The 87,172-nt window shown below is 69.1% G+C and carries 91 protein-coding genes and 2 pseudogenes; 41 read left to right on the top strand and 52 right to left on the bottom strand.

All coding sequences use genetic code 11. The features are described from left to right. The 3 genes from ON31_RS34665 to ON31_RS14515 all read left to right on the top strand — a co-directional run. Nucleotides 1-590 (top strand): HNH endonuclease signature motif containing protein (locus ON31_RS34665; RefSeq protein WP_169335013.1); only part of this gene is annotated, 590 nt, incomplete at its 5' end. 313 nt (nucleotides 591-903) lie between these two features. Beyond that, nucleotides 904-1,644: an SDR family NAD(P)-dependent oxidoreductase gene (locus ON31_RS14520; protein WP_039814019.1), complete on the top strand. Its 741-nt coding sequence runs from the start codon at nucleotides 904-906 to the stop codon at nucleotides 1,642-1,644. Between the two features lie 14 nt (nucleotides 1,645-1,658). After that, nucleotides 1,659-2,522: an amidohydrolase family protein gene (locus ON31_RS14515; RefSeq protein WP_157533670.1), complete on the top strand. Its 864-nt coding sequence runs from the start codon at nucleotides 1,659-1,661 to the stop codon at nucleotides 2,520-2,522. On the opposite strand, the gene ON31_RS14510 is transcribed toward ON31_RS14515, so the two are convergent. Next, complete coding sequence (locus ON31_RS14510) at nucleotides 2,507-3,067, bottom strand: Uma2 family endonuclease (protein ID WP_039814013.1); 561 nt, start codon at nucleotides 3,065-3,067, stop codon at nucleotides 2,507-2,509. The genes ON31_RS14515 and ON31_RS14510 overlap by 16 nt on opposite strands. A gap of 371 nt (nucleotides 3,068-3,438) precedes the next feature. On the opposite strand from ON31_RS14510, the gene ON31_RS14505 reads away from it, so the two are divergent. Beyond that, nucleotides 3,439-5,457: an SDR family oxidoreductase gene (locus ON31_RS14505; RefSeq protein WP_039814010.1), complete on the top strand. Its 2,019-nt coding sequence runs from the start codon at nucleotides 3,439-3,441 to the stop codon at nucleotides 5,455-5,457. A 103-nt stretch (nucleotides 5,458-5,560) separates the two neighbouring features. Here the strand turns inward: ON31_RS14505 and ON31_RS14500 are convergent, their stop codons facing one another. Continuing rightward, entirely contained in the window at nucleotides 5,561-6,214 is a 654-nt protein-coding gene (locus ON31_RS14500; RefSeq protein ID WP_051037242.1) for a cutinase family protein, read from the bottom strand. 269 nt (nucleotides 6,215-6,483) lie between these two features. Here ON31_RS14500 and ON31_RS14495 point away from each other — a divergent pair, with 269 nt between their 5' ends. Further along, entirely contained in the window at nucleotides 6,484-7,887 is a 1,404-nt protein-coding gene (locus ON31_RS14495) for a WS/DGAT/MGAT family O-acyltransferase (protein WP_039814008.1), read from the top strand. A gap of 13 nt (nucleotides 7,888-7,900) precedes the next feature. On the opposite strand, the gene ON31_RS14490 is transcribed toward ON31_RS14495, so the two are convergent. The 3 genes from ON31_RS14490 to ON31_RS14480 form a co-directional block, all read right to left on the bottom strand. Continuing rightward, entirely contained in the window at nucleotides 7,901-8,839 is a 939-nt protein-coding gene (locus ON31_RS14490; RefSeq protein WP_051037241.1) for an alpha/beta fold hydrolase, read from the bottom strand. Nucleotides 8,840-8,925: 86 nt separating this feature from the next. Continuing rightward, on the bottom strand, nucleotides 8,926-9,828 hold the full coding sequence (locus tag ON31_RS14485) for an expansin EXLX1 family cellulose-binding protein (protein WP_147287233.1): 903 nt from the start codon (nucleotides 9,826-9,828) through the stop codon (nucleotides 8,926-8,928). A gap of 157 nt (nucleotides 9,829-9,985) precedes the next feature. Next, nucleotides 9,986-10,984, bottom strand: coding sequence for a zinc-binding alcohol dehydrogenase family protein (locus tag ON31_RS14480; RefSeq protein WP_039814092.1), 999 nt, complete (start codon nucleotides 10,982-10,984; stop codon nucleotides 9,986-9,988). A gap of 168 nt (nucleotides 10,985-11,152) precedes the next feature. On the opposite strand from ON31_RS14480, the gene ON31_RS14475 reads away from it, so the two are divergent. Further along, nucleotides 11,153-12,145 (top strand): TIGR03557 family F420-dependent LLM class oxidoreductase, encoded by a 993-nt coding sequence (locus ON31_RS14475; protein ID WP_039814006.1) that lies wholly within the window; start codon nucleotides 11,153-11,155, stop codon nucleotides 12,143-12,145. Nucleotides 12,146-12,169: 24 nt separating this feature from the next. Here the strand turns inward: ON31_RS14475 and ON31_RS36665 are convergent, their stop codons facing one another. Genes ON31_RS36665 through ON31_RS14420 form a run of 11 tightly spaced genes read right to left on the bottom strand, consistent with a single transcriptional unit; the run spans nucleotide 12,170 to nucleotide 21,793 of the window. Then, complete coding sequence (locus ON31_RS36665; RefSeq protein ID WP_051037239.1) at nucleotides 12,170-12,865, bottom strand: TetR/AcrR family transcriptional regulator; 696 nt, start codon at nucleotides 12,863-12,865, stop codon at nucleotides 12,170-12,172. After that, nucleotides 12,862-13,446, bottom strand: a complete 585-nt coding sequence (locus ON31_RS14465) for a TetR/AcrR family transcriptional regulator (RefSeq protein ID WP_255222105.1) — start codon at nucleotides 13,444-13,446, stop codon at nucleotides 12,862-12,864. Before ON31_RS14465 ends, ON31_RS36665 begins: the two co-directional genes overlap by 4 nt. A 56-nt stretch (nucleotides 13,447-13,502) precedes the next feature. Then, nucleotides 13,503-14,138 (bottom strand): Rv1363c family protein, encoded by a 636-nt coding sequence (locus ON31_RS34655; RefSeq protein ID WP_051037238.1) that lies wholly within the window; start codon nucleotides 14,136-14,138, stop codon nucleotides 13,503-13,505. A 30-nt stretch (nucleotides 14,139-14,168) separates the two neighbouring features. After that, the gene (locus tag ON31_RS14455) at nucleotides 14,169-15,116 is read right to left on the bottom strand and encodes an MlaD family protein (RefSeq protein WP_051037237.1); all 948 of its coding nucleotides are present in this window, start codon (nucleotides 15,114-15,116) and stop codon (nucleotides 14,169-14,171) included. After that, the gene (locus ON31_RS14450) at nucleotides 15,113-16,129 is read right to left on the bottom strand and encodes an MlaD family protein (protein ID WP_039814001.1); all 1,017 of its coding nucleotides are present in this window, start codon (nucleotides 16,127-16,129) and stop codon (nucleotides 15,113-15,115) included. Before ON31_RS14450 ends, ON31_RS14455 begins: the two co-directional genes overlap by 4 nt. Further along, a complete protein-coding gene (locus ON31_RS14445; protein ID WP_081592448.1) occupies nucleotides 16,126-17,046 on the bottom strand; it encodes an MCE family protein in 921 nt (306 codons plus the stop codon). Before ON31_RS14445 ends, ON31_RS14450 begins: the two co-directional genes overlap by 4 nt. Next, on the bottom strand, nucleotides 17,047-18,060 hold the full coding sequence (locus ON31_RS14440) for an MlaD family protein (RefSeq protein ID WP_255222103.1): 1,014 nt from the start codon (nucleotides 18,058-18,060) through the stop codon (nucleotides 17,047-17,049). After that, nucleotides 18,057-19,064, bottom strand: a complete 1,008-nt coding sequence (locus tag ON31_RS14435) for an MCE family protein (protein WP_039813999.1) — start codon at nucleotides 19,062-19,064, stop codon at nucleotides 18,057-18,059. Before ON31_RS14435 ends, ON31_RS14440 begins: the two co-directional genes overlap by 4 nt. Further along, nucleotides 19,061-20,089 carry an MlaD family protein gene (locus tag ON31_RS14430; RefSeq protein ID WP_039813990.1) on the bottom strand — a complete coding sequence of 343 codons (1,029 nt, stop codon included), beginning with the start codon at nucleotides 20,087-20,089 and terminating at the stop codon, nucleotides 19,061-19,063. Before ON31_RS14430 ends, ON31_RS14435 begins: the two co-directional genes overlap by 4 nt. 2 nt (nucleotides 20,090-20,091) lie before the next feature. Further along, a complete protein-coding gene (locus ON31_RS14425) occupies nucleotides 20,092-20,961 on the bottom strand; it encodes an MlaE family ABC transporter permease (RefSeq protein WP_039813988.1) in 870 nt (289 codons plus the stop codon). 1 nt (nucleotide 20,962) lies between these two features. Continuing rightward, nucleotides 20,963-21,793, bottom strand: a complete 831-nt coding sequence (locus tag ON31_RS14420) for an MlaE family ABC transporter permease (RefSeq protein WP_029932341.1) — start codon at nucleotides 21,791-21,793, stop codon at nucleotides 20,963-20,965. 207 nt (nucleotides 21,794-22,000) lie between these two features. Between ON31_RS14420 and ON31_RS14415 the strand changes: the two genes are divergently transcribed. Then, nucleotides 22,001-22,933, top strand: coding sequence for an alpha/beta hydrolase fold domain-containing protein (locus ON31_RS14415; protein WP_039813987.1), 933 nt, complete (start codon nucleotides 22,001-22,003; stop codon nucleotides 22,931-22,933). 190 nt (nucleotides 22,934-23,123) lie between these two features. On the opposite strand, the gene ON31_RS14410 is transcribed toward ON31_RS14415, so the two are convergent. The 4 genes from ON31_RS14410 to ON31_RS14400 are packed head-to-tail and all read right to left on the bottom strand — an operon-like array spanning nucleotide 23,124 to nucleotide 25,882. Further along, nucleotides 23,124-24,299: an NAD(P)/FAD-dependent oxidoreductase gene (locus ON31_RS14410; protein WP_039813986.1), complete on the bottom strand. Its 1,176-nt coding sequence runs from the start codon at nucleotides 24,297-24,299 to the stop codon at nucleotides 23,124-23,126. Then, the gene (locus ON31_RS14405; RefSeq protein WP_039813984.1) at nucleotides 24,296-24,481 is read right to left on the bottom strand and encodes a rubredoxin; all 186 of its coding nucleotides are present in this window, start codon (nucleotides 24,479-24,481) and stop codon (nucleotides 24,296-24,298) included. Before ON31_RS14405 ends, ON31_RS14410 begins: the two co-directional genes overlap by 4 nt. Further along, the gene (locus ON31_RS35605) at nucleotides 24,474-24,662 is read right to left on the bottom strand and encodes a rubredoxin (protein ID WP_081592447.1); all 189 of its coding nucleotides are present in this window, start codon (nucleotides 24,660-24,662) and stop codon (nucleotides 24,474-24,476) included. The genes ON31_RS14405 and ON31_RS35605 overlap by 8 nt, the downstream gene beginning before the upstream one ends. Further along, nucleotides 24,662-25,882, bottom strand: a complete 1,221-nt coding sequence (locus ON31_RS14400; RefSeq protein ID WP_039813983.1) for an alkane 1-monooxygenase — start codon at nucleotides 25,880-25,882, stop codon at nucleotides 24,662-24,664. The genes ON31_RS35605 and ON31_RS14400 overlap by 1 nt, the downstream gene beginning before the upstream one ends. A gap of 106 nt (nucleotides 25,883-25,988) precedes the next feature. Here ON31_RS14400 and ON31_RS14395 point away from each other — a divergent pair, with 106 nt between their 5' ends. Both ON31_RS14395 and ON31_RS14390 read left to right on the top strand, forming a co-directional pair. Continuing rightward, nucleotides 25,989-26,585 carry a TetR/AcrR family transcriptional regulator gene (locus ON31_RS14395; RefSeq protein WP_029932336.1) on the top strand — a complete coding sequence of 199 codons (597 nt, stop codon included), beginning with the start codon at nucleotides 25,989-25,991 and terminating at the stop codon, nucleotides 26,583-26,585. 204 nt (nucleotides 26,586-26,789) lie between these two features. Next, on the top strand, nucleotides 26,790-29,183 hold the full coding sequence (locus ON31_RS14390) for an MFS transporter (RefSeq protein ID WP_039813982.1): 2,394 nt from the start codon (nucleotides 26,790-26,792) through the stop codon (nucleotides 29,181-29,183). Nucleotides 29,184-29,635: 452 nt separating this feature from the next. Here ON31_RS14390 and ON31_RS14385 read toward each other — a convergent pair whose 3' ends face one another. Both ON31_RS14385 and ON31_RS14380 read right to left on the bottom strand, forming a co-directional pair. Then, complete coding sequence (locus ON31_RS14385) at nucleotides 29,636-30,769, bottom strand: nitric oxide synthase oxygenase (protein ID WP_063821495.1); 1,134 nt, start codon at nucleotides 30,767-30,769, stop codon at nucleotides 29,636-29,638. Between the two features lie 223 nt (nucleotides 30,770-30,992). After that, complete coding sequence (locus ON31_RS14380) at nucleotides 30,993-32,393, bottom strand: ABC1 kinase family protein (protein WP_255222102.1); 1,401 nt, start codon at nucleotides 32,391-32,393, stop codon at nucleotides 30,993-30,995. A 239-nt stretch (nucleotides 32,394-32,632) separates the two neighbouring features. Between ON31_RS14380 and ON31_RS14375 the strand changes: the two genes are divergently transcribed. Next, a complete protein-coding gene (locus ON31_RS14375; protein WP_039813981.1) occupies nucleotides 32,633-34,183 on the top strand; it encodes an acyl-CoA carboxylase subunit beta in 1,551 nt (516 codons plus the stop codon). Nucleotides 34,184-34,249: 66 nt separating this feature from the next. On the opposite strand, the gene ON31_RS14370 is transcribed toward ON31_RS14375, so the two are convergent. Beyond that, nucleotides 34,250-35,650, bottom strand: a complete 1,401-nt coding sequence (locus tag ON31_RS14370) for a lipase family protein (RefSeq protein WP_255222101.1) — start codon at nucleotides 35,648-35,650, stop codon at nucleotides 34,250-34,252. Between the two features lie 216 nt (nucleotides 35,651-35,866). On the opposite strand from ON31_RS14370, the gene ON31_RS14365 reads away from it, so the two are divergent. Further along, complete coding sequence (locus ON31_RS14365) at nucleotides 35,867-36,988, top strand: baeRF2 domain-containing protein (RefSeq protein ID WP_039813980.1); 1,122 nt, start codon at nucleotides 35,867-35,869, stop codon at nucleotides 36,986-36,988. A gap of 32 nt (nucleotides 36,989-37,020) precedes the next feature. Beyond that, a complete protein-coding gene (locus ON31_RS14360; RefSeq protein WP_029932329.1) occupies nucleotides 37,021-37,212 on the top strand; it encodes a hypothetical protein in 192 nt (63 codons plus the stop codon). A 440-nt stretch (nucleotides 37,213-37,652) separates the two neighbouring features. On the opposite strand, the gene ON31_RS14355 is transcribed toward ON31_RS14360, so the two are convergent. The 7 genes from ON31_RS14355 to ON31_RS14325 all read right to left on the bottom strand — a co-directional run bounded on the left by ON31_RS14355 (nucleotide 37,653) and on the right by ON31_RS14325 (nucleotide 42,200). After that, nucleotides 37,653-38,387, bottom strand: coding sequence for an RNA polymerase sigma factor SigF (locus ON31_RS14355; RefSeq protein ID WP_306306419.1), 735 nt, complete (start codon nucleotides 38,385-38,387; stop codon nucleotides 37,653-37,655). A 67-nt stretch (nucleotides 38,388-38,454) separates the two neighbouring features. After that, nucleotides 38,455-38,886, bottom strand: coding sequence for an ATP-binding protein (locus ON31_RS14350; protein ID WP_051037248.1), 432 nt, complete (start codon nucleotides 38,884-38,886; stop codon nucleotides 38,455-38,457). 264 nt (nucleotides 38,887-39,150) lie between these two features. Beyond that, nucleotides 39,151-39,831, bottom strand: a complete 681-nt coding sequence (locus tag ON31_RS14345; protein WP_051037234.1) for a PAS and ANTAR domain-containing protein — start codon at nucleotides 39,829-39,831, stop codon at nucleotides 39,151-39,153. An 87-nt stretch (nucleotides 39,832-39,918) separates the two neighbouring features. Continuing rightward, a complete protein-coding gene (locus tag ON31_RS14340; RefSeq protein WP_051037233.1) occupies nucleotides 39,919-40,239 on the bottom strand; it encodes an STAS domain-containing protein in 321 nt (106 codons plus the stop codon). Between the two features lie 642 nt (nucleotides 40,240-40,881). Further along, nucleotides 40,882-41,139, bottom strand: a complete 258-nt coding sequence (mbp1, locus tag ON31_RS14335; protein ID WP_039814065.1) for a microaggregate-binding protein 1 — start codon at nucleotides 41,137-41,139, stop codon at nucleotides 40,882-40,884. An 87-nt stretch (nucleotides 41,140-41,226) separates the two neighbouring features. Then, on the bottom strand, nucleotides 41,227-41,733 hold the full coding sequence (locus tag ON31_RS14330; protein WP_051037247.1) for a DUF6328 family protein: 507 nt from the start codon (nucleotides 41,731-41,733) through the stop codon (nucleotides 41,227-41,229). 11 nt (nucleotides 41,734-41,744) lie between these two features. Next, nucleotides 41,745-42,200 carry a ChaB family protein gene (locus tag ON31_RS14325; protein WP_039813977.1) on the bottom strand — a complete coding sequence of 152 codons (456 nt, stop codon included), beginning with the start codon at nucleotides 42,198-42,200 and terminating at the stop codon, nucleotides 41,745-41,747. 100 nt (nucleotides 42,201-42,300) lie between these two features. Here ON31_RS14325 and ON31_RS14320 point away from each other — a divergent pair. From ON31_RS14320 to ON31_RS14285, 8 genes and pseudogenes are all read left to right on the top strand, one after another. Continuing rightward, nucleotides 42,301-43,813, top strand: a pseudogene (locus tag ON31_RS14320) (FAD-dependent oxidoreductase). A gap of 28 nt (nucleotides 43,814-43,841) precedes the next feature. Beyond that, nucleotides 43,842-44,678, top strand: a complete 837-nt coding sequence (locus ON31_RS14315) for a BON domain-containing protein (RefSeq protein ID WP_039813976.1) — start codon at nucleotides 43,842-43,844, stop codon at nucleotides 44,676-44,678. 41 nt (nucleotides 44,679-44,719) lie between these two features. Beyond that, on the top strand, nucleotides 44,720-45,439 hold the full coding sequence (locus ON31_RS14310; RefSeq protein WP_039813975.1) for a metallophosphoesterase family protein: 720 nt from the start codon (nucleotides 44,720-44,722) through the stop codon (nucleotides 45,437-45,439). A gap of 42 nt (nucleotides 45,440-45,481) precedes the next feature. Next, complete coding sequence (locus tag ON31_RS14305) at nucleotides 45,482-46,408, top strand: glycosyltransferase (RefSeq protein ID WP_172544867.1); 927 nt, start codon at nucleotides 45,482-45,484, stop codon at nucleotides 46,406-46,408. 84 nt (nucleotides 46,409-46,492) lie between these two features. Continuing rightward, nucleotides 46,493-46,858: a hypothetical protein gene (locus ON31_RS14300; protein WP_306306418.1), complete on the top strand. Its 366-nt coding sequence runs from the start codon at nucleotides 46,493-46,495 to the stop codon at nucleotides 46,856-46,858. Nucleotides 46,859-47,047: 189 nt separating this feature from the next. Further along, nucleotides 47,048-47,374, top strand: a complete 327-nt coding sequence (locus tag ON31_RS14295; RefSeq protein WP_051037232.1) for a hypothetical protein — start codon at nucleotides 47,048-47,050, stop codon at nucleotides 47,372-47,374. Then, complete coding sequence (locus ON31_RS14290; RefSeq protein ID WP_051037231.1) at nucleotides 47,374-47,571, top strand: hypothetical protein; 198 nt, start codon at nucleotides 47,374-47,376, stop codon at nucleotides 47,569-47,571. Before ON31_RS14295 ends, ON31_RS14290 begins: the two co-directional genes overlap by 1 nt. 154 nt (nucleotides 47,572-47,725) lie before the next feature. Beyond that, nucleotides 47,726-48,031 carry a hypothetical protein gene (locus ON31_RS14285; protein WP_085996423.1) on the top strand — a complete coding sequence of 102 codons (306 nt, stop codon included), beginning with the start codon at nucleotides 47,726-47,728 and terminating at the stop codon, nucleotides 48,029-48,031. A 216-nt stretch (nucleotides 48,032-48,247) separates the two neighbouring features. On the opposite strand, the gene ON31_RS14280 is transcribed toward ON31_RS14285, so the two are convergent. Together ON31_RS14280 and ON31_RS14275 are read right to left on the bottom strand one after the other, a co-directional pair. After that, a complete protein-coding gene (locus ON31_RS14280; RefSeq protein ID WP_039813971.1) occupies nucleotides 48,248-49,132 on the bottom strand; it encodes a Sco1979 family transcriptional regulator in 885 nt (294 codons plus the stop codon). Between the two features lie 87 nt (nucleotides 49,133-49,219). Beyond that, nucleotides 49,220-49,450 (bottom strand): DUF397 domain-containing protein, encoded by a 231-nt coding sequence (locus ON31_RS14275; protein ID WP_029932310.1) that lies wholly within the window; start codon nucleotides 49,448-49,450, stop codon nucleotides 49,220-49,222. A 316-nt stretch (nucleotides 49,451-49,766) separates the two neighbouring features. On the opposite strand from ON31_RS14275, the gene ON31_RS14270 reads away from it, so the two are divergent. The 3 genes from ON31_RS14270 (at nucleotide 49,767) to ON31_RS14260 (ending at nucleotide 51,379) form a co-directional block, all read left to right on the top strand. Then, nucleotides 49,767-50,588, top strand: coding sequence for an SAM-dependent methyltransferase (locus ON31_RS14270; RefSeq protein ID WP_255222100.1), 822 nt, complete (start codon nucleotides 49,767-49,769; stop codon nucleotides 50,586-50,588). A 185-nt stretch (nucleotides 50,589-50,773) separates the two neighbouring features. Beyond that, complete coding sequence (locus ON31_RS14265) at nucleotides 50,774-50,986, top strand: hypothetical protein (RefSeq protein ID WP_039813970.1); 213 nt, start codon at nucleotides 50,774-50,776, stop codon at nucleotides 50,984-50,986. Nucleotides 50,987-51,085: 99 nt separating this feature from the next. Then, a complete protein-coding gene (locus ON31_RS14260) occupies nucleotides 51,086-51,379 on the top strand; it encodes a hypothetical protein (protein WP_029932308.1) in 294 nt (97 codons plus the stop codon). Between the two features lie 73 nt (nucleotides 51,380-51,452). Here ON31_RS14260 and ON31_RS14255 read toward each other — a convergent pair whose 3' ends face one another. After that, a complete protein-coding gene (locus ON31_RS14255) occupies nucleotides 51,453-52,238 on the bottom strand; it encodes a GntR family transcriptional regulator (protein ID WP_039814049.1) in 786 nt (261 codons plus the stop codon). 158 nt (nucleotides 52,239-52,396) lie between these two features. Next, nucleotides 52,397-52,738, bottom strand: a complete 342-nt coding sequence (locus ON31_RS14250) for a winged helix-turn-helix transcriptional regulator (protein ID WP_039813964.1) — start codon at nucleotides 52,736-52,738, stop codon at nucleotides 52,397-52,399. A gap of 81 nt (nucleotides 52,739-52,819) precedes the next feature. Here ON31_RS14250 and ON31_RS14245 point away from each other — a divergent pair, with 81 nt between their 5' ends. Beyond that, the gene (locus ON31_RS14245; RefSeq protein WP_081592452.1) at nucleotides 52,820-53,551 is read left to right on the top strand and encodes an SDR family oxidoreductase; all 732 of its coding nucleotides are present in this window, start codon (nucleotides 52,820-52,822) and stop codon (nucleotides 53,549-53,551) included. Nucleotides 53,552-53,918: 367 nt separating this feature from the next. Continuing rightward, nucleotides 53,919-54,224, top strand: coding sequence for a hypothetical protein (locus ON31_RS14240; RefSeq protein WP_039813962.1), 306 nt, complete (start codon nucleotides 53,919-53,921; stop codon nucleotides 54,222-54,224). Between the two features lie 77 nt (nucleotides 54,225-54,301). Here the strand turns inward: ON31_RS14240 and ON31_RS14235 are convergent, their stop codons facing one another. Beyond that, the gene (locus tag ON31_RS14235) at nucleotides 54,302-55,645 is read right to left on the bottom strand and encodes an oxygenase MpaB family protein (protein WP_039813960.1); all 1,344 of its coding nucleotides are present in this window, start codon (nucleotides 55,643-55,645) and stop codon (nucleotides 54,302-54,304) included. Nucleotides 55,646-55,648: 3 nt separating this feature from the next. Beyond that, nucleotides 55,649-56,668, bottom strand: a complete 1,020-nt coding sequence (locus tag ON31_RS14230) for an oxygenase MpaB family protein (protein WP_218007323.1) — start codon at nucleotides 56,666-56,668, stop codon at nucleotides 55,649-55,651. 65 nt (nucleotides 56,669-56,733) lie between these two features. Between ON31_RS14230 and ON31_RS14225 the strand changes: the two genes are divergently transcribed. Continuing rightward, nucleotides 56,734-57,384 carry a TetR/AcrR family transcriptional regulator gene (locus ON31_RS14225; protein ID WP_255222099.1) on the top strand — a complete coding sequence of 217 codons (651 nt, stop codon included), beginning with the start codon at nucleotides 56,734-56,736 and terminating at the stop codon, nucleotides 57,382-57,384. A 39-nt stretch (nucleotides 57,385-57,423) separates the two neighbouring features. Here the strand turns inward: ON31_RS14225 and hpnE are convergent, their stop codons facing one another. Further along, the gene (gene hpnE, locus ON31_RS14220) at nucleotides 57,424-58,794 is read right to left on the bottom strand and encodes a hydroxysqualene dehydroxylase HpnE (RefSeq protein ID WP_039813957.1); all 1,371 of its coding nucleotides are present in this window, start codon (nucleotides 58,792-58,794) and stop codon (nucleotides 57,424-57,426) included. Between the two features lie 125 nt (nucleotides 58,795-58,919). Continuing rightward, nucleotides 58,920-60,080 carry an acyl-CoA dehydrogenase family protein gene (locus tag ON31_RS14215; protein WP_039813955.1) on the bottom strand — a complete coding sequence of 387 codons (1,161 nt, stop codon included), beginning with the start codon at nucleotides 60,078-60,080 and terminating at the stop codon, nucleotides 58,920-58,922. 137 nt (nucleotides 60,081-60,217) lie between these two features. On the opposite strand from ON31_RS14215, the gene ON31_RS14210 reads away from it, so the two are divergent. Both ON31_RS14210 and ON31_RS14205 read left to right on the top strand, forming a co-directional pair. Beyond that, nucleotides 60,218-60,805 (top strand): TetR/AcrR family transcriptional regulator, encoded by a 588-nt coding sequence (locus tag ON31_RS14210; protein ID WP_029932297.1) that lies wholly within the window; start codon nucleotides 60,218-60,220, stop codon nucleotides 60,803-60,805. Nucleotides 60,806-60,905: 100 nt separating this feature from the next. Then, on the top strand, nucleotides 60,906-61,328 hold the full coding sequence (locus ON31_RS14205) for a DUF7144 family membrane protein (RefSeq protein WP_039813950.1): 423 nt from the start codon (nucleotides 60,906-60,908) through the stop codon (nucleotides 61,326-61,328). Between the two features lie 7 nt (nucleotides 61,329-61,335). Here ON31_RS14205 and ON31_RS14200 read toward each other — a convergent pair whose 3' ends face one another. The 3 genes from ON31_RS14200 to ON31_RS14190 form a co-directional block, all read right to left on the bottom strand. Beyond that, complete coding sequence (locus ON31_RS14200; RefSeq protein ID WP_039813948.1) at nucleotides 61,336-62,301, bottom strand: DUF389 domain-containing protein; 966 nt, start codon at nucleotides 62,299-62,301, stop codon at nucleotides 61,336-61,338. Nucleotides 62,302-62,311: 10 nt separating this feature from the next. Further along, a complete protein-coding gene (locus tag ON31_RS14195; RefSeq protein WP_039813945.1) occupies nucleotides 62,312-62,518 on the bottom strand; it encodes a DUF8691 family protein in 207 nt (68 codons plus the stop codon). A gap of 153 nt (nucleotides 62,519-62,671) precedes the next feature. Further along, the gene (locus tag ON31_RS14190; protein ID WP_147287232.1) at nucleotides 62,672-65,290 is read right to left on the bottom strand and encodes a winged helix-turn-helix domain-containing protein; all 2,619 of its coding nucleotides are present in this window, start codon (nucleotides 65,288-65,290) and stop codon (nucleotides 62,672-62,674) included. Nucleotides 65,291-65,806: 516 nt separating this feature from the next. Here ON31_RS14190 and ON31_RS14185 point away from each other — a divergent pair. Beyond that, nucleotides 65,807-66,181 carry an SHOCT domain-containing protein gene (locus tag ON31_RS14185; RefSeq protein ID WP_039813939.1) on the top strand — a complete coding sequence of 125 codons (375 nt, stop codon included), beginning with the start codon at nucleotides 65,807-65,809 and terminating at the stop codon, nucleotides 66,179-66,181. A gap of 148 nt (nucleotides 66,182-66,329) precedes the next feature. Here ON31_RS14185 and ligD read toward each other — a convergent pair whose 3' ends face one another. Next, on the bottom strand, nucleotides 66,330-67,274 hold the full coding sequence (gene ligD / locus ON31_RS14180; RefSeq protein WP_051037230.1) for a non-homologous end-joining DNA ligase: 945 nt from the start codon (nucleotides 67,272-67,274) through the stop codon (nucleotides 66,330-66,332). Nucleotides 67,275-67,647: 373 nt separating this feature from the next. Here ligD and ON31_RS14175 point away from each other — a divergent pair, with 373 nt between their 5' ends. The 3 genes from ON31_RS14175 to ON31_RS14170 all read left to right on the top strand — a co-directional run bounded on the left by ON31_RS14175 (nucleotide 67,648) and on the right by ON31_RS14170 (nucleotide 69,281). Beyond that, nucleotides 67,648-68,076 carry a hypothetical protein gene (locus ON31_RS14175; RefSeq protein ID WP_039813934.1) on the top strand — a complete coding sequence of 143 codons (429 nt, stop codon included), beginning with the start codon at nucleotides 67,648-67,650 and terminating at the stop codon, nucleotides 68,074-68,076. A gap of 9 nt (nucleotides 68,077-68,085) precedes the next feature. Next, a complete protein-coding gene (locus tag ON31_RS37280) occupies nucleotides 68,086-68,241 on the top strand; it encodes a DUF6131 family protein (RefSeq protein WP_085996422.1) in 156 nt (51 codons plus the stop codon). Between the two features lie 125 nt (nucleotides 68,242-68,366). After that, nucleotides 68,367-69,281, top strand: a complete 915-nt coding sequence (locus tag ON31_RS14170) for a 2-hydroxyacid dehydrogenase (RefSeq protein WP_039814043.1) — start codon at nucleotides 68,367-68,369, stop codon at nucleotides 69,279-69,281. 31 nt (nucleotides 69,282-69,312) lie between these two features. On the opposite strand, the gene ON31_RS34650 is transcribed toward ON31_RS14170, so the two are convergent. Further along, nucleotides 69,313-69,939, bottom strand: coding sequence for an Rv1733c family protein (locus ON31_RS34650; RefSeq protein WP_147287231.1), 627 nt, complete (start codon nucleotides 69,937-69,939; stop codon nucleotides 69,313-69,315). A gap of 62 nt (nucleotides 69,940-70,001) precedes the next feature. Beyond that, the gene (locus tag ON31_RS14160; protein WP_039813932.1) at nucleotides 70,002-71,462 is read right to left on the bottom strand and encodes a carboxylesterase/lipase family protein; all 1,461 of its coding nucleotides are present in this window, start codon (nucleotides 71,460-71,462) and stop codon (nucleotides 70,002-70,004) included. A 124-nt stretch (nucleotides 71,463-71,586) separates the two neighbouring features. On the opposite strand from ON31_RS14160, the gene ON31_RS14155 reads away from it, so the two are divergent. The 4 genes from ON31_RS14155 (at nucleotide 71,587) to ON31_RS14140 (ending at nucleotide 75,461) form a co-directional block, all read left to right on the top strand. Then, a complete protein-coding gene (locus tag ON31_RS14155; RefSeq protein WP_039813930.1) occupies nucleotides 71,587-72,378 on the top strand; it encodes an SAM-dependent methyltransferase in 792 nt (263 codons plus the stop codon). Between the two features lie 20 nt (nucleotides 72,379-72,398). Then, entirely contained in the window at nucleotides 72,399-73,184 is a 786-nt protein-coding gene (locus ON31_RS14150) for a M50 family metallopeptidase (RefSeq protein ID WP_063821493.1), read from the top strand. A gap of 145 nt (nucleotides 73,185-73,329) precedes the next feature. After that, the gene (locus ON31_RS14145; RefSeq protein ID WP_039813928.1) at nucleotides 73,330-74,139 is read left to right on the top strand and encodes an SAM-dependent methyltransferase; all 810 of its coding nucleotides are present in this window, start codon (nucleotides 73,330-73,332) and stop codon (nucleotides 74,137-74,139) included. 41 nt (nucleotides 74,140-74,180) lie between these two features. Continuing rightward, nucleotides 74,181-75,461, top strand: a complete 1,281-nt coding sequence (locus tag ON31_RS14140; RefSeq protein WP_255222098.1) for a sensor domain-containing diguanylate cyclase — start codon at nucleotides 74,181-74,183, stop codon at nucleotides 75,459-75,461. A 7-nt stretch (nucleotides 75,462-75,468) separates the two neighbouring features. On the opposite strand, the gene ON31_RS14135 is transcribed toward ON31_RS14140, so the two are convergent. Together ON31_RS14135 and ON31_RS14130 are read right to left on the bottom strand one after the other, a co-directional pair. Further along, on the bottom strand, nucleotides 75,469-76,023 hold the full coding sequence (locus ON31_RS14135) for a TetR/AcrR family transcriptional regulator (RefSeq protein WP_039813926.1): 555 nt from the start codon (nucleotides 76,021-76,023) through the stop codon (nucleotides 75,469-75,471). Nucleotides 76,024-76,076: 53 nt separating this feature from the next. Next, the gene (locus tag ON31_RS14130; protein ID WP_039813924.1) at nucleotides 76,077-76,868 is read right to left on the bottom strand and encodes a phosphatidylethanolamine N-methyltransferase family domain-containing protein; all 792 of its coding nucleotides are present in this window, start codon (nucleotides 76,866-76,868) and stop codon (nucleotides 76,077-76,079) included. A gap of 133 nt (nucleotides 76,869-77,001) precedes the next feature. On the opposite strand from ON31_RS14130, the gene ON31_RS14125 reads away from it, so the two are divergent. Next, on the top strand, nucleotides 77,002-77,988 hold the full coding sequence (locus ON31_RS14125) for a TY-Chap domain-containing protein (RefSeq protein WP_039813920.1): 987 nt from the start codon (nucleotides 77,002-77,004) through the stop codon (nucleotides 77,986-77,988). Between the two features lie 36 nt (nucleotides 77,989-78,024). Here ON31_RS14125 and ON31_RS14120 read toward each other — a convergent pair whose 3' ends face one another. Beyond that, nucleotides 78,025-78,930 (bottom strand): oxygenase MpaB family protein, encoded by a 906-nt coding sequence (locus ON31_RS14120; protein WP_051037227.1) that lies wholly within the window; start codon nucleotides 78,928-78,930, stop codon nucleotides 78,025-78,027. 61 nt (nucleotides 78,931-78,991) lie between these two features. On the opposite strand from ON31_RS14120, the gene ON31_RS14115 reads away from it, so the two are divergent. Beyond that, a complete protein-coding gene (locus tag ON31_RS14115) occupies nucleotides 78,992-79,705 on the top strand; it encodes a TetR/AcrR family transcriptional regulator (protein WP_147287230.1) in 714 nt (237 codons plus the stop codon). Here ON31_RS14115 and ON31_RS14110 read toward each other — a convergent pair. The 3 genes from ON31_RS14110 to ON31_RS14100 all read right to left on the bottom strand — a co-directional run bounded on the left by ON31_RS14110 (nucleotide 79,678) and on the right by ON31_RS14100 (nucleotide 82,259). Further along, on the bottom strand, nucleotides 79,678-80,529 hold the full coding sequence (locus ON31_RS14110; RefSeq protein ID WP_039813915.1) for a hypothetical protein: 852 nt from the start codon (nucleotides 80,527-80,529) through the stop codon (nucleotides 79,678-79,680). The two genes, ON31_RS14115 and ON31_RS14110, sit on opposite strands and share 28 nt — an antisense overlap. Nucleotides 80,530-80,604: 75 nt before the next feature. Then, nucleotides 80,605-80,793, bottom strand: coding sequence for a ferredoxin (locus tag ON31_RS14105; protein WP_039813914.1), 189 nt, complete (start codon nucleotides 80,791-80,793; stop codon nucleotides 80,605-80,607). Further along, nucleotides 80,790-82,259 (bottom strand): cytochrome P450, encoded by a 1,470-nt coding sequence (locus tag ON31_RS14100; RefSeq protein WP_081592441.1) that lies wholly within the window; start codon nucleotides 82,257-82,259, stop codon nucleotides 80,790-80,792. Before ON31_RS14100 ends, ON31_RS14105 begins: the two co-directional genes overlap by 4 nt. Nucleotides 82,260-82,351: 92 nt before the next feature. Here ON31_RS14100 and ON31_RS14095 point away from each other — a divergent pair, with 92 nt between their 5' ends. Continuing rightward, a complete protein-coding gene (locus ON31_RS14095; RefSeq protein ID WP_039813911.1) occupies nucleotides 82,352-83,002 on the top strand; it encodes a TetR/AcrR family transcriptional regulator in 651 nt (216 codons plus the stop codon). Between the two features lie 6 nt (nucleotides 83,003-83,008). Here ON31_RS14095 and ON31_RS14090 read toward each other — a convergent pair whose 3' ends face one another. Continuing rightward, the gene (locus ON31_RS14090) at nucleotides 83,009-83,893 is read right to left on the bottom strand and encodes a hypothetical protein (RefSeq protein ID WP_081592440.1); all 885 of its coding nucleotides are present in this window, start codon (nucleotides 83,891-83,893) and stop codon (nucleotides 83,009-83,011) included. A gap of 108 nt (nucleotides 83,894-84,001) precedes the next feature. Here ON31_RS14090 and ON31_RS14085 point away from each other — a divergent pair, with 108 nt between their 5' ends. Next, a complete protein-coding gene (locus tag ON31_RS14085; RefSeq protein ID WP_039813909.1) occupies nucleotides 84,002-84,997 on the top strand; it encodes a 1-aminocyclopropane-1-carboxylate deaminase/D-cysteine desulfhydrase in 996 nt (331 codons plus the stop codon). Nucleotides 84,998-85,072: 75 nt separating this feature from the next. Next, nucleotides 85,073-85,927 carry an NAD-dependent protein deacetylase gene (locus tag ON31_RS14080; RefSeq protein WP_051037226.1) on the top strand — a complete coding sequence of 285 codons (855 nt, stop codon included), beginning with the start codon at nucleotides 85,073-85,075 and terminating at the stop codon, nucleotides 85,925-85,927. 56 nt (nucleotides 85,928-85,983) lie between these two features. Here ON31_RS14080 and ON31_RS14075 read toward each other — a convergent pair. Further along, nucleotides 85,984-87,172: pseudogene (locus ON31_RS14075) on the bottom strand (SARP family transcriptional regulator); the annotation flags it as partial.

Here is an 87,172-nt window from a genome sequence, read left to right as displayed (position 1 = left end):
CCCTGCGGATGGCCGAGGGTAGCTACCCGTTGTTGATGCTGTTCGACGGCAAAGGACTGCCGTTGCATTTGGGGCGAGGGAAGTATCGCCTGGCGTCGCCGTGGCAGCGGTTGGCGTGTATCGCCGCCGATCGCGGCTGCACTCGTCCGGGGTGTGAGGCTCCGGCGACGTTGTGTGCGGTGCATCATATGGTGCCGTGGTTGCGGGGTGGTCGTACCGATATCGACAACCTCACCCTGGTGTGCGATCGCTGCCATGCCCAGATCCCCGAGGATGTCGAGGATCCGACCGGGTGGGCCACCCTCGGACGCGGTGTCGGTAGCGGCCGGTATCCGGGTCGTGTCGCGTGGGCACCCCCGACCCGCATCGATCCGGCACGGGTCCCCCGGGTGAATCTGCACCATCACCCGGAGCAGTGGCTCACCGATACCGCGACCCGGCACGGTGCCGACCATCTCGACCGGCCCGGTCACCGTCACCGCGACCACCGAACAGCCGATCAACGACCCACCGGCCCTCACGACCGGCCATCGACCGACCACCGCACCCAACGCCCGGACCCGACCCGAGGCGATCACTTACGCCAATAGCCAGACCCCACACAAGGCCCATCTCGAGAACGCAACCCCAGCCAGTCCGTGGGCTGGGATAGACGCGCGCGGCACCCACCCCGGCGTCAGCGAAAGCCAGGTAAGGCACCCAACGCCACCACACATAATTCTCTTCAACCCCACGCAACCAGATCCCAACCCCCGCAACCCATGTCGAATTGCCCCGAATGCTGTATTGATAGTCCCAACCCCTGATCGACAACCCCATCACCGATCGAAAGCCCCACCGATAGACCACCCCACCCCCGATAGACAGCCCAACCCAGAACACCCGCGATAGCGAGCCCCCACCATGGCCGACCCCTTCGACGAAAGCCGAGCCCTGATCACCGGCGGCGCCGGAGATATCGGCCGCGCAGTAGCCCACCGCCTGATAGCCGCCGACTGGGACGTGGTCATAGCCGACCTCGATCTCACCTCCGCCAAACAACTGGCCGAAGACCTCGGCCCCAAAGCCACCGCCGTCCACCTCGACCTGGCCAGCCCCGACAGCATCGCCCGCACCGCGTGGGCCGTGCAGGGCACCGTCTCCGCCGTCATCCACTGCGCGGGCCTGGCCATCGTGGAACCCTTCCTGGTCAGCTCGGTCGACCACTGGGACGCCATGCTCCAGGTCAACCTGCGCGGCCCCATGCTGCTGACCAAACACCTCCTCCCCGGCCTGCTCGAAACCGATTCCGCGCGCGTGGTATTCGTCTCCTCCGACGGCGCACGCGCCGGAGCCGGTGGCGAAGCCGCCTACGCCGCATCCAAATCCGGTCTCTTCGGCTTCGCGAAATCGCTGGCCCGCGAGGTGGCACGCCATCAGGTCACCGTGAATGTCGTCTGCCCCGGCCCGATCGAGGGCCAAATGGTGTCGCAGACCATGCGTCGGCACCGGGGCAATCTCGCCGCCATCGAGAAGGCAATCCCCATGAAGCGCCTGGGGCGACCGGAGGAGGTCGCCTCCCTCATCGCCTGGTTGGCAAGCCCCGAGGCCAGTTACATCACCGGCCAGCTGATCAGTGTCAGCGGCGGCATCACCATGTCATGAAGGAGTCGCGTTCCATGCCCGCCCAATCCGTCGTCGATGCGCACCTGCACCTGTGGCAGCCCAGCCGCCACGACTGGTATCCGCAGCTGGCCGACTTCGCCGCGCACACCGGAACACCCGCGCTGGCCGACGACTTCCTGCTGCCGGAGTACGACCGGGCCGCGGCCGCGACGACCGTGACCGGACTGGTGCACGTCTCCGCCACCACCGCCCGCCACGCCTACCTCGACGAGACGCGTTGGATCGACGAGATGGCCGCGACGACCGATCGGCCGATCGCCATCGTGGGCGCGGTCGACCCCACCCTCGACGGTCCGGACCTGCTGCGCCATCTCGAGCAGCAGGCCCGCAGCCCCCGCCTGCGCGGAATCCGCGTCTTCCAGGGCCTGTCCCCCAACACCCCGGCCGCCGACACCATCGCCTCCTGGTTGCAGGACCGCGACGCCGTCTTCGATCTGGTCGCCCATCCCGGCGATATGCTCGACTGGATCGACTTCCTCGCCGGGTATCCGCGGTTGCGGGTGGTGCTGGAACATCTCGGCCTGCCCACCGGCACGGATCAGGCCGCGCGTACCGCCTGGCAGAATGCGCTGTCCCTCGCCGCCAAGGAGACCGGATGGCAGTGCAAGCTGTCCGGACTCGGCATGATCTGCCCGGATTTCCGCTGGCCGACCCTCGACTACTGGTTGGAGACGAGTATTCAGCTCTGGGGCTGGCAGCGGCTCATCTTCGGATCGAATATGCCGATAGACACGATGGCCGGATCGTTCGGGGAACTGCTGGCGGCCGTGGACCGGGCGGTGGCCGCCGATGCCACCGAGCAGGAGGCCGAACTGTTCTACGGCGGCACTGCCTCGGCGACCTACGCGCTCGGCTGAACCGCCAATGCGGAGACCAGCCGACTGCCGGTGAGGCGGTATTCACCCGCCGCCAGTTCGTACATGCTGATGTAGCCGTCGAGGTCGGCGGAGTCGGTGTCGCCGCGAATGATCCAGTAGTGCGGAACACCGAGGCTCGCGTAGACGCGAAGTTTCTCGATGGCGTCGTGCACCTGGGAGTCCTGGCAGACGACATCGACGACGGCGTGAATGTGCGCGGCGTCGTGGCTCGTGCTGTATTTGAGCGGCAGAAAACCGGGCCGGAAGACGATGCCGTCGGCGAGGAAATTGTTCCGGCCGAGGCTGCCGCGCGCGAATCCACTGTCGGCGACGTACTGGTTTCCGGCGATTTCGTAGCCGAGCTGCTTCCACAGTTCCAGCACCTGGAAGACGATGCGGTAATACCAGAACGTGACCGGCATATGCGTCAGCTCCAATCGTCCGGATCGCAGCTCCCATGCCCAGCCCCGGGGTACGACGGGCAGGGCTTCGAATTCGGCGCGGGTGCGAATCCCCGTGGACGGCAGGTCGAGCTGTGCGATCACGGCCCCTCCGGGAGACGTGCCAACAGGACTGGAACACCTTAACCTCAGTCAACCGACCAGGACGTTTACCCCGGTCGGCTCCGCGATTCGGTTTGCCAACAAGTAACCAAGTGCATCCGACGGTTACACGAAAATCCTTGTTACACATACCAACTCGATATGCCCCGAGGTGACCATTCCCACAGCGTCGCGACTTGCCGCGTCAACCGGGGTCGCCGTAAAGTTACTCACCAGTTAGGCACGAAGGTGTTCCTACCTCGGCCCGACTTTTGCTAGGGGGCCGATTCAACGTACTCACGTCCGCATCCACCGCCGCATGTCGGACGAACACCGTTGGTTTCCAACAGGTTCGAATCGATAAGGAGGGGGCGATGGTTTCCTACATCGTCACGGGCGGAACGGGATTTCTCGGGCGACGGGTGCTCGCCGAACTGCTGAGCCGCGACTCGGAGGCCGTGATCCACGCATTGGTGCGGGAGGCGTCGGTCGCCAAGCTGCGCGAGCTGGCCGAGAACTGGGGCGCGCCGGATCGCGTCTTCCCGCTCATCGGCGATCTCACCGCGCCGGGACTGGGCCTCCAGGACGAGGCTCCCCGCGCCGACCACATCATCCATCTGGGCGCGGTCTACGATATGACCGCCGACGAGGCCACGGCCCACGCCGCCAATGTGAACGGCACCCAGGCCGTCGTCGACCTGGCCGTCGAGCTGGACGCGGTGCTGCACCACGTCTCCTCGGTCGCCGTCGCGGGCGACCACCGCGGCAAGTTCTTCGAGGACGATTTCGACCTCGGTCAGAATCTCACTTCGCCCTACCACCGCACCAAGTTCGCGGCCGAGAAGTTGGTGCGCGAATCCGGGGCGCGCTGGCGGGTGTACCGTCCGGCCATCATCGTCGGCGATTCCCGCACCGGCGAGATGGACAAGATCGACGGCCCCTACTACTTCTTCCCGGCCATCGCGAGTCTGGCCGGACTGCCCGCCGACCTGCCGCTGCCGCTGCCCGATCTGGGCGCCACCAATATCGTCCCGGTCGACTACGTCGCGCAGGCCATGGTCCAGCTCATTCGCAAGCCGGGTCTGGCCGGGCGCACCTTCCACCTGGTCAACCCGGAGCCGCAGCCGTTCTCCGACATCTACGCCGCACTGGCCGAGGCCGCCGGTGCGCCCACCGGTATCGGCACGCTGCCGGGCAGCCACAGCGCCCTCGACGCGCTCGGCCACATTCCCGGCGTCACCGCGGTGCGGGACTTCCTGCTGGAGCGCCTCGGGATTCCGGCCGAGGTCGCCCCGCACACCTCCTTCGAATCGGAGTTCGTCTCCGATTCCACCCGCGCCCAGCTGCGCGGCCTGGAGGTGCCGTCCTTCGACTCCTACGCCCGCACCCTGTGGGACTACTGGCGCGCCAATCTCGATCCCGACCGTGCCCGCCGCACCGAGGGCACCGCGCTCGACGGCCGCATCGTCCTGATCACCGGGGCCTCCTCGGGTATCGGCCTGGCCACCGCGCACGCGGTCGCCCGCCGCGGCGCGACCGTGCTCATGGTGGCTCGCACCACCGAGGAGCTGGAGGCCGCCGCCGCCCAGGTGCGCACGGAAAGCGGTGCGGCACAGGCGTACACGTGCGACATCACCGACGAGAAGTCGGTGGAGCTGCTGGTGAAGCAGGTGCTCGCCGACCACGACCACGTCGACTACGTGGTGAACAACGCGGGCCGCTCCATCCGCCGCGCGGTGATGAACTCCACCGACCGCATGCACGATTTCGAGCGGACCATGGCGGTGAACTACTTCGGCGCGGTGCGGCTCATCCTGGCGCTGCTGCCCTCCATGCGGGAGCGCCGCTTCGGGCACTTCGTGAACATCTCCTCCATCGCGGTGCAGACCAAGGTGCCGCGCTTCGCCGCCTATGTGGCGTCGAAGTCGGCGCTGGACAACTTCAGCGAGATCGCCGCGGTCGAGAACGCCGACGCCGGAATCACCTTCACCTCGGTGCGGATGCCGCTGGTGCGGACCGCCATGATCGCGCCCACCGATCTGTACAAGTCGATTCCGGTGCACAGCCCGGAGCAGGCGGCCGCCATCGTGGTGCGCGCCCTCGAGCACCGGCCCGCCCGCATCGACACCCCGATCGGCACCTTCGCGCAGTTCGTCGACACCGTCATGCCGTCGGTGAAGAAGGCCATTCTGCACCAGGGCTTCCGGATGTTCGGGGAGTCCAAGGCCGCCAAGACGGGGGCCGCCGAGGCCGGGACCGCGGAGGCGGGCAAGACCGAGTCCGCGCCCACCCGCAGTCCGCTGCTCGCCCTGGCACCTGTCGTGCAGCCGCTCATGGGCCTGCCCGGTTCGGCGGCCCGCATCACCAATGTGATTCCCGGACTGCACTGGTGATGTTCGGCAAGTAGGTCACGCAACGCGATTCGGCCCCCGGTGGATGTCTCCACCGGGGGCCGATCCCGAGGGGAGCCCCTCCCCGGTCCCGTGCGGCCTCGGCTCACAGCCGACCGGCCGCGAAGTTGGCCGCCGCCACGAAGCTGTGCCCATACGACACGTGCGAGGCCGCGTTCATCCCGCCGCCGCAGATGGGATCGCCTCCGGTGCACCAGTTTCCGGTCCGCCAAGCGTATTCGCCGGGTACGCCCGCGCCGACCGCGCGCAGCGGGTCGCCGAACAGCAGCACCGACGAGATCCGCCAGGCGAGGTCACCCGGCAGCTGCACCCGCCCCGGATACCAACTCACATTGCCGGTCCCGAGCGCCGCGTGGATGACCGCCGCGCCCTGGGAATAGCCGACCAGGATGAAGCGCTGTGCCGGGCACACCCCGGCCTGATGGGCCAGGTGTCCCACCAGATCCGCGGTGCCCGCGCCGAGATCGAAGGAGTGGTCGGCCGGATAGGCCACCGGATAGGCGCTCAGCGAGACGGGCAACCGTTGCTGCAGTTGGCCGTAGAGTGGATTGCCCACCACATCGCCCAACCAGCCCGGTTCGCCCGTGCCCCGCACCACCACCACGTCGATATCGGCACACCAGTTGGCGTGCGCCCGTGGGGCCTGTAGCGGATAGAGCACGCTCACCAGCACCAGCAGTGCGGCGAACAGCCAAGCAATACGCCAATTTCCAGGCAGCAACACCTTCCGGCCGCGCATAGTTCTCACCCTTCTCACGCCGTTGTGAGAAGCCCGGTGACTCTTGTCAGTGACAAGTGACACTCACCGGGCTATGAGCTCCAAGGTAGGGAGGGGGAACACGGACGACAACATATTCCACTGTATGGATACCCAGCCGGGACCCAACCGTAGCCAACCGAATCGCGTTATCCGGCAGCTATTTTCAGGCAACGAATCGGCATCGACCGGTCGGCGACGAGCCCGCCGAACCCGGCCCGAAGTAGAACGCGTTTCCATAGTGTGTCGATATGGAAAGACTCACCGGACTCGACGCCAGCTTCCTCTACCTCGAAACCGACAGCCAGCTGCTGCACGTCTGCGCACTGCTCATCCTCGATCCGAACGCCGACGGCGCGGGATACGACTTCGACGAGCTGAGGGCCGAACTGGGCCGTCGCCTGCATCTGGTCCCGGCCATGCGCCGCCGCCTGCACACCGTACCGCTGAATCTGGATCACCCGGTGTGGGTGCGGGATTCGGCCTTCGACCTCGATCACCACCTGCACCGCGTCGAGCTGCCCGCACCGGGCGACGACCGGGCACTCGCCGACCTCACCGCCGAGATCGCCGAGCGGCCCATGGACCGCGGCCGTCCGCTCTGGGAGATGTGGGTGGTGGAGGGCCTGCCGGAGGGCAAGATCGCGATGATCGCCAAGTACCACCACGCCATCGTCGACGGCATCACCGGCACCACCATGATGATGCACCTGTGCGATCTGGAACCCGGAGTGCGCTATCCGGAGCCGGATCCGGCCGAGATCCCCGGGCCCGAGCGCGAACCCCACGATCTGCTGCTGGCCGCCGAGGCCGCGCTGCGGCTCCCGGGGAAACTCGGCATGGTCGGCCTGGTGCCCCGGACGGTGGGCATCCTGGGCAATCTGGTGCGGCGACGGCGCGAGCAGTCCTCGGGCATGCCGCTGCCGTTCACCGCGCCCCGCACCCCGTTCAACAGGGCCATCACCGCGCACCGCGCGGTGTCGTTCGTGGCCACCGACTTCGCCGACATCCGCGAGATCAAGGACGCGTTCGGGGTGAAGGTCAACGATGTGGTGCTCGCCGTGGTCGGCGGCGCCTTGCGCGGATATCTCGAAACACATGGAGCGCTACCGGATTCCACCCTCATCGCCTCGGTGCCGGTGTCGGTGCACGAGACCTCGCGGCATACGGAGGGCACCAACAAGGTCTCCACCCTGTTCGCCCGCCTGCGCACCGATATCCCCGATCCGGTGGAGCGGCTGCTGCTCATCGCGCAGGACAATCGCAGCGCGAAGGAGGAGCACAATCTCATCGGCGCGGACTTCCTGCAGGACTGGGCGAAATACGCCCCGCCCAACATCTTTCAGCTCGCGGCCCGCGCCTACTCCGCGCTCGAGCTCGCCGAGCACCATCCGGTCGTGCACAACCTGGTGGTGTCCAATGTGCCCGGACCCAGCTTCCCCATGTACTTCCTGGGCCTGCGCATGGACGCCCTGTACCCGTTCGGGCCGGTCTTCCACGGCGCCGGCCTCACCAGCACCGTGCTCACCTGCGACGGCACGATGGACTTCGGCTTCATCGCCTGCCGGGAACTGGTCCCCGACGTAGCGCGTCTGGCCGACCTGGTGCCCGAGGTGATCCGCGAACTGCTCAAGGCCACCCGCGAACGGCACTGAGCCGCAACGCCACTCAACGCCGCGCGACGACCGACTCCAGTGCCTCGAGGAATACCGGGACGAAGACGTCCGCCTCGAGTACGCAGGCCGCGTGCCCGGCGGGAGCGAGGAAGATCTCCGCTCCCGGAATCATTTTCGCCATCTCCAGCTGCCGGTAGACCGGCAGCGCCCGATCCCGGGTCGTGATCACCACGGCGGTCGGCACCCGCAGCGACGGCAGCCACGGCGAGGAGTCGAAGCGCCCCAGCGTGGCGATCACCTGGGTCAGCGCCCAACCGCTGAGACTGCGCATCTGCCCCATGGCCCACCGGTCCATCCGCCCCACCGGCCAGGTCGCCTCGGGCAGCTCCGGCAGCCGGGTGGCCTTGAGATGCGCTCGCCGCCAGGACAATTCCGAGACACTGGTGGCGAAGGCCGCCATGGCCCGATGAAAGGCGCGCTCGCGCCACTTCTCCTGGAACCGGTAGGTGGTGGCGGCCAGCACCAGTCCGCCCGCCCGGTCCGGATGCCGGTGCGCGACGAGTTGGGCGGTGATGCCGCCCATGGAGTAGCCCGCCATGATCGGCCGGTCCACGGCCAGGACGTCGGCCAGGGCGACGACGTCATCGGCGACCTCGTCGAGATCGAACGTCTCCGACCGGATGCCGTGCCCGTGCCAGCGCTGGTCGAACAGCACCACCCGGTACCGCTCGTTGAGCTCCTTCAGCGATGGGAACCAGTTCAGCATGGCGGTGGTGGCCGCGCCGTGCAGCAGGAAGACCGTCTCCGCGTCCGGGTTCGGGCCGGGCAGGTCCACCACGTAGGTGCGCCCGCGGCCGGGCAGCTCCACCATCGATCCCGCGGGAACCTCGGTCAACCTGGATATCCGCGAGGACAGCCGCCGGGAGCGCGGGCGCTGCCCGACATCCCCGGACGGATCGCGCTCGGACAGTTCCAGTGTGGGGTCCGTCATCGAAAGCCTCCCGGCGCACCGCTCCCCGGCGGTCAAATTGGAACACGTTTCACAATGAATGATGCCACACTCCGGGGAACGGATCCTCAGTCGCAGGACCGCGGCCCCGGGACCACGGTGGTGACCAGCGTGGTCACCGGAATGGGTGTCGGCGCGGCGGGCAGCGGCACCGTGGGCAGCTCGTAGAGCGCGATATCGGTATAGCGCACCCGCGCCGGTTCCAGGACGATGCCGGGCACCAGCACATCGTGCCCGTAGATATCGGACACCATGGCGGTGAACGGGCCGGGGCCGAGACCGGAGGCGGACCAGTAGTTGTCGTATCCGCGCCGCAGTGGCCGCCAGTCGCCACCGGATTCCGGCCGCAGCGCCACCTGCCGCAGCGGATTGCCGGTATTGGCGAACAGCAATCCCAGCCAGTCCGCCGAGACACCCTGCTGCACCCGGTACGACAGCGGCGGCGGCGGAGTCGGATTGCGCACCTTGCTGATCCGAATCCGCGCGACCCCGGCGGCCGGGTCGGCGACCTGCGCGAAGGCGGCGGCGCTCAGGTCGTACTGATGCGGTGCGCACCCCGGGCAGCGGTCCACGATCTGAGCGCGCACACTGCCGAGCGGACCGTCGATGTCGACGTAGGTGCCACACGCGGCGGAGCTGTCGTACTCCCCCGTGGGCACCCCGATGTAGAAGCCGTCGAGCGGCAGATCCGGGAAGGAGCAGGCCACCCCCTGGCCGAAATGATAGAAGCGCGCCTCCCGCGACTCCTCCGGCAGCCGTTCCTCCAGCGTCGGAAGCTGTTCGGGTGCAATCGGACTCGGTTGCACGATGGGCGGTACGACTTTGACGGTGGTGATCGCCGTGCTGGTCTGACAGGCGGCGGGCTGAGGGCGCGCGATCCACATGGCCCCCGCGACAACCGTCAATCCCGCCAGCGCCGTCCACAGCCAGGGTCTGCTGCTCCGGACCTCTTCGTGTCCCGTGCGGTGCATGGCCGCTCCCCAACCTCCGAATCAGGTTTGCTGCAATGATGCTGAACACTTTCAGGAAAGCATCAGTGCAGCTGACGCATGACTTGAATCGGAAACTCGGAATGGAAGACTCGGCGTGTCGACGGCGTGTCCGGTGGTATCTCCCCCGTCCGACCGGTCAGGGGACCAGGACCGCCGCGCCGGCGAAGCGCCCGTGCGCCAGATCGGCCAGTGCACGGTCGGCCGCATCGAGCGGATAGGGGTGCACCGAGACCTCGAGCCGATGATCGGCGGCGAATGCCAGGAATTCGCGGGCGTCGGCGCGGGTATTGGCGGTGACCGAACGGATCTCCCGCTCCTGGAACAGGTGCCGCTGATAGTTCAGCGGCGGGATGTCGGACAGGTGGATCCCGGCGATGGAGAGCACGCCGCCCCGGTCCAACGCCGCCATGGCCGGGAGTACGAGCTCACCCACCGGAGCGAAAAGGATTGCCGCGTCCAACTTTTCCGGCGGCGGGTCGGCCGCGCCCTGCGCCGAGGCGGCACCGAGTTCCAGGGCCAGTTCCCGCGCTGCCGAATCCCGGGTCATCACATGGATTTCCGCGCCGCGCGCCAAGGCGACCTGGGCGGCGAGATGGGCGCTGCCGCCGAAACCGTAGATCCCCAGCCGTCCGCCCGGGGGCAGCGCGGCGCGTTCGAGGGCACGGTAGCCGATGATGCCCGCGCACAGCAGCGGCGCGAGCTCCCCGTCGCTGTAACCCTTCGGCAGCGGATGGGCGAAATCCGCAGGCACCGTCGTGTATTCGGCATAGCCGCCGTCGGCGTCCCAGCCGGTGTAGCGCGAGTTCGGGCAGAGGTTCTCCGCGCCGCGCAGGCAATACCGGCAGCGACCGCAGGTATGGCGCAGCCAGGCGATGCCGATCCGGTCTCCGACCGCGAATTCCCCTGCCCCGCCGCCGGTTCCGACCACCTCCCCCACCACCTCATGGCCGGGGACGACCCGGGGGCGGTGCACCGGCAGATCCCCCTCGGTCACGTGCAGATCGGTCCGGCACACGCCGCAGGCCAGCACCCGCACCAGCAGCTCCCCCGGCCCCGGTGCGGGTACGGCGTCCCGCTCCCACCGCAGCGGTCGACCATCGATCGGACCGGGCCGCTCGACCCGCCACGCCGCCATGTACCCCGTGCCGCCCATACCGCACCGCCTTCCGCCGCCGTACGCCGACTCCGCCCGTATGCCGAGCTTAGTGCGCGGGCCGGTGCCGACGCCCGCACCCGCTCGGGTTCACCGCGCTCACACCGGGTAGCTCCCCCATATCCCGGTAGCCGACGAAAGGAGAACCCTGTGACTCGCTTCGGATACACCCTCATGACGGAGCAGAGCGGACCGCGCGAACTGGTGCGCTACGCGGTGGCGGCGGAGGAGGTGGGATTCGATTTCGCCGTCATGAGCGACCACTACTTCCCCTGGCTGGCCGAGCAGGGGCACGCGCCGAACGCCTGGACCGTGCTGGGCGCGGTGGCGCAGGCGACGCGGCGGATACCGCTCATGACCTATGTGACCTGTCCGACCATCCGATACCACCCGGTACTGGTGGCGCAGCAGGCGGCGACGCTGCAGATCCTGGCGGAGGGTCGCTTCACGCTCGGGTTGGGCAGCGGTGAGAATCTGAACGAGCACGTGGTGGGTCAGGGGTGGCCCGCGCTGGCGGAGCGGCACGACCGGCTGCGGGAGGCGATGCAGATCATTCGGGAACTGCACACCGGCCGCACGGTCGAGCGGCAGGGCCGCTGGTACCAGGTGGATTCGGCCAAGATCTGGGACCTGCCGGAGCAGCCGGTCCCGATCGCCGTGGCGGTGTCGGGATCGCGCTCGGTGGACCGCTTCGCGCCGTTGGCCGACGAGGTGGTGACCACCAGCCCGGACGCCGATCTGGTCGAGCACTGGCATCGCACCCGGGAGCGGGTGCTCGGCGAGGCGGTGCCCGCCCGGGTGACGGGTCAGATACCGATCAGCTGGGATACCGACCGGGAGACCGCCGTGCGCCGGGCGCACGAGCAGTTCCGCTGGTCGCTGGGCGGCTGGCCGGTGAACAGCAATCTGCCGACGCCGGAAGCGTTCAGCGCCGCCACCGGGACCGTGCGGCCCGAGGATGTGGCCGGGCAGATCCCGTGCGGACCCGACCTGGACGCCATCGTGGCGGCGGTGCGGCCCTATCAGGAGGCCGGATTCACCGATATCGCCCTGGTGCAGATCGGTGACGAACGCCAGGAGGAGTTCCTCGCCAAGACGGCGGGTCCGCTACTGGAGGCGCTGCGCGCGGCGGATTCGCCGTGAGCCGCGGCGCACGCAGGTCACGGCTCATGGCCCCGCGCTCTCGGCTCCCAGCCCCGCGGTCTCGACCTCCAGCCCCGTGGTCTGGGCTTCCGGCCCTGCCGCCTCGGCTCCCAATGCCGTGGCGAGGAAGTCGGTGAGTTGGGTGCGTACCCGGTCGCGGGTCAGGCCGTGCCGTTCCCCCTGCACCGCGGTCAGCAGCGCCGACATGAGCACCGATACCAGCACCTCGCCGCCGACGCGGGTGTCCAGCCGGTCGTCCAGATAGCCGTGGGCGATGCCGTATTCCATCTCCCGCGCCGCGGTGTCGCCGTCGGTCTGGGCATTACGCATGATCCGGTCGAGCACCCGGTCGTCGATCGAACTCGCTTCCAGCAGTAGGAAGTTCACCAGCCCGGGTTCGCTCGCCACCAGGTCGTAGCAGCGGTCGACGATGCGGCCGTAGCGGGCACGGAATTCGTGGAGGGTGGCGGGGGTCGGCTCGTCACCCATCAGGCGCTCCCGGATCACCGCGAAGCAGTGGTCGATGACCGCGTCCAGGATGTCGCGCTTGTTGGCGAAGTAGTTGTAGAACGTGCCGTGGCTGACGCCCGCCAGACTCGCGATGTCGTCCACGCCGATGGCGCGGTAACCCCGGCTGGTGACCAGCGTGTAGGCCGCGTTCACCAGTTCGGCGCGGCGGCGGGCGGAGTGGGCGGCGGGGTCGGGCCGGTCCGCGCTCATCCGTCGACCGCCCGGACCCGCAGCGCCTTCTCCACCATGATCAGCACCATATCGGTGCTCTGCTTGCGCACGCGCGGTGTTCCGGTGCCGAGGAGTTCGCGCACCACATCCGGCAGAATGAGCATGACGATGGTGTGCGAGAGCACGTCGGCGTCGATATCGGGACGCAGCCAGCCCCCGTCCATGCCGCGCTGGAGTTCCCCGGCCACCCAGGCCGCCACCATCGCCTCCAATCCCAGCAGCCGCCGCGACAGTTCGGGATCGACGGCGCTGGCTTCGACCAGCAGCAGCCGCAGCAGTTCCGGCTCCCGCTCGACGAGGTCGTGCAGCCGGTCCGCGCCCGCCCGCACGCCGTCGATGAGTTCGACGGCGCTGCCCGCCACCCCGATGAAGGTTTGCGGCTGCCATGCCTCCATGAGCTTGTCGACGCCGAAATCGAGGACGTGGTCCAGGATCTCGCGTTTGCTGTGGAAGTAGCGGTACACCGTGCCCTGGGCGATCCCGGCCTGCGCGGCGATCGCGGACACGGTGGTCGCCTCGTATCCCCGGGCGGAGAACACCGCGTAGGCGGCTGCGACTATCTGCCGACGCCGCCGCAGTGGGAGTCCCGACTGCGGCGGTCGGCCGCGGCGCGGAACTATTTCGCGGTCCCGTCCTTGACCACGGTGTCCTTGGGCCCGTAGTCGACGACCTGCCAGGTGCCGTCGTACTCGGCGACGGTCACGGTGAGCAGGTTCGGCTTGGTCACCGGCTCGGGCTGCTGCACGTTCTGGGTGCGCTGGGTGGCGAAGACCGTGACCACGAACTGATCGTTGCCGGTGGCCTCCACCGAGGTGCCGAGCACGTTACCGGTGGCGACCACCTGCGCCTCGGTCATGATGGTGGCGAGGGTGTCGTGCACGTCGTCGTAGCGCTGGGTCAGGCCCGCCGAGGCATCACGGCGCACCGCGTCGAAGAAGGCGGGCAGATCGCGGTAGTCGTAGGTCAGCGAGCGCAGGGTGTAGTCGCGGGCCACCTCGGCCGCCCGGGCGCGATCGGCCTGGTCGTCGCGCAGGGCGTTCAGGTCCCCGGCGGCGTGCTGCCAGCTCACCCCGAAGGCGACGGCCAGCACGCCGAGTACGGCGGCGGCCACCCCGATCAGGTAGTGCAGGCGGCGGATGCCGTTGGCGGGCAGTGCGGTCGGCGGCTCCGACCGGCTTTCGGCCCGTCGCGCCGCGGCGCCGGTCTTCTCCAGTCGCACCGTCGGTTCGGGGGTCTTGTCGATATCACTCACGGTGTGTCCTCTGCTCTCGGTGTCGAGTGGTCAACGGGGACCGACGGTCACATGGGCGGCGCCGTCGCCCGGGAAGACGGTCGCCAGCAGGTCGATGATCGAACCGGCGTCCACGCGTACGGGTTTGATGCTGCTGGTCGCCGGTTTCAGGACCGTGGCGATATGGCCCAGATCGGGGCCCAGCAGGGCGATGTAGTCGTCGATGCGCTGCACCAGCGGCCCGATCGGGTCGGTGAACACGTGCTCGCCGACATAGGAGAAGTCCTGGAAGGAACGAATGATGTGCAGCAGTTCCGGCAGCGCCGCCGTCACATCGCCGGCGGTGGCGCTGAGCGTCGGTGCGCGACCGTCGAAGTTGTCGCCGAGGGTCTGCACATTGACGTAGAGCCGGGCGATGGCGTCGCGTTTGTCGCGCAGCATGCCCGCGGTGAGGGTGAGCGCCCGGGTCAGATTCGCCACGTCGGCGTCGCGGCCCTCGAATCCGGCGGCGACGGTGGTGGCCAGCCGCTCCAGCTTCAGCGGGTCGATCTGCGCGGTCAGTGCGTCCAACTTGGCCAGGGCGTCGCCGACGGTGGTGGCGATGCGCACCTGCCGGGCGGGCACTATGCTGCCGTCGCGCAGATAGGGGGCCGCGGTGCCGGTGGGCCGGAAGTCGAGGAACTGCTCCCCCGCCGCCGACAGGTTCGAGACACGCACCTCGCTGTCCACCGGAATCCGGTAGCGCGCATCGAATTCCAGCCGCACCGCCAGCCCAACGGAGGTGGCCTCGATGGAGCGGACGCGCCCGATGGGCATCCCCCGCAGCGTCACCTCGGAGGTCTTCATGAGACCGCCGGAGGTGTCCACCAGCACGGTGACGGCGTACGAGTCGCGGCGCGGGTCCAGGTTCAGCACGCCGACGGCCATATAGCTGCCGCACACCAGCGTGAGCACCAGCAGCAGCACCAGCGACATCGGTCCGGAGAGTGAGAGTTTCACGGCACCATCCCCATCGAACGCAGCACCGTGACCAGCTCGTCGGCGTCGGCCTGGGCATCCACCCCGCGGAGGTGGACATCCGGTGCGTGCAGAAACGGAATCAGCTTGTCCCGCAACAGCGTGTGGAACGCCTCGAGGTTCGCGGGCACGGTGATGTCGGCGTAGGCGACGGTCAGTGCCGTCGGGGCCAGTATCGACACGATGCTGCGGAAGTCGCCCGCGAGCGGCAGCAGCAGCTCCCCCGCCTCGTCGGCCAGCACGCCCGCACCCGCGATCAGGCGCACCACATTGAACAGCACGTCCGCCAGTCCCGCGGCCCGATCGGGACCCAGGGTGAGGATCTGGTCCACCGCGGCCCGCCCGGACTCCAGCTTCCCGGTGATCTGCTGCGCCGCGGCCAGAATGCGGTCCAGTTCCGGGGTGTGCGAGGACAGATCGGTCAGCGCCGCCCGGCCCGCCCGGGTGATGCGGTCGATCTCGGCCGGATCGGTCGGGAAGGCGGCGTTCACGTCGGCGACCAGCTGTTGCATATCCGACCAGCGTCCGCCGGTCACGATATTGGACAGCGCCCGCAGGATGTCCTCCACATTGGTGGCGGGCACGGTCTGCCCCACCGGGATGACATCGCCGTCCTGGAGGAAGGCGACATCGCTGTCCCGCGGCGGTTCCAGGGCGATGTGGATATCGCCGAGGATGGTGCTCTGCCGCAGTTCCGCGGTGGTGGTCTTGGGCAGTCGCGCATCGGTTTTCAGCTCCACGGTGGCCACGGCGGTGGTGCCGACCAGGTCGATGCGGTCGAGCATGCCGATCTCCACGCCGTCGGCGATGACCTTGGCGCGATCGGGCAGGTTGAGCACCGAACCGAATTCGATACGCACCGTGTAGGTGTCACCGCTCGGATAGGTGCCCGGAATGGGGATGTCGGTGGCGCGCACGCCACAGCCGCTCAGGGTGAGCACCAGGGCCGCCGCCAGTGCGGGCAGCAGCCTCCGGCGCAGCGTTCGACGGGTCATCGCGCACCCGCCTGCGGTAGTTGCGCCGCCAGCGGCGGCAGTTTCGACAGCAGGTCGCCGATATCGCCCCGGCTGTTGATCAGCTGTTTCACCTGTGGCAGATACTGATCCAGCAGGGCGTACACCTGCTCGTCGTATTTGCCGACATTGCGGGCGATCACCGGCAGGAACTCCACCGCGAGGTCCACCGCCCCGGCGAACTCGGCGGAGAACTCGCCGAGGAGCTGAATGCCCTGGCGCAGATTGTCCAGCAGCAAGGCCATATCGGGCCAGTTGCTCACGAACATGGTGGTGAGGGTGTCGAGGTTCTCCACCAGTCGCCGGAACACCACATCGCGCTGGCCGGGATCGCCGACCACCTGCGACAGCTCCCGCAACAGCAGGTTCCACTGCTGGCCGGTATCGGCGAGCGCGCCGTCGGCGGCGGTGAGGGTCTGGTCGATGAGAGTGTCCTCCGGTGAGCCGCCGCCGGTGAGGTCCCCGGCGATGCGGCCCATGGCGTCCAGGGCCTCGCTGATGCCCACCGGAGTCTTGGTGCGCTCCAGTGGAATACAGGATGCGGTATCGAATTCCGGCCCGCCGGTGTGCGGCTTGGTCAGTTCCACGTGCCGGTCGGTCACGATGGAGCTGGACATGGTGACCGCCCGGATATCGACGGGCAACCGCACGTCCCCGTCCACGGTCATGGTGACGCGCATGTGGTCACCGCGTGATTCGATGGTGGACACCGTGCCGACCTCGACGCCGAGCATGGTCACGCTGTTGCCCTCGTACAGGCCCACGGTGTCGGTGAAGTCGGCGCAGACCCGCTGTGTCGAATCGGCGCGCACCGAGTTCACCCATGTCGCCCCCGCCACGCCGGTCGCCACCGCCACGGCGGCGGCCCCCGCCACGAGTGCTGTTCTACCCCAGTTCATTCAGCACGCCTTGCCTTCGTAGGGAACGCACACCCGCACACCGTTCTCCGGCCGGTCGACCGCCACCTGGACGCCCAGCATGGCGGACAGTTTGTCGACGACCTCCCGGATGCCGGCGACCACGGTGTCGATGCGGCTCGGATCGGCCATCACCTTGGAGAAGATCTGCTCGATTTCGGTGATGGGCGGTTCCAGGGTGTCGCCGTAGGCCATGAGCGGCCGGTGCAGGATGAGGAAGAGTCGCTTGATCAGACCGAAGACCCGTACGATCTGCTCTTTTCGATCGCCGAGCTGGTCGGCCACCGTGCCCAGCTGCTGCACGAAACCCGCCAGCATGGCCTTGTCGGCGGCGATGGCGGCGATGTACTCGTCCGACACCTGGAGGGCGGTGTCGAGCTGGCGGGACCGGTCGGCGAGTACGTCGGTCAGCTCGGCCGCATTGCCGATCACGCCGCGCAGCGCGTCCGGCTGGCCGGTCAGCGCGGTGTTCAGCTCGGCCATGGTGGCGCGCAGGGTCTGCGCGTCGATCTTGCCCATGACGGGCGTCGCGTGGTCGAGGATATCGCTGAGTTCGAACGGGACGGTGGTGCGCTCCGGCGGAATGTGCTTGTCCCCCAGAGCTTTCTCGCCGGTCGGTGTGAGCGAGAGGTAGTGCCCGCCGATGGGGGTCAGCATCTTCACCTCGACGCTGGCCAGCTCGCCCACGTGCACCGCGCGGTCCACCCCGAACCGCACCTCGACGTGGTCGCCGACCAACTCCACCGACCGCACCTCACCGACATTGATCCCGGCGACGCGCACCTCGTCCCCGGGGCGTGCGCCACCGGACACCCGGAAGTCGGCGGTGTAGGTCCGCTCGCCGATCGGTATCACGTACAGCGCGCCCGCGATCAGCAGCAGCACCGCGCACACCACGACGCCCGCCGCGCCCCAGCGCAATTGACTCGGCTGATCGCCGCGCCCGGTCACCAGTTCGCGCAGCGCACCCGCGACCATGTCCACATAGCGTTTCACTCGCACACCACCAGGTTCTGACTGCCGAGCACCACACCGCCGATATCGGGCACCACCGCTTCCCCGCTCGAACAGGTGATCCGGGGGCGGTAGCCCTCGCCGGGCACCGCGTTGTTCAGCCCGGACACCAGGCCCGGGGTGAGTGCCAGCAGTTGGGTGAGTGTCTCGGTCTGCGGTACCAGCCGACGCAGCAGTCCGTCGATCGGCCCGTAGGCCACGTCGTAGGCGTCCCGGCCCTCCTCCAGGATCGGAATGAGCGGGGTCAGCACGCGGTCCCCCTTCTCGATGGCGGCGATGACGCCCTGCATCCGATCGGTGAACTGGCGCAGGATCTCCGAGAGCTGGTCGACCAGCGCCCCCACGGCGTCGGATTTGCCGCCGATCTCCTGCGACACCACCCCGAGGTTCTGGATGAGCAGCACGATCACCGCCTCGCTGTCGCGGGCGTGCGCGGTGATCCGGTCCAGATCGGCGAGTACCGGGCCGATTCCGGAGCCGTCGCCCTGGATCACCCGCAGCAGATTGGTGCCGAACTGGTTGAGCTGCTCGGGCTCCAGGGTGTCGAACAGCGGTTTGAAACCGTTGAACAGCTTGGACACATCGAAGCTGGGAATGGTGCGTTCCACCGGAATCACACCGCCCGCGGGCAGTTTCACGGCGCTCGGACGCTCGGTGAGCAGTTCCACGTACCGCTGGCCGATGAGGTTCTGATAGCGCACGGCGGCCTGGGTGGTGTCGTAGACGGGCCGGGTGCGGTCGACGGTGAAACGTACCCGGGCCCGGTCCCGGTCGAGGTCCACCGATTCCACCTTCCCGACCGCGACGCCGGACATGCGCACCGAGTCACCCTCGTACAGACCCGAGACATCGGTGAACACCGCCTGGTAGACGACCTTGTCGCCGGGGACGGGGGTGCGCAGCGCGGTCACGATGAATCCCGTGCAGGCGGCGACGATCACTCCGAAGACCGTGAGTTTCGCGGCGGCCGAACCGATTCCGTTCATCGCGCACCCCCTGCCAGCGAATCGGCCAGGTACGGCATGGTCTCCACGATCAGCTCCAACTGCATCTGCACCTTTCCGTCCACCACCGGGAACGCACCGTCCACCGCGGCGAGCAGGGCGGGAATCCGGTGATAGGCGGGGGCCACGGTGCCCAGCGACACGCTGATCGGCACGGCCAGGTCCAGCACCGCCCCGAGAATCCGTTCCAGATCGGGGTTGTTGCGGTCGAGCAGTTCCGCGATGCCGACGAGCACCTGGGTGTACGCACCGTCGGTGGCCTGGTTGGTGCGTTCGCGGTTGGTCTCGTCGCCGAAATAGGCGCTCTGCTCCAGGATCTGGAGAACGGCCCGACCCACCGGTGGGGTGAGGTCGGCGAACGCCTCGGTCATGTCCGCGCCGATGGCGAGGTAGTGGGCCAGCGGCGCGCGCTGGCCGTCGGCCATCATGCGCGCGGTCTCGAAGAACGAGCTCAGCGTGGGGCCGATGGCATCGGCATTGTCCAGCAGCAGATCGAAAAGCCTGCGCACGCTGTCGGAGTCGAGCACCGCGGTGAGCCGGGCGGCGCGGCGGAAGACCCCCGCGACCGTGGCGTTGGCGGCGTTCTCCCCGATGGACAGGGTCGCGCCCTCGCGCAGCGGGCCGCCGTCGCCGGTGGTCACCAATTCGATGGCGCTGGAACCGAACACGTTCGACGAGGTGAAGCGGGCGGTCACATCGTCGGTGAGCGCCCGCGTCTGGGCGCGATCGAGTTCCACCTCGATGCGCTGCTTGCCGTAGCCGACCGTCTCCACCGCACGCACGGTGCCGATGGCCAGCCCGCGGAACTTCACCTCCGCCCCGGGGGCCAGGCCCTCCCCGAGGGTGGCCGCGTCGATGGTGAGTTCGAACCGGTCGGCGAAGCCGCCCTTGGCGTAGGTGGTGACGACCGTGGCCGCCACCGCGATGACGACCGCCACCACGAGTCCGCGCAGGCGCAGCGCCCAGCGTCCGGCGCTGCGGCCGGAATGGTCTACGAATACCGGCATGACTACCCCGAAATCCTGATGCCGACATCCAGGCCCCAGAACGCGATCGTCATGATCATGTCCAGGATCACCACGCCGACCAGGCTGGCGCGGATGGCGCGGCCGGAGGCCCGGCCCACCCCCTCCGGGCCGCCGCTGGCGTAGAAGCCCTGATAGCCGTGGATGAGAATGATGACCACTACGAAAACCGTTGCCTTGACCAATGATGCGAGCACGTCACCGGGTTGCAGGAAGGCGTCGAAGTAGTGGTAGTAGGTGCCCGAGCTCTGGCCGTGCAGCACATTCACCACCGTCGCGCAGGACAGGTACGACAGGATCAGGGTGAGCAGATGCAGCGGCACGATGGTGACGACCCCGGCGATCACACGGGTGGTCACCACGAAGGACATGGGCCGGATGCCGATGGCCTCCAGCGCGTCGATCTCCTCGGAGATGCGCATGGCCCCGATCTCGGCCGTCATCCGGCAGCCCGCCTGGGCGGCGAACCCGATCGCCACCACCATGGGCACCATCTCCCGGGTATTGGCGTAGGCGGAGACGAATCCGGTGAGCGGACCCATGCCGACCATGTTCAGCGCGGTGAAGCCCTCCACGCCGATGGAGCCGCCGACCGCGATGCCGAGGAAGACCAGCACCGCCACGGTGCCACCGCCGACGATGATCGCCCCGGATCCCCAGGTGATATCGGAGAGGATGAGCAAGGTCTGCCGCCGGTACACCCGCAGCGTATGCGGGATGGCGGTCAGCACCTGGTAAACGAAGGTTGCCTGGTGTCCGAGTGATTCGAACAGCGAATTCGGCCCGTCGACGGATTTGCGGGCCACGCGGCCGACCGCGCCGAGTGGTTGGTAGCGAGCTGGTGCCTGGGTCATCTCACCCCACCTGCTGCGGTAGGAACATCGACACCAGCTGGGTGATCACCAGATTCACGCCGAAGGCGGCGATCACGCCGATCACCACGGCCGCGTTCACGGCATTGGCGACGCCCTTGGGTCCGTGGGTGGCCTCGAGTCCGCGTTGACAGGACACGATGAGCACGATGATGCCGAAGATGACCGCCTTCACGATGGCCACCGCCAGATCGCTCATCTTGGCGAAGGCCGCGAAGGCGGACAGGTAGCTGCCGGGCGTGACGCCCTGGAAGCCGACCGCGATGACGTAGCCGGTGAAGACGCCCATGAAGATGATGAGCATGCACAGCAGCGGCGTGAGCGTGATCATGGCCGCCAGCCGCGGCGCGACCAGTCGGCGCACCGGGTCGATTCCCATGGTGCGCAGGGCATCCACCTCATCGCGAATGGTGCGCGCCCCCAGATCCGAGGCGATGGCCGATCCGGCCGCACCGCCGAGCAGCAGCGCGGTCACCATGGGCGCGCCCTGCCGGATCACCCCCAAACCGCCCGCCGCGCCCGATACCGAGGTCGCGCCCACCTGCTGGGTGAGGCTGCCGACCTGCACCGCGACGATGACGCCGAACGGAATCGCCACCAGCACAGCGGGAATCGCCGTCACGCTGACGATGAACCAGCCCTGCTGTACGGTATCTCGCCACGGATGCCGCAGCCGGACGATATCGATGAACAGCCACCGGAAGGCCGCCACCGCGAGTTGCAGTGTCCGTCCGAATGTCCGCAGCCCCGAGAGTACGAATTCGAGCACCTCCCGAACCAACGGTTCCGGTGCACGAAAAGCCCTGTCGACCAATGTTTACCACCCCACAGCCCCACTGCTTGGTCGATATCGCTCGGCCCCACAGCCGATGGCGTGACCCTATAACAGTTTGGTGACTGACGTGTCAGTCGTCACGAAGTTTGGCGGAATACATCACTGCCCGCTTTCGTGACGGCCGCCACAGTAACCGCACGGCTACCGACCGGGAGGTTCGGCGCGATCGAGACGTATGGTCGATCGATGGAGCCGAGTTTCCTCAGTCGCGTGGTCCTGCCCGGATTCCTGCGCGTCACCCGCCGCAACCGCCCCTTCCGCACCGCCGAGGGCGCTCGTCGCCACATTCGCGAACGCACCCTGCGGCCCCGGCCCTACGGCCCGCCGCGTCGACTGCGGGCGGATGTGACGGTGACGGTGGATCGCGAGCCCGGGTGGCCGGTGTACACGCTGACGCCCCGGTCCGGCACCGTGCACGGTTGCGTGGTGTATGCCCACGGCGGCGGCTGGGTGAACGAGATCGCGTCCCAGCACTGGGCGCTGGCCGCCGATATCGCGGCGCACGCCGGTGCCGCCGTCGTGCTGCCCATTTATCCGCTCATCCCCTACGGCACCGCCGGGCAGGTCGTTTCCGCCATCGCGAAACTGGTGCGGGACAAGCGCTCCGAGTACGGCGAGGTATGCCTGGCCGGGGATTCCGCGGGCGGCCAGATCGCCCTGTCCACCGCCCTGCTGCTGCGCGACGAGCACGACGTGGTGCTCCCGCGCACGGTGTTGATCTCCCCCGCCCTCGAACTGTCACTGAGCAATCCGGAGATCGACGCGGTGCTACCGCGCGATCCGTGGCTGGGCCGCCACGGCTCGCGCGTGCTCACCGAACTCTGGCGCGGCGATCTGCCCTTCACCGACCCCCGCGTCAGTCCGCTCGCGGGCGAGATGTCCGGCCTCGGCCCGCTCACCGTCTTCTGCGGCACCCACGACATCCTGGTGCCCGATACCCGACTGCTGGTGGCGAAGGCCCGTGCGGCCGGTGTCGAGGTCGACTACCACGAACAGCCCGGCCTGGTGCACGTCTACCCGCTCACCCCGACCCCGGAGGGCCGGGCGGCGCGCGGGGTGATCGTCGATCGACTGCGAGCGGCGCTGACGCCGAAGCCGATCCGGCAAGCCGAATCCTGAGCGCCTCTTTCGCACCCACGCGGCGGGTATCCCCCGAGATGTCGCGAATCAGGGCCTGTTGATCCGGTCCCTGCTGCGGAGAAACCCGAGCACCGCCACCACGACGCACGCGCCCTGGTGACACACCCGCGCTGGTGGGTTCGGCGCACAGGCGAGTTCCGCGCGCGATGCGCGGAACTCGCCAGCGCCCTCAGGGCGACGTACCCATTCCAGATTCCCGCTCGGCCGCGATCCGCGCTCGGGCCGAGCGGAATTCGGCGGCGCGGCCGATGGCGGCCACGCCCACCGGCCGGTCGGCGCACGTGGCCTGGATCAGGACGCTCGGGGTGGCGAAGCTGCCGTCGACGACGATCTCCTCGGCCCGGTCGAACCGGCCCGCGAATTGCAGGTTCACGCCGTACTGTGTCGACCAGCCCCAGGCCGCCTCGAGGGGTGGCGGATCGACGCCGAGCATGGCTTTCGCGGCCGCCGCCCCCTGCGACTGGGCGCTGTTCCAGTGCTCCTCGCGGCGGTGCGTGCCGAGCGCCGGGTCGAAGCGGGCGGCGGCGTCACCGGCGGCGTAGATGCCGGGCACGGAGGTGCGGTGGCGGTCGTCGACCAGGATGCCGTCGGCGACGGCCAGCCCGGCGGCCGCGGCCAGATCGGTGTTCGGGGTCGCGCCGATGGCGATCAGGGCGGTGGGGGCCGACCAGGTGCGGCCGTCGGCGGCGGTGGCGAGCACGCCGGTGTCGGTGTCGTCGAGGCGGTCGAGCAGGACGTCGGTGTGGATCCGGACGCCGTGATCGGCGTGCAGCCGCCGGTAGTACTCGCCGACGACGGCGGGGACCACCCGGTCCAGCGGCGTGGGCCCGGCGTGCAGCACCGTCACGCGCACGCCCAGCCCGGCGAGTGTGGCGGCCACCTCGCAGCCGATCAGTCCGGCACCGACGATCAGCAGCGAACCGCCGTCGAAAGCGGCCGCGCGCAACGGGTTCACATCGGCCACACCGCGCAGGGTGTGCATATTGCGCGCGGTACCGGGCAGGCGGCGGGGCCGCGCGCCGGTGGCCAGCAGCAACCGGTCGTAGCCGAGCATGGTGCCGTCGGACAGGCGCACTTTGGCGGCGTCCGGTTCGATGGCCTCGACACTGGTGTCGGTGCGCAGGTCGATATCGAGGGCGGGCCAGGTATCCGCCGATTCCAGCAGCGTGCGGGGTTCGGCGGCGGTCGCGGCGAGTATCTCCTTGGAGACCATCGGCCGCCGGTACGGCAGCCCGGACTCGGCCCCGACGAGCACGACCTCGCCCGAATAGCCCTCGCGGCGCAGGGTTTTGGCCGCCGTCGCCCCGGCCACGCCCGCACCGGCGATCACGATGCGCGCGGTCATGCGCGGCTGACCTCGACCATCTCGAAATCGGCCTTGGCCGCCCCGCAATCCGGGCAGGACCAGTCCTCGGGAATGTCGTCCCAGCGGGTGCCGGGTTCGATGCCGTCCTCCGGCCAGCCCAGCGCCTCGTCGTATTCGAAACCGCACTGGATGCAGCGGAAGAGTTTGTAGTCGTTACTCATGGGCGGGTCCTGTGGGAGTGGAAAGGGATTCGAAGTCGATCTTTTCGCGCACCCCGCAGTCCGGGCAGCACCAGTCGTCGGGCACCGCGGACCACGGGGTACCGGCCGGAAACCCCTCGCGGGGCGCACCGGCGGCTTCGTCGTAGACGTATTCGCACACGGGGCAGCGGTAGGCGGACATCAGCTCGCTCCGTACCGCGCCAGCACGCGCTCGCGCTTGCCGGGCTGGATGTTCGCGCGGGTGATGTCTCCGTCGTAGTGCGCGAGCACCCGGTGGTCCATGACCTTGCGCCACAGCGGGGGGAAGTAGGCCAGGCCGATCATGCTCGCGTAACCGCTGGGCAGATTGGGCGCGCCGTCCATACTGCGCAGAATCTGGTAGCGCCGAGTCGGATTGGCGTGGTGGTCGCTGTGCCGCTGCAGGTGGTACAGGAAGATATTGGTCACGATGTGGTCGGAGTTCCAGCTGTGCTCCGGCGTGCAGCGCTCGTAGCGGCCGGACGGGGTCCGCTGCCGCAGCAGCCCGTAGTGCTCCAGATAGTTCACCGTCTCCAGCAGTGAGAAACCGTAGACGGCCTGGATCACCAGGAACGGCAGCACCATCGGGCCGAAGACGGCGGCCAGCGCACCCCACAGCACCACCGTCATGAGCCAGGCGTTGAGCACGTCGTTGCGTATCGTCCACGGCGACTTGCCGAGTCGGCGCAGTCGCGTCTTCTCCAACTCCCACGACGAGGTCAGGCTGCCCCATACGCTGCGCGGCAGGAAGCTCCAGAACGATTCGGCGAAGCGGGCGCTGGCCGGATCCTCGGGAGTCGCCACCCGCACGTGGTGGCCGCGGTTGTGCTCGATGTAGAAGTGGCCGTAGAAGGTCTGCGCCAGCGTGATCTTGGACAGCCAGCGCTCGAGTTCGTCCTTCTTGTGGCCGAGTTCGTGTGCGGTATTGATGCCGACACCACCCATCACGCCGATGCTCAGCGCCAGCCCGATCTTGGAGATCGGACTCAGCCCGCCGTCGATCCCCAGCCACGACAGGTTGTCGGCCGTCCACAGATAGGCCGCGAACACCAGGCTCAGCAGCTGGAACGGAATGTAGGCGTAGACGCAGTAGCGGTAGTACCGGTCGGCCTCCAGCCGCGCCATTACCTCCTCGGGCGGGTTCTGCCCGTCGGGGCCGAAGAACCGGTCCAGCAGCGGCAGCAGCACGTAGACCAGCACCGGGCCGATCCACCACCACAGCGAGGATACGGCCTGCCAGCCCAGTTGATCGAACGCCCACACGAAGCCGGTGGCCAGGAAGATGGCGGTCGGCGCGACCAGGCCGAACAGCCAGAGGTAGCGCTTGCGATCGCGCCACTGCGGGGTCGCGTCCAGGGACTCGGGGTGTCGAGATGTCGTCATTGTCGATCTCCTATTTACACTTCATGACGAAGTGTATTCATTACATACACATCAGATACATCTGTCAATGATCGAACGCTCGACCTGGTCATGTACGATCAGGACCGTGGCTGAAGCGGCGAACTTCCAGACCGAAATGCGCCAACTCCTGCGCGAGCGCGTGCTCGACACCGCGCGCCGCCTGGTCGTCACCGAGGGCTGGGGCGCGGTGAACATGTCGCGGGTGGCCAAGGAGGTCGGCGTCAGCCGCCCGGTCCTCTACAAGGAGATCGGCACCAAACAGGATCTGGCCGATGTGGTCATCCGCCAGGAGGTCGACACCTTCCTCGTCGGCATCGCCGACTGCCTGGCGGCCCATCCGGACGATCCGGTCGCGGGAGCCACCGCCGCCGTGGACTACACGCTGCGCACCGGAGCCGACAACACCCTGCTCAAGGCCGTGCTGTCCGGACGATCGGGTGCGGACACCACCCTGCTGCCGACGCTGATGACCGAAACCGAACCGGTCCTCGGCCGCGCGGTCGCGGCGGTGGCGCTGACCCTGCGCACCCGGTACGGCCTCCCCGATCTGTCCGACACCGAACTGGCCGACCGCACCGAAACCCTGGTGCGCCTTGCCCTCAGCCACCTGTTCCAGCCCACCGGCCCCACCGAACGCGCGGTCGAACAGATCCGTCCGGTCATCGCACATCTCTTCGCCTAGAAGCGGCGGTTGTAACTCCGGATACGCCAGGGGTTAGTATTCGATCACGCCGACCCTGGATTTCCGTGGCCTAGTGCCGGAATCACGTGGGTCCCAGCACGGTTCGGGCAGGCACGTGCGCTGCCCGAACCCGTTTCACCGGCTCGACTCTCGTATCGCGAAGTTCCACCACGGATTGCCGACGATTTGAAACAGGGCCCTACGATGACGAATTCGACTCTCGCGACGACGGCGGATGCCGACGGCGCGGCGGCGGCACCGCTGTCGCACCGCCGGATCCTCACGATCCTGTCCGGACTGCTGCTCGCGGTCTTCCTGGCCGCGCTCGACCAGAACATTGTCAGTGTCGCGATCGTGAAGATCGCCAATAGTCTGCACGGTTTCGAGGAACAGGCGTGGGCCACCACGGCGTACCTCATCACCGCGACCATCGCCACCCCGCTGTACGGCAAGCTCGCCGATATCTACGGCCGTAAACCCTGCTATCTCATCGCCATCGGGGTGTTCGTCATCGGTTCGGCGGCCTGCGCCTTCGCCACCTCCATGTACCAGCTCGCGGGATTCCGGGCCGTGCAGGGCATCGGCGCGGGCGGCCTGATGTCCCTGGCGCTCACCATAATCGGCGATATCGTGCCCGCCCGGGAACGGGTGCGCTACCAGGGCTACTTCATGATGGTGTTCGGCATCGCCACCGTGGTCGGGCCGGTGCTGGGCGGATTCTTCTCCGACTACGAACGACTCATCGGCCTGGACGGGTGGCGGTGGGTCTTCCTGGTGAACGTGCCCATCGGGGCGCTGGCACTGCTGGTGGTGGCCAAATGGCTGGACGTTCCCTTCGTCCGGCAGCGCCAGCGCATCGACTGGCCGGGCGGGCTCGCGCTCACCGCCGCCGTGGTGCCGCTGCTCATCGTGGCCGAGCAAGGCCGGGACTGGGGCTGGGATTCGCGGCGGGCGCTGCTCTGCTACGGCATCGCGGCGGTGGGCGCGCTGGCCTTCCTGCTCGTCGAGGCGCTCATGCGCGAGGCGGCGCTGATCCCGCTGCGGCTGTTCCGCAGCGGCACCTTCGGCATCGCCATCCTGGCCGGATTCATCGTGGGCATCGCCATGTTCGGCGGCATCACCATGGTGCCGCTGTATCTGCAAGTGGTGCGCGGCTATTCGCCCACCACGGCCGGCCTGCTCATGCTGCCGCTGGTGCTGGGCATCATGGTCGGCGCGCAGGGGGCCGGACTCGTCACCAAGTACACCGGGCGCTACAAGATGCTGCCCGTGCTGGGCACCTTCGTCATGGCCGTCGGCGCGGGACTGTTCGCCCGCGTGGAATTCGACAGCCCGATGTGGCAGATCATGGTCTACACCACCGTGATCGGCTTCGGACTCGGCGGCTGCATGCAGACCCTGATCATCGCGGCGCAGAACGCCTGTCCCCCGGCGGATATGGGCGTCTCCACGGCGGCGGCGACCTTCTTCCGCCAGATGGGCGGCACCCTCGGCGTCGCGGTCTTCCTCACCATCCTGTTCAATCTGCTGCCCGAGCGGATCGTGCGCGCCTTCGGCGGGCAGCTGCCGCCCGGACTCGACGGCGCGGGCCTGGAACGCATTCAGAGCGACACCACCGCCATGGCGGCGCTGCCCGCGCAGCTGCGCAAGCCCATTCTCATCGGCTTCACCGAATCGGTGCAGGGCGTGTTCTGGGTGGCGACGGGGGTGTCGCTGCTGGCCTGCCTGGTGCTGATGTTCATGAAAGAGATTCCGCTGCTGGAGGATCGGCCCGCGCCACCGGTCGCGACGCCCGCCGCCGGGACCGTCCTCGACGCCGACGAGCTGCCGCTCACCGGCCGCGTTCGCGACCGCGACGACAATCCGGTACCCGAGACCGTGCTCACCCTCATCGACCAGCACGGGCATCAGGTGTCGCGCAGCACCGGGAATGCGCACGGCGAGTACACCATCGGCGCACCCGAGCCCGGCGCGTACGTGCTCATCGTCGCCGCGGGCGGCCATCAGCCCAGTGCCGTGAGCGTCACCGTCGGCCATCGCCCGCAGCACCTGGACCTGACATTGCCGGGCGCGGGCGAACTCACCGGCGTGGTGCGCTCGGCGCTGCGCGGCGATCCCCTGGCCGGGGCCACCATCACCCTCACCGATCCGCGCGGCGATGTGGTCGGCACGGCCGTCACCGCCCCCGACGGGGGCTATGTGTGCCACGGCGTGGTGTCGGGCACCTACACGCTGGTCGCGGTCGCCGACCACATGCGCCCGCGCGCGACCACGCTCACCGTGCCCGACAGCGGCCTGCTGCGCCACGACGTGGAGTTGGCCCCCATGGCGGTACTCACCGGATTCGCCTGGGCCGACGAGGGCCGCCCGGTATCCGACGCCCAGATCACCGTCCTGGACGCGGCGGGCGACGTCACCGCCACCACCCGCACCGACACGACCGGCCACTACACCGTGCCCGACCTCCCGTCCGGCGAGTACACGGTGGTGGCGCGCGGCTACCCGCCCATGACCGGTCGCGTCGCGGTGGACAGCGGCGAGGTCACCCACGACGTCCGACTCGGATACTTCAGCGACGACGTACCCAGCCCGGCCTGACCGACGGCGTGTTTCGCTCGGCCGGACCGACGACGTGCCCCGCCCAGTCCGGACAACGGCGTATTCCGCTCAGCCGGCCAGACGGCGTGCCCCATCCGGCCCGACCGACAACGTGCCCCGCCCGGCCCGACCGGACCGCGTGCCCCACTCGGCCCCAACCGACGGCGCTACACCCGCACCCGTCATGGTCGGGCCTCCTGTGCGGCCGCCCCGCCGCCGACCTGCTCGCCGCGCTCCCGGTCGCGCGTTGCAGGCTGACAGCGGGTTGCCGCGACAGCACGGGTGTCCGGACCACGCAGGCAGGGTGCGAATTCGCCTGGGCGAGCGCCTATCCGGTACTCCGGCCGCTCGAGTGCGGCGGGACGGTCGATGCCGACGTCCGCGCCTGGCGGTCCGGGCCGTGCCGGGCTGGGCCAGTTCAAGCCAAGTCGGACCGGGACACGGCGATCCGATCAACCCCGCAGTAAGCGCCACAGTGACCGCCGTTTCGGCGGCGCGCTGACGTCTGTCGAAACAGCTTGTGGTGCAGTCGGTCTCATCGCGTCGCGGTGCACGAACGCGGGGCGCAGCCGCGGGTCCGGCGGGTCGTAGTAGCGGTGGAAGGTCGGGGTCAGGCTGGCGGACAGGGGCGGGTTGATCCAGCTCCAGTCGGCGGGGCAGGCGCGGCCGGCGGCGTTCTCGCGGTCGACGTGGTCGACGAACTGCCGGGCCACGGTGTGGTGGTCCACCAGGTGCACGCGGGATCGCTTGTAGCTGTGCAGGATCGCGCGGCTCAACTCCACCAGGGCTCGGTCCCGCCAGAGCGTGCGGTCGCTGCTGCGATCCAGGTCCATGCGGTCGGCGATCTCCGGCAGGGTGTCGTAGCGGTCGCTGTCGCCGAGATCGCGGCCGATCTCCGAGGACACGTACCAGCCGTTGAACGGCGCGCACACATAGTCGACGCCGCCGATCTCCAGATCCATGTTCGAGACGGCCGGAACCGCGTACCAGCGCAGCCCGAGTTCGGCGAACCAGGCGTACTCGGGATGGTGCAGCGGCACCTCGAGCACCAGGTCGCGCGGCAGGTCGAAGCGGTGCACCGCGTCGTCGGGGGTGTGGATCAGCAAGGGCAGCAGGTCGAATCGCCCACCGGCCCCGCGCCAGCCGAGTTCCTCGGCGAACGCCGTCAACTCCACGGTGGCGGGGTCGCCCACCACCTCACCGCCGACCCGGTATCCGGCGTAGCGCACCAGTTGCGGATTGAGAATGCGGAAACCGCGCCCGCTCGGCCGCGCGGGCGGGCCGATGGTGATCACCGAGCGCACCGCCCCACCGTTGGTGGCCCGCCGCAGATGTGCGAAACATGCCTCGGCGATCTCGGCGGGCGTGCTGGCCGTGCGCGCGTCCAGCACCTCCAGCGCCCGCCAGTGCTTGCGGCCCACGCACCGATCGTGATTGCGCCAGGCCAGTTTCGCGCCGATGCTCAATTCCTCCGGGGTGTGCCGGTACACCCCGGTGCGCCGCAGTCCGGCCAGTGCGTCCGCGCACCGCGAACCGGGCAGATGCGCCAGTTCGGGTTGGCCGAAGAATCGCTCGCAATCCCGCATACGCTCCTCGGTCGAGGGGCGGCGACCCGATGGGGTCACCGCCGCGTCGCCGCGCTGTACGCCCGCGACCGCAGAGAGAATCGTCATGAAGTTGTCGCCTCCGTGGATACCGTCGCTGATCGCCCGAGAGCCCCGCGTGCATCCCCTTGCCCGCTGACCAATATCGCACGATCACGGGCCGGATTTGCTCGGAATCAACGAGGAGGTCCGATTCGGCGGCGAATCAGTCGGTCGGCATCCCGGTACCGGCCTCGGCGGCCTTGGCGGCAACCTCGTCCGGGAAGATGTTCCGGAACAGGTAGAGATCCTTGCCGAGCTTCCAGCCCGGCGCCAGGGCTACCGCATAGCGTTCGAAGTAGCCGAGCTGTTTGCCCATGAGTATGAGCTGCTGCGGACCGGAAGCCCCACGACGCTTGCCGAATTCGAGCAGCCGCGCCGACACCACGCCCAGGTCGAGCTTGTCCAGGCTGCCCGACAGCACCGGGCCGAGCGCGACCGCCAGCTGACGGCCGATGGTGGCGTCGTCACCGCTGTCGTCGGAGACCAGGTCGAGGGCGCGCAGCGCGCGGGCCACCGGACGGAAGTCGTTGTCGATGGCGGAGGCGTAGAACAGCGCGCGCACGAAGTCGCGCCACTCGTTCTCCATCCGCCCGACGATGCCGAAGTCCAGCATGGCCACCCGGCCGTCGTCGAGCAGCCACAGATTGCCCGCGTGCACGTCGCCGTGGAACAGGCCGTGCACGGCCACGCTCTCCATCCACGCCTTCACCAGGCGGCGGATCAGCAGTTCCGGTTCGGGGTGGGCGGCGCGGATATCGTCGAAGCGGTCCAGCGGCAGCCCGCGCATCCGTTCCATGCACAGCACCCGGGGGGCGCAGTAGTCCCAATACACCTCGGGGACGGCGACATTGGTGTTGTCGCCGAAGGCCGCCAGGTTGGCGCGGGCGCGGGTCTGGTTGTCGGCCTCGATGAGGAAGTTCAGCTCCGCCACGGTGGCCTCGTAGAGATCGCGCACCATGCCCGAGGCATTGGCCACCCGGGCGTTCTCCGACCGCTTCTCCATGGCCTGGGCCAGGCGCAGCGCGGCGCGCAGGTCCACGATCATGCGGCGGGCGATGTCGGGGCGCTGCACCTTCACCACGGCCGGGCGGCCGTCGGCCAGCACACAGCCGTGCACCTGAGCCATGGAGGCCGCCGACAGCGGGACGTCGTCGAACTCTCGGAACAGCTCGGAGATCGGCTTGCCCAGCTCGGCGGCGATGATGGCCTTGGCCTCGGCGGCCGGGAAGGGCTTCATATCGTCGAGGCAGCGCAGGCAGGCGTCGGCGAATTCGCGCGGGAAGGTGCCGGGCGAGGAGGCGATGAGCTGGCCGAGCTTCACGAACAGCGGGCCGAGGTGTTCGAAGCCGTCCACCATGCCGTCGGCCACGGCGCGCTTGCGCGCGGCGGGCCGCAGCCCGTGCCGGACCACCCGCTTGAGAATCGAGCTGCTGAGCACGGTGCCGATGGTGACGGTGCGCTTGACCTCGGAGAACCGGAAGGTATCCAGGTTCGGGCGGATCACCTCGTACGGGTGTGCCGCCGCCTCGCCGACCACGTGATCACCTACCACTACCGCACTCACCGTCGTAGCCGCCCCTTGCTCTCGTTTCGATCCGGCGCTCGCCGCCGCTACTCGTGTTTCGCACCGAAGTGTACGACCGGATGGCCCCTGCCGACCGGTCGGCAGGCCGCAACCGCACGCGATCACTGGTTCGGCACGGGTGCGGCACTGTACCGTGGGCGGTCGGTAGCCGCGATCCGGCACGCCGACAGTGACCGGTTCGGGTCGCTGACCTGATGGTGGAAGGGCAAGACCGAGGTATGACGGGCACACAGGAGAAGCTCGCCGAACTGCGCAAGCTCCTGGAGATCGCCGAAGAACCGGCCGGTGAGGCCGCGATCGAAAAGCGTAGGAAGAAAGGCATTCCCAGCGCCCGAGAACGGGTGGGCATGCTCCTGGACCCCGGGACCTTCGTGGAACTGGGCGCGCTGGTTCGGCAGCCCGGCGTCGCGAACGCCACCTACGGTGACGGCGTGGTGACCGGCCGCGGCTATATCGACGGCCGCCCGGTGGTGGTGATCTCCCACGATCAGACCGTGTACGGCGGCTCGGTGAGCGAGATGTTCGGCCGCAAGGTGCGTGCCGCCATGGACTTCGCCTACAACAACGCCTGCCCGGTGGTCTGCATCAACGACTCCGGCGGCGCGCGCATCCAGGACGGCGTGGCCTCGCTGGCCTGGTACGCCATCATGTGCCGGTTGCAGGAGGATCTGTCCGGGTACGTGCCCATGGTGGCCGTCATGCTCGGCAAATGCGCCGCCGGATCGGTGTACGGGCCGATCAATATGGACGTCCTGGTGGCCACCGAGGATTCGTACATGTTCGTCACGGGCCCGGAGGTCATCAAGGCCGTGACCGGCTCGTCGGTCACCGCCGAGGAGCTGGGCGGGGCGCGGGCCCTGGAGCAGAACGGCACCGTGCACCACGTCGCCAAGACCGAGGCCGACGCCTTCGCCTGGGTGCGCGACTACCTGAACTACCTGCCGACCAGCTGCCTGGAGCAGCCGCCGATCGTGAATCCGGGCCTGGAGCCCGAGCTCACCGACACCGACCGCGAACTGGACCGGATCATCCCGGATTCCGACAAGGTCGGCTACGACATGCACGACATCCTGCTGCGCATCTTCGACGACGGCGAATTCCACGAGATCAGCGCCAAGACCTCGGCCAATCTCATCACCGGTTTCGCCCGCGTGGACGGCCGACCGGTCGGTGTGATCGCCAATCAGCCGCTGGTACTGGGCGGCGCGCTCGACGCGGCCTGCTCGGACAAGGCGGCGCATTTCATCCGTCTGTGCGACGCCTTCGGACTGCCGCTGGTGTACGTGGTCGACACCCCGGGCGTGCTGCCCGGCGTGGACGAGGAGCGCAATCACGTCATCAAGCGCGGCGGCCGCATGTTCCGCGCCCTCATCGAGGCCACCGTGCCGATCGTGACCGTGGTGACCCGCAAGGCGTACGGCGGCGGCTACGCGGTGATGGGCTGCAAGCAGCTGGGCGCCGATATCAGCCTGGCCTGGCCGACCGCGCGGCTGGCGGTCATGGGCGCGGAATCCATGGTGTCCATCGTGGGCCGCCGCCAGCTGGCCGCCGCCCCGGAGGACCAGCGCGAGACGCTCAAGCAGCAGATGATCGACTTCTACAACGCCACCGTGGCGACGCCGTGGACGGCGGCGGAGCGGGGCTACATCGACGCGGTCATCGAACCGTCGACCACGCGCCTGGAGATCCGCAAGGCGCTGCGGCTGCTGCGCGACAAGGGCGCGGTGCGCAAGCCCAACCCGCGCAAGCACAATCTGTACCCGATGTGAGTCGAGATCGTCCCGGCCGTACGCGGCCGGGACCGGTCATGGGCCGGGCGCCTCGCCCCCACGGCGTCAACACTCGCTGACCGCGGGCACGCCGCGCAGCCGCTCGTCCAGCCACAGCACGGCCTCGGGATAGCCGGTCAGGGCGGCGACGATGTGCTCGCCGAAAACGCTGCGGTACACCACGTTCGCGCCCAGCGCGCACTGCTCGCGGACCAGATCGCGCGCGCCCCGCACCGGCACCCAGAACTCCTGCTCACCGTGGTAGACGAACAGCGGCACCGGTGATCTGCGATCCTCCAGACGCGTGATGCGGTAGATGTCGCGGGCCAGGTCGCTGTGCAGCGGGTCGGGGATGTTCGCGGCGATATCCATGGGCAGCAGGAAGACGCCCGGGAGCGCGAAGACGTCCACGCACTGATTCTTCATGAACGAGGTCCCCACCCAGCGGGCGAGATTGTTCATGCGCGCGAGGATCTCGGGCCGCTCCCGCCCGACGGCGAAGGTCGCCCCGAGGAACACCCCGGATGCGAGATTGGCGTTCATGCTCCCGGCGAGGATCTCGTAGTCCACCGGTACGCCCCCGAGCGCCGCCCCGACCACCACCTCCGCCAGCTCCGGCGCGTACTCGCCCATGAGTTTGGCCGCGGCGTTGGTGGCGATGGCGCCGCCGGAGTATCCGATCATCCCGAACCGGCTGTCGCCGAACTCGTCCGACAGCCATCCCCGCACCGCGCGCATGGCGTCGAGTACCGCGTGCCCGGCCACATACGGCTCCGCGTACGCCATGCGCGGACCCTCGTGGTCGGGAATCAGCACCGCGTACCCGCGGGCCATGGCCAGCTGGGTGGTGGGCGGAATGAACTCCGACAGGTTCGTCTTGAAGCTGATCCCGTGCGTCAGTGTGTAACTCGGACTGCAATCGCGGCCGAGACCGTTGATCGGCACATTGTTCACCACGATCGGACGGTCCCCCTCCCCCGTCCACGCCGCCGCCGGAATCACCAGGGACGCCACGGCATAGGACGGCAGCCCACGCGAATCGGTGGTGCGGTACTTGAGCTGAAGCACCTGCCGCACCGGGAGGAACAGCAGCGGCGCGGCCGTGGCGCTGACATCACGCCAGGCGACGAGCGCGCCGGGGGCGAGTTCGTCGAGCCGCTCGGGCCAGTGGTCGATGAAATGATCGCCGATGGGATCCGGCAACACCGCCGCGCGCAGCGCCGCCAGCTCCGGCGGCAATCCGCCGCCGTCCACCAGCGGAGTCGCCGGGGCGGGCGGCAGCGCCGGGGCGGGAATGACCCGGTCGATCCACTCGTGCGGCCCGGGCAGCTGGACACCGGGCAGCGCGGGTGTCGAGGGGCCGAGCACCGGCTCGGCCGCGGCCGGATGCCCGCCGTGGATCTGACCGGCGAGGGCGGCGCACCCGACCACCAAGGCCGCCACGACCATTCGCGCACTACGGCTCACACCTGACCCCTACGCGTACTCGCTCGACCCTCTCGGCCCCGACGGCCGGGCACTTGCAGGCTAGCGGCGGGACCGGGTGCGACACGGCGGAGCGGACCCCTCGAAGCCACATCGAGACCAGGCCGCAGCCGGCCCGCAATGCGGCTCACCGGGCGTTCCGCCGGTGGATGATCCGGTCGCGCGATTGCCCGGGGGATGCGCGGGTAACTCCCCGATATGGTCAGGACAAGTCTCCGGGAACTGGTCGACCGCACCGGTCCGTTCGCCTCGGTGTACTTCGACAGCAGCCATGACAGCGAGGCGGCGGCCCGGGAGTTGACGGCGCGCTGTCGGTCGATGCGCGAAAGGCTCGACCGCGCAGGCGCTTCCGCCACCACCCTGGCCGCCCTGGACATCGCCTTCGCGGCCGGACCGCGCAGCGTCGGACGCTGCGGTCGCGCCCTCGTCGCCGACGCCGCCACCGTGCTCGTGGACGAACAGCTGCCCGCACCGCCGGCGGCGCAGATCGTGCGGGTGTCCCCGCTGCCCTACTTGCTGCCACTGCTCGAACAGCGCGCGCCCCAGGTACCGCACGTACTGGTCACGATGGATCGGGTGGGCGCGTACATCCGCGGGGTGAACGGGCACGGCGACGTCACCCACACCAGTTACGGCACCGGCCGCCCGCTTCGTACGCGGCACAGAAGCCCCGGTCATCGGGTCGGGCCACGGCGAGCCGCGGACGCCGCGGGCCGGGACGCCGCCGAGGTGGCTCGCCAGGTGGTCGAGATGGCCGACCGCTCCGGCGCGGTGACCATCGTGCTCACCGGCGAGTGCGCCGCGCGCACGGCCCTGCGCGCCGCCATCGAGGCGCGCTCCCGTCTCACGGGCCGCACACCTGTCGCGGCGGCACGCACCCACTCGCGCCGAATCGTCGAGCTCGACGCCGCCGGTCGGACACCCGCAGGCACGGATACGGAGTGCGGCACCGCCGTCGACGAGGTACTCGCCGATTCCGCCGACCGCTGGCGGCGCGAGGTCCTGGCCCGCTACGCGACAGCCGCCGACCGGGCCGACGGTGCGGCGACCGGCGGCCTGCCCGAGACCACCGCCGCGCTGCGCGACACCGCTGTGGCGCAGCTGTTCGTGGACAGCGCGGCCCTCGACGACCGGGAGGTGCTCACCGGCGCCGCACCGACCGAGGTGGCCACCGACGCCGCCGACCTGCGCGATGTCGCGCGAGCGCGCCGCGCCGACGAGGCCGTGCCGGTGGCGGCCATCGCGGGCGACAGCGACATCGTGCCGGTATCCGGTGAGCTGTCGCTCCCGGATGGCGTCGGCGCACTCTTGCGCCGCTGATAGCACGACACTCGAATCCCGAGGAGGTTCGGATGCAGAGAGGCAACACCAAGCACGGGGCCGCTCGCGACGACCAGCTCGCGCACGAGCTGGAGGACACGCTGCGCGGCAACCGTGCCGAGGACACCCGCGATCCGGAACTGCCCGCCGAGGACGATCCGCGACTGCGCGGCCGCCCGGAACGCGGCGAGCAGCAAGGCGAGCAGAGGGAGACACCGTCATGACCGAACCGATTCCCCCGCGGCCGGAACCCGTTCCGCCCCAACCGACTCCGGACCCGGTACCGCCGACGCCCGAACCCCGGCCGTTGCCCGAACCGGAACCGCTGCCCTACCCCCCGCGACCGGAACCGACGCCCCCGCTGCCGGAGCCCGAGCCGCCCGCACCACCGTATCCGGGCAAACCGGAGCCGAAACCGCCGTATCCCGGGAAACCGGAGCCGAAACCGCCCTATCCGGGGACGCCCGATCCGAACCCTTCGGATCCCACCCGGCCGGTGGGGCCACCCGACCTCGGCTGACACCACGGCATCGGCTGACGCTGACACCACGGCATCGGCCGACATCGCGCTATCGGCTGACATCGTGCGAGGTCGGTCGCGTGCGTCCGGGCGCGGCCGACCTCGGTCCCGCGGAGGCGGTGGCCCGTGATCTCGTGGCCCGTGTCAGTCCCGCAACGCCTGCTCGCGCAGCGAGGTCAACGTCTTGGCGAGTATGCGTGAGACATGCATCTGGGAGATTCCCAGCCGTTCGGCGATCTGGGCCTGCGTCTTGGCCTCGAAGAAGCGCATGATGAGCACGCGTTGTTCGCGATCGGGCAGTTCGGCGATGAGCGGCCGCACCGCCAGGTACTCGTCCACCCGGTCGTAGCGCGGTTCCACATCGCCGAGCACCTCCATGAGCGACAGCGGCGTGTTCTCGCTGTCGTCGCCGGTGACGGCGTCCAGGGAGGAGAGCTGGTACGCGTTGCCCGCGATGAGGGCCTGGGTGACCTCCACCAGATCGACACCGAGCTTGTCGGCGATCTCGCGGGCCTTGGGCATCCGCCCCAGCCGCTGTGCGAGTTCGTCGATGGTGCCGCCGATACTCAGCTGAATCTCCTTGGTGCGCCGCGGCACCCGCACCGCCCAGGTGTTGTCGCGGAAGTGGCGGCGCACCTCGCCCATGATGGTCGGCACCGCGAAGGACAGGAACGAGGAACCGCGCGTCACATCGAAGCGGTCCACCGCCTGCACCAGCCCCACCCGTGCCACCTGCAGCAGATCGTCGAAACTCTCACCGCGTCCGGAGAATCTGCGCGCGATATGGTCAGCCAGCGGCATGCATCGACCGATCAGCTTCTCGCGCACCACTTCTCGCTGCGGGTCGGCCGGATCGACGGCGGCCAACTCCTTGAACATCGGCTCGATATTGTCGTAGCTGTCGCCGCGGCTGCGCGATCTCGCGCCCGGCCGGCCGCGTCGAACCTCACCCGACATCCGCTTCCCCTCGCAGTCGGCTGAACTCCACGGTGGTCGGATAGCCACCCGTCTTGTCGTCGAACGTGCCGCGGTGTGCCTCAATGGTTTCGGTGAGGGTCTCCAGTACGTGCCAGCCGAATCCGCCCTCGTCGAAGGTGTCGGCGTCGACGGTGACGGCACACACCCGCACCCGCATGCGCTCCCGGTCGTAGTCGAAGTCACAGTCGATCGCGCTGCCCGGCACCGCCGCGATGATCAGCGAGGTCGCCACCTCGTCCAGGGCCACCCGGATATCGGTCACCTCGTCGAGCGCGAAATCCGCGATGAGGGCGACGGTCTCCGCCAGCGCCCGCAGCATGGTGAGCTGTCCGAGATCCGCCGGTACCCGGATGCCGATCGCCGTGGTGTCCGTCGCCGCCCGAGAAATCCATTCAGTCATGCGCCTCTCCGCCTGTCCGTCGCCGAGCCATCCCGCGGCAACCCGCTGCGCCCGGCCGTTACCCCATCCGTTCCGATCCATCATCGCCGAACACTCGCCGATTCGGCGGACGGCGATCGGCGTGCAACAGTCGCGAAGAGGCACCGGGGAGATGCGCGGCATATCGGGGCCGTCGACGTTGTCACGGGTCGGCCTTCCTTCCGAGGACGTGTCCGCTACAGCACGTACCCGGTCCGCATCGCCCGAAACCCGGGGATTCTCGAACTAGCCTTCCTCGACCCGCTCGTGCGCGGTCAGCAGCAGATGATCGAAGCCGGTACGCAATTCGACCGCCGCGCCGCCCATCTCGGTGACATCCGCGACGAGGCGCTGGGCCAGGGTCCGGAGCTTGGTGTTGGTCTCCTGTGAACGCCAGGTGAGCACCCGGAACGCCTGGTCGGCATTGATGCCGTAGACCAGCATGAGCGCCCCCTTGGCCTGCTCGATGACCGCGCGGGCCCGGTACAGTTCGGGCAGCGTGTCGTCGAGCGCCTCGCGCCGGTGTTCGGCAAGGGTGTCGGTCACATCGACGTAGTAGCCCGACGAGCCGACGACCGTGCCCTCGTCATCGACCATATGATCACCCACCACGATCACGTGGCGTACGGTGCCGTCCACGTCCACGACACGGTGGCGGCTGCAGAACGGTTCCCGGTTCTCGACGGCCCGGGCGATGGCGCTGGCGACCTGCGCTCGATCCTCCGGATGCTTGTGTCGTAGCAAGAGATCGGTGGTCGGTACCACGGTGTCGGGGGCGTAGCCGTACATGGCCGCCACCTCGTCCGACCACTCCCAACGCTGATCGGAGTACCAGAACCGGAACGACCCGACGCTCTGGGCCCGGCCGCTGCCCACGACCTGCTCCAGTGTCTGTTCGTCCTCGGACACCTCGCCACTGCGCGTCACTCCACGAGTATCCGTCGCAAGGATGTGAAACGCGAGCGGATCGGTGGGACCGAGCGCGTGTCGGTCCCACCCGGATCCACTGGGCGATCATGCCTCCAGCGCGGCCTGAATCGATGGGTAGACATGGAACAGCGGACGCACGCCGGTCACGTCGAGCACCCGCTCGACCTCCCGCCGCGCGGCCACCACGCGGAGATCGACGCCGCCGGCGACGGCGGCCTCCTTGGCCCCGGCCAGCTTCAGGGCACTGCCGATGCTCAGAAAGCGGGTCTGCCGGAAATCGACGATCACCGCCCGGGAACTGGATGTCACCGCCCGTTCCAGCGCTTCGGAGAATTCGGGGAAGATGGCGGCATCCAATTCACCTTCTACCCGCACGATCGTGCACTTGCGCTGATGGCTGTCCATCGAGAGCGACAGGTGGTCGGAACGGTCGCCGCGCGACCCGTTCGTCAGGGTGTCGGCATCGACACCGCGCTGGTGTATTGCTATGGCAGACATGTGACTAAACCTCCCATGTCAGGGGGATATTCCAGTTCTGCGCGGAGGCCCCTCGGCAATGAGGCCGGATGACATGCGAGGCGAGGGCGTACTACGCGCTCGACACTCGGTCCTCCGCGAACGGTCCCGTACACGAACCGGGTCGGCTGTAGTCTCAACCTGGAACCAGTCTTTCACGCGATATGGAATATGTCACTGCCTCACCGCGATCGGCGCGACGGCGCACCGTTTGCCCGCGACACCGAATTTCCGCACCTGATTTCGTCGGTGCAGGCCAGCCGTCCGCCACGAAGGTTTGCCACGCACGACGAATGGTCGGCCGAATTACGGGTATCGACGCGGTATGGAACTACTCGTGATCATCGGACTGGCGGTACTGGTAGGCGTGGTGCTGCTACGCCGCAAACTCACCGGGCAGCCCCCGTCCGACCCTGAAGTGCCCGGCAACGACGGTCGGTGACGGGACCGGCCCACCGACGACACGAAACGCCCGGCGAAATCTCGCCGGGCGAATCGTCGTCTATTCGTCAGTGTGAACTGCTACGGCAGTCAGCGGTCGCCTTGTCCCTGCTGATATGCCTGCTGACGCTTTTCCTCGACCTCGGCCTTGCCGCGTTCCTTCTCGGCTTCCGCTTCCTTGCGGGCCGCGTCACGCTGCGATTCGGCACGGTCCTGCTGTGCCCGGCCCTCGTCGCGCATGTCCTCGTTGCCGAAGACCGTACCCGCGGCTTCCTTGGCCTTGCCTTTGACATCTTCGACGGTGCCCTCGACACCTTCGCGGAATCCGCCCTTATCGTGCTCGGACAAGACATTCACCTCCAGAATGTCGGTATCAATCACTGACAGTCCGGCGGTACCCGGTACCACCGGTTCGAAACACGCACGCGTCGAAAGTTATTGTGGCTCAGGATATTCGGAGCGATCTTCGGACTCCGGCCCGTGCCCGCGCCGGTACCACGGGTAGATGCCCCAGACCAGCGTGAACAGCGCGGCGAAGCAGCATCCCGCGATCACCCCGGCCGTGTTGCCGAGCACCACGGCGAAGATCAGCACGGCGACGCCCGTCAGCGCCACCCCCAGCAGGACCACCCCGACCAGATCGAAGGTGTGCGCGGCCCGCACCACCTCGTCGAGTCGGCGGCGGCGAAACAGCAGCCGATGGGTGGAGACCGGGGCCACCAGGAAAACCGTCGCGACAATGGATGCCGTCACGGTCACCAGATACAGCCCGCGCATCGGATCGGATAATGCGTCGAACCGCGATTGGAACGGCAGTATCAACAGAAATCCGGTGAGCAGCTGCACCCCGGTCTGGACGATGCGCGCCTCCTGCACCAGACTGTTCCAATTCCGGTCCAGCCGTTGCGCCTCGGTTTCCCCCCGTGCTTCCCAATTCCACATCTGCTCGTCGTTCACCGCTGACTGCCGGACGCCTCCGGTGTTTTGCGGCCCCCCGCCCGGCGACGCGCCCGCTCGTTGTATCTGCGAATGGCGTCCACGAGTTGATCCTTGGTCATCTTCGAGCGACCGGAGATCTCCAGACGCGTGGCGATCTCCCGCAGATGCTGTTTGGACGCATTGGCGTCCACCCCCTCGGCGGTCTCCCCTCGGGGGTTCGGCCCGCCGTGTTCGGCCCGCTCATCCGACGGCCCGCGGCTCTGTTTGGCCTCCCAGTGATCGCCGACCTTCTCGTAGGAGTGCTTCAGCGCGGCATAGGCGACGCGGTGTGCGCGCTGCTCGCTGCCGTATTGCTCCAACGCCGAATCGTGCGCCTCGGCGAAGATCTCCTGGGCATGCTCGTCGGAGCGACGCAGCGTACCGGGCAGCTCCGAACTCTTGGGTTCTCCACGCTTATCGGTCTTGGGCATGGTCGCGGCCTCCTTTCGTACCGTCGCCATACCCCACGCCATCCCGGCCAATCACGCGCTCGCGCCGTTTGACGAGGTGGGTCACGGCAATCCGGACCGTATGACGTCGATTTGGTTGCACGATGCCCGGCCGCCGACCTTCCCACCGCTCGATCCCGGCCGCCGGATCGACACCGCGGTGGTCGGCGGCGGCATCACCGGGCTGGTGACGGCGCTGCTGCTGGCCGAGGAGGGGATCGAGGTGGCGGTCCTCGAGGCCGACCGGCTCGGTGGCGTGACCACCGGCCACACCACCGGGAAGATCAGCCTGCTGCAGGCCACCCGGGCCAGTCGCATTCGCACCGTCCACGACGATCGCGTGCTGCGCGCCTACCTGGACGCCAATCGCGAGGCCAAACAGTGGTTGCTGCGCTACTGCGCCGATCACGACATCCCGGTGCAGACCGCCCCGGCCTACACCTACGCCCAGACCGAGCGGGCGGTGCCGATCCTGCGCGCGGAACTGGAGGCCACCCGCAAGGCGGGTCTGCCCACCGAATTCGTCACCGACCTGGACGTTCCGTTCCCGCACTGCGGCGCGGTACGGCTGGACGGGCAGGCGCAGTTCGACGCGATGGACGCCATCGCCGCGCTCGCGCGCGATCTCGCAGCCCGGGGCGTGCCCGTCTTCGAGCACACCCGGGTGCGCGGGCTGCGCCGCGAGGGCGACCGCCAGACTCTGGACACCGAGCACGGCGACCTCAGCGCGCACACCGTCGTACTGGCCACCGGCACGCCGATTCTGGACCGCGGCGGCTTCTTCGCCCGGCTCGAGCCGCAGCGCTCCTACGCCGCCGCCTTCACCGTGCCGGGCGACTTCCCGACCGGCATGTACATCAGCGCGGACGCCCCCGTGCGCACCCTGCGCCCCATCCCCACCGATCGCGGCGACCTGCTGCTCGTCGGCGGCACCGGGCACGGGGTGGGCCGCACCGAGCGGGCGCGCGCCCACGCCGACGACGTGGTGCGCTGGACCCAGCGCCATTTCCCCGGCGCCGAGCCGGTCTTCCGGTGGTCGGCCCAGGACTACCATCCGATCGCCGAACTGCCCTATGTCGGACCGCTGCTGCCCTGGAACGACCGGGTGCTGGTGGCCACCGGATTCGCCAAGTGGGGCCTGACCAACGGCGTCGCGGCCGCCCGCGCGCTGGTGGGCCGCCTGACCGGCAAGCCGCCGCACTTGGGCGGACACCTTCGCCAGTTGGCAGCCGCGCGAGCTCGCGGGTGCGCTGACCGCCATGAAGGCCAATGGCGCTGTCGCACTCCAGCTTTCCTCCGGCTGGCTGGGTTTCGGCATCCGCGACGCGCTGCGCCGCGACGGGCCGCCCGCCGACGGCGAGGGCCGGGTGGAGCGCAGCGGGCTCGCGCCCGTCGGGGTGTGCACCGCCTTCGGCGCCACCCACCGGGTGTCCGCGGTCTGCCCGCATCTGGGCGGCATTCTCACCTGGAACGATGCCGAGATGTCCTGGGACTGCCCGCTGCACGGGTCGCGCTTCCGGCACGACGGCGCGCTGCTGGAGGGCCCCGCCACCCGCTCGCTGCGCGCCGCCGACGAGCCCCGCGACCATGATTGACCGCGCGCCTGCCGGGTAGGTCCCGAATATGGTCGTCGCCCTGCACCGCCTGCTCGACACGCTCACGCGTGTGGTGAACACCCTGTTGGAGGACGGGGTGCCGTTCGCCGTCGCGGGCGGCTGCGCGGTGTACGCGCGCGGCGGACCGGCCACCGACCACGATGTCGACATCTTCGTCAAGCCCGCCGACGCCGAACGCGCCCGCACCACCCTCACCAATGCCGGGCTGCGGCCGGTCGATCCGGCCGAGGACTGGCTCACCAAGGTCTACGACGGCGACACCCTGGTCGACATCATCTACCGGCCCAACTACCGCACCGTCACCGACGAGATGCTCGCCCGCGCGGCCTGGATGCGGGTCGGCCCCACCGCCGCGCCCGTGGTCAGCGGCACCGACCTGATGGTCGACAAGCTCATGGTGCTCGATCCGCACCGCTTGGACTTCACCCGGCTGCTGGTCATCGCCCGCGATCTGCGCGAGCAGGTGGACTGGGGCCGGGTGCGCACGGAGACGGGCATGTCGCCGTACGCGCGAGCCTTCCTGGGTCTGCTCGACGACCTGGGTATCAGCCACGATCGAAAGGGCGAGTCCATGAACGGCGATCCCGCGGGCGAGGACCTGCTGCCGCAGTATCTCGTGGCGAATCTGCGCCGCGCCTTCGCCGAGGATCCGCGCACCGCGGAACTCGGTGTGCAGGTGACCATTCGCGGCACCGTGGTGGTGCTCAGCGGTGAGGTGGCCAGCGCCGAACGTCGCCGCGAACTGGAGACGGTGGTGCGCGAGCACGCACCGAAACTGCGGGTGCACAACGATGTCCGGATATCGGACCCGGTGGTGCCCGCCGAACCCGAGGAGCTGACCTGAGTACCGCGACACCGGACGTCCCCGTCGCACAGCGCCCGCACCTGCGCATCGCGGCCGTCGGCGACGTGCACCTGGGCGCCGACGCCGCGGGCTCGCTCACCCCCGCGCTGCGCGAACTGCCCGCCCGCGCCGACGTCCTGCTGCTGGCCGGTGACCTCACCCGGCACGGCACTGTGGACGAGGCCCGCGTGGTGGCGGCGGAATTCGGCGACGTGGGCGTTCCGGTGGTCGCCGTGCTGGGCAACCACGACCACCACAGCGATGCCCAGGACGAGATCGCCACGCTGCTCGACGATCACGGCATCACCGTGCTGGAGGGCAGCGCCGCCACCGTCACCGTCAGGGAGCACACCATCGGGGTCGCCGGAACCAAGGGCTTCGGCGGTGGGTTCGCGGGCAAGTGCGCGAGCGTCTTCGGTGAGCGGCAGATGCGCGAATTCGCCTCGCACACCGTGGAGCTCGCACAGTCCCTGCGCACCGCGCTGGCCGGGCTGCGCACCGATGTCACCGTCGCGCTCACCCACTACTCCCCCGTCAGCGACACCCTGCACGGCGAACCGCGCGAGATATACCCCTTCCTGGGCTCCTATCTGCTCGGTGAGGCCATCGACGACTGCGGTGCGGACCTGGCCGTGCACGGGCATGCGCACGCGGGCTACGAGCGCGGTACCACGCCGGGCGGCATCCGGGTGCGCAATGTGGCCGCGCCGGTGATACGCACGGCCTTCGCGGTATACGACCTGCGTCCGGCATGCGACTGATCGAACGCGTTTCGCACCGACCGAGCAGGGCATCCGACCGGTATGAGGGACGCCTCGACCGAACCCCAGGCCCTGACCGTGCTGCTGTGGAATGCGCACGAGCCCTGGACGAGAGCCTTCGTCCAAGGGGGCCACCGCTACCGCGTGATCAACTCTCCGACCGACGATCTCGGCGATGTCGAGCCGGATATCGTTGTGCTGCAACGCCCTCGGGAGATCGAACTCGCCGAGGAGTTGCTGGGCCGCCGACCGGGACGCGATCTGCCCGCTCTGTACGTGGAGCACGAGACCCCGCGCGCGCACGCGGCGCTGTCCCGCCATCCCCTGGCCGATCGCACCGATGTACCGCTCGTGCACGTCACCGATTTCAATCGGCTGATGTGGGACAACGGCCGCTGCCCGACCCATGTGGTGCCGTACGGCGTGATCGATCCCGGCTACCGCTACGTCGGGACGCTCCCCCGGGCCGCCGCCATCGTCAACGACCCGGTGCGGCGCTGGCGGATCGCGGGAGCGGATCTGCTGGCCGGACTCGGCGACGCCGCGCCCATCGACGTGTTCGGCACCGGCACCGAGCGGCTGCACCACCTGCTCGGCCGCGCCGAGGACACCGTCACCGGCCGTGGTGACCTGGAACAGTCCGAGCTGCACGACGAGCTGGCGCTGCGGCGGGTGTTCGCGCACACCCCGCGGTGGACCTCGCTCGGAATGTCGGTCATCGAGGCCATGTACCTGGGCATGCCGATCGTCGCCGTCGGCACCACCGAGGCGTCGGCCGGGGTACCCGCCGAGGCCGGAGTGGTGTCCACCGACCCCGACATTCTCGCCGAGGCGGTGCGGCAGTTCGTGCACGAGCCGCTGTTCGCCGAACTCACCGGCAAGGCCGCCCGGCACTGGGCGCAGGCAAACTTCGCCCTGTCGGACTTCCTCCGGCGCTGGGACCGGCTGCTGCGGGAACAGACGTCGTGATCGTCACTCCCGGCGATTGGCCGGGGCCGCCCCGGGTATCCGCGCGGTATCACCCCCGTCCGACAGCACAGGAGGCCAGACATCATGCCTGCCGGAAACGAGTCGCCCGACATCCACGGTCAGCCGTCCGGCCCCGTCGCGGGCTCCGGCGTTCCGGAGCAGCGGGGCCGGGGCGACTACGACCCCGATATCACCCGTACCACCCGACACCACGCCGGTGAATCGGTCCAGAACTCGCGCAACTGGCCGGGTCTGATCCTCATCGCGATCGGCCTCGTCGCCATTGCGGGAACACTGACCGCCGCGGCGTACGGCTTCCCCGGCTGGGCCGTCGCCGCCGGTGTGATCGCGGTGCTGTGCCTGGGCTTCGGCATCGGCGCGGTGACCGCCGAACACCGTCGGGTCAAGTCGCGCGAAGGGCTGCGCCTGTCCGACCAGCAGGGGCATTGACAGCAGCGAGCGCCGGACACCAGAAAGCACCGGGCGGCAGAAAGCACCGGGCAGCAGAGAGCACCGACAGGAGATGCCATAGAGACGCCTTCCGCCGCCGGAGTCCGGCGGCACGGCGGCCGCGCCGCGGCGCTGCTCGCCGGGGCGGCGCTGCTGCTGACGGCCTGCTCCGATTCCACCGAGACCACCGTGCCCGGCAACTCCGCGCCCGCGCGCAGCCTGGTGATCAGCTCACCGGGCGTGCTCGCGGTCTCCGACGCGGCCGCCGACCAGCTGTGCGACATGATGCGCGGCGATATCCCCGGCTGGCGCGACCAGAGCCCGGATCTGGGCAAGGTGGCGTTCAACGGGACGGTGCACAACTGGGCACTGCGAAACAGCGGCGTGAACGCCGCCGTCGTCGACAATCGCGGCGTCGTCGACCAGATCACCACCGCGCGCTGTCCGGACGTCCGAGCGGACGCGCTGCGGGTCCTCCAGATCGAGAGCTTGGCCGAAGGATTGGCGGGATTCTGATGTACACACAGGACGGTGAAAAGCAGCGGGTGACCGTCCGCAAATTCCTGGAACAAGAACAGAGTTCCACCACCGAACCGAGCGCCGACACCGTCGATGCGGCCACAGTCAGCATCAAGCTCATGTGTCAGGCCCAGGCCAATCCCGAAACACCCATCAAAGAGGCGGATCTCACCGGGATTTTCGTCCCGAAGTAACTCCGATGATGATCTCTCGCAAACCTTTGGCATACTGAAATCCCTGCTCCCCCTGCATATTCGAGGTTGCAGATGTACTTGCATCTGTGCGGAGCAGGGTCATAGACTCATGCCTGTAAGGCAAACAGGGGACTACCAGACAGCCGTGCGGTGAATGGTCGGCGATTCTTCGCCGACGATTAGCCGGCGGCCTGGCGTCAGGGGCGTTCGCATGAATCAGCCAATCAACCTCAGCCGACTCGGGTTCGCCGACGATAGTCGGCACGAACAGCACTATTCCCGCGAGACGGCAACGGCATTCGTGATCGATAAGGTCGAATCCACCGGAGCGGCCACTCGGTACGATTTCGATATCGAGCGAATCGTCACCACCGCACACGCGATGGTGAACGATTGGGATCTACATCTGATGCAGCCGGAAGCGTTCTGGCGCATCGCCTCGAGCTTCATCCGGCAGTAGATCCCGGCTCATACGCCGCAGGGTTCGACCCGCTCCGGGTCAGGCCCGAACACGCCGGAGGGGCCGCCACCTGGGTGGCGACCCCTCCGGCGTGAGCCTTGTTTGCCGCGTGAGCCTTGTTGCCAGCCCTGTCCGTGATGTCGGGACCAGCGCACGCGCGAACTCCGGGGCCGCCGCTCGGCCCCGGAGTTCCGCTGTCTCACATGCTTTCCGCGCTCACAGCCGCTCAGCGATTTCCAGCAGCTTCGCCCGCGACCGTTCCGGCGCCTCGGCCTGCACGCTCAGCTGGTCCATGACCTGCCGGTACAGCTCCAGATCCTGACGACGGTCCAGGTAGAGGGCGCTGGTCAACTGCTCCAGATAGACGATGTCCGGGAGTTCGGGCTCGGCGAAGCGCAGCATGGTGAACGAGCTGCCCGCCGCGGCGTGGCCGCCGGCGGTGTAGGGCAGCACCTGAATGGTGATATTGGGCAGCTTCGACATCTCCACCAGATGCTCGATCTGCTCGGCCAGCACCTTCTCACCACCCACGGGACGATGCAGCACCGCCTCGTCCAGCACCGCCCAGAAGCTCGGTGCGCCCGGTGCGGTCAGCAGCTCCTGCCGACGACGACGCAGCGAGACCCGACGCTCGGCATCGGCGTCGTGCCCGAGCGCCACCACCGAGCGGGCGTAGTCCGGGGTCTGCAACAACCCCGGCACCAGCTGGCCCTCGTAGGTACGAATGCTCTTGGCCGCGTGCTCGAGTCCGAGATAGGTCTCGAACCAGGGCGGCAGCAGATCTCCGAAGCGGTGCCACCAGCCGGTCTGGTTCGCCTTGCGGACCAGATCCAGGAACGCCTCGCGTTCGCCGGGATCGTCGACGCCGTAGAGCGTCAACAGATCCCGGACGTCGCGTTCCTTGAATCCGGTCCGCCCGAGTTCCAGGCGGCTGATCTTCGCGTGCGAGCCGCGGATGTGTTCACCAGCGGCTTCGCGCGTGATGTTGTTCGCCTCGCGCAACTTGCGCAGCTGACCCCCGACGGCGATGCGCAGGGCAGTCGGGCCACGCTCGGCGACAGTGGAATCCACCCGACCGTGTACAGCCGATTCTGCGATCATTGGGTCTCACTCCGATGCTCGGGTTATGCCGGCAGTGGACCACAACCCATCGTCGCGAACCACCGCGCCGATTGCCAATGCTACCTTTCAGCGCGCCAAATCGTCGAACTCTCCGCTCTTCGCGCCGCGCAGGAACGCATCGATCTCGGGGCGGGTGTACACCAGCACCGAGCCCAGCGGGTCACGCGAGTTCCGCATGGCCACCAGACCGTTGGACAGTTCCGCCACCTCCACGCAGTTTCCGCTCGGATTGCTGAAAGTGCTCTTGCGCCAGGCGAGTTCCGAGGGATCGATACGGGTTGCCGATGTGCGTGTCATTTCCGACTCCTTGCCAAGTACCGCCCGCAGACGGTGTGCCCAGTACTTGCAAACGTTCGATCAGATGTTCTTACAGTTGCAACCGCAACCAGAACGATAGCACGCAGATTGCTCGCTATCGATCCCCTTGCGCATACCTGATCCTTTGCAACACAACAGCTTTGATCTTGATGAAGCTCGCACATTGCGAAGTTGCAAACCGAAACAGGCATTAACGACTGGTCGGTACGTTTAATCCCCGAGGCGAATCCCCCGTCCAGCAAGTCCGGATTTGCCGAATCTTGTACTGTCACTGGGCAGATCAGCATCCGTTCGCATGCGCACTCTCGCCGAGGAGAACCTCATGTCCGACACCGATCCCGCGATCCGAACCGACATCCCCCACTCCGCACGGATCTGGAACTACTGGATGGGCGGCAAGGACAATTACGACATCGACCGGGTGGTCGGCGACGCCAGCCTCGAGATCGACCCGGATATCTCCGCCATGGCCGTGCAGTCCCGGCAGTTCCTCATCCGCGCCGTGCGCTTCCTCGCCGGGGAGGTGGGTCTGCGCCAGTTCCTCGATATCGGCACCGGCCTGCCCACCATGCAGAACACCCACGAGGTCGCGCAGGGCATCGCCCCCGAGGCCAAGGTGGTCTACGTCGACAACGACCCGCTGGTACTCGCGCACGCGCGGGCCCTACTGACCACCACCACCGAGGAGGGGGTCACCACCTATGTCGACGCCGATTTCCACGAACCGGAGAACATTCTGGTCTCCGCCCGCCAGGTACTGAATTTCAGCCAACCGGTCGGTGTCATGTTTATGGGGGTACTCGGCCACGCGCGCAGTTACGAGGATATGCGCCATATCGTCCGCACCGTGCTCGACGCCGTCCCCTCCGGCAGCTATCTGGTCTTCTGGGATGGCACCGTCGACAATCCGAACTACGTGAAGCTGTGCGAGGAGTACACCAAGTCCGGCGGAGTTCCCTACGAGCCCCGCACCCAGGAGCAACTGGCGGCCGTCTTCGAGGGCCTGGAGTTGGTCGAACCCGGCTTCGTTCCCATCACCCGGTGGCGGGTCGACCCGGCACAGGTGGGTTCGATCCAGGATGTCTCCGCATACGGGGGCGTGGCGCGTAAACCCTGACGCCACAACAACACCGAACCGGACGAAAGCCGCGCAACACCTAGGCTCGATCGTGCAGATGTACTTGCATCTGCACGATCCGCCACCTTAAACTCGTGATGACGAACAGGCCGGAATGTCCGGGCGGTACAGGAAGCGCCGAGCCAGCGTCGCCATCCGATATCTCAGCGGCCAGAGGCGTCCCCATGACTCAGATGCTTCAGCATTCCGGTACACCTCGCTCCATCGGGTCCGGAAAAGCTCATTTCACCGATATCAACGGTGACTGCTCGGTGGAGCCGCGCGCTCTCACCTATCGACAGGCACGGGCCGTACTGCGCGCCCATGACCAGCACTTCGCCTGCAGACAGTATCTGGCGGCGGTGGCCTTCCTCTCCGCGGACTGCGACGACGACTGACCCCAGCGCCGACGTCGTCGGCGGGATTCCCTTGCGTACCAGCGCATGCGGCGGGTACCCCCGATAGAGGGAACGAACGCCACTGGAACGAGCGCCGAGATGATAGTGACTGTCGCACAGGATTTGATCACCGCCGACCTGTACGCACAGGTCTTCAATCCCACGCCGGAGACGCCACCGGTAGCGGACAAGCTACTCAAGCTGGTCCGCTACTTCACCTGGTTCGTACTCCTGGCCGGCACCCTCGCGATTATCTACGCGGGCGGTAAGTTCGCCTGGGAGAAATGGCAGGGCGGGCCGCTCGAATCACCCAAGCGGGTGGCGGCCGCGCTCGTGGGCGGCATTGTCGCCACCAGCGCGGGCACCATCATGAACGCCGCCATCGGGCAGTAATCGCGAACGACTCACCGGATTTCCGACATTTCCGGCAGTCGGGAATTCTCGTCCCAGACAATGAGACCGAGCGTTATGCGGTGGCGGCGTGCCGCACCGGCCCTCCGGTCGCCGCGGCGGTGTCCACACCGACGAGTTCGACGAACTTCGCCACCACCTTCTGGTGGTACATCCCGAACAGGTCCTCGAACAACGCCAACTGCGCCTCGCTGGGGCCGCCGTCGGAATCCCACACCGCCACCAGCGCCCGCCAGACCAGCACGTGCAGATCCGGTGAGGCCGCGAAGTATGCCTGCACCGCCTCCGGTACCTCCAGGACCATATCGCCGATGGAGTTCAGTACGGCGCGCTGCATGGTGTGACCGAGGGCGGTCTGCAACCGGCGCAGCAGTGCGAGCTCGATGGTGAGCATCCGCCGGGGGTCCGGATCCTTGCTGCGCGCAATGGATTCCAGCTCGTCGATATCGGCCTTGAGCACCGCGGGATCGAGGCGACGCTCCCCCTCGGTGTAGTCGAGCAGGGTGTCGAGCACGATGGCCCGCTCCTCGTCGACAATGCTGCCGAACATCTCCAGGGCGACCTCCGGCATGGGCATGGACAGCCGGAACAGGCGGCGGTACACCTCCACCCCGCCCTCGGTGCGCACATCCCGAATCGTGAATCCCTTGCCGCGGTGCGCATCGACGAAACCGTAGGATTCCAGGCGTCCCAGAATCAGCTGTGCCGTCGCACGATTCATCTTGAACTCGTCCGCGACCTGTCGGACGGACGGCATCAGCTCGCCGGGGGCGTACTGCCCGAACGCGACGCGCCGCGCGAGCTCATCCGCGACGTCCGCGACGACCGTCCGCTCTCCCATCTTGGCACCTTCCATACCCGTATTACGTCCCAGACAGCTTAAGTGTTAACCGGGCAAACCGCACATGCGTGCGGAATCGCGGGATTTGCCGGGAATCGCCTCGTGGCGCGGCGGGCGCACGGCACGGCAGGCGGCACGCCGACGCGCCCGGAGTTCGCTCACGCGTCGTCGGCGAGCGCCCCCGACCACCGGCGCGACCACGCCCACAGCGGCTCCAGCGCGGTCGCGAGTTCCCTTCCGGCAGGGGTCAACTCGTAGCTCCTATCGGTTTGCTTGACCACCGCGCCCGCACTCTGCAACCGCTGCAATCGCACCGAGAGCATGCTCGACGAGCAGTTGCCCATCCGGCGGCGCAGCTCCAGAAATCCGAGCGGACCGGGCTCGAGTTCCCACAGCACCCGCAGCACCCACCGCTGCCCCACCAGATCCATCACCGCCAGCAGGGGCAGATCCGCGGCATCGGCGCGGCTGGCGGCGGGAGGTTCGCTTGCACTTCTCATTTAGAAGCAGGATAGTGGTTCTGAATCAGAAGCATTGGCGCGGGGGCCAGGACGAGCGGACGGAGTGGGCGCGTGCAGCGAATCGTGTTGATCACCGGGGCTTCCCGGGGCATAGGTGCCGAGACGGCTCGGGTGCTCGCGGCGCGCGGCGATCACGTCGTGATCAACTACCGGGAGAAGCGCCGACGGGCCGAGACGGTGGCGGCGGAGATCGCGGCCGCGGGCGGCAGCGCCTCGGTGGCCGGGGCGGACATCACCGATGCCGAGGCGGCGGCGCGGCTGATCACGGAGGTGGTCGCGGAGTGCGGGCGACTGGATGTACTGGTGCTCAATGCCTCCGGAGGACTGGAACACGGCGCGGCGGCCGACTACGCCATGGCCGTCAACCGCGACGCGCAACTGCGGCTGACACGACTGGCACTGCCGCACCTACGGCCCGGCGGCCGCATCGTCTTCGTCACCAGCCACCAGGCCCACTTCTCCGAAACCCGCCCGGTACCCGGCGGCTACGAGCCCATCGCCCGCAGCAAACTGGCCGGAGAGCGGGCACTGCGCGAGCTGTGCGATGATTTCGCCGGGCGGGGAATCGATTTCGTGGTGGTATCCGGCGACATGATCGACGGCACCATGATCGTGCGCCTGCTCGAACGCCGCGACCCGAACGCCGTCTCCGACCGCCGCGACCACGGCGCACTACCGACGGTGGCGGAGTTCGCCACCGCCGTCGCCGACGCCACCGCGGTCACCGCCCCGCCCGGACACACCGTCTACGTGGGCGGCGCCGACTTCCTGACCCCGGCGCAGACCACCTGACCCCGAGGGCGCGGACTTCCCGACTCCGGCGCAGACTTCCCAACCCCGGCGCGGACCTCCCAACCCGCGGACCTCCCAACCCCAGCGCAGACCTCCCAACCCCGGCGCGGACCTCCCAACCCAGCGCAGACCTCCCAACCCAGCGCAGACCTCCCGACGAGGACGCGGGCTCCCTGACCAGGAGGCAGACCTCCGCGCCGCGCCACCGACATCCCGACCCCTGACCGGACCCCCACGTCTTCGGCACGGATGTCCCGCCCGGGCGAGTGCACGTACCCGCACAGGTCCGAGTCGTGGGCGCTCGGCCAGGCAGACCGGCCGGTACCGAGTCGTGTGTATCGCGGCGGGGGGCGGGAACTCCCCTCATATGGTGAACGACGTCGAGAAGCGGTGGTCGGACCCGAAGATGTTCCGGCATGCGGCCTGGTACGTCGGCGGCGTGGTCGTGCTCACCGCCCTCGCGGTCGCCGTGCTCGAGCTGGCGACCGACCCCTCGCGGGCGGTGATCGTCTTCGTACCGGGAACGGTGCTGCTGGTGGGCGGCATCCTCGCCTTCGTGCTCGCGCTCCGGGCGTGGCGGCGGCGCGGGGCGTGGCCGATCTGGCAGGGGGCGGGCTGGTTCCTGTTCACGCTCATGGTCGTCTACCTGGCCATCGCGAGCGGCACCGGCTAGTCGAGACACCCGGCACGGCACAGTCGATACGCGCGGCAGCGCCCAGTCGACAACCGCGGCACGCCGCACCGCGACGCTCAGCGCATCGGGCAGCGCGCCGGACCCTCGGCCGTACCGTCGTGCTGATCGTAGGGAGTGCCGCGAATCCCGGCGCGCGCGGCCAGCACCCGGGCTACCCGGGTGTTCACATCCCACATGGGGTCGACGCGCTGCGAGCGACGTAGCATCCGCCGCCGGGCTCCCGGCAGCCGATCGTCGAGCGCGCGCCAGCGCACCGCGGCGGTGGCCGCGACCCCGGTCAGCTCCCGCCACGGATGGATCGGCACCGAGCGCAGCGGGGTGTCGGCCAGCAGCGTCCGCACCAGACCGTCACTGCTGTAGTACGCGAACAGCCCCACCAGCGGCGCGGTCGCCAATGCCCGCGCTCGATCGCCGACACCGGTGCCCGCGAACCGTTTCGTGGCCGCACCCGCCATGGTCGCGGTCCACTCCGGTGCGGTGCCCGCGGTCGCCACCATGTAGTCAGCCATCTCCATCCCCTCCCGCGCCGACCGCGGAATCAGCTCCTCGGCGACCCCGAACACATAGGCGATATAGGCCCAGTAGTGCATGACCGCGTCGAGTTCGGCCGTCCCGCACCGCCGCCCGTGCACATGGTCGAAGCAGATCGGCGAGATGCCGAAGGTGACGGCCGCCCCCATGGTGGTGGCGTTGGAGATGGGGTTGCCGTGCAGCGCGAAGTGCTCGTCACCCCAGCGGCGGCGCAGCCCGGCGCGCACCTGCGCGTGCATGAGCCGCACCCGCACGGTATCGGCGAACACCGGCGACCAGCGGTCGAGCGCACCGGGCAGGGTGACGCTGCGGAACCAGTTCGCGGTCTCCAGATTGCGCCGATACGGGTCGTTGACGAAACGTCCGGTGGCCCCGGTGGCCGAGGCCACCTCCGCGCCCACGAAGGTGCCCATGAAATCCTGCACCCCCATGGCCAGCTTCCCGGCCAGGGAGACATTGATCCAGCGGCGGCGTCCGTACTCCCACAGCTCGGGATCGAACCAGTCCGGCGGCTCGTCCAGGTGCGCGAAGAGATCCACCAGCTCCGGCGGCGGATCGTCGAGGCTGTCGATACCGTGCGCCAGGGCCTGGTCGAGCAGGGCACGGCAGCGGGTGTTCCCGATCCGGGCGAAGGCCCGCACCACCGCGTCCATGGGCTCGTCGCCCTGCCACAGGTGGTCGGCCATGAGCCGGGTGCGCGGGGTGTCGACGGGTTCGGGCCGGACGTCGATCCACGGTCCGAGCATGGCGCGGCGCGGCTGGTACCACAGCTCCGACGGCACCGCCCGGGGCGGCGGCGGGCGCAGCGGCATGCCGGGCCGGTAGTAGTAGTCGTAGGGATGCTGGTGGGTATCGGTGCGTGATCGCATGATTCAGAACCCCGTGAGCTGCCGGAACCGCGTGGTGGCGGTGCTGCCCCGGTCGGCGTGCACCGGGCAGTAGTGCTTGGCCTCGCCGCGGTGTTCGGGCGCGGGCCAGAGCAGCTCGGGAGCTTCCGGCGGTGCCAGCCACGCCGGGCGCTTACCCGCGACGCGGCGGCGTCCGGCGCGGATGCGCGGGAAGAAGTACTTCACCTCGTCGGGGGTCACCCGGTTCATGGCCGAGAGCGCGACGCACAGCCGATCGAAGCGGACCTGATCGCGGGCGGTCCAGGTGAACCCCATGGTGCGGCGAATGGGCGGATCGCACAGCCCGATGGTGACGAACTGGTAGAACCGTGCACCAGCCGGACGAACCAGGTACTCCCACAACGGTTTCGGCATCCACCGCAGCACCGGGAACGGGGGCACGGGCGCGGTATCGGCGAGATGGTAGACATCCCAGGCCGCCCGGGTGGGTTCCAGCCCGGTGTCGACCATCTCGTCCCAGTACCGCTGGAACTCCGGCCAACTGCGCGGCACCACCCGCATACTCATGCCGTACATCTCGTACCACTGATAGTGCTCGCGCCACAGCTGTTCGCGCTGTTCGGGCGACAGCCCACCCATGAACAGCTCGGCGGCGCGCAGGGTCTGCACGAAGAACACGGCGTGCGCCCAGTAGAAGGTGCCCGGATCGAGGGCGTGATAGCGCCGCCCCTGTCCGTCCACCCCCTTGATCTCGCGGTGGTAGCCGACGATCTCGCGGGCCGTGCGCCGGGCACGCGGACCGTCGAAGACCACGCCGACGATGGGATAGGCCGAACGCAGCACCCGCTGATAGAACTCGTCGGCGATCTCGGAGTGGAATTCCACCCCGGCTCCCAGCCCCGGGTGCATGTTCTGCACCATGCCGAGGAACAGACCGGTGGGCGCGAAGTACAGGGAGCCGAAGATCTTCCAGGTCAGCGAGTCGGGACCGAGCGGCTCGGGCTCGGGACGCGGCTCGTGCTCCACCACATTGTGTAACACCATGCCCTACGCTGACACGAATAAAAGCTCGCATTCAATTCGCGTCCAGCAGCTGAGGCCCAACCGTCATGCCACCGAGACGACAGCGACCCGCCACCCCCGCGCCGCCGCGCAAGACCCCGCGTCAGGAGCGGTCACGGGCCATGGTGCGCCGGATCGTGGACGCCGGAGAGGCCGTGCTCGTGCGGCACGGCTACGACGGGGCGTCCACCAATCGGATCGCGGCGACGGCGGGGATCAGTCCCGGTTCGCTGTACCAGTACTTTCCCGATAAGGACGCCATCGTCTCGGCGGTGATCGAGCGATACACCGCGGCGGTGGCCGACCGGGTGCGCGCGCACGTCGTCAGCCAGCTGGCGACACCGCCGGAAGTGGGTGTACCGGAGGCGATCACCGTCCTGCTGGACGCACTCGGCGACCACCCGGAACTGCTGCGGGCGGTGGTCGAGCAGACGCCGCGGTTGACCTCCGGCACCGCCGTGGTCGCCTTCGAACAGCAGATCGGCGAGCTGGCCCGGGTGGCGCTCACCCTGCGGCGCGAACAGGTGCCCGCCGATGTCGATTTCGATGCCGCCGCCTGGCTGCTGGTGCGCGCCGTGGAGCATCTCACCGTGCGCTATGTGCTCGACCGGCCGCCGATTCCGCGCGCCGTATTCCTCACCGAGATCACGCGTCTGGTGCTGAACTACTTCCGGCCGCGAGCAGAACGCGAGCGGTGACCGGATCGAGCGTGACCGCCCGCACGCCACCGCACCCGGTCAGGCCACCGGCGCGGCCGCGGGCAGGGCGAGCAGCAGGTCGACGGCGCGGGCGGCGCTCTGGGCCGCGCTCTCCATGGTGGCGCTCCAGTCGGTGCGGGTCCAGTCCCCCGCCAGCACCAGGGAGGGCACCGAGGTGCGCTGCTCGGGGCGCAGGCCGTCGGTGCCGACCACCTGGGAGAAGGTGGCGCGCGGCATGGGCACCACCTGGGCGTGGCGCACTTCGGCGTTGCGGGCGGCCGGATAGTAGCGGCGCAGCAGCGCCAACTGTTCGGTCACCACCTCGTCGTGGGGTTTGTGGATCTGTTCGTACGCGCCACTGGTGGTCAGGCAGTAGAGCCAGCCGTACGTGGTATCGCGTCCGTGCATGCGCTGACGGTCGAACACCTCGTCGATGACACCGGCGCCGCCGATGAGGGCCTCGAACTCCCCCTCGGTGCGCAGCGGCCGATCCAGGTACAGGTTGGTGCTGACGATCGGCGTGTACCCCAATTTGTCGGCGGCGGAGTAGATCTCGTCGTGCTCGGGCAGTTCGTCCAGCAGTCCCGCGACGGCCGAGTTCGGCACCGCGCACACCACGGCGTCGGCGGGCACCTCGCTGCCGTCGGCCAGCAGCACCCCGGTCACCGCGCCGTCGCGAATACCGATGCGCCGCACCACCGCCCGATACCGCACGTCCACACCGTATTTCGCGAACACCCGCCGTGCACCGGTGACGAAGAGGGTGTCCAGATCGGTGGTGGGATAGCCGATGGTGACCACCCGCCGATGCCGGACGCCGAGCCGAATACCGGTGGCCAGCACGTCGGCGAACACCTTCGCCGACTCCTGCTCGACCGGTTCGGCGGCGATGCCGAGCGCCAGCCAATCCCACAGCGCCTCCCGGGCGGTGGCGGGCATGCCGACGCGCTCGAACCACTGCGCGGTGGACAGGTCGGCGAGGTCCGCGGGCTGGTTCAGACATTCCCAGCCCAGCCGCGCGGTGGCGATCCCGGCGCGGATCCGGTCGGTCGGACCGGCATCCGGATGCGCGCCCAGGAAGGTGCGGATCGCGCCCAGACCCTTCGTTCTCATCACGGTCGCCCGGCCGCCGGGCCAGCGCAGCACCCCGCGGTGCGGGAACGCCACCTGGTCGCGGGTGCCGACACTGCTCAGATATCGAAACAGGTGCTCATATCCGCTGGCGATGACATGCTGCCCGTTGTCGGGGATGTCCCGCACCGGCGCGGCCTGCAGGGCGTGGGTGCGGCCGCCCAGCCGTCCGCGCCGTTCCAACAGCGTGACCCGCTTGCCCGCCTCCGCCAACCAGACCGCGGCGGCGAGCCCGGCCAGGCCGCCCCCGATCACCACATAGCGCCGCGGATCGTCCATGAGAGCTCCCGAACCAGAACCTGTTCCTACTCGGCTTCCGTTCGGGGACGTTACTCCGGACAAACCAAGCACCGCACGATAATTCGGTCACCCGAGCGAGATCCCCGCCGGATGGCGCACGGTGCTCACAGGGAACGGGAGATGATCTCCTTCATGATCTCGCTGGTGCCGCCGTAGATGCGGTTGACGCGGGAACCGGTGTACATATTCGCGATGGGATATTCCATCATGTAGCCGTAGCCGCCGAACAGCTGCAGACACTTGTCGACCACCTTGTCGGCGGTCTCGGCGGCGAAGAGTTTGGCCATGGAGGCCGTGGCCGGGTCGTTCTTGCCGTCGATGTACTGCGCGATGGCGTGGTCGACCATGGTCTTGATGGCCAGTGCCTCGGTCTTGGCCTCGGCGAGGGTGAAGGCGTTGTGCTGGAACTTGCCGATCGGGCGGCCGAACGCCTCCCGTTCGCGCGAGTACCGCAGCGCCTCCAGCACCGCGGCCTCGGCCAGGGCCGAGCAGATGCTGGCGATGATGAGGCGTTCGCGGGCGAGCTGCTCCATGAGCTGATAGAAGCCCAGACCCTCCTGTGCGCCCAGCAGATTCGCCACCGGCACCCGCATATCGGAGAAGAACAGTTCGCGGGTGTCCTGAGCGTGCTGCCCCATCTTCTCCAACACACGGCCACGTTCGAAGCCGGGCAGATCCTTGGTCTCGGCGACGATGAGCGAAACGCCCGCCGCGCCCTGGCTGGGATCGGTCTTGGCCACGATCACCAGCAGATCGCAGTGGGTGCCGTTGGAGATGAAGGTCTTGGAGCCGTTGACGACGTAGTGGTCGCCCTCGCGAACGGCGGTGGTGCGCACCGCCTGCAGGTCGGACCCGGTGCCCGGCTCGGTCATGGCGATGGCCAGCACCAGGTCGCCGCTGATGATGCCGGGCAGCCACTTCGCGCGCTGCTCGTCGTTGCCGTACTTGTAGATGTAGTGCGACACGATCGGCGAGTGCACCGAGAAGCCGAAGCCGTTGTCGTGCGCGTAGACCAGTTCCTCCTGCACGACCGCCTGCAGGCCGAAATCGCCGCCCGCGCCGCCGAATTCCTCGGGCAGGTCGAGGCCGAGCAGGCCCGCGTCCCCGGCCTTGTTCCAGAATTCGCGGTCCACCTGGTGCGCGCGGCTCCAGCGCTCGCGGTTGGGCACGATCTCCTTGCGGAAGAACTCCGCCGCGTGCTTGCGCAGTTCGCGATGCTGATCGGTTTCCCAGGTGGGGCGGTAGTCGGGGAAGAGTTCGGACATCGTTGTGCTCTCTACTTTCCGATGGGCGGGAGGTGATACCAACGCCGGACAATACGATTGTATAGCCTGCATGTCTACCGTATCGGTGGCTGGTACGCGCCGTAGACTGCTCGGGATATCCGACGAACCGAGGGCAGATGCTGAATCCACGGGCCACCGCCGACGACCTGACCGCCAAGGCGCGCATCCGCAATGCCGCCATGGACCTGTTCGCTCAGTACGGCGAATCCCGGGTCTCGCTGCGCGCGGTCGCCGCCGAGGCCGGTGTCACCCTCGGGCTGGTACAGCACCACTTCAAGACCAAGGCCGGTCTCATCGAGGCCGTGGACCAGCTGATCGTCGACTACTTCGCCGCCGCGGTCTCCTCGGTCCCGCCCACCGGCACCACCGCCCAGGTCGCCACCGCCCGCGACGAGGCGGTCCGGCGAATGCTCCACGACAATCCCGCCGTGGTGAACTACGTCCGCCGCGCCGTGCTGGAACCCGCCGAAACCCAGCTGCGCCTGCTCGAATCCCTCGTCGACCTGACCCGCCGCGAGATCACGGGCCTACGCGAGGCGGGCCTGGCCTCCACCACCCGCCGCGAACCCACCCAGATCGTCGAGGTCATGGTCCGCCAACTCGGCGAACTCCTGCTCGCCCCCATGATCGATGCCGTCTGGGAGCGCGTCGCCGACCCCACCGACACCGCCAAACCCCGCCTCACCATCACCGTCCGGGATTGAGGGGCGCGACCGGACCTCACCCGCATCGGATGATGCGGGGCCACGGGCGCGACGGTGAGGATGACCTCCGATACGCATCATTCGTTCGGAAGGAGTCGTCATGACCTCTCCGTCTCAGGAGCAGCCGGTCGCGTCTCAGCAGCACTCGGTTCGGCACGGGGTCGCCGCGGTGACCTCGATCGGCGCCGGGGTTCTTCTGTTGACCGTCGGCACGGTGTCACTGTTGCAGGGCATCGCGGCGGTGATCGACGACGATATCTTCGTTGTCGGCGTCGAATACGTCTATCGGATCGACACCACCTCGTGGGGGTGGATACATATCGTGCTGGGCGCGGTGCTCATGCTGTGCTCGGTGGGGCTCATGATGGGTACCGCGTGGGGGCGCGGGGCCGCGATCGGGTTCGCGGCACTGTCGATCGTGGCCAACTTCCTGTGGCTGCCGTACTACCCGTGGTGGTCCGTGCTCATCATCGCGCTGGACGTGGTGGTCATCTGGGCCGTGGCGACCTGGAAGCCGAGGTGACCCGGGGTCAATCGCCGACGCGGCTGCCGACGGTGTGCACGATCACCACCCGCGGATTCCACGGCACCAGCCGATCCACCCGCTCCTGGAGCTCGCTCACCGGCGGCAGCTCGTCGGGAGCCAGCACCTGGATGGTCGCGGTGTCGCTCTGCAGCGACACCTCCGTGACCTGCGCCCCGTCCACGCCGGTGAGCCAGGCGCGCGCCGCGTTCGCGATGCGGTCGGCCCACAGCGAGGACAGCGAATTCACCACCATGGGCACCGCCACCAGGATCAGCGCGGCGGCCAGCACCGCGTAGGCGCGACCCCGGCGGGTGGCCCCCACCCCGGCCTCGTGCGCGTAGCCGGTGGCGACCAGCACCACGGTGGCGGTGACGATCATGGCGACCATATTGGAGGCGAACAGCACGAACGCGCCCAGCGCCAAACTCGGTGCGTGCGAACCGAGGCACACCCCTACCACGCCGAGCGGCGGCACCAGGGAGATGGCGATGGCCACGCCCGGCAGCACATCGCCGACATCGCGGCGGATCATGGCGATCACGCCGACCAGGCCGGTGGCCAGCGCCGCCGTCAGATCCATGAGCTTCGGTGAAGTACGGCCCAGCACTTGGGAATTCGCCAGCACATCGGTCGGATTGGGCAGAATCTTGGCGACGACGAAACCGATGGCGACCACCAGTGCGACACCCGCGACCACCAGCGCCAGGCTGCGCGCGATCAACGCGCCCCGGCCGGTGGCGATGCCCAGCCCGACGCCCAGGATCGGAATCGACAGCGGCGCGACGATCATCGCGCCGATCACCGTGGCGGTGGAGTCGCCGACCACACCCGATACGGCGATCACGCTCGACAGCGTCAACATGATCCAGAACGCGGAGCGCTTGGGTCCGGTGTCACCACTGCTCAGATCGAGCCGGTCCACCAACTCGTCCAGCGTCCGCCGTTGACTTTCCGGTGCCAGCACAGCCATGGGACGCTCCTTAGTCCGGTAGTTGCCGCATCTCCAGCAGCGTGAGTCCGAGATTGTCGATGCGGGCGAGGATTCCGCGCATCGCCGTGGGGTCGATGACCGCGCCGAACAGGGTCGTCGTACCGTGTCGTCGCGGTGCGGCGGACAGTTCGGGGAAGGCGGCCAGCGCACGCTCGGACAGTTCACCGTCGAGCACGAACTGGTACCGGGTCGGCATTGTCGCCAGGCCTCCTCTCCCGAGCCCGTCGCCGTCGACGCTCACCGTCACGGCGGCTACCGCCATACGTGATTCGAGTCTGCGCTCGCCGCAGCCGACGCCACCTCATCCGCCAGGGGTGAACCGGGCGCGTCGACAACCGGGCGCGTCGACTCAGAGCAGACCGCTGCGCCGGGCCTCACTCAGCACCGCGACCCGGGAATTGCTGCCGAGTTTGGCGTAGATGCCGCGCAGATGCGTCTTCACGGTATTGATCGACACACCGAGATCGTCCGCGATCTGCTGGGTGGTCCGGCCCGAGGGCAGCTGCCGCAGCACCTTCAACTCGGTGCCGGTCAGGCCCGGATGCGCGGTGTGCCGGCGCATCAGGGGATGACGGCGCAGCGTCGCGGCGTAGGCGTCCAGATGTCCGAAGCTGCCGTCGAATCGGTCCAGCAGGCCGAGTGCGCCGGGCACGTCCAGGAAGGGACGGAAGACGCGCTCGGCGGCGGCGTGGCGCAGCGCGTGCTCCAGCCCGTCGCGGGCCTGGGCGGCGCCGCCCAGCTCGTCGTGCGCGACCGCGTACAGCAGCCACGCGGTGACCTGGTGTACCGGATGCACCGACGTCGCCGCGTCGCACAATGGATCGACCAGTTCGAGGACCGCGCGGGAGCGGTGCGCGGTGACGGCCAGCGCCGCGCGCGCGACGCGGACCTCCATCACCTCGCCCAGCACCGACCGCGCCTGTTCGACCACGAGCTGCGCCTCGTACGGTTCCCGCACCTGGAGCAACGCCCACACCACGAAGGGCACCAGCCCCGCACTCGTTTCCGGAACCGGATGGGCGTCGAGTACCCGCACCAGCCCGGTGCGCAGCAGCTCCGCGGCGGCGCTCTTGTCCTCGGCGGCGGCGAAGGACACCAGGGCGCCGATCAGATGGGCGTGCCAGCCGCCGTTCGCGCCCACCGACCCGTCCACCAGGGTGTGTTCGGCGAGCATGCGCGTCACGTAGTCGATATCGAGGGCATCACCCTGCAGGTAGGCCCCGAGCGCGGCCAGCGCCGTCGCCTGCGCGGTCTCCGGAGCCGCCAGCAGATGGTGTTCACGCGCCACGTCCAGCGCGTGTTCGGCGCGGCGGCGCATGGTGGTGAGCGCGCCCGCGAGACCGGCCGAGACCGCGAGCCGGGTCAGCGCCCGCACCCGCAACTGCGGATAGGTGTTCACCTCGGCGACGGCCAGTCCCCGGCGCAACCGCTCCTCCCCCTCCACCGGATCGCCGAGCACGAGCAGCGCGGTGCCGGTCTCGATGGCGGCGTAGCAGTCCAGGTCGGGGTACCCGGTGCCGAGCGGCAATTCCGCCCAGCCGTCATCGACCGGCATCCCCGCCACGACCGCCAATTCCGCGGTGACGGCGGCGGTGAGCGCGGTGCGCATATCGGCGGTGGCGAAGGATTCACGTCCGTCGCGGCGATTCCGGCAGGCGTCGAAATGCGCACGCGCACTGGGGATGTCACCGTGCACCAGAGCGTCGACCACGCGGAGCGACAGCAGGTAGGGATCCTCCGACAGCGCCGGATCGGCCGCGGCCACGGCGTCGAACAGCGCCGTGCCGTGCCCGGCGACGGTCAGACCGAGCGCATGCTCGCCGAGGAAGGCCAGCAGCGGCCAGCGCGGCAGGCCGAGCACATGGGGCAGCGCCGCCGCCGGTTCGCCGATGGACTGCAGATGCAGCGAGGTGCGCAACCGGAGTTCTTCGGCGAGCTGCGGACCGAGCCGGTTGAGTTCGGCGAGGAAGTAGGCGCGCAGCATCGGGTGGTAGGCGAACCACTCCCGGTCCTTGCGGACCACGGAGGTGAGCGGATAGTTCAACCGCTCCAGCTCGTGCAGCCAGTGTCCGGCGCCGCCGCCGATCAGATCGTCGGCCAACTGTTCGGTGAACTCGGCCGGGACGCTGGTGTGGGTGAGGAACAGCCGCAGGCCGGGCGACAGGGTTTCGATGAGTTCCCCGGCCAGCAGATCGGAGATCGAGGCCGGGAGCCGCGCGAGCGCGGTGAGCGCGGCCGCGGCGGGCTCGGAGCGGGTGGACAGGAAGATGGCGGCCATCCGCACCAGCGCGGCCCAGCCGCGGGTGAGCTCCATCAGCAGTTCGAGTTCATCGTCGGCGAGCGAGCAGCCCTGATCGCGGCACAGCCGCGCCACCTCGTCGGGTGTGAACGCGAGCCGGTCGGCGCCCCATCGCCACAACCGCGAGCCCAGTTCGAGCGGATGCCAGCGGATGGGCGGTTCGTAGCGGGCGGAGACGACGACCGTGACGGTCGGCGGCACCGACAGCAGGAAGTGCTCGAATCCGGCCAGGGTGAGCGGATCGGTGATGAGGTGGGCGTCGTCGATGACCAGCAGAATCCGCCGCGAGTCGCTGGCCAGCGCGTCCGCGAGCTGCGTCGCGTCGGCCAGCGGTGTGCTCAGCGGACCGTGCGCGGACGCCGCGACGCCGAGGCGGGCGCGCAGGCTTTGCCAGAGCTGTCCGGCGGGAGCGTGTTCGTCCACGCGCAGCCACACCACCCGGTCCCGGCCGTGGGCTTCCGCCCATTGCACCAGCAGGACGGTCTTTCCGCTCCCCACGGGCGCGCACATCAGCACCACGACACCCTCGGGCGTTTCGGTCAGGGCCTGCAATTGCGCGAGCAATCCGCCCCGGGGTATGGGAGTGAACGCCAGGTGTGGAATTCCCGTGGCGGCCGGTATCGAATTTCCGTCCGGTCCAGCGATTTCGAGGCCGTGTGCTGCAGTCATCGTGCCTCCCGAGGCGTACCGACAGCCTGTCTGTCACCGTGCTCTGCTCGCGCAGTTTAGTGGACGTGAATCCTCGATTCGGGAACTGAGATGACCTTGTTGCGGCGTCACCCGAAATGGGTGAGGAGATGCGACCGGATGCCATTCAGAATTACACCCGACCCGGTCCGGATCGCGGGAATGTCGGGCCGACATTCCTGGCCCTCATGCTCACCGTCGCCGTGGCACCGATCCAGACCTGGGCGCGGCGGCGCGGCTGGCCCGCGTGGCTGGGGGTGGAGCTGGCGGGTGATCCTGCTCTACTGCGTGATCAATCCTGGCGATTCCGCTCACGCTGCTGCTCGAGGCAGTGCTGTTGGATATCGCTCCGTCGACCCGGTGGGTGAGCGCCCTGATCAGCACCGCGCCACAGCACGATTCTTCACCCGAATGAGGTGATCCCCGCCCGCGGAGCGCGAAATAGCGTGGCGGCAGTCGTCTTACCGCGACGTCCGTCCTAGACAACCGAGGTGCGATATGTCGTTCTGGGAAGTGCTCTGGCTGATTCTGGTGAGCTTCGCGTTCATCGCCTATCTGCTGCTGTTGTTCTACATCATCGGCGACCTTTTCCGTGACAAGGAGACCTCCGGTTGGGTGAAGGCGGTCTGGATCGTCTTCCTCATCTTCCTGCCGCTGATCACCTCGCTGATCTATCTGATCGTGCGCGGCGGCGGAATGCAGGAACGCTCGGCTGCCGAGGCCAAGCAATGGCAGGCGGCCGAACAGGACTACATCAGGAAGACCGCCGGAACCAATCCGGCGGCCCAGATCGCCGACGCCAAACAGTTGTTGGCCGACGGCACCATAACCCAGGCGGAATTCGAGCAGTTGAAAGCGAAAGCGCTGTCCTGACCCGCGCACCACCGATCCCATGACCAGCAGCACGATGGCCATGACCGCGTGGTTGTCGGCCCTGCGATTCGCCCAAGCCGGTGCCCATGCGCCCACGCTACGTCCGGGCCGCGCGGCGGCCCTCACACGCGTCGGGTGAAGTCGCCCCTCACTCATCCGGAGTGGTCGCCGTCTCGGGCAGCAGCACCTCGGCCGCCGTCTTGTCGGAACGCAGGCCCTTCCAGCTGGGCATGCGCAGGCGGTCGGTGAATTCGCGGTACTCGACATCGCCGACGAGTATCGGGCGCACCCAGTGCCAGCGCCCGGACAGCGGTGGCGCGGTGGCGAACGGGCTTGCGGGCAGGGCGATGTCGTCGAGGGCGGCGCGCAGCACGCGGCGCACCGCCTGGGTGAAGCCGGTGCCGACATTGCCGATGTAGACCAGCGTGCCGGTGGCGTCGTGGGCGCCGAGGACCAGGGAGCCGAAGGTGTGCTGGTGTCCACCGCTGCCCGGAGTCCAACCGCAGACGATCACTTCGGTACTGCGGCGCAGCGGCGTCTTGATCCAGGCGGGCGAGCGACGCCCCGGCAGGTACGGCGAGTCGACGCGCTTGGAGACGATGCCCTCCAAACGATGCTCCCGCGCGACCGCGAGCAGCTTTCCCGCTTCCACCCCGAGCCAGTGCGGCGGCGCGGAAAGCGGTGCAGTGAGCGGCAATTCGGCCAGCAGTCGGCGTCGCTCCAGATAGGGCAGCCCAGTGACATCACGTGCGCCCACGGCGAGGACGTCGAAGGCGAACAGCTGGACCGGCACCTCGGCCACCAGTTGCTCCCCCGGCCGGGCGACATGCATCCGCCGTTGCAGGCGGCCGAAGGAAGGCGCGCCGTCGGCGTCGGCGGCGATCACCTCGGCATCGAGTATCAGGGTCCGCTCCCCCACCAGCGCCCGCAGCGCGGCCACGAGTTCCGGATACGACCCGCCGACATCCCTGCCGTTGCGGCTGTAGAGCCGACACTCCCCCGCCGCGCACACCGCCATGATGCGGGCACCGTCCCATTTCATCTCCACCGCCCACCCCTGCACGTCCGGCGGCGGCCCCGCCACCGCCAGCATGGGCGCGGGAACCTGCCGGAAGGGCGCGGCCACCGGGTGCCGCTACCCGCGGGGGCAACCAGGCAAAGGGGACATGCCCCGAAGTTTGCCTCAATGTTGCCCACGGGTACGCGCGGCTCGCCGTGCATCCCGCCGCCGTGGTCACGCGCGTCCCGTGCCGTCGCGCACCCCGGCATGCCGTGCGGGCTCAGCGTGCCGAGATGCCGCTGTCTCGGATCACCTCGAGCACCTCGCCGTAACTGAGATCGGCGGTCACCACAACCCGCACGCGGCCGCACCAAACTGCTTCGCGTGTCAAGGAACACGCGCGGCGTGTCGCGAAAACCGCGGCTCGTGACGGTTTGGGTGGCGGCGTAGCGGGAATAGCCGCGATATGTTGACCATCATCGGGCTCATCGCCCTCCTCGGCGCCGTGGCCGTGGGCGTTGCCGGTGTCCAGGAGAACAACGGCGAAAACAACACGCTCTCCAACGGTTTCACGGTTTTCGGCCAGAACTACGAGCTGTCCTCCGGGGCGGTGTTCGGTTACGGCATGCTCGTCGGCGCCATCGGCGCGTGCGGGCTCATCCTGCTCCTGACGGCGGTGTGGACGGCATCGCGGCGCGGCAGCGCCGCACGGCGTGAACTCCGCAAGTCGAAGCGCGAGATCGCGGCGGCCCGTAAGGAATCGGCCGCACCGGCGGACGTGAACGAGAAGGCTCCCGGCCCGCGCTCCACCCCGGATTCCACGCCCACCTGGTCGTTCAATCGATTCCTGCACCGCCCGACCACCGGCAAACCGGCCTCGCCCGCATCGAAATAGGACCCGACCATGATCATTCTCGGCCTCATCCTGCTCGTCGCCGGATATTTGCTAGGCATCCCGATCCTCACCACCCTCGGCGTCATCCTCGCCGTCGTCGGCGTGGTGCTCGCCCTCCTCGGCTCCGCCGGACGCACCATCGGCGGCCGCAGGCACTACTACTAGGCGACCAGGCGCACCACCACGAGACCAGCCGCGCCGTGGCCGTGGCCGCCGTCCGCACCCGCGGGCGGCGGCCGCGTCGTATCGTCCGCACCCGGGCGCTGCGCGGCCGGACTACGGTGACGCTCATGGCGACGACTGTGTTGATTCCCGACGATGACGGGCTGCGAGCGGTGTCGGCACTCGACGGGGTGCGGGCGGTGCGCTACGAGCCCGGCGGTCCGGTGCCTCCGGGCGGTGCCGACGCCGAGATCCTGGTGCCCGGCTTCCTCACCGGATCGGCCGCCGCCGCCCTGGCCTGGGAGCTGCCGAAGCTGCGCCTGATCCAGCTGCTCACCGCCGGTGCCGAGGCGTGGGTCGGACGGATCCCGGAGGGGGTGCTGCTGTCCACCGCGCGCGGCGCGCACGGGGCCAGCACCGCCGAGTGGGCGCTCACCGGGCTGCTCACCGTCTACCGCGAATTCACCGAGTTCGCGGTGGCGCAGCGCGAGCACCGGTGGACCCAGCACCGGACCGACACCCTGCACGGCAAACGCGTCCTGATCGTCGGCGCGGGCGATCTCGCGGCCGAGATGCGCCGCAAGCTCGCCCCGTTCGACACCCCGGTGACCGTGGTGGGCACCCGCGCCCGCGACGGTGTGCACGGGGTGGACGAACTACCCGATCTGATTCCGCACGCCGACGCGGTGATCCTCACCGTCCCGGTCACCAGCCGCACCGTGGGCATGGTGGACGCGGATTTCCTGGCCCGCATGCACGACGGCGCGATCCTGGTCAATGCCGCGCGCGGACCGGTGGTACGCACCGACGCGCTGCTCGCCGAACTGACCGCCCGACGGCTCCGCGCCGTCCTGGACGTCACCGACCCGGAGCCGCTGCCCGCCGACCATCCACTCTGGGACGCGCCCGGTCTGCTGCTCACCCCGCACGTGGGCGGCAGCAGCCGCGGCAGCGTCGAGCGCGCCTACGCGGTGGCGGTGGGCGAGATCCAGCGGTATCTGGCCGGCGAACCGCTGCGCAATCTGGTCGACGGCGAATACTGAGTGCGGCTGTTCGCGGAGGGGTGTCGCGTCCTCAGAGGGTGTCGCGCCCGATCGAATGATTCATGGTGCGCCACTCCTGATCCCAGCGCGCATTGCGGCGCGCGGTGAGCGCGGTATGCGTCACCCACACCAGTGCGGCTGCGGCACACCAGGTTTCGACCAGAATCGCCAGCCCGGTGCCCACGCCCTCGGCGGCGGCCGATCCCGGCTTGGCCGGTGGCGCGGTGGGCGTGCCGTCGACGCCGAGCCAGACCTCGGCATCGGCCCCGGCGACCGCGGGTGTGGAGAGGTTGACATCGGCCTCACCGGTGCGGCCGTCGGCGTCCCAGCGCACGGTGGCCGGGAAACGTTCCACCCGCACCCCGCCGCCCGCACCGGTCACATCGTCTGGCATACCCACGACGGTGGCGGTGACCCGGGTCTTACCGGCGTCCTCGGCGGCGATGCGCGCCGCCGCCCCGGTGTAGGCCGTGGTGCCGATGGCTCCCGCGAGCGGCACCGCCACCAGTGCCGCGAGCACCGCGACGAGCCAGATCAGTGCCTCCCACCGATCCGATGCGCGCATGAGCGGATTCGGGTTCCACGGTTGCACCCGCCACAGGCGCACCGGCAAATTCGCCGACACCTGGACCACCTTCTTCCACGGCGTCGCTGACACCGATTACATCGGAGCCCATACCCGTTGTGATACTCCCGCAAACCCGATATGTCCAGTGACCACTACCTTTGCCGTGTCGGCACGCCGAATCCCCGGACCTCGGCGGCGCCGTCACCGCGGTAGGGCTGCCAGGTCTCCAGACCGGATCCGTTCGGCGATCCGGTGGCGACGAAGGCGGCCAGCGCACCGCCGAACGCCGTGGCCAATTCCCGGTCGTCCGCGCCGATTTCGCCCAGCATGGGAGCGTTGGGGAAGGCGTCGAAGGTGCCGAACAGGAACGGCAGCTCCGCGCAGTGGCAGGCCCCGATACCGTCGGGATCGACGGCGGGGCCACGTTCGAACCGATACAGATGGGCCGGATTGCCCTGGGCGGCAAGCATATCGGCGATTTCCCGGGCCCCGGCGGCGAAATAGTGCTCGCCCAGCGCGAGCGACACCGCCTGCGCCGGGGTCGCCCCCGGATAGTCGGCGTCCGCACGTTCCCGCGTGACCCCGAACGCCGCCGCCTTCTCCCAGCTCAGCAATTGGATCGCCGGATTGAAGGCGAAGAACGCCCCCATCTCCGCGGCGGTCCAGCCCAGCAGCACCTGCTTCCCGCGCAGTGCGCCCGCGGCGACGGCCTGGTCGAACGGTCGCGGCGTTCCCGGCCCGCCCAGCACCGGCCACATGGGCGGTTCCATGGATCCGGGCCGCCCCGTCTCGGCCATGAGCCGGGCGTAGGCGGCCAGCAGCCGCCCCACCGGCAGTTCGCGCAATCGGCCGGCTATCCGCCCGTCCGCGGCGATGCCGAGAATCCGCAGATAGGACTCGGTCATATCGCGCGCCGCCGGCGCGTCCATCGGCGGCATCCGCCACGGACCGGACTGCGCGATCACCCGTCGCACCAGCGCGCCGGTCGCCGGATCGGTGGCCAGGGCCAGTGCCGAGAACGCGCCCGCCGACTGCCCGCCCACGGTGATGCGCTCCGGATCACCGCCGAAGGCCGCGATATTGTCGGCCACCCAGCGCAGCGCCGCCGCCTGGTCCAGCGCGCCGAGGTTCGCGGCCCCGATCTCGGGCAGATACAGGTAGCCGAGCGGTCCCAGCCGGTAGTTGGCGGTGACGACGACGATATCGCCGAGCACCGCCAGGCGGGCGCCGTCGTACCAGTCCCAGCCGCCGCTGCCGCTGGTGAATCCGCCGCCGTGGAACCACAGCAGGACCGGGCGCGCCGCGGTGGGATCCACGTCGCCCGGGGTCCACACCGACAGGTTCAGGCAGCCGTCCTCGTCCCAGTCCGGAACCCGGGTTCCCAGCACCGATTCCAGCCGCGACGGCCACTGCGGGGCGGCGGGGCCGGGGCGAACGCAGGCCCGCTCCGCCGTCCAGCCCGGATGCGGTCGCGGCGGCGCGAATCGCGACCGACCCACCGGCGACGCGGCGAAGGGAATGCCGCGAAACACGCTGCCGCCGTGACCGTTCGGCGCACCCCGCACCTTCCCCGTCGCGGTCTCCACCACCGGATCCACTGTGTCGCTGCTCATTCGCGCAGTCTGGCTCGAATCCGGGGCGTGGTCCAGCGCGACTCCCGATCACAGGTCGGTGAAATGCCCGCGAGACGGCGGTGTACGGCGTAGATTCCACGCCGAGCGTCAGAGGAGATCGAGTATGTCCCACCCGCCGCAACCGCGGATACGCACGGATATCCCGCATTCGGCCCGGATCTGGAACTTCTGGATGGGCGGACGCGACTACTACGAGGTCGACCGGATCGCGGGCGAGGCGGGCATCGATGCCTACCCCGGCATCCGCACCATGGCCGTCGAATCGCGGCGCTTCCTCATCCGCACGGTGCGCTATCTGACCGCCGAGGCCGGGATCCGCCAATTCCTCGATATCGGAACCGGTTTGCCCACCATGCAGAACACCCACGAGGTGGCCCAGGGCATCGCGCCCGAGGCGAAGGTCGTCTACGTCGACAACGACCCCATGGTGCTCGCGCACGCCCGCGCCCTGCTCACCAGCACCACCGACGAGGGCGTCACCACCTACATCGACGCGGACTTCAACCACCCCGAGGACATCGTCACCGCCGCGCGGCAGGTCCTGAACTTCACCAAGCCGATCGCGGTCATGTTCCACGGCGTTCTCGGCCACGCCCCCACCTACCGGGATGTGCGGCGCATCGTGGACACCTTCATGGCCGCCGTACCGTCCGGCAGCTACCTGGTGCTCAACGACGGCACCACCGACGATCCGGCCTACGTCCGGCTGTGCGAGAACTACGCGCAGACCGGCGGCGCTCCCTACCATCCCCGCACCCCGGCCGAGGTCGAGGGCGTGTTCGAGGGACTGGAGCTGGTGCCGCCGGGCATCGTCCCCATCGACCGGTGGCGGGTCGACGAGCCACCCGAGGGCGAGAGCACCTCGGTGCGCGGCGGCATCGGGCGCAAGCCGTGATGCGCGGGTAAGGTGCGGCGGTGCAGATCGCCGAATTCGTCGAACGCGGGAACTCGATCGTCGACCGCCTCACCGGTACCCAGACGCCGCCGCCGTGGTGGCTGGTGCTGGGCACCGCAATCGCGGCCCTGCTGATCGTGCTCTACCGCCCCACCTGGCGGCTGACCCGCAATGTGGTCACCATCGCACACGAGGGCGGCCACGCGTTCGTCGCCCTGCTCACCGGGCGACGGCTCAACAGCATCCGGTTGCATTCGGACACCTCGGGGCTCACGGTGTCCAGCGGCAAGCCGTACGGCCTCGGGATGGTGCTCACCACCATGGCCGGATATCCCGCTCCGGCGCTGCTCGGCCTGGGCTACGCGGCGCTGCTCGGCGCGCACCGGATCACGCTCATGCTGTGGGCCACCATCGCCCTGCTGGCGGCGGTACTGCTCAAGGTGCGCAATGGTTTCGGACTGCTGTCGGTCTTCGTCACGGGCGGCGCGGTATTCGCGGTCTCCTGGTTCGGCACCGACGACCTCCAGGCCGGGTTCGCCTACTTCGCCGCGTGGTTCCTGCTGCTGGCGGCGGCGCGCCCGGTGGTGGAACTCCAGCGCAATCGCGCGCACGAGCCCAATTCCGACGCCGACCAGCTGGCCCGGCTCACGCGGATTCCGGGCATCGTGTGGGTGCTGTTCTTCGGGGCGGTGGCGCTGGCGGCACTGGTGATCGGCGGGCGGCTGCTGCTCGAGGACATCACCGGCGTCTGCGTTCCCCTCGTCACCGACAGCACCTGCCCGGCCCCGGCCGCACCCGGCCGATGAGAAACATGTCGCTGCAATAGTTCTGGAGTATGCGGGCTACCATTCGCAGAGCACAGCCCGGGTGATCGTGAACACGGAGCATCCGGCAGCGGATCCGCCCGCCCGCGGCGTGGTCCGAGATCGTTGGTTCGCAGGAGGGTTTCGAATGGACAGACCGGCGTGGGCCCCGGAGGGCGTGGACATGACCCAGGCCAGTCCGGCACGCATGTACGACGCACTGCTGGGCGGCTCGCACAATTTCGAGATCGACCGGCAGGCGGCCGAGATGGGCAAGAAGCTGGTCCCCGACCTGCCCCGGCTGGCGCTCAGCAACCGGGCGTTCCTGCGGCGGGCGGTGCGGTACCTGATGGACGCGGGGGTGCGGCAGTTCTTCGACGTCGGCTCCGGCATTCCGACCGCGGGCAATGTGCACGAGATCGCCCAGGAGATCGACCCCGCCGCGCGGGTGCTGTACGCGGATATCGACCCGGTGGCGGTGGCGCACGCCAAGGCCATTCTGAGCGGTAACGAGCGCGCCGGGGCCATCGAGGCCGACCTGCGCAAACCCGCCGACCTGCTCGAGCGGGCCCGCGCGACCGGACTCGTCGACTTCTCCCAGCCCGTCGGCATCCTGCTGGTCGCGGTGCTGCACCTGGTGGGCGACGAGGACCGGCCCGCGGAGCTGGTGTCGGAGCTGCGGGCGGCGGTGCCGGGCGGCAGCTACGTGGCGATTTCGCACCTCACCTCGGCGCAGCGTCCCGAGGACGCCGCCAAGTTGGGCGCCAATGCCGAGAACGAGAATAAGATCGGTATTCACTTCCGGTCCCGCGCGGCGATCACCACCATGTTCGACGGCTGGGAACTGATCGAACCCGGCGTCGTCGAGCTGCCGCTGTGGCGGCCGGAATCCGAACGCGACCATCACGAGGCACCGGGGCGCTCACTGGGTCTGGCGGGCGTGGGTCGGAAGCCCTGATTCGACGGACTCGACAGGGGGTTGCGGTGGGAGCGCGAGATGTGGCCGTGCGATGGGCCGAACTTCTCGACGGCGCGGTCGCGCCGACGCTCACCCGCGCCCAGGTGGAGGTGCTGCTCGGGCAGTACACCGGTGGTCTGCTGGCGGCGATCCGGGGGACGGGCGATCCGGCGGTCGCGGGTGCGGCGGCGGCCGCGCTGGTCGCCGCCAACTACCGCGACGCCCGCGCCGTCCACCACTCGGTGCTGCTGATCTGCGGGGAGATGTTCGACGCCGAATACCCCGACCCCACGGCCGCCGACTACCATCCGGGCCGAGCGCGGGCGGCCGCGGTGGCGGCCGAATTCGCGGCCGCGTTCACCGACCGACTACGCCAGGCCGCGCTGGCCGAACAGGAGACCACCCTCGCCGCGGCGCTCACCGCGGCCCGGGAGGCGGAGGCGCGGCGACAGCTGTCGGAGGCGCGGTTCGAGGCCATCTTCACCGCCGCCTCGGTCGGTATCGGCACCATCGACATCAGCACCGGCCAGGTATTGGACGTGAACGCCGCCATGGCCGAAACCCTCGGTGTGCCCGCGGCGGAGATGCCGGGCCGTTCGGTGGCCGACATTCTCGGACCGCAGAATATCGGCGACGCCTTCGACCAGTTCCAACGGCTGCTCACCGGCGAAACCGACCGGTTCCGCACCGAGACCGCGCACGAGCGCCCCGACGGCAGCTGCAAGACCATCGACCTGTCCATGTCGGTGGTACGCGACGGCGACGGGCGGCCGCGCTTCCTGGTGGGTGTCACCGTCGACGTCACCGAACGCAAACAGCTCTCCGACCGGCTGTGGCACGACGCCCACCACGATCCGCTCACCGGCCTACCCAACCGGCTGCTGTTCTTCGACCGGCTCGGTGCGGCCGAGCCGCCGGTCGGTGTCTGCTATCTGGATCTGGACGGCTTCAAGGAGATCAACGACGAGTACGGCCACGCCACCGGCGACCGGGTGCTGCGGGAGGTGGCGACCCGGCTGCTCACCACCGTCTCCGCGGTGGGCGGGATGGCCGCGCGCATCGGCGGCGACGAGTTCATCGTGCTGGTCGAGCGGTGCGATGCCGACGAGCTGGCGAAGCTGGCCGAGGAGATGCTCGCGGCCCTGGGCGCGCCGTTCGCGGTGGACGGACATCCGGTGACGCTGGGCGCGAGTATCGGCACCGCCGTCGCCGAGAGCGCACCGACGGCGGTGGACGATCTCATGCACACCGTGGATACGGCCATGTACCGCAACAAGTTCGAGCGCGGGGCGCGGGACTCGTACGGACCTCGCGGCCGCTAGCACCGGATCAGGCGACCACGTGCGCGTGCGAGAACACCAGTCGCACGAACTCGTCCAGCAGCGGGGCGAAGTCGTCGCGGTGCCCGGCCGCCGAGAGCTGCTGATAGCCGACCAGCATGGCCATGCCGAGCGAGGTGAGATGGGCCGCGGCGGCCCGATCCCCCACCACCCCGGCGATCGCCTTGCCGAGAATCCGGCGCCGGGCGTCGTCCACCCGGCGCAGCACCGTGCCGACCGAGGCGTCGTTCGCGCCCCACGCGCGGATGGCGGCCTCGGCCCGGTGGTGCAGCCCCAGCGTCAGTTCGCGCAGTTTGTCCACATCGGATTCCGGTGTGCCGCTGCCGAACTCCAGCTCGCGCAACCGTCTGGCCTGCTGCCCCTCCCAGTAGGCCAGTAGGGCGTCCACGAATCCCTGCCAACTGCCGAAGTGGTGGTAGAAGGACCCGCTCGTGACACCCAGCGCCCGGCACAGCACCCCGATATTGAGCCCGGCGAAACCGGCCTGTGCCAAAACGTCGAGGCCCTGGTCGAAGTACTGTTCTTTACTCACCAGACGCGCCATGCGATTACCGTAGCCCAATCCCGTCCCTGGGGAATTCCGTGTCGGACAATTTCTCATATCACGAAGGGAATGAGGGCTTTTCGCTCCGCCGGGTAGTCGGCGAACTTCTCCCGGTACCAGCGATGCGTGGCGAAGGCGCGCGGCACCAGATTGCCCACGGTGATCAGCAGGATCACCACACCGGGCAGCGCCCAGGTCAGGATGGCGAATCCGGTCCAGGCGATCAGCTCGCCGAGATAGGTGGGGCTGGTGACGAATCGGAAGCCGCCGCCGTAGGGGATCTTGTATTCCGTTGCGCCCGGATCGTTCTTGTCGCGAAGATTGCGAACAATGCTCTCGGAGTGGACCAGTAGCGCGAAGCCGCACAGGTAGACCACCAGACCGATCAGGAAGCGCGGGTCGGTGAGCCAGTCGGTGTCGTACCGGTCCAGGTAGTCGTGGCTGAACAGGGTGCCGTTGAGGTAGCCGTGCAGGGCGGTGACGAACATGCCCATGGCCAGCACCGAGATGTTGAAACTGCCGCGTTTGCCCGGCACCTGGCGGATGGACAGCGGGAAGAACCAGCCGCGATTGCCGTAGTGCAGCACCCAGATCGCGGCCAGCACCAGCGCGGTGGGTTCGAATCGGTTCGGCCCGGCCAGGAAGCAGACCGCGAAAACCACGGTCGCCGGAATCTCCATGAGCCACCAGCCGAGTCTCGGGTTCAGGTTGAGACCTAGCTTCGCCGTCGCGAATCGACCGTACGGACTTTGTCCGAAAAGCCCGCCGATCAGCACGAATGCCGCGAACGCGAAGCCGATGGCGAGCACGGTGTCGTAGGTGGTATTCCCGGTGTACCAGTTCATCGAGATCCTTCATCGAGCGAAAACTAGAACACGTTCTACCATGCTGCGCTCCACTGTGCACCGGCAACCCTTGCCGGGCAAAGTGATTGCCGCCCCCGGTAACTTAACCGCCGGGAATCGGGAGGAGAGGGAGATGGGTGAGGACAGGTGGGACGGACTGTTGCGCAGCATGCCGCACTTTCTCGAAGAGGAGGACCTCGAATCCGGCCTGGACTGGAATCCGCGCTTCCTGCAACTGCGTGACGAAAATACCGGGCGGTGCGTTCATTTCGCGCAGCAGGGCTGTGCCATCGAAGTCCTGCTGCCCGTCCCGGATGACGCCGCCGCCGCCGAACACCTGCTGACCGTGCTGCGCGACCAGCCGGACGGACTCTGGGAGCCCTGCCCGCTGCCCCTGGAATCGGATGCGACACAGCCCAATCCGGAGCTACGCGCGGTGGAGCGGGTATGGCGGCGACCGGAGCTGGCGCGCGCCTGGCACACCGGCTGGCGACGCGGCGAGGCGGTCGAGGCGCGGCGGCGGGTGGCGGCCTCGGTGGTGGCGGTGCTGGACGCCGGCCTGGCCATGGCCCCGCGCCGACTACGCTGCGCCACCTGGAGCCTGGACGCTCCCGGCACCGATTCCTACGGCCTGCCCGCCGAACGCCCCACCGCCCGCGCCGCCGCCCCGGCGTGTGACGACTGGGCCGACTTCACCGTCCGGCTGGCCTGGGCGCTGACCACGCTGCCCTGGGACAGCGTCCTCAGCCTCAGCACCCCGCACCCCGGACCGGATCCGTGCTTCGTGCAGTTCCTGCACGGCCGCCGCCTGCACAACGAGGCCAGCGGCTGGGATGTGGCCGGACTCGGCGCGGGTGAATTCGACCGCCGCATGACCGCCCTCGGCTGGACCTTCGCCCCGCAGAGCGGCGCACTCATCTGGGAGGGTCCCGAGGCCCACACCGGCTACCACCCGCGCCTGGCGGGCATCCCGCACCGCACCGTCGCCACCTTCCGCGACGTCTTCGCCGTCCACCACCCCCAGGACCTGGTCTTCCGCGCCTTCCGCAACGGCAGCCGCGACGACCCCGACCTGCGCTACCTCGACCGCGAACTCGGGGTCCCCCGCGACGTGCGGTGACACTCGGCGCACATGCGCGACCAGGCGGCACGAGAGCTAATCGCCGTGCGCCCCGGAGGCGGCGTGCCGGGCCGTGGCGGTGATGGCGTCCTTGCGCCGGAGCGCGACCGTGCGGCCGATCTCGCGCACCGGACGCGGCAGCACTCGGTCGACGGTTCGCACCAGCACCGCCCAGCCGCGGAGCAGCGCTTCGTCGCGCGCCGTCCACTCCAGGCCGAGCAGGTCGCGCACCCGGGGCGGCAGGACACCGGTGTTCACCCAGGCCGCGAACGGTCCGACGATGCCCCACATGATCGGCCGCCACAGCAGGGCGGGCATACCGGCCGGGGCCGGTGGGCGGCGCAGGGTGGCGAGCACGTCGTCCACGCTCGGGTGATGCTCGAGTCGCTCGGTCAGCATGCGCTCGAAGAATCGGTCGAAGTCGGCCACCTCGGATGGGGCGTCGCGCTCGCGCAGGCCCGCGAGCAGGCTGGCCTGCCGCCAACCCGCGTACAGTTCGGCTTTCTCGGTGCGGGACAGTCCTCGTCCGAAGCGGTCGGCCACCACCGTGCAGGCCCAGTACGCGGTGCCGAGCACCCAGAAGTACGCCTCCGGTTCCCAGGCGTGGTAGCGGCGGCCCGCGTGGTCCACGCCGGTGATGCCCCTGTGCATGGCGCGGATGTCGCGTCCGTAGGCGGCGGTGTCGTCGCCGTAGAAGGCCAGGGCGATGGTCGGCCAGTAGGAGCGGTCGAAGCGGCCCAGCGGGTCGGTGGTGTAGACCGAGTGCTGGGCCACGCCGGAACCGATGACCGGGTGGGCGACCTGGAGCAGCAGGGCGCTCGGGGCCAGCATGATCAGTCGCCAGTCGGCGGCGTAGCGGGCCGCCGGCGAGTCCGGCGCGACTCCCCGGCGCGCGGGTTCGGGGTCGTCGGTCGCGTAGATTTCCGACACGGGGCTGGCCATGGCAACGCCTCCACATTGAGGAATCATTTGTGTCTAGAAAGGTAGGTTTCAGGAAACAAATGTGTCAATATTCGGCGGCAGTGACGCGGACCACCATGTCGGAGCCGCGTCGATGAAGGCCGCCCGGCGCTACGGCGGGATCGCGGCCGACGAGCGGATGCGCGGTCGGCGCGAGCAGTTGGTCGACGCCGCCATCGAGGTGATGGCACGCGAGGGAGCGGGCGCGCTGACCGTGCGGCGCGTGGCCGCGGCGGCGGGCCTGTCGACCCGGTTCGTCTACGAGAGCTTCGCCGATCTGGACGAACTCACCGCGGCGGCATTCGACGCCGCTGCGCGCGAGCTGGCGCAGACGGTGCACGCCGCGGTCCGCGACACCCCGCCCGACCGGCACGCCCGCATCACGGCGGTGGTGGAGGCCATCACCGACTTCTTCCTCGGCCAGCCCGCCAAGGGCAAATTCCTGTCCACCAAGGCATACGGCCATCCCGGCAGCGCCCGGCGCAGACTGGAGCGGTCGGAGGACTACGTGACCGCCTTCGCGACCATCCTGGCCGGACTCGTCGCGGGCGCGCGGGCCGAGGACCGGGCGGTGGTACTCACCGCACGCTTCCTGGTGGCGGCCTTCGGCGAGACCACGACCGCCCTGGCCTACGGCGAAACCCCTTATGCCCGAGACGAATTCGTCCACGACAATGTGGAGCTGATGCTGGGCGCGCTCGACGGGCTGGACCGGATCGCCGCGCGGGGTCAGTCCTCGACCAGCACCAGCTCGTAATCGCGGAAGTGCGCGGCCAACTCCAGTCCGGCGTGCTCGAGGGCGGCGCGCACGGTGGCGTCGTCGAACTCGAAGACGCGCAGCATGGCGACGGCCGGGAAGCGATCCTGGATCTCGGCCAGCAGCGCCACCACGAGACCGGCCAGGCGGTCGGAGTCGACGTCGGCGTAGGAGATCTGTTCGCCGGTGTTGATGTAGGCGATGTCGTCGATGATGGTCGCGGTGATGGTGGCGATCGGATCGGTGGCCCCCTCACCCAGCAACGCCACGATGAACAGATTGCCGGGCGGCTCGGTGGACTCGGCCTCGGCGTGCAGAATCCACTGGTCGGCGGCGATGGCCCCGGCCCCCTCCGGCGGTTCCCAGCTGCCCAGCTCGGCGGTCCACAGCCGGGCCACCTCACCGATGACATCGGCCTCCAGCAGTGCGGCGGCCTGCCCCTCCGGACCGGTGTCGGACCCCTCCCAGCGCAGCACGCGGTAGCCCGCGCCCTGGGCGTGTCCGGCGGCGGAGGCGATGAGGGTGGCGAAGACCTCGGTCTCGTCCGGCGTGGCGGGCGTGTCGTCGGTGTGTCCCAGGCGGATGGAGCGTACGAGCCGATCGGCGTCGATGACCTGGACCCAGGCGTCGCGGGGTCCGGCGGCGCGTAGCTCCGCCCAGCCGAGCAGGCGGCCGTCCGAGCGGGCGGCAATGGTGCCGAGCAGGTCGGATGGCTGGTCGAGGGCGACGTCCTCCAGTTGGAACAGTCCCGCCGCTCCCGCTAGTTCATTCGCCAGGCGCAGGCCGGTACCTGGGTGCCGGTCCCACTCGAGTGCCATATCCATAGCCGCACAGTAGACCGACCAGTAGCTGTTGAGTAGCTACCGCGCGGTCGGTATTACATTTCGAGACCCGCGTGATCAGGCCGAACGCAGCGCCTGAGTGGGGCAACTGTCCACCGCCAACAGGGCCACCTCCCGCTCGGATTCGGGCACCTCGGCACACCGCACGGCCACCCGCTCGTCATCGCCCACCCGGAACAGCTCGGGTGCGACGGCCTCGCACATACCGTGCCCCGCACAGCGGGTGAGATCGGCCTCGATCCTCATGCGCCGAGCCGTTCCAGCCGCATGGGCAGCCCGTCGGCGGGCAGCGGTCCGGTACCCGCGATGAGCGGCACCCGATACCCCGGCGGCACACTCCAGCGGTACGCCAGCAGCATGCGGTGCAGCACCGCCTTCACCGTCATCCCACCGAAGTAGAGGCCGATGCACTTGTGCGCCCCGCCGCCGAACGGCGCCCAGGCGAAGCGGTGTGCGGAGTCCTCGCGGTGGTCGGCGTCGAAGCGCTCCGGCTCGAAGGCGTCCGGATCGCGCCAGAACTCCCGCTGCCGCATCATGGTGTACGGCGCGGTCATGACGAGCGTGCCCGCGGGCACGTAGTGGCCCGCGATATCGGTGTCGGCAATGGTCTCGCGGGCCTGCTGAGCCACCGGCGCGTACATCCGCAGCGCCTCCTTGAAGGCCAGGTCCAGACTCGGCAGCCGGGCCAGGTCGCCGTAGTCGAGCTCGGCCTTACCCAGTGCGCGCGACTCCGCTCGCAGCCGCTCCTGCCAGTCGGGGTGCCGGGCCAGCTCGTAGGCCAGCATGGCGATGGAGATGGCGCTGGTGTCGTGCGCGGCCATCATCACGAAGATCATGTGCGCGATCACGTCGGCATCGGTGAGCCGGTGCTCGGGCATGGTCGCCACCCGGGCGAGCACGCTGAACAGATCGGCGGCCTCCCCCGCGCGCCGCCGCGGCAGCTCGCGCCGGAAGTACTCCTCGAGCATGCGCCGACCGCGCAGGCCGCGATGCCACACCCCGCCGGGGACATCGGCCCGGATCATGGCGGTGCCGCCGTGCACGGCGTCCTCGAACGCCCGCGACAGCCGGTTGCTCTCCGGACCCAGTTCCGCGCCCGCGAAGACGGCGGTCGCCTGCGCCAGCAACAGCCGTTTCACCGCGTCGTAGAGCCGGAAGTCCGGTCCCGGCCGCCAGTCCGCGATGCCCCGGGCCAGCAGTGGCGAGGTGAGTTCGAGATAGCCGTCCAGGCGCGGTCGGGTGAAGACCTGCTGCAGGATGCGGCGATGGTAGAGGTGATCGTCGAAATCGCGCAGCAGCAGGCCGCCACGGAAGAACGGGCCGATCAGGAATTCCCAGCCACGCTCCGCCGAGAACACTCGGTCCCGGTCCAGCATCACCTGCTCCAGCGCCTCCGGGCTGCCGACGCCGACGATCGGACGTCCGAAGCCGCCCGCCCAGTTCACCGGCCCGTAATCCCGTAATCGCTTGCGGGAGAAGTCGATCGGGTCGGCGAGCGAGCTGAGCATATAGCCGATCCAGGGTGGCCCGAAATCACCCATGACCGGTTTCAGGCCGCTGCCCAGCGGGGGTGTCGCCAGCGGGCGGGGCGGTGACGGGTAGCGCTCCGCCACCCCGCCGACCGCGCGCTGTAACCGCTGATTGAGCCGGGCCCGCACCTGGCGGGCATGGCCGACCGGATCCCGGAAGTCCCGGGGCACAAGGAGATTCATCGTCGGTCTCCCTTCGAGATGAATCTCACAGTACCGGAAACGGTGGTTTCCGTAAACAGTCGTTTCCCGATAAGTGTGCCAAGCTGGTCGGTGTGAGGCGGGAATTCGGCGGGACCTATCGCGGAGCGACCACCGACGAACGGCGCGAGCAGCGCCGTCGCCGCCTACTGGACGCCGCGCTCGACATCATCGGCACCCAGGGGCTGTCCGCCCTCACCGTGCGCGGGGTCTGCGAGCAGGCCCGGGTCGGGCCGCGGTTCTTCTACGAGTCCTTTCCGGACCTGGACGCGCTCGCCGGCGATCTGCTCGACGAGATCCAAGGCGCGGCACTCGATTCCGCGCGCGCCGCCATCGCCGACACCGAGGGCGACCAGGCGGACAAGATCCGGGCCGGGGTGGCGGCGCTCATCGTGGCGCTCACCGACGATCCGCGCCGCGCCAATATCGCGCTGGCGCAGGCGCACGGCAGCGAGGGCCTCATGCGACGGCGCTTCGAGGGGATGCGGCGGGTCGCGGCTGTGATCATGCAGGAGGCCCGGCTGCTGCTCGACATTCCCGAGGGCGAGGACAACGCGCTCACCGCCCTGGCCCAGCTGATCACCGGCGGCGCGGCCGAACTCATGCTGGTGTGGCTGGACGGCGGGCTGAAGGTGGAGCGGCCCGTCATGATCGACGTGGTCGCCGACTATGTGGTGGATATGGTGGACCGGCTGCCCGCGCTGGCCGAGAAACTGGAATCCTGAACGATTTCAGCAGCGCACCCCGGTGACCGCGAAGCGCTCCACATCGGTGACATGGCCTCCGGTCGCGACCGCCACCGTGAGCGTGCCCGGACAGGAGGCATCGACGGGGACCGTCGCCGACCACGGCATATCCATACCACCGGCGGGAATCCGGCCGACCGTGCCCACCGGCCGCTCGCGGCCGAGCTGGCGGACCTGGATGTCGAGGCTCTCGTCCATGCCGGAGATGCGTCCGCCCACCGTGATCGGCGAACCGACCTGCGAGCCGTACGGCGGGGTGGTGAGGGTGAGGGTGCGGTCCTCGGTGCCGACCACCTCCCACGGCGCGTCCGGACCGCTGGCGAATCGCACCAGGTGCAGCATGGCGGCGGGCAGTCCGACATGGCCGGGATCGTCGGGGCGGGCGTAGCCGACGGTGATCCACGCTTCGTCCTCGCGGTACTGGGCGTTCACCACCCGGTCGACACTGCCGTAGCCCAGGTACTGCTGGGTGAACATGAGGGCGACGGCGGGGGCGTCGAGATGCCACGGCTGATGACCGCCCTCGCGGTAGGCGCGCTGCCAGTCGGCGGCGTCGGCGGCGGTGGCGAAGGGCCACAGTGGCTGATAGGCGAAATGATCCGGGTCGGACGGAGTGGTCGGGGCGGCCGGGTCGGACGCGGAAACTCCGGGCTGCGACGTTCCGGTCCCGATGCCTCCCGTGCCGGGTGCGGTGGTCGGCGCGACGGACGCCGTTCCCGGGGTGGGCCGCGCCGACGTCGCGCCGTCACCGGAATCGAGTCCGTCCCGACTCACCGCGAACAGCACCGCCGCCGCCGCGAGAACGACCGCCACCCCGGCGATCGCCAACGCCAACCCCGCACGGCTCCCGCCGGAATTGTTCGTGCTCATGATTCAGCATGCGCCCGATTCGCCGGAAACGCTCATCATTCCGCCCTTCGCCGGGGCCGGGAGTACTGGGCTCGCCGGAGCGGCGCGTGGCCGGGATACGCTGCGCGCGTGACTCCTCTGCTGCACCGATTGCATCCGGAACTCTCGCAGACGCTGCCGCATCTGGCGCTCGGTACCCGGCCGACACCGGTGCGGAGGCTGACGGCGTTGGGGGCCGGGGCGGACCTGTGGGTGAAGGACGACAGCGCGTTCGGGGACGGCGGGTGGGGCGGGAACAAGGTGCGCAAACTCGAATGGCTGTTGCCGGATGCGCTGCGGCGGGGTCGACGCACCATCGTGACCGTGGGCGGGCTGGGTACCAACTGGGGGTTGGCGACCGCGCTCTACGGGCGCGAGCACGGGCTGAAAACCGTACTGGCACTGGTGGATCAGCCGGTGGACGACCATGTGCGGCGACAGTTGGAGCGGCTGCGCGCCTCCGGGGCGGAGCTGCACCTCACCCATACCAGGGCGCGGACGGTACTGGCCGCGCCCCTGCTCCTCGCGCGGCACTTCTCGGGCATGCGCCCGCCGTATCCGCTCCCGGCGGGCGGTTCCTCCCCCGTGGGCGCGCTCGGCTATGTGGAGGCGGCGCTGGAACTGGCCGAGCAGGTGCGGTCCGGGGAGCTGCCCGAGCCGACCCATCTCGTCACCCCGGTGGGGTCGGGCGGGACGGTGGCCGGGCTGGCCCTGGGCCTGCGGCTGGCGGGGCTGTCCACCCGCGTGCTGGGCGTGGTCGTGAACGACACCCTGCGCCTGGACCACCGATCGCTCACCCGCCTGACCCACCGCACCGCGCGCCTGCTCCGCCGTCGCGGTGCGCGCCTACCCGAAACCCGCACGCCCACCGGCAATCTGGAGGTCGTCACGGACTGGCTCGGCACTGGCTACGGCCACCCCACCGCCGAGGGCGAGGCGGCCCGACGGCTTGCCGCCGACCTCGAACACCTCGAACTGGAACCCGTTTACACCGCCAAGGCCCTGGCGGCCCTGCTGGCACTCGACGCCCGCGGCCACTTCGACGGCGGACCGGTCGTCTACCTCAACACCAACGGCTCGCGGTGAGCGATACGAGCACCGGACACGCACCACCCGCACGGCACGCGTGTACGCCGACGGGCGGGCTCGTACCCTGGGTGCATGTCGGATGAGGCGGTGGTTCCGGGGCTCGGTGCGCTGGTCGAGATGCTGGCCGGGCGGCGGGTGGCGGTGCTGACCGGGGCGGGCATCTCCACCGACAGCGGGATCCCGGACTACCGCAGTCCGGACGCGCCGCCCCGCAATCCCATGACCTATCAGCAGTTCGTCGGCGATCCGGTCTTCCGGCAGCGCTACTGGGCCCGCAATCACGTCGGCTGGCGGCGCATGGACGCCGCGCGGCCGAATGCCGGGCATCGCGCGCTGGCGCGGCTGGAACGCGCGGGCGTGGTCACCGGGCTGATCACCCAGAACGTGGATCTGCTGCACACCAAGGCGGGCAGCCGCGCCGTCATCGACCTGCACGGCACCTACCTGCGCGTGCGCTGCCTCAGCTGCCAGGGCCTCATCTCCCGTCTGACCCTGGCCGACCGGCTGGAGGCCGCCAATCCGGGCTTCGCCGACACCATCACCCTCGACGGCCTCGAGGTGGCCCCCGACGCCGACGCCGTACTCGACGACACCTCCGCCTTCCGCATGGTCGACTGTCACCGCTGCGGCGGCATGCTCAAACCCGATATCGTCTACTTCGGCGAATCGGTCCCCAAAGACCGTGTGGCAGCAGCCTTCTCGATGGTCGACGCCGCCGACGCCCTCCTCGTCACCGGTTCCTCCCTCACCGTCATGTCCGGCCTGCGCTTCGTCCGCCACGCCGCCGGAACCCACCGCCCCGTGGTGATCGTCAACCGCGGCCCCACCCGAGGCGACGAACTGGCGACGCTGCGCATCGACGCCGGATGCGCCCCGACCCTCACCGCCTTGGCGGACGCGCTCGGCACCGCACCGGTTCCGGCATAGCGCCCCGATCGACGCCGCGGTGCCCACACCACAGCACCCACCGTCCGCACCCGGTGTCACGGCCGGTCGCCGCCGACCTCCGGGTCGTCGAGGAAGTTCGCGACCGGGCCCAGGGCGAGCAGGCCGGTGCCCGCGCCCGCGAGTTCGCCCGCGGCGGGGGCCAGTCGGTCGCGCAGTGTCGCCAGCAGGGTGTGTTCACCGAGGTCGCGGGCGGCGCGGGCGAGCAGGCACAGGCGCAGTTCCAGCAGCAGGTCCGGTGGGGGTGTGGGGGCGACGTGCAGTGCGCTGCGGGCGGCGTCTGCGCGGTGCTGGCCGAGCAGGAGCAGGGGGCGCACCCAGGGCTCGTGCGGGCCGAAGTCCTGTCGCGGATCGGTGTCGAGCGGCAGGTCGTGGCGGAGGCGCACGCACAGCAGGGCCAGGGGGAGCAGACCGTGCCGGAGGCCGGGCATGGCCGCGCCGGGGTGGGCGGCGGCGGTGGCGCGGTAGGCGGCCTCCGCGTCGGCGGGTGGCAGGGTCAGCGCGTCGCGCAGCGTGGCATACCAGCGGGTGAAGAAGGCGACCAGCCGCAACCCGTACTTCTCACCCAGCGCGTCGGCCGCGACGGCATGCGCATCGGCGGCGGCGAAATCCGCGGTGGCGCTGAATGACTGCACGGCGATGAGGTGGCCGAGCACCTCGAAGCTCACCAGTTCGTGCGCCTGCGACACGGTGATGAGTTCGTCGGCGATGCGGGCGCGTTCGGGGGCGAGTCCGACGCGGTGGAAGCTCTGCATGAAGCGGCCGTTCAGCGCGAATGCCAGCAGGGCCGGATCGTCGAGCCGACGCGCGATCCGTTCGGCCTCGGCGGCCGCCGCCCGCCCGCGTGCGCTGTCGGCGGCGCGCAGTTCCAGCGCGATGGTGGTGAGCAGGCGGGCACGCAGCGCCGCGATGTCGGAACGATCGACCGAGGCGCCCGCGCCGCTGTCCGGGAGCCGAGGCAGGATGCGTTCCGCGATCGTCACCACCTGGCGGGCCAGTTCCGGATCGTCGGTGTCGGTCCAGAGGGCGGGGACGTCGAAGGCGGTGATGACGCGCGCGGTGAGTTCCGGATCGTCGATAGCCGTCTCGATTCCGCGAGATCTCCGGTGAGCGCGGTGGCGCGCCCGAGCCCCAGGGTGGCTTCGAGGCTGCCGCGCGTATCGCCGTCCCGGTCGCAGGCGGTGGCGGCCGCGGCGAACCAGCGCGCCGCCTCGTGCGGCGCGAAGG

The organism is Nocardia otitidiscaviarum NBRC 14405 (assembly GCF_000308635.1).
In the GTDB taxonomy this organism is placed as follows: domain Bacteria; phylum Actinomycetota; class Actinomycetes; order Mycobacteriales; family Mycobacteriaceae; genus Nocardia; species Nocardia otitidiscaviarum.
This window is presented reverse-complemented; position numbering and strand designations above follow the sequence as displayed.

Bases quoted from the DNA above. Each gene is read 5' to 3' on its own strand.
- ON31_RS14520 (WP_039814019.1), top strand. From the start codon at position 904: ATGGCCGACCCCTTCGACGAAAGCCGAGCCCTGATCACCGGCGGCGCC.
- ON31_RS14515 (WP_157533670.1), top strand. From the start codon at position 1,659: ATGCCCGCCCAATCCGTCGTCGATGCGCACCTGCACCTGTGGCAGCCC.
- ON31_RS14505 (WP_039814010.1), top strand. From the start codon at position 3,439: ATGGTTTCCTACATCGTCACGGGCGGAACGGGATTTCTCGGGCGACGG.
- ON31_RS14500 (WP_051037242.1), bottom strand. From the start codon at position 6,214: ATGCGCGGCCGGAAGGTGTTGCTGCCTGGAAATTGGCGTATTGCTTGG.
- ON31_RS14495 (WP_039814008.1), top strand. From the start codon at position 6,484: ATGGAAAGACTCACCGGACTCGACGCCAGCTTCCTCTACCTCGAAACC.
- ON31_RS14490 (WP_051037241.1), bottom strand. From the start codon at position 8,839: ATGACGGACCCCACACTGGAACTGTCCGAGCGCGATCCGTCCGGGGAT.
- ON31_RS14485 (WP_147287233.1), bottom strand. From the start codon at position 9,828: ATGCACCGCACGGGACACGAAGAGGTCCGGAGCAGCAGACCCTGGCTG.
- ON31_RS14480 (WP_039814092.1), bottom strand. From the start codon at position 10,984: ATGGCGGCGTGGCGGGTCGAGCGGCCCGGTCCGATCGATGGTCGACCG.
- ON31_RS36665 (WP_051037239.1), bottom strand. From the start codon at position 12,865: ATGAGCGCGGACCGGCCCGACCCCGCCGCCCACTCCGCCCGCCGCCGC.
- ON31_RS14450 (WP_039814001.1), bottom strand. From the start codon at position 16,129: ATGACCCGTCGAACGCTGCGCCGGAGGCTGCTGCCCGCACTGGCGGCG.
- ON31_RS14445 (WP_081592448.1), bottom strand. From the start codon at position 17,046: ATGAACTGGGGTAGAACAGCACTCGTGGCGGGGGCCGCCGCCGTGGCG.
- ON31_RS14435 (WP_039813999.1), bottom strand. From the start codon at position 19,064: ATGAACGGAATCGGTTCGGCCGCCGCGAAACTCACGGTCTTCGGAGTG.
- ON31_RS14430 (WP_039813990.1), bottom strand. From the start codon at position 20,089: ATGCCGGTATTCGTAGACCATTCCGGCCGCAGCGCCGGACGCTGGGCG.
- ON31_RS14425 (WP_039813988.1), bottom strand. From the start codon at position 20,961: ATGACCCAGGCACCAGCTCGCTACCAACCACTCGGCGCGGTCGGCCGC.
- ON31_RS14415 (WP_039813987.1), top strand. From the start codon at position 22,001: ATGGAGCCGAGTTTCCTCAGTCGCGTGGTCCTGCCCGGATTCCTGCGC.
- ON31_RS14410 (WP_039813986.1), bottom strand. From the start codon at position 24,299: ATGACCGCGCGCATCGTGATCGCCGGTGCGGGCGTGGCCGGGGCGACG.
- ON31_RS14405 (WP_039813984.1), bottom strand. From the start codon at position 24,481: ATGAGTAACGACTACAAACTCTTCCGCTGCATCCAGTGCGGTTTCGAA.
- ON31_RS35605 (WP_081592447.1), bottom strand. From the start codon at position 24,662: ATGTCCGCCTACCGCTGCCCCGTGTGCGAATACGTCTACGACGAAGCC.
- ON31_RS14400 (WP_039813983.1), bottom strand. From the start codon at position 25,882: ATGACGACATCTCGACACCCCGAGTCCCTGGACGCGACCCCGCAGTGG.
- ON31_RS14390 (WP_039813982.1), top strand. From the start codon at position 26,790: ATGACGAATTCGACTCTCGCGACGACGGCGGATGCCGACGGCGCGGCG.
- ON31_RS14385 (WP_063821495.1), bottom strand. From the start codon at position 30,769: ATGCGGGATTGCGAGCGATTCTTCGGCCAACCCGAACTGGCGCATCTG.
- ON31_RS14375 (WP_039813981.1), top strand. From the start codon at position 32,633: ATGACGGGCACACAGGAGAAGCTCGCCGAACTGCGCAAGCTCCTGGAG.
- ON31_RS14365 (WP_039813980.1), top strand. From the start codon at position 35,867: ATGGTCAGGACAAGTCTCCGGGAACTGGTCGACCGCACCGGTCCGTTC.
- ON31_RS14360 (WP_029932329.1), top strand. From the start codon at position 37,021: ATGCAGAGAGGCAACACCAAGCACGGGGCCGCTCGCGACGACCAGCTC.
- ON31_RS14355 (WP_306306419.1), bottom strand. From the start codon at position 38,387: ATGTTCAAGGAGTTGGCCGCCGTCGATCCGGCCGACCCGCAGCGAGAA.
- ON31_RS14350 (WP_051037248.1), bottom strand. From the start codon at position 38,886: ATGACTGAATGGATTTCTCGGGCGGCGACGGACACCACGGCGATCGGC.
- ON31_RS14340 (WP_051037233.1), bottom strand. From the start codon at position 40,239: ATGGACAGCCATCAGCGCAAGTGCACGATCGTGCGGGTAGAAGGTGAA.
- ON31_RS14330 (WP_051037247.1), bottom strand. From the start codon at position 41,733: ATGTGGAATTGGGAAGCACGGGGGGAAACCGAGGCGCAACGGCTGGAC.
- ON31_RS14325 (WP_039813977.1), bottom strand. From the start codon at position 42,200: ATGCCCAAGACCGATAAGCGTGGAGAACCCAAGAGTTCGGAGCTGCCC.
- ON31_RS14315 (WP_039813976.1), top strand. From the start codon at position 43,842: ATGGTCGTCGCCCTGCACCGCCTGCTCGACACGCTCACGCGTGTGGTG.
- ON31_RS14305 (WP_172544867.1), top strand. From the start codon at position 45,482: ATGAGGGACGCCTCGACCGAACCCCAGGCCCTGACCGTGCTGCTGTGG.
- ON31_RS14300 (WP_306306418.1), top strand. From the start codon at position 46,493: ATGCCTGCCGGAAACGAGTCGCCCGACATCCACGGTCAGCCGTCCGGC.
- ON31_RS14290 (WP_051037231.1), top strand. From the start codon at position 47,374: ATGTACACACAGGACGGTGAAAAGCAGCGGGTGACCGTCCGCAAATTC.
- ON31_RS14285 (WP_085996423.1), top strand. From the start codon at position 47,726: ATGGTCGGCGATTCTTCGCCGACGATTAGCCGGCGGCCTGGCGTCAGG.
- ON31_RS14280 (WP_039813971.1), bottom strand. From the start codon at position 49,132: ATGATCGCAGAATCGGCTGTACACGGTCGGGTGGATTCCACTGTCGCC.
- ON31_RS14275 (WP_029932310.1), bottom strand. From the start codon at position 49,450: ATGACACGCACATCGGCAACCCGTATCGATCCCTCGGAACTCGCCTGG.
- ON31_RS14270 (WP_255222100.1), top strand. From the start codon at position 49,767: ATGCGCACTCTCGCCGAGGAGAACCTCATGTCCGACACCGATCCCGCG.
- ON31_RS14265 (WP_039813970.1), top strand. From the start codon at position 50,774: ATGACTCAGATGCTTCAGCATTCCGGTACACCTCGCTCCATCGGGTCC.
- ON31_RS14260 (WP_029932308.1), top strand. From the start codon at position 51,086: ATGATAGTGACTGTCGCACAGGATTTGATCACCGCCGACCTGTACGCA.
- ON31_RS14255 (WP_039814049.1), bottom strand. From the start codon at position 52,238: ATGGGAGAGCGGACGGTCGTCGCGGACGTCGCGGATGAGCTCGCGCGG.
- ON31_RS14250 (WP_039813964.1), bottom strand. From the start codon at position 52,738: ATGAGAAGTGCAAGCGAACCTCCCGCCGCCAGCCGCGCCGATGCCGCG.
- ON31_RS14240 (WP_039813962.1), top strand. From the start codon at position 53,919: ATGGTGAACGACGTCGAGAAGCGGTGGTCGGACCCGAAGATGTTCCGG.
- ON31_RS14235 (WP_039813960.1), bottom strand. From the start codon at position 55,645: ATGCGATCACGCACCGATACCCACCAGCATCCCTACGACTACTACTAC.
- ON31_RS14230 (WP_218007323.1), bottom strand. From the start codon at position 56,668: ATGGTGTTACACAATGTGGTGGAGCACGAGCCGCGTCCCGAGCCCGAG.
- ON31_RS14225 (WP_255222099.1), top strand. From the start codon at position 56,734: ATGCCACCGAGACGACAGCGACCCGCCACCCCCGCGCCGCCGCGCAAG.
- hpnE (WP_039813957.1), bottom strand. From the start codon at position 58,794: ATGGACGATCCGCGGCGCTATGTGGTGATCGGGGGCGGCCTGGCCGGG.
- ON31_RS14215 (WP_039813955.1), bottom strand. From the start codon at position 60,080: ATGTCCGAACTCTTCCCCGACTACCGCCCCACCTGGGAAACCGATCAG.
- ON31_RS14210 (WP_029932297.1), top strand. From the start codon at position 60,218: ATGCTGAATCCACGGGCCACCGCCGACGACCTGACCGCCAAGGCGCGC.
- ON31_RS14205 (WP_039813950.1), top strand. From the start codon at position 60,906: ATGACCTCTCCGTCTCAGGAGCAGCCGGTCGCGTCTCAGCAGCACTCG.
- ON31_RS14200 (WP_039813948.1), bottom strand. From the start codon at position 62,301: ATGGCTGTGCTGGCACCGGAAAGTCAACGGCGGACGCTGGACGAGTTG.
- ON31_RS14195 (WP_039813945.1), bottom strand. From the start codon at position 62,518: ATGCCGACCCGGTACCAGTTCGTGCTCGACGGTGAACTGTCCGAGCGT.
- ON31_RS14190 (WP_147287232.1), bottom strand. From the start codon at position 65,290: ATGACTGCAGCACACGGCCTCGAAATCGCTGGACCGGACGGAAATTCG.
- ON31_RS14185 (WP_039813939.1), top strand. From the start codon at position 65,807: ATGTCGTTCTGGGAAGTGCTCTGGCTGATTCTGGTGAGCTTCGCGTTC.
- ligD (WP_051037230.1), bottom strand. From the start codon at position 67,274: ATGCTGGCGGTGGCGGGGCCGCCGCCGGACGTGCAGGGGTGGGCGGTG.
- ON31_RS14175 (WP_039813934.1), top strand. From the start codon at position 67,648: ATGTTGACCATCATCGGGCTCATCGCCCTCCTCGGCGCCGTGGCCGTG.
- ON31_RS37280 (WP_085996422.1), top strand. From the start codon at position 68,086: ATGATCATTCTCGGCCTCATCCTGCTCGTCGCCGGATATTTGCTAGGC.
- ON31_RS14170 (WP_039814043.1), top strand. From the start codon at position 68,367: ATGGCGACGACTGTGTTGATTCCCGACGATGACGGGCTGCGAGCGGTG.
- ON31_RS14160 (WP_039813932.1), bottom strand. From the start codon at position 71,462: ATGAGCAGCGACACAGTGGATCCGGTGGTGGAGACCGCGACGGGGAAG.
- ON31_RS14155 (WP_039813930.1), top strand. From the start codon at position 71,587: ATGTCCCACCCGCCGCAACCGCGGATACGCACGGATATCCCGCATTCG.
- ON31_RS14145 (WP_039813928.1), top strand. From the start codon at position 73,330: ATGGACAGACCGGCGTGGGCCCCGGAGGGCGTGGACATGACCCAGGCC.
- ON31_RS14135 (WP_039813926.1), bottom strand. From the start codon at position 76,023: ATGGCGCGTCTGGTGAGTAAAGAACAGTACTTCGACCAGGGCCTCGAC.
- ON31_RS14130 (WP_039813924.1), bottom strand. From the start codon at position 76,868: ATGAACTGGTACACCGGGAATACCACCTACGACACCGTGCTCGCCATC.
- ON31_RS14125 (WP_039813920.1), top strand. From the start codon at position 77,002: ATGGGTGAGGACAGGTGGGACGGACTGTTGCGCAGCATGCCGCACTTT.
- ON31_RS14120 (WP_051037227.1), bottom strand. From the start codon at position 78,930: ATGGCCAGCCCCGTGTCGGAAATCTACGCGACCGACGACCCCGAACCC.
- ON31_RS14110 (WP_039813915.1), bottom strand. From the start codon at position 80,529: ATGGATATGGCACTCGAGTGGGACCGGCACCCAGGTACCGGCCTGCGC.
- ON31_RS14105 (WP_039813914.1), bottom strand. From the start codon at position 80,793: ATGAGGATCGAGGCCGATCTCACCCGCTGTGCGGGGCACGGTATGTGC.
- ON31_RS14100 (WP_081592441.1), bottom strand. From the start codon at position 82,259: ATGAATCTCCTTGTGCCCCGGGACTTCCGGGATCCGGTCGGCCATGCC.
- ON31_RS14090 (WP_081592440.1), bottom strand. From the start codon at position 83,893: ATGAGCACGAACAATTCCGGCGGGAGCCGTGCGGGGTTGGCGTTGGCG.
- ON31_RS14080 (WP_051037226.1), top strand. From the start codon at position 85,073: ATGTCGGATGAGGCGGTGGTTCCGGGGCTCGGTGCGCTGGTCGAGATG.